Raw genomic sequence first — 112,212 nt, 5'->3', positions numbered from 1 at the left:
ACCCAAAGCAACTGTGTGACATTGGGAATACATCACTTTTGGGTTATCTTCCCCCGGTGATTGACCAAATCCGCTATCATTTCAAAACTAGCGTCATGATTTATTTGGTCTTTTAGGGGAGCCAACCCATGTACACACGGCGTATTTTCCTGGCCGGAACAGCTGCCAGTCTGTTACCGGGTATCGCCAGTGCCAAGAAGGCGGTCGAATACGATCCGACACCTCAATTCGTGCGGATCAAGAAGCAGTTCCAACCGGGTCAGCTGCTGGTCGTTCCGCGTTCATTCTACCTGTACTATGTCACCGAGCCGCGCAAAGCGGTCCGATATGGCTGCGGCGTCGGGCGTGCCGGGTTGGAGTTCACCGGAACCGCGACCATTGACGTCAAGAAAGAATGGCCCACGTGGCGGCCTACTGATGAGATGATCGAACGGGAACCCGTCACCTATGCCCGTTTCAAGGACAATGACTATGTGCAGCCCGGAGGCGGAGACAATCCACTGGGCGCACGGGCGCTTTATCTGTTCCAAAACGGGGTTGATACCTATTTCCGTATTCATGGCACCACGCAACCCCAGACCATCGGGCGTGCCGCATCGAACGGGTGTATCCGGATGCTGAACGAGCATGTGATCGACCTTTATAACCGGGTACCTATCGGAACCGTTGTGACTGTGGTCTAGGGCGCGGCCCAATCCACATCATCCGCCTTGTCAATCGTCAGGCGACCGTCGGGCCATGGGCGGGCCACGTCTTTTGCCTGGGTTTCGGTTCCCGTCAGCCAAGTCTGAACGGCGTTCCGTTCCAGCAACACGCCCATGCGGTGATGGATTTGCTGGACGTCGGAATTTGGCTCGCAAGTCACCGCCGCGATCTGATCGACCCGGTGCCCACCCGGAGCAGCCCACGTGTCGGTGATCGCCGCAAACAGCAAAGGCGAACCATCCGACGCGCGGATACGCCAGGCCGTTTTGCGGCGCTTTTCGCCTGTCCATTCGTACCAGCCATCGACGGGTATGACTGCGCGCCGAACACCTTCGAACGCGCTTTTGTCAAACAGCGTTTCCGAGCGGGCGTTGATGATCGTCTCCATCACAGGCCGCCCGCGCGCGTTGACGCGCCCAACCGGGATCATGCCCCAGCGCATCGGTGTTAGCCCGTCCGGGTTCAGAACCATCACCTCTTGTCCCGGCTGGATGTTTCTGCGGGGTGGCTGCGGCGCAACATCACCGGAAACACCCAGAATTTTTGCGATGTCCTTTATGGGTCTTGTCAGAAATAACCGTCCGGGCATCGCGTCCTCTTAATTGTTGACCTGCGTGACAAGCGACAACACCAGAGGGCCCAGCGCCTCGACGATCAGCGCCACCCCTTGTGCATTGGGATGAATGCCATCCGGCTGCATGTATGTCTGCGCGGCTTGCGGATCACCATCTGCAGTCAGGCCGGAAAAGAAACTCTGGGCATAGAGCGTACCGAAACTCTGCGCCAGATCGGGATACATGGCGTCGAATCGTTGTTTGTAATCGGCCCCGTAATTGCCCGGTGCCTGCATGCCAACCAACAGAACATCGACGTTTTTCGCATCGGCCACCGTCAGAATCGTTTCCAGATTGGCCCGTGACACCGCCGGATCGATCCCCCGCAACAGGTCATTGCCGCCCAGAGCCACGATCATCCCGTCCACATCCGGCGTCAGGGTCCAGTCCACCCGTGCGGCACCACCCGCGGTGGTGTCGCCGGACACGCCTGCGTTGATCAGCCTGACATCCGCACCTTCGGCCTCAAGCCAGCGCTGCAGCTGGGGCACAAACCCATCCTGTTCGGGCAGGCCAAAGCCTTGCGTCAGCGAATCCCCCAGCGCGGCAACCACGACCGGCTCGGCTGTGGCGGCAAAACCGCAACAGATCAACACGCCAGAGAGCAAAGCCTTGCGCACGTTTCTTTCTGCGCCATATCCCAAGGGACCGTACTCCTTTCGGACCAAAACATGACAGCTTCTGTTCTGACCTTAGAGAATGCCGCTTTGTCGCTGGATGGCAATGCCGGACGGGTGGATATTCTGCACGACATTTCGCTGACGGTAAAAGAAGGCGAGAGTTTGGGGCTCGTCGGGCCGTCCGGGTCCGGCAAGTCATCACTGCTGATGTTGATGGGCGGGCTGGAACAGGCCACAGGCGGCAGCGTCAGCGCATTGGGTCAGGATCTGACCCGGATGGACGAGGACGCGCTGGCCCGGTTTCGGCGCGACGCGATGGGTGTCGTATTCCAGAACTTCCACCTGATCCCCACCATGACCGCATTGGAAAACGTCGCCACACCGCTTGAGCTGGCCGGTCACAAAGATGCGTTTGATCGGGCAACTGACGAACTGGCCAATGTCGGCCTGTCTCATCGCAGCGACCATTATCCTGCGCAGCTTTCGGGCGGGGAACAACAGCGTGTCGCCCTGGCACGCGCCTCGGCCCCGCGACCCAGAATTCTGCTGGCCGATGAACCAACGGGCAATTTGGATGAGGCAAACGGCGCAGCGATTGTCGATCTGTTGTTTGGCCTGCGCGACAAGCACGGGGCGACACTTGTGCTTGTCACTCACAGCCATTCACTGGCGCAGAAATGTGACCGCGTCGTGCGTCTGCGCGACGGACGTATTGCCGAAGACATCCGGGCCGAGGCCGCAGAATGAGCCTGCGCTTGGCAGGGCGGCTGGCCCGACGCGAACTGCGCGGCGGCTTGCGCGGATTTTGGGTGTTTCTGGCCTGTCTCGCCTTGGGTGTCGCCGCCATCGCCGCCGTCGGGTCGGTACGCTTTGCGATCCAAACCGGGCTTGCACAGGAAGGCGCGTCTTTGCTGGGCGGAGACGCGCAGCTGGAATTCACCTACCGGTTCGCTGACGACCAGGAACGCGCGTGGATGGCGCGGATCGCGCAACAGGTGTCCGAGGTGGTCGATTTCCGCTCGATGGCCGTCGTGGGCGAAGGTCCGGATGCCCAACGCGCGCTGACGCAGGTGAAATCGGTAGATGACGCCTATCCGTTACTTGGCACCGCAGAACTGACACCCGATATCGGGTTGGACGCAACGTTTGCCGGAGCAGAAGGCTTGCCCGGCGCTGCGATGGATCAGGCCCTGATCGACCGTCTGAGCCTGTCGGTCGGAGATCGTTTTACCCTTGGCGATCAGACCTTTGTACTGATGGCTGCCTTGGAGCATGAGCCCGACGGGGCCGCCGATGGCTTCGGCCTTGGCCCCCGCACGCTGGTGCGCACGCAGGACCTTGGGACCTCGGGCCTGTTGGAACCCGGCACTCTGTTTTCGACCAAATACCGGCTTGATCTGCCGTCCGGCACCGATCTGGCGGCGCTGTCAGCCCGGGCAGCGCAGGCGTTTGACGGGACCGGCATGCGCTGGACGGATGCCCGCAATGGTGCGCCAGGCATCACCGAATTCGTAACCCGCCTCAGCGCCTTTCTGGTACTGGTGGGGCTGTCAGGTCTCGCCGTTGGCGGGATCGGTGTATCCGCAGCCGTGCGCGCCTACCTGTCGCAAAAGACCGAGACCATCGCCACTTTGCGTACAATAGGCGCAGACCGGATCACCATCTTCCAGACCTATGTGATCCAGATCGGTGTCTTGTCCGTCATCGGGGTTGTCATCGGATTGGCGCTAGGTGGAGTATTGCCGCTTCTGCTGGCCCCCGTCATCGAAAGCCGCCTGCCGGTTCCGGCGGTGTTTTCCCTGTATCTTCAACCTCTGGCCGAGGCCGCCCTTTATGGTTTGTTGACCGCTTTTCTATTCACCCTCTGGCCGCTGGCCAGAACTGAAGAAGTCCGCGCCGCAACGCTGTTTCGCGATGCGCTGTCCACGGCCCGCCCACTGCCCCGTTTCGTTTATCTGCTGGCAACTGCCGCCGGTCTTTCGATCCTGATCGCGGCAGCGGCCTGGTTCAGCGGTTCGGTCAAATTGACCCTGTGGACCAGCGGCGGGTTGGTGGGGGCCCTGATCCTGCTGGCATTTTCGGCTTACGGTATTCGCCGCCTGTCGCGCGCCTGCGCCCCGTGGGCCCGGGGCCGCCCGGCCCTGCGCTGGGCGCTTGTGGCGATCTCGGACACGCGCGAGGGCGCGGCATCTGTCGTTTTGTCGCTTGGTCTGGGCCTGTCTGTGCTGGCGGCGGTCGGCCAGATCGACGGCACCTTGCGCAACGCGATTTCGGGAAACCTGCCCGATGTGGCCCCCTCGTATTTCTTTATCGACATCCAGAAGGATCAGATGCCCGGCTTCATGGAACGGCTGAGCACGGACCCCCAGGTCAGTCGTATCGAAAGCGCACCCATGTTGCGGGGCATCATCACCCGGATCAACGACCTGCCGGCCCGGGACGTGGCGGGGGATCACTGGGTTCTGGATGGCGACCGGGGCGTCACCTACTCCGCGCAGCCGTCCGATACGACACGCATTATCGATGGCACATGGTGGCCACAGGACTACGCAGGCGCTCCGCAAGTCAGCTTTGCCGCAGAAGAGGCCGAGGAGATGGGTCTAAACATCGGGGACCAGCTAACCGTGAATATTCTGGGCCGCGACATCACCGCCACGCTGACATCGACCCGCGAGGTCGATTTTTCCACGGCAGGCATGGGCTTTGTCATGTCGATGAACCCATCAGCCTTGGACGGAGCCCCCCATAGCTTCATCGCAACAGTCTATGCCGAAGAACAGGCCGAAGCCGCCATTCTAAGCGATTTGGCGGGGCAATACCCCAACATTACAGCAATCCGGGTGCGGGACGCGATTGACCGGGTATCAGGCCTGTTGGCCGGAGTGGCGGCTGCCACCTCCTACGGTGCGGGCGTGTCGCTACTGACCGGATTTCTGGTACTGATCGGCGCCGCCGCTGCAGGCGAACCTGCCCGCCGTTACGAGGCAGCCATCCTGAAAACACTGGGCGCAAACCGTCCCCGTATCCTGCTGAGCTTTGCGCTGCGTGCTGTCTTGCTGGGCGCCGCAGCGGGTTGTGTCGCACTTTTGACGGGCATATTGGGCGGCTGGGCCGTGGCGACCTATATTTTCGAGACTGACTTCACCATCATATGGCGATCGGCCGTGACAATTGTGTTGGCTGGCATTCTGGTCACGCTGGGCGCAGGGCTTGCTTTCGCCTTGCGCCCGCTGGCCGTTCGTCCGGCGCGGATTCTGCGGGCCAGCGACTGAGTTCAGCGCACGCAGGCCACCGGTTGCAGAATCCGCAGCAACTGGTCGTTGTCGCACACCAACGCGTCCAGCGTAATCTCGTCCAGCGAGGCATAGAATACCTCAGCCGCATCCTGCAGAGCCAGCCGCAACCGGCAGGCATCTGTCAGTGGACATGTGTTGTCGGCGTCCGCAAAACACTCGGCAATGGGCAGCGCGCCCTCCACGTGCCGGAACACAGACCCGATGCGAATCTGATCCGCATCGCGCGCCAGAGTCATACCGCCATTGCGGCCCCGCTGCGTGGTCAGATACTCCAGTTGACTCAGTTGGTTGATCACCTGCGCCAGATGGTTTTCCGAGATGTTGCACACTTCCGCAATTTCGGATTTGGTGACAAGCCGGTCCTGATGCGCCGCACAATACATTAGCAGGCGCACCGCTATATTCGTCCTTTTGGTGATCCGCATGATGACCTCCCAAATTTCAAGATGCGATCTTATTGCATGTTTGGCAAAAAAGCGGTTTGACATACATCAATCGTGATCAAAGGACGCAGAGGCTTATGGCAGACCCTTACTTTTTTGGCTACGGCAGCCTCGTGAACCTCGCGACCCACGACTTTCCCGACCCGCGACCGGCCAAACTGAAAGGCTGGCGGCGTGCCTGGCGACACACGGACCTGCGCCCGGTTGCCTTCCTGACCGCGATCCCCGACCAAGACACTGAAATCGAAGGCATGATTGCTCATGTCCCAAAGAACGACTGGGCTGCGCTTGATGAACGGGAATGGGCATATGACCGGGTCCCCGCGACCCAGTCGGTCACGCACCCGCTGACCCATGATGTCGAAATCGCAGTCTACGCCGTACCACCCGCGCGCCACACCTCGCCGACAGATCGGCACCCCCTGGTGCTCAGCTATCTCGACGTGGTGGTCCAGGGTTATCTGCACGCGTTCGGCGAGGATGGCGCAGACCGGTTTTTTGCCACCACCGAAGGTTGGGAGACACCGATCATCAATGACCGCAGCAACCCCCGCTATCCACGCCACCAACAGTTAACCGACGCCGAGCGTCGCTTTGTCGACGCCCGCTTGCAGACGTTGCCCACCCGCATCATTCAGCCAGAATAACGGATGGGCAGAGACACCGCTGCCCTTCTTCTGTTCAAAAATACCTCCGCCGGAGGCACGCGCCGCACGGCGCGTCTGTCATCCGCGCGCGCGGATGACCTGCAACAACGGCAATAAAACCGCCATCTCCGGCCCGCGCTCCATTCCGGTCAGCGCCTTGCGCAGCGGCATGAACAAGCCCTTGCCCTTTCGGCCCGTCGCCTCTTTCACCGCCTTGGTCCAATTGCCCCAGGTCTCGCCGTCGAAGGGACCCTCAGGCAGCAACGCAATAGCCTCCGCGATGAAGTCACGATCCTCGTCCGCGATCAGCGGTTCTGCGCCATCGCGGCACAGCTCCCACCAGCCTTTGAGATCCGCCAAAGTGGTGATGTTTTCGCGCGCCATAGTCCAGAACGGCTCGGCCAGATCGGCGGGAACACCTGCGTCAGCGACGGCTTCGGCCACTTCTGCCAGCGGCAGTGACTGCAGATGCCTGGCCGTGAGCGGGAACAGGTCCTGCACGTCGAACTTGGTCGGCGCCGCCCCAAAACGGTTGATGTCAAACCCATCGATCAGTTCGGCCATGTCCGAGCGCAATTCGACCGGATCAGACGACCCCAACCGCGCCATCAGGCTCAGCAGCGCCAGCGGCTGCACACCCTGTTCCCGCAGATCCCGCAGTGCCAGCGTGCCCAGACGTTTAGACAGAGCCTCGCCCTGCGGACCGGTCAGCAGCGAATGGTGTGCGAAGCGGGGGCAAGTGCCGCCCAGAGTCTCGATAATCTGTATTTGCGTTGCCGTATTGGTCACATGGTCCGACCCGCGCACCACATCGGTCACGCCCATCTCGGTATCGTCCACCACTGAGGCAATGGTATAGAGAACCTGACCGTCGCCCCGGATCAGTACCGGATCAGAGACCGAGGCCGCGTCGATCGAGATATCGCCCAGAATTCCATCGGCCCACTCGATCCGCTCATGGTTCAGCTTGAACCGCCACACCCCGTTGCCACGCTCGGCGCGCAGGGCATCTTTCTCGGCATCTGACAAAGCCAGCGCTGCGCGGTCGTAGACCGGCGGTTTGCCCATGTTCAGTTGCTTCTTGCGCTTGAGATCCAGCTCGGTCGGCGTCTCGAACGCCTCATAGAACCGGCCCATCTCGCGCAGCTTATCCGCAGCCTCGGCATAGCGGTCCAGCCGCTCGGACTGGCGTTCAACGCGGTCCCAGTGCAGACCCAGCCATTCCATATCCTGCTTGATCGCATCGACATATTCTTCCTTCGACCGCTCGGGGTCGGTGTCATCGATACGCAGGATGAATGTGCCGCCTGCCTTGCGTGCGATCAGGTAATTCATCAGAGCGGTGCGCAGGTTGCCCACATGGATGTATCCGGTGGGCGACGGGGCGAAACGGGTCGTTGTCATGGGTGTCTCCTGTTGGCGCGGCTCATGTCACAGGAACGCGGTTTTGTCCAGCCAAACAGGGAAAACGCGCCGGGCGGCGCGTGCCTTCGGCGAGAGTATTTTGGAAAAGATGAAGCGAGGAGTGCCCACTGCCCCGGCATCTGGATTTTTCTAATGGCAAAAGCGCGGGCCGCAGGGCCGGGCTCGCGACCTAAACAAATATTAACACGTAATGTTCAACCACGCAGAGTATATCATGGGCGTATACAGTGGCGACGGGTCCTGACTGATCTATTTCACACAATCATGCTCTGACAGGGAGAAGAAAGATGACCATCAAGATGACACGACGGGCGGCCCTTGGCGCGGCCGCAACTTTGCCATTTGCATCCGCGGCAACTCCGCTTTTGGCAGCTGGAGGCGAGGCAAAGGCCAGTTCGACCATCGCGAAGTCTTTTCATCTGGGCGACTTTACGGTGACAACTTTGCTGGATGGCAGTCTGCCGCGGGATGGCGCCAAGGAGATATTCGGCGGTGGTGCAACGGACGAGGAATTTGCGAAGGTTTCAGCCGAAAACTTCATTCCAGCCGACAAGGCTCATTTCTATTTCACTCCGACTCTGGTGAACACAGGATCGGAACTGGTGCTGTTTGACACAGGCCTGGGTCAGGGCGGCATTCAGGCTGCATTGGCGGATGCGGGCGTAACACCTGATCAGATCGATGTTGTGGTCATCACCCATATGCACCCCGACCATATTGGTGGCATGACCACCAATGACGCTCCGACCTTTACCAATGCGCGCTATGTCACCGCATCGCCCGAGTACGATTTCTGGGCAGCGCAGGAAGCCGGCAATCGCGTTGGCGATCTGGTTGCAGCCAAGGTTACGCCGCTGGCTGAGAAGATGACCTTTGTCGAAGACGGCGGCGAGGTTGCCTCGGGCATTACTGCTGTTGCCGCCTATGGGCACACGCCCGGCCACACGGTGTATCATCTGGAAAGCAACGGTCAGCGGCTGGTTCTGACTGCGGATCTGGCGAACCACTACATCTGGTCCTTCGCGCATCCGGAGTGGGAGGTGCGGTTTGACATGGACAAACCCGCCGCAACAGCCTCGCGCCGCAATGTGCTGGGCATGCTGGCCGCCGACAAGGTTCCGATGATCGGGTATCATATGCCGTTCCCGTCAGCGGGGTATGTGGAACCGCGCGGGGACGGGTTCCGCTTTGTGCCTGTCAGCTATCAGATGATGGGCTAAGCTCTAATAGCCAGGATCCGGCCGCACCACTGAGCCATCCGTGAAACGGGACAGGCGAAAGGCGGTCGGATCGACGCAGGGCGTCGCACCGGTGACCATGTCCGCAATCAATCGCCCCGCGCCCGGACCGATTCCGAAACCATGACCCGAAAAGCCGGTCGCGATATGCAGCCCCGGCACGTCATGCACTTGGGATATCACCGGGATGGCGTCCGGTGTTACGTCAATCATACCTGCCCAGCTTTGAACAATCTCCGCTTGTTCCAGCGCCGGGAATGTGGCCCGCGCGTTTGCCCATGAATGTCGCAGCGCCTTTGGTGACGGGTCCGGGTCAAGCACCCGGCATTTTTCGAAAGGGGTGACATCGGTGGGCAACCATGTTCGGTCCTCCTGCGCTTCGATGGACCAGCGACGGGACAGTCGAAATCGAAGCGCCTTCCACTCTTGCCGGAAGGCGGGCAGGAATTGCCGGGCCAGACGAAAACTGTCGGGCACAATGTCCACCGTGTTCTGATGGCCCGAGGCGATGGAGTACCCACCGTCGGCCCGTTTGCGGATTGCAAAATCGTCCGACCAAAATGCCGCTTCTGGTCCTTGCGGCGCGGGCGACGTGCGCAGTACCGTATTCAGGACTTTCAATTGCGGCAGCGCTATGCCTGCATTTCCGGCAAAGAGCCGGGACCACGCACCACCTGCCAACACGACTTGACTGCAGGAGACACGACCCCTTTCCGTTGCAACACCGGCAACCTGACCGGCTTGCATGTCGATGCTGCGAACGGCGCAATTGGTCATGATCACCGCGCCGCGGTCGCGCGCGGCCTCGGCCATGGCCGGGGCCGCCCATTGTGGTTCAGCCCGCCCATCTTGTGGCATACAGAGAGCGCCAACGGATTCACCGGCCTTGCCGGGCAGCAAATCGGACAGCTGCGCGCCGCGGATCATGGCGGCCCCGGTCCCGAGGGCCTCGACATGGTGCATCCATCGTTCCAGGTTGTTGGCCATTTGCCTGGTCGCGGCGTCAAACACGATGCCCGACTGAACATATCCCGTTTGGCGCCCGATCCGCGCATCCAGACCTCGCCAGATATCGATGGCCACCTGCATCAGAGGGATTTCGCGCGGATCCCGCATACCCAGGCGGACCCATCCCCAATTGCGTGAGCTTTGTTCTGCCCCGATCCGCCCCTTTTCACAAAGCAGTACGGAAATACCTCGCTCGGACAGTTCCAGCGCGGCGGACACGCCGATGATTCCGCCACCGATGACAACCACTTCAACGTGTTTGGGAAGACCTAGATCAGATTCGACAGGGGTCAGAGTTGGGCCGGGCATCAATCGCTCGTATCAGTTTCCTTGCGATGCAATGGAGCCGAAACACAAGAGTTCAGGCAACGGCTATTACCTTGCCTTTGCGCAATTGCGTAATGCTGTGGCCAAACGGCCAAAAGCCCGCCGGAAGGCGAGCTAAGAAAGGCCAGTTTCACGGAATGATCAGGCGGCGCCCGAGAACTCGATCCACTTCTGACGAAGCACCGCGCCCAGACCAGCGTGTTCCTCGCGCAGGTCAGCCGGATCCTGCGGCATCAGGTCAGGAAAGACCGAGTGCGCCTCGGCAGATTCTGAAACAACCGGATCTTCCGCTTTGAGCAGGTCCGCGATTGCGGCATCTGTCTTGGCTTCGTCCAGCGCTCGGCCTTGCGATTCCATCTGCTTCCATTGCAGCGGAGCATGAAGCGGCGTGTCATAATCATTTGCCATTCTTACCACCATAACCTTTACAAGCATCCAAACACACAGATGCGGTTTCCAGAACTTGACCCGACATGGCGACCCCTGATCTTGGGGCCGCCGTTCGGATTACGTCACGTTTGCCCAACTTAAGGCAAACCCCCGGCACAAATGTGGCAAAAGAAGGGCTGTGAGGCAAGTGCAACCAGCGCGCGCATGGGGATTTCACCCACAACCGTAGACAATAAAAACCTGAAGGATTGATTGTCGCCCAATCAGCGTAAAATTCGCCACAATTCGACAGAGCAGTCTGACATGAAAAGTCGAATTAAGGCCTGTTTCAACCGCGATCGCGCCAACGATTCACAATCGGATAGCGACGATCCAGCCAGAACGCACGGGGTGTCAGCCGTGTGCCCGGGGCGGATTGAAAGCGTTTGTATTCGCTGATGTAGATCAGATGTTCGACCCGCTTGACCTCGGTCTCGTCATACCCGGCCCCCACGCAATCGGCGATGGAACCATCCTGATCCACCAGAATGTCCAGAATGGCATCCAGAACCGGGTAATCCGGCAGGCTGTCGCTGTCTTTCTGGTCTGCGCGCAGCTCTGCGCTTGGGGGCTTGTCGATCACGGACGGGCGGATCACCTCGCCTTCCGGGCCCATCATCCAGTTGCGATGGTTGGCATTGCGCCAGCGACAGGTCTCGAACACGCGGGTTTTATAGAGGTCCTTGATCGGGTTGTAGCCGCCGTTCATGTCACCGTAAATCGTGGCATATCCGACGGCGATTTCGGATTTATTGCCAGTGGTCAGCAGCATCTCGCCAAATTTGTTCGACAGCGCCATCAGCAGCAGCCCGCGCAACCGGGATTGGATGTTTTCTTCGGTCAGGTCCTCATCCCGCCCCGCGAACAAGGGGGCCAGCGTGTCCGAGACAGCGGCGCGGCTGTCCGAAATCGGCACATAGTCGTAATGCACGCCCAATGCTCGGGCCACAGCTTCGGCATCGTCCAGCGACGCCCGGCTGGTGTATTCCGACGGCAGCATCACGCAGCGCACGTTCTGCGCCCCGATCGCGTCCACGGCGATCGTCGCCACCAGTGCGGAATCGACTCCGCCCGACAGTCCCAGAACAGCCTTTTTGAACCCGGTCTTGCCCATGTAGTCGCGCAAAGACTGCACCATCGCGCGATAGTCCTGCTCCCATGCGTCCGGCTGCGGCACAATCTCGGCGGGGTTGATCCGCCAGCCTTGATCACCGCGCAGCAAATCCACGTGGCACACGGCCTCGTCAAAGACGGGCATTCGAAAGGCCAGCTCTCCTCCGGGGTTCAGACCAAACGTGGCCCCGTCAAAGACCTGATCATCCTGCGCGCCCACCATGTTCAGATAGATGACGGGCAGCCCCGTTTCGACGACGCGCGCTACCATGTGGTTCAGCCGCACATCATACTTGTCGCGATAATAGGGCGAGCCGTTGGGAATCAGCAGAAACTCAGCCCCCGTCTCCTCAAGCGTTTCCGAGACATCCTCGTGCCAGCCATCCTCGCAAATCGGGCTGCCGATTCGGGTGTTGCCCACCGCATAGGGTCCGCCCATCGGGCCCACGTCATACAAGCGTACCTCGTCAAATACGGTCTCGTTCGGCAAGTGATGTTTGAGCACCTTGCTGGCGATGCGACCCCCTTTCAGGATCAAGTACGCATTGAACAGCTTGCCGTCTTCTACCCATGGGCCGCCGATGGCCAGGGCAGGCCCATCTGAACATTCGCGGGCCAGAGCCTCGACGGCAGCCATTGCGGCGCGGTGAAACACGGGCTTCATCACCAGATCCTGCGTGTTGTAACCGGTGATGAACATCTCGGGCAGGGCAACCAGATCGGCATTTGCGTCCCGGCCCTGCCGCCACGCATCCGCAGCCTTGGCGGCGTTTGCCTCAATATCCCCGACGGTGGGGTTCAGTTGCGCCAGCGTGATGCGGAAACGATCGGCCATTTTACCCTCTTGCCTTCGTCAGTCTTTCAGGGATTTAGCAGATCATGCCGCAAGTGAAAGGCAAATGCGGCAAAAGCCGTTGCCCTGCCCCCGACGGTATCCTAGTTTTGCCCAAAGAACCGACACCACCGATCAGGCAGGGCCAAATCATCATGAACGCGATCCGCATATCCATCGCCGCTGCAGCCTTCGCCTTTGCCACGCAGGCCAGCGCCCAGCAGGACGGCCAGATCATTGTTGCCGATGACGATGTGGGCGGGGTCTATGAGGGCACGTTCGAAAATGGTTTGCGACATGGCACCGGCACCTATCGCCTGCCAGACGGGTTCGAGTATTCCGGCGAATGGGTCGCGGGCGAGATTCAGGGACAAGGCATTGCACGCTATGCCAACGGCTCGATCTATGAAGGCAGCTTCGAGAAGGGCCAGCCGCATGGACAGGGCAAGATCCAGTTCTCGGATGGCGGCAGCTATGATGGGGAATGGTCCGAGGGTGCAATCAACGGCACCGGCGTTGCCGAATACGCCAATGGCATGCGCTACGAGGGTGGATTCAGAAATGCGCGGCATCATGGCAAGGGCGTGATCTCGGATACCGGCGGGTATTCCTATGATGGAGAGTGGGCCGATGGCGTCAAACAGGGCTCGGGTACGATTACCTATGCCGGGGGCGGCACCTATGCGGGTGAGATTCTGGCCGGGCAGCGTCATGGGCAGGGCGAACTGACCATGCCCGACGGGATGATCTATGCGGGTCAGTGGACCGAGGATCGGATCACCGGCACCGGACGGCTGACTCAGGCGAATGGCGATGTCTACGAAGGCAATCTGGTCGATGGCCGCAGGCAGGGCAAAGGCAAGGCCACTTACGCCAATGGCGACGTCTACGAAGGGGATTTCGTGGATGATCAGCGCCATGGTCAGGGAACATTTACAGGCACGGATGGCTTCGTCTACACCGGTGAATGGACCAAGGGCCAGATTGAAGGGTTGGGCGAGGCAAGCTATCCGGACGGCTCGGTCTATATCGGCGATTTCAAGGGCGATCTGGCCGAAGGCAAAGGCCGGATCACCTATCCCGATGGCTCGTCTTATGATGGCGACTGGATTGCCGGGGTGATCGATGGCGAAGGCACCGCCACTTATTCCAACGGCACTGTTTACAAAGGCCAGTTCAAAAACGCCCGCAACCACGGCACCGGAGTGCTGACTTATGCGGACGGGTACCGCTACGAAGGCGACTGGATCGACGGCATCCGTCAGGGCAAGGGCGCGGCGACCTATGCTGACGGTACGGTTTACACCGGCGATTTCGAACAGGGGCAACGCCATGGTCAAGGTGAGATCGTAATGGCGAACGGCTTCAAATACACCGGCCAATGGACCGAAGGGAAAATCACCGGCTCGGGCACGGCGACTTATTCCAACGGCGATGTCTACGAAGGCAACTTCGTTGATGCAAAACGTCAGGGCACCGGGACAATGACCTACGCCAATGGCGAGGTCGAAACCGGCGTCTGGGACAACGGTGCTTTATCCGAAGGTGGCGCGGAGGCGCCTTCTGACCCGGAAGCTGTCCCGGCAGGCGCAGATAGCTCAGACGGGTAAAACGCCGATCACCACGGGATGGGCTTACCCGCCCAGTCAAAGAAACCACCGGTGTCCTCTGGCGTCAGGCCCGCGATCACCGATAGCAGGTTGTGTGCAGCCTCGTCCGGCGCGACCGAGGGATGGCGACCCAGGTATTTTTGGGTGAATGCGGTATTGACCGTACCGGGATGTAATGACACGCAAACCGCCTGCGGATGCGTACGGGCAAGTTCAATCGCGGTCGTGTGGACGATTTGATTAACGGCCGCCTTGGCGGCACGATAACTGACCCAGCCTCCCAACCGGTTATCTCCGATAGACCCTATTCGGGCAGATAAGATGCCCATTACCGATCGCCGGTCATGTGGCAGCAATCGGAAAGCATGTTTCAGGATCAAGGCCGGGCCAACCGCATTCAGCGCAAACTGATCCATCATGGCCCGCGCCGAAACCGCCCGCATCGACTTTTCCGGCGCGGCCCCGTCGATCTCCAGGGCACCGCTCGCCACAAGGATCAGATCATACGGCCCTTCCAGCCGGGAAAGGGTTTGTTCGGCACCATCCGGGTCCATTAAGTCCAGTCCGTCTTGCGTACGTGACAGGCCAGTGACCGCGACCTGTTGCGCGCGCAGGCACAGGGAAAGCGCCTGTCCGATACCGCCGCTTGAACCGATGATCAGTGCCGATGCCATGGGCGGAAACCTAGCGGGTTCCCGTGCGTGTTCAACGCTCTGCCAGTATAAATACATAATGCAGACATTTTCTTTCTTTTCATTCCCAATCCGCATTGTATAACCTGACCTCATGATCAACCGCGCAGATATCCCCTTTGCCGACACCGCCCTTCGCGGTGCGTCGCTGCGTGGCCTACTGATCCTAATCCGCCTCTGAGCGTGCCATCCGGCGCGCCCGCTCAGAGGAGGACGCCCGCGCGCCATAGGCTTTAGGACAGAAGAAGAAAGAGTACCCCATGACAAACGTGACCGAACAAGACCGCGTCTTGATCTTCGACACCACTTTGCGCGACGGCGAGCAGAGCCCCGGAGCGACCATGACCCATAACGAGAAGCTGGAGATTGCCGAGCTGCTGGACGAAATGGGCGTCGACATCATCGAGGCCGGATTTCCCATCGCCTCTGAAGGTGATTTCAAGGCTGTCACCGAGATCGCCCAGCGTTCAAAAAACAGCCGAATCTGCGGTTTGGCGCGCGCCAATTTCGCCGATATCGACCGCTGCTGGGAGGCGGTGAAGCACGCCGGGAAGAATCGGATTCACACCTTTATCGGCACCTCTCCGCTGCACCGCGCCATCCCGAACCTGACCCAGGACGAGATGGCCGACAAGATACACGAAACGGTCAGCCATGCGCGCAACCTGTGCGAAAACGTGCAGTGGTCGCCGATGGACGCGACGCGGACCGAGTGGGACTATCTGTGCCGCGTGATCGAGATTGCGATCAAGGCGGGCGCGACGACGATCAACATCCCCGATACCGTGGGCTATACCGCCCCGGTGGAATCCGCAGACCTGATCAAGCGCCTGATCGAGACGGTGCCGGGCGCGGATGAGGTGATCTTCGCCACCCACTGTCACAACGACCTCGGCATGGCGACCGCGAACTCGCTGGCGGCTGTCGCGGGCGGCGCGCGTCAGATCGAATGCACCATTAACGGGCTGGGCGAACGCGCAGGCAATACCGCGCTGGAAGAGGTCGTGATGGCCCTGCGCACCCGCAACGATATCATGCCGTGGCACACCGGTATCGACACGACCAAGATCATGCATATCTCGCGCCGCGTGGCGACGGTGTCGGGCTTCAACGTGCAGTTCAACAAAGCCATCGTCGGCAAGAATGCTTTTGCCCATGAAAGCGGCATTCATCAGGACGGGATGCTGAAGAACCGCGAAAATTTCGAGATCATGCGCCCCGAGGATATCGGCCTGTCCGGAACCTCTCTGCCATTGGGCAAGCACTCGGGCCGCGCCGCGCTGCGCGACAAGCTCGAGACTTTGGGCTTTGATGTGGGCGACAACCAGCTCAAGGACATCTTCGTTCGGTTCAAGGATCTGGCCGACCGCAAGAAAGAGGTGTTCGACGACGACCTGATCGCCTTGATGACGCTGGATGAGGCGGATGATTACCTGCAACTGGTCTCGATGAAAGTTACCTGCGGCACCGGCGGTCAGGCGGAATCGACCGTTGAGCTTGAGATGGACGGCAAGGACATTATAGCCACCGAGCATGGCGATGGGCCGGTTGACGCAACCTTCAAGGCGATCCGGGCGATCTATCCAAACAAGGCCCATCTTCAGCTTTATCAGGTTCATGCGGTGACCGAAGGGACAGACGCGCAGGCCACGGTTTCTGTGCGGCTGGAAGAAGACGGGATGATTGCAACCGGCCAGTCCGCGAATACGGATACGGTGGTGGCCTCGGCCAAAGCGTACATCCATGCTTTGAACCGCCTGATCGTTCGGCGCGAGAAAACCGGCCCCGGCAGCGATGCGCGCGAGATCAGCTACAAAGATCTGACCTGATCACCGTGTAAGGCGGGCTCCCGCACCCGCGGCAGTCCGGCTGCGCCGAACCACCTTGCGGCTTTGGGCCCGGCTGCGCGCCTGCAGCGCGCAGCCGGGCCCAACTCGATTGGCGGCATCTTTGATGCTGGCAATCGGGGCGGGAGCCCTCCTAAAGCCCTTCAAACAAGGCTGACAAGCGCGCCATTTCTTCGCCAATGCCAAACGGCGCATTCACAAAGAACATCCCCGATCCCACCATTCCATGCCCGTCGCGCGCAGGCGGGAACCAGACTTCGTGCCCTTCGGCTTTGGGCAGGTTTTGTTTGCGCAAAGCCTCGATCATCGGTTTATGCCGGCCATCCGTCAGGATCGGGTACCACAAGGCAATCACCCCGACATTCCATTTCCGATGCGCCTTTGCGATGAACCCCGGCAGGCGGTCATATTCCGATTTGATTTCGTAGCTCGGGTCAATCAGCATCATTCCCCGGCGCGGCATCGGGGGTAGAAGCGATTGCGCCAGCGCATACCCGTCCTGTTTGTAAACCCTGGCACCATGGGGCGACAACGCCAGCGACAGAGCGGCGTATTCCTGCGGATGTAGTTCGGCGAAATGGAGATTATCCTGTTCTCTTAACAGATTGGCCGCGATCAGGGGCGAGCCTGCATAGGCCTGCGCCCCATATTGCGCCCGAACCTTTGCCAGCGCAGTTGACAAGGCATGACCTGCCCCGAACCACCCATCCCGTTGCGCGCGTTTGATCCCGGCTGAGGCCTCACCGGTACGTACCGCTTCGGCAGTGTCCAGGTGGTATAAGCCTCGTCCCGAATGCGTTTCCAGATAAGTGATCGGTTTATTCTTGCGGGTCAGATATTCGAGCGCACATGCCAACAAAGCGTGCTTTTGCACATCAGCCAGATTTCCAGCGTGGTAAATATGTTGATATGAGAGCATGTTGCCTTCTAAAGTCCCAATCAATAAGGCGGAAAGGTGCTGATTGTCGCGGAATCAGCCCTTTTACCGGGCGAGATGGCACCCTATAAGACATCCGTCCCGGAACCGTCGAGTCGCGGGCAGTGAAAATTCTGACGAACGGGATCAGTGAAAACATGGGAATCTTTGGCAATCTGGGCGGCCTGTTCACAGCGGACATGGCGATTGACCTTGGGACGGCGAACACGCTGGTTTATGTCAAGGGGCGCGGTGTCATCCTGTCTGAACCCTCGGTTGTCGCGTATCATGTCAAGGATGGCGTCAAGAAAGTGCTGGCGGTAGGCGAGGACGCCAAACTGATGCTGGGCCGCACGCCCGGGTCCATCGAAGCAATCCGTCCGATGCGCGAAGGCGTAATTGCCGATTTCGACACTGCCGAGGAAATGATCAAGCACTTCATCCGCAAGGTGCACAAACGTTCAACCTTTTCAAAGCCCAAGATCATCGTCTGCGTCCCTCATGGCGCGACGCCCGTTGAAAAACGCGCGATCCGCCAGTCGGTTCTGTCAGCAGGTGCCCGCCGGGCTGGTCTGATTGCCGAGCCTATCGCGGCCGCGATTGGGGCTGGCATGCCGATCACCGATCCGACCGGCAACATGGTTGTCGATATCGGCGGCGGCACCACCGAAGTGGCCGTTCTGTCGCTGGGCGACATCGTTTACGCCCGTTCGGTCCGCGTTGGCGGCGACCGCATGGATGAGGCCATCATCTCGTACCTGCGCCGTCAGCAGAACCTGCTGGTCGGGGAATCCACCGCCGAACGGATCAAGACCACCATCGGTACTGCCCGCATGCCCGACGATGGCCGCGGCCAGTCGATGCATATTCGTGGGCGCGACTTGCTGAATGGTGTGCCGAAGGAAATCGAGATTAGTCAGGCGCAGGTCGCCGAGGCGCTTTCGGAACCTGTCCAGCAGATTTGCGAGGCAGTGATGACCGCGCTGGAGACCACGCCGCCCGATCTGGCGGCTGACATTGTCGACCGGGGCGTGATGCTGACCGGCGGCGGTGCTCTGCTGGGCGATCTGGACCTTGCCTTGCGCGAACAGACCGGTCTGGCCGTGTCGATCGCTGACGAAAGCCTGAATTGTGTGGCTTTGGGCACCGGCAAAGCGCTGGAATACGAAAAACAACTGCGCCACGCGATTGACTACGAAAGCTAAGGCGCGCACCCTTACGGGGTGAAAACTCGGGCACGAGCAGCACGGGAAGGTAACCTGTGGCAAAGGACCGATCACAGCGCGACGAATATACAACCCCTCTGCGCCGCCTGCTGTTGGGGATAGTCGTTCTGTGCCTGCTGGCGATCTTTCTGGTCTGGCGCATTGACAGTCCGCGCGTGGAAAGATTCCGCGCGCAGGTGGTCGACAAGGTCGTCCCATCTATGGAATGGGCCATGGTTCCGGTGACCGCCGCCGTAAACCTTTTGCGCGATTTCCAAAGCTATCAGCGGCTCAGCGCCCAAAACCAGGAATTGCGCAGCGAATTACGTCTGATGCGCGCCTGGAAAGAGGCCGCGCTGCAGTTGGAACAGGAAAACGCCCGCCTGCTGGACCTCAACAATGTGCGGCTCGATCCGAGGCTGACCTATGTGACCGGCGTTGTGATGGCCGACAGCGGATCGCCCTTCCGGCAGTCAGTGCTGCTGAACGTGGGCGCCCGGGACGGCATCATGGACGGCTGGGCCACGATGGACGGGATCGGCGTGGTCGGGCGTATCTCGGGCGTAGGGCCGGACACGGCACGGGTTATCCTGATGACAGATGCCAGCAGCGCCATTCCGGCAACCATCCAACCCTCGGGTCAGACGGCGTTGGTTGCCGGGGACAATACAGCGGCACCGCTGGTGCAATTTCTGGAAAACCGCGAACTTGTCCGACCCGGCGACCGGGTTGTCACCTCGGGTGACGGAGGCGTGTTTCCCGGCGGCTTACTGATCGGTCAGGTCACGGCCGATCCCGGCGGTCGGTTGCGCGTGCGCCTGTCGGCCGACTTTGAGCGGCTCGAATTCCTGCGCGTCCTGCGCTACCAGTCGGCCCCGACGATCCGGGACCCCGGAGGCATCGTGGGCCCCAAACGGCCCGAGGCCGCGCTGGCCCCGGCGGAGGTCGGTGATGGATAATCAGGCCTCTCATATTTGGTCCAAACGGATCTTGTACCTCGTTCTGGCCACATTGGTGATGTTCCTCCACCTGCTGCCACTGGACACCAAACCGGATCGCTGGCCATTCCCGGACGTCCTGATCGCACTGACTTTTGCATGGACCCTCAGACGTCCGGAATATGTGCCCACGGTGCTGATCGCTTTTGTTTTGCTGATGGCCGATTTGCTGCTGCAGCGCCCGCCGGGATTGCTGGCCGCACTTGTGGTTCTGGGCGCATCATATCTGCGCTCTGCTGCACCCGGAATGCGGGACGGCGGTTTTGCAAGTGAATGGACCGCGGTAGCGATGGTGATCACGACGGTTTTTGTTCTGAACCGTGTGATTCTTGCTATTCTGTCGGTACAACAAGCGGCTTTGGGACCGGTGATGGTGCAAGTGATACTGACGATTGCGGTCTATCCTCTGATCGTTCTGCTGAGCCAGAGCGTCTTTGGCGTGCGGCGCATGTCGGTGGCGGACCCTGCGACACTGGGGGCCCGCACATGAAACCGCGCAAACCCAAATCCCAGGGCCTCGCCTATAAACGCCTGCCCCGCCGGGCGCTGGTGCTGGGTGGGCTGCAGGCAGCGTTTGTCGGCGGGCTGGCGGCCCGGATGCGGTTCATGCAGGTCGATCAGGCGGATGAATACCGCCTTCTGGCCGAAGAAAACCGCATCAATATCCGTCTGATCCCTCCGACACGTGGCCGGATTTATGATCGCAACGGGCAGATCATCGGGCAAAACTCGCCTTCCTACCGCATTGTGATCGTGCGCGAGGATGCGGGCGATATCGACAAGGTGATCGCGAAACTGTCCAACCTGATCCCGCTGACCGAGGATGAGATTGAGCGTGCCAAGACCGAGATGCGCCGTTCGGCCCCGTTCCTGCCGGTCACGCTGGCCGATCAGGTGACCTGGGAAGACATTTCAAAGGTCGCAATCAATGCCCCGGCCCTGCCCGGCGTTACGCCCGAAGTGGGTATGACGCGGCAATATCCCCGGTACGAGGATTTTGCCCATGTGGTCGGCTATGTCGGCCCGGTCAGCGATTATGATCTCAGTCAGATCGAAGACCCCGAACCGGTGCTGCGCATTCCGCGCTTTCAGATCGGCAAGGTCGGGCTGGAGGCGAAACAGGAAATCAGCCTGCGCGGCAAGGCTGGTGCCAAACGGGTCGAGGTCAACGCCACCGGTCGGGTTATGCGCGAGCTGGACCGGCAGGAAGGCACCGCCGGGGCGGACCTGCAATTGTCGGTCGATGCTGATCTGCAGCAATACGCTCAGGCCCGTCTGGCCGGGGAAAGCGCCGCCGCCGTGGTGATCGATTGCGAAACGGGGGATATCCGGGCAATCAGTTCCGCGCCCAGTTTCGACCCCAACCTGTTCGTGCGCGGCATCTCGGTGGCCGACTATCGCACGCTGACCAATGACAATTACCGCCCGCTGGCCAACAAGACCGTGCAGGGCACCTACCCGCCGGGTTCGACCTTCAAGATGATCACCGCGATGGCCGCGCTTGAGGCTGGCGTGATCGGACCCGGGAACACGGTTTATTGTCCCGGTCACCTGAAGGTCGGCAGCCGCCGCTTTCACTGTTGGAAACGCGGCGGACATGGGACAATTGACCTGAACCTGTCGCTCAAGCGCAGCTGTGACGTGTATTACTATGACGTGGCCGTGCGGACCGGGATCGACAAGATCTCGGATATGGCGCGCACCTTCGGTCTGGGCGTCAAGCACGATATCCCCATGTCTGCCGTCGCCGCTGGCCTTGCGCCCAATCAGGCGTGGAAGGAACGGGTACACGGCGAAGGCTGGCTGGTGGGTGACACTGCCAACGCTTCGATCGGTCAGGGCTTTATGCTGGCGTCTCCGCTGCAACTTGCCGTCATGACGGCGCGCATTGCCACAGGCCGGGCGGTGAAACCGCGGCTGGTCCGCTCGATCAACGGGGTTGAGCAGCCCTCAGGCGCAGGAGAGCCGCTGGCCGTCAATCCCAACAACCTTGAGCACGTGCGCAAGGCTATGTTCTCGGTCTCGAATGACCGGGGCGGAACAGCCTATCGCAGCCGTATCATCGCCGATGAATTTCGCATGGCGGGCAAGACGGGCACCAGTCAGGTACGCAACATCACAAAAGCCGAGCGCGCCGCTGGTGTGATCCGAAATGAAGATTTGCCATGGGAACGCCGCGACCACGCGTTGTTCGTCAGCTTTGCGCCCTATGACAATCCGAAATACGCCATTGCGGTGGTGGTGGAACACGGCGGCGGCGGCTCCAAAGCCGCGGCGCCGGTGGCCCGTGATATCCTGTTGCAGGCGCTCTATGACGGCACTCCTCCGCTTGAGGCCTATCCCGCCGGGGACCGCGACCGCATCAAGGAACAGCAAAAACGGCTGGAAGGCGACCGCCGTCCCAAAGCACGCCCGTCCGAGAAGGATCGCGCGTGAGTTATCTTGAAAATACCGTCAAATCCACGCCATCGGGATTCCGCAAGTTCCTGTATATGAATTGGCCGCTGACGCTGCTCTTGATCAGCGTCGCAAGTGCCGGGTTCCTGATGCTGTTTTCCGTGGCAGGCGGGTCATGGCGGCCCTGGGCCGAGCCACAGATGGAGCGGTTCGGGCTGGGCCTGACGGTGATGTTCATCATCGCTCTTGTCCCGATCTGGTTCTGGCGGAACATGTCAGTGGTGGCCTATCTGGGCTCGATCGGGCTGCTGGTCGTGGTCGAGCTGTTCGGCACGATCGGCATGGGCGCGCAGCGCTGGATAGACCTTGGCTTCATGCGGCTGCAGCCGTCCGAGGTCATGAAAGTCGCGCTGGTGATGGTGCTGGCCGCCTATTACGACTGGCTGCCCGCACATAAAACATCGCGCCCGATCTGGGTCATCATCCCGGTCCTTCTGATCCTGATCCCAACCTTTATGGTGCTGCGTCAGCCAGACCTCGGCACTTCGATCCTGTTGCTGGCGGCCGGGGGCGGGCTGATGTTTCTGGCCGGAGTACACTGGGCCTATTTCGCAGCGGTGATTGCAGCGGGCGTGGGGTTGGTCGCTGCGGTATTCAACAGCCGGGGAACAGAATGGCAACTGCTGAAAGACTATCAGTTTCGCCGCATCGATACTTTTCTCGATCCCTCCACCGATCCGCTGGGCGCAGGCTATCACATCACGCAATCCAAGATCGCGCTGGGGTCCGGCGGGTGGAACGGGCGCGGCTTCATGCAGGGCACTCAGTCACGGCTGAACTTCCTGCCCGAAAAACACACCGATTTCATCTTCACGACCCTGGCGGAAGAGTTCGGCTTTGTCGGCGGTATAACGCTGCTGATCCTTTATGCGATGATCCTGATCTTCTGCACGGTCACGGCACTGTCTACAAAGGACAGGTTTTCGTCTCTGGTGACATTGGGCATCGCTTTGAACTTTTTCCTGTTCTTTGCCGTCAACATGTCGATGGTCATGGGGCTGGCTCCCGTCGTGGGCGTGCCGCTGCCGATGGTCAGCTACGGCGGATCGGCGATGCTGGTTCTGATGGCCGCCTTTGGCATCGTTCAAAGCGCCCATATCCATCGTCCCCGATAAGCTGAAAGGCCGCAGATGCCCGTGAACGTCCTGTTTTCCGCGCGCCCCGAGCTTTGGCCCGTGTATCAACCTCTGCTGTCCCAAGGGCTGACCGACGCCGGGCTTGAGTTCAGTTTGGCCACTGAAATGGCCCCCGATCAGGTTGATTACGTTGTCTATGCCCCCAATGGAGGACTGCGCGATTTTACGCCCTATTCCCGCCTCAAGGCCGTTCTGAGCCTCTGGGCCGGGGTCGAGACGATCTCGGACAACGAAACCCTGACTGTCCCGCTGGCGCGAATGGTGGACGGTGGGCTGACGCAGGGCATGACGGAATGGGTGGTTGGCCATGTGCTGCGGTATCACCTTGGAATGGACAGGCACATTACAGTGCAGGACGGCGTCTGGAACCCAACCCCTCCGCCGCTGGCGTCGGAACGTCATGTCTGCATTCTGGGTCTCGGCGCACTGGGCGAAGCCGCCGCCCGAGCGCTAAGTGCGTTGAATTTTCAGGTTTCGGGTTGGAGCCGCACTGCCAAAGACATCCCCTCAGTGGCATGTCTGTACGGTACCGGCGGATTACGTACGGCCCTGTCCCGGGCCGAGATCGTTGTCTTGTTGCTGCCCGATACCCCTGCGACCGAAAATGCCCTGAACGCGGAAACACTTGCGATGCTGCCGAAGGGGGCGTGCATCATCAACCCCGGGCGCGGTCCCCTTATCGATGATGACGCTTTGCTGGATGCTTTGAATACTGGGCAAGTGGGTCACGCCACGCTGGATGTCTTCCGCACCGAGCCATTGCCTGCTGATCATCCATATTGGGAACATCCCAATGTGACGGTTACACCCCATATCGCTTCGGAAACCCGCCCGGCGACGGCCGCGCAGGTGATCCTAGAGAACATACGGCGCGGCGAGGCCGGTGAGCCTTTCCTGCACCTTGTTGACCGCGATCTGGGTTATTAAGCCGCGATAAGGCCGCGCCCTTTTAACAGCGCCTCAACCCCAGGCAAGCGGCCCCGGAACGCCAAGTACAGATCTTCTGCCTCACGTGATCCACCGGTTGAAAGGATGTGCTCCTCCAGCGCGCTGGCGCGTTCAGGGTCAAAGGCGCCTCCGGCTTCTTCAAAGGCGGCAAAGGCGTCCGCGTCCATGACCTCGGACCACATGTAGCTGTAATAGCCCGCGCTATAGCCGTCGCCGGCAAAGACATGGGCGAAATGCGGCGTGGCGTGGCGCATACCGATGGCGGGCGGCATACTCAGATCGGTCAGAACCTCGGCCTGTCTGGCCATCGGGTCAGCGGGGGCGGCCCCATCGTGAAAGGCCAGATCGACCAGCGCCGAGGCCACATATTCGACCGTCTGGAACCCCTGATCGAAATTGGCGGCTTGCAGCACTTTCTCCAACATCTCCTGTGGCATTGCGGCGCCGGTATCGGCATGAGTTGCAAATTCAGCCAGAACTTCGGGCACTTCCAGCCAATGTTCGTAAAGCTGACTGGGCAGTTCCACGAAATCACGCGCGACCGAGGTGCCCGAGACGCTTTCATAGGTCACATCTGACAGCATCTGATGCAGGGCATGGCCGAATTCGTGAAACAGGGTCCGCGCGTCGTCATAGGATAGCAGCGCCGGATCGCCCTTGGCAAAGTTGCACACGTTGATGACGATCGGGGTCTGAACCTTCGGATGTCTGGCCTGAGACCGCATGGCACTGCACCAGGCACCCGACCGCTTCGAACCCCTTGCGAAGTAATCTCCGATGAACACCGCCACATGCTGGCCGTTTCGCGTCACTTCCCACGCCCGGCAGTCAGGGTGATACAGCGGGATGTCCAGCGCTGCGAACTCCAGACCGAACAGGCGATTGGCGCAGGCAAATGCCGCCTCGATCATCCGATCCAGTTGCAGGTAGGGTTTCAGTGCCGCCTCATCCAGATCATGCTCGGCCTTGCGGCGCTTCTCGGCATAGTAGCGCCAGTCCCACGCGGCCAGCGGGCCGTTGACACCGTCCGCCTGCATCATCCGGGTCAGGGTGTCTGCGTCCGCCTCTGCGCGCGCCCTGGCCGGTTCCCAGACCTGCATCAGCAAGTCGCGCACACGGTCAGGTGTGCGGGCCATCTCGGTTTCCAGCTTGTAGGCGGCGAAACTGTCATAACCCAGCAGATTGGCCCGTTCCGCGCGCAGTGCCAGAATTTCCGCTGCGATTTCACGATTGTCTGTCTCGCCTCCATTTGCACCGCGCGCGGCCCATGCACGATAGGCTGTCTCGCGCAGGTCCCGACGCGGAGAGAATTGCAGAAAGGGTACGATCAGAGATCGCGACAAGGTCACAACAGGCCCATCCGCGCCCTTTTCCTGCCCGGCGGCCCGGGCCGAAGCCACCACGAAATCGGGCAATCCTTGCAGATCATCCTCGGACAGCTCCATGAACCAGTCCCGCTCATCCGCAAGCAGATTCTGTGTGAAGGACGTACCCAAAGAGGCCAGCCGCGCCTTGATCTCCTGCATGCGGGCATCGCTTTCGCCAGTCAGCGCTGCACCGGATCGGACAAACCCGCGATGGGTCAGCATCAGCACACGGGCCTGTTCTTCGGTCAGGTTCAGCGCATCCTTGCGCGCCCACAGGTCGGACAAACGTTGAAACAGAGCCTTGTTCGACGAAATAGCCGAGAAATGCGCCGCCAGTTTGGGTGAGAACTCCCGCTGCAAGGCTTCGCGCGCCGGATTGCTGTCGGCACCGGCAACGGTGAAAAAGACCGACAGGACCTTGTCCATCTGTTCCCCGGCCGCTTCCAGCGCCTCGATGGTGTTTGCAAAACTCGGCGCATCCGGGTTGTTTGCAATCGTTTCGATCTGTGCCGAATGGGCCTGCATGGCCGCGTCCAGAGCGGGGGCAAAATCCGTATCCGAAATCTTTTCGAACGGAGCGATTTCAAACGGGGTGGTCCAGTCGGACAGGATCGGGTTGGTCATGGAACTCTCCTTTGCATCCTACCTAGGAGCGGGGATGCGAATGATCCAGTACGGACGCCTATTGATCGCCGCAAACCGGACAATCCGTGCGGCGCGACAGGCTGATCTTGCGGCTTTCCCCATAAAGCGCGTCATAGATCAGCATCTCGCCGCGCAGAGCCTGTCCTGCGCCGGTGATCACCTTGATCGCCTCGACCGCCATCATTGACCCGACCACCCCGGGCAATGGCCCGATCACCCCCGCCTCGGCGCAGGAGGGGGCCAGACCTGGGGCCGGGGCCTCGGGGAAAATACATTGATAGCAGGGCGCATCGCTGGCCGGATCGAACACGCTGAGCTGCCCTTCCCACTGGGACAGCGCCCCCGAGATCAGGGGTTTGCCCAATGCCACCGCCGTACGGTTGGCCAGATAGCGTGTTTCGAAATTGTCTGTGCCGTCAAGGATCAGATCAAAGTCCGAGAACAGATCGGTTGCGATGTCATCCGTCAGGCGGCGGTGATACGGCAGGACAACGACGTTGGGGTTCTGTGCCTGCATCGCCTGTTGGGCCGAAAACACCTTGGGCATCCCGATATCCGTATCCCGGTGGATCACCTGCCGCTGCAGGTTGGCGTTCTCGACCACGTCATCGTCGATGACACCGATAGTGCCGACGCCAGCTGCAGCCAGATATTGCAGGGCTGGCGCGCCCAATCCTCCGGCGCCGATCACCAACACGCGCGCCCGTTTCATCTTCTTCTGCCCCGGCCCACCCAGCTCGCGCAGAACGATATGGCGGGCATAGCGTTCAAGCTCGGTCTCGGAGAATTGGTCGGATGGCATGGCAGGCTCCTTGGGCACGGCGGGCGCTGCCCGGTTGCGCAGCGCGTTCAGCACCCTTCCATAAACCAGAACCAGAATGGCGAAACCACCCAATATCAGCCACATCGCCGCAGAGCCGCCAGTCGCCTCGCGCAACGGATGACCATCGGGCAAAATCAGCTGCGCAACGATCACGCCCAGCAGCAGCACCCCGACCGAAACCATTCGGGCCATTCGGGACACGCCAGCCACATATCCAATGGCCCACAATGCCGCCGCTAGAAGAAGTACCAGCAGCATCTAGACGCGCCCGGTCGAGCCGAACCCGCCCTTGCCGCGATCTGTCTCGCTCAGCGCGTCTGCCGCCTCGAACGTCGCTTGAACCACCGGGGCCACCACCAGTTGGGCGATGCGTTCGCCGTGGGTGATCTCGAACATCTCATGTCCGGCGTTCAACACGATCACCCCCAGCGGGCCGCGATAATCACTGTCAATCGTGCCCGGCGTGTTTGGCAAGGTAATGCCATGTTTCAATGCCAGACCCGAGCGTGGGCGAACCTGTATTTCATAGCCGCTGGGGATTTCGACGCGCAATCCCGTGGGCACCAGCGCACGCTGACCGGGCGCAAGCGCAACAGGCGCTTTGTCCGGAAGATTCGCGCGTATATCGGCCCCAGCCGCGCCGGGTGTTTCGTAAGAGGGTAACGGGATCGAAGGATCGGACCCGGCCTCGCGAATGACGCGGATTGCAACCATGACTGCTCCTTTTTTGCCTAACCGGCCAGTGCGTCGGCGATCCGCGTGGCCAGACGCTCCGCTACCGCATCTTTACCCATGCGCGGCCATTCCTCGGCCCCGGTATCCGAGATCAGGATGACGGCATTTTCGGACCCGCCCATGATCCCGGTCGCGGGGCTGACATCGTTGGCGACGATCCAGTCACACCCTTTGCGCGCCCGTTTGGCAGTGGCGTGATCCACCACATTGTCGGTTTCAGCGGCAAAGCCCACAACCAAAGACGGTCGGCCTTCGGACATATGCGCGACCCGTTTCAGAATGTCGGGATTTTCTGCGAATTCCAGCGTAGGCATACCGTCCCGTGTTTTCTTCAGCTTCCGGTCCGAGGCGCTGGCCACACGCCAATCCGCAACAGCCGCAGCAAACACTCCGGCATCGACCGGCAAGGCCGCATCTACGGCGTCCGACATCTGTTGCGCGGTTTCCACCGTGATGACCTGCACGCCGTCGGGTGGGGCCACCTCGGCAGGGCCGGTCACAAATACAACTTCGGCCCCAAGCGCGGTCAGAGCTCGGGCAACAGCCGCGCCCTGCGCCCCTGATGATCGGTTAGCGATATAGCGCACCGGATCGATGGGTTCATGGGTTGGACCAGACGTGACGAGAATGCGTTTGCCTGCGAGCGGGCCTGCGGTCAGACCCGCCTCGATCGCGGCAACGATCTCCAATGGTTCGGACATTCGGCCCGGGCCAAATTCGCCGCAGGCCATGTCGCCTTCGTTCGGCCCCACGAACCGGACACCATCGGATTGAAGCTGTTTCAGGTTGCGCTGCGTCGCAGGGTGATCCCACATCCGTACATTCATCGCAGGCGCACACAGGACCGGAGTATCGGTGGCCATCAACAGGGTCGATGCCAGATCATTGGCCAGCCCTCCCGCCATCTTGCCCATCAGGTCGGCAGTTGCCGGGGCAACAACGACCAGGTCGGCAGAGCGGGACAATTGGATATGGCCCATCTCGGCCTCGTCCGTCAGATCAAAGAGATCGCGATAGGCTTTCTCACCAGACAGCGCAGATACCGACAAGGGGGTAACGAATTCTTCCGCAGCGCGGGTCAGAACCGGCGTCACCGCAGCGCCGCGTTCGCGCAGACGACGGATCAGGTCCAGCGACTTATAGGCCGCGATCCCTCCGCCGATGATCAGCAGGATACGTTTCGATGCCAGCATGTTATGCCCTTCCCGTCCCGGTCGGCCCTGACATTAGGCAAGGCTGCCAGACAGTTCCAGCCGTTAATTCTGCGTCTCGAATGCTTTGCAGGGGTCCTCGCGATCGACTGACGGGCTGTCGACCACAGCGTCAAATTCGCCGGATATTGCTCCATCTTCGGACTGACCAAGCACAAAAACCTTCAACCCCGGACGCATTCGGGACAGGAATGTGGGTATGCCACGGTCCTTGCGGGCATGACCATTACCCGTAATGACGGCCACGGGGCCTCCGGTTTCGTCCGTTGCGCGCAGGATGGCGCGGGTCAACACCGCATCCCTGAGACGCTGAATCGCGACCATTTGGGGCAAAGCTTCGGCAGGCAAGGCATCGCAATGCGCCGCCAGTTGATCCGCCTCGCGTGCGGCCTGATCCTCATCCGACAAGGGCACGGTCAGCCCATAGCGCGCAGCGTCCGCACCCAGCGCGGTGGCCGCGCCACGCTCCATCGCGGCACGTGCTGCGGCACGGGGGACCATGGCCCCGTAAACCGGCGCATTCGAGGCCTGAAACACCGGATAATACATACTGAGCGGCGGCCAGCCGGATTCGGCCCAGCGCAGGATTCTGGACAACTCCTCGGGGTTGGTCGACGCTTTCTGCGCCAGCCGTTGTGCCCCTTCTTCGGTCACCATTTCCCAGACAACCGCCGAGGGTCCGATAGCACCTATCGCCTCGGTCTGTACCTTGTGGTGATTTGGGTTGTCATGAATCTCACCCAGAAGAACAACATCTGCCGCGCGCATGTCGTCCAGAACGTCCTGTGGTATCAGATCGCCCGCCCGCACCGCTGACGCCGAGATCGCGACCGCCAAAAGGGCCGTAAGAATCGCAAATTGTCTCATGCGAAGAAGTGTTGCACCTCGCGCGATTGCGCTTCAAGGTTCTTGCGCATCTTCACGAAAGCTGCCGCTTCCAGTTGGCGGACACGCTCTTTCGACAGGCCCAATTCCTTGCCAAGGCTCTCCAACGTCCGCGCCGGTTCACGCAGCTTGCGTTCACGCACGATAAAGCGCTCGCGGTCATTGAGCGCCTGCATCGCAGTCACCAGCCAGTCGCGCAACTGCTCGGTGTCGTGCCGGTTCTCAACCGTTTCCGCAGCTTGTTCGCTGTCATCTTCCAGCGCATCAATCCACTCGCGCCCTTCCTCGTCGGCCGATTGCACCGCGTTCAGCGAGAAATCAGAACCCGACAGGCGTCCTTCCATCATCTCGACATCACGGAGGGGCACGCCGATCTCGGTCGCGATCATCTGATGCAACTGATGACGATCCAGCTCCATCCCGTCGGTGGCGGCTTCACGCTCCAGCCGGGCCTGAACACGACGCATGTTAAAGAACAGCGATTTCTGGGACGAGGTCGAGCCGGTGCGCACCATAGACCAGTTGCGCATCACGTAATCCTGGATACTGGCCTTGATCCACCAGACCGCATAGGTCGAAAATCGAACGCCACGATCAGGATCGAACTTGTCGGCGGCCTTCATCAGGCCCAGCCCGGCCTCTTGGATCAGATCGTTCATCGGCGCGCCATAGCGCTTGAATTTGGCCGCCATGGAAATCGCCAGCCGCATGTAAGCCGTAATCAGTCGGTGCAACGCCTGCTCATCCCGCTCATCGCGCCAGGCATAAGCAAGTTTCAATTCGGTCTCGGCGTCCAGCAACTCGGCCTTCATGGCCTTGCGGGACATTGAAAATTCGTTCGCATTGTCCAGTGCCATGAAAACCTCCCCTTTTCACAGGCGACAAGCCGGACTTGCTTTGCCGACCTATGGTCGATACGCAGGGCAAAACCGGATGGATCACTTGAAAGGTAATTAAAGTGCGCCCCATTTTAACCTTTGTCCTGGGCGGCGCAGCATCCGGTAAGTCGCTTTTCGCCGAACAGTTCGTTGTTTCTACGGAAAAAAACCGGGTGTATCTAGCGACATCACAAGTGTTTGATGACGAGATGCGCCAGAAGGTGACCAAGCATATTGCCCAACGAGGCAGCGGCTGGACCACGATCGAGGAACCTTTGAACTTGGGTCCCAAACTGGCAAAGTTGACCGACGACCAGATCTGCCTGATTGACTGCGCCACCATGTGGCTGACCAACCAGCTTTTGGGCGAGGCCGATCTTGAACGGGCACAGGCCGAACTGCTGGCAGCTCTCAGCAACTGCGCAGCCCAGATTGTGCTTGTATCAAATGAGGTTGGCCACGGCATTGTGCCCGACAACGCGCTGGCGCGGCAATTTCGCGAGGCTCAGGGACGCCTAAATATTGCTCTTGCAGCACAGGCGGATCTGGTGGTGCAGGTGACCGCCGGATTGCCCCGGGTTCTGAAGGGGCAGCTTCCGTGACGCGTCTGCATCTGGTGCGCCACGGTCCGACCCATGCCAGAACCATGGTCGGCTGGTCCGACCTTCCCGCCGACCTGAGCGACACCGCCGCGATTGCCCGATTGTTGAAACATTTACCGACTGACGCGGTCGTCGTGTCTTCGGACCTGTCCCGCGCGGCAGATACGGCCACGGCGATTCAGGGGCTGCGCTTGCGCCTGCCCCATCAGCCCGCTCTGCGCGAGATCAACTTTGGCAGCTGGGAACTGCGCGGCTTCCGCGAGATCGAGTCGGAAGACCCCGAGCTGGCTTTTTCCTATTGGGACAATCCCGGCGATGTGCGCCCTCCGGGAGGGGAAAGCTGGAACGACGTAAGAGGCCGCGTCGATGCGGCGATCGATGCGCTGATTGCTGCACATCCGGGTCGCGAGTTGATCGTCGTGGCACATTTCGGCGTAATCCTGACCCAGGTTCAGCGCGCGTTGAACGCCTCGGCACAAGAGGCATTTGGGCATCGGATCGACAACCTCTCGGTCACCGATATCGCATATCGTGATGGTTTCTGGTCCGTCGGGCGGATCAATCATCTTCCGTGATCGGATGGCGCACAAATCTCTGATTTACGGTCAGGCCAAGGTCCGACAGGGTATAGCCATGACTTATGATCTGTTTATCGGCGACCGCCTGTTTTCCAGCTGGTCCATGCGCGGCTGGCTGATGCTGGAAAAATTCGGCCTGCCCTTTCGCAGCCATATGATCGGCCTGTATTCCGGGACCATGGCCGCGGATATGAAACCCCTGGCCCCGGCCCGCCTGGTCCCTGCCCTGCGCTTGCCCGATGGTACGGTCGTAGGCGAAAGCCTCGCGATGGCGGAAACCCTGGCCGAGCGTCATCCCGATGCCGGTCTGTGGCCCGCAGACCCAGCCGCGCGCGCCACCGCACGTTGGCTGTGCGCCGAGATGGTGGCCGGTTTCGCTGCGCTGCGCGGGGAATGCCCGATGCAGCTGCTACAGTGCTGGAACGGGTTCCGTCCTTCCGCAGAAACGCAAGCGGATCTGGCGCGGATCGAAACCCTCTGGGCCCATGCGCGCGAGGTATCTGGTGCGGCCTCCGGCCCGCTGTTCGGTGCCTATTCACTGGCTGACGTGTTCTACACTCCGGTCGCTGCCCGGATCGTTGGATACGGCCTACCGGTGTCACGGGATAACATGGGCTATTGCATGGGCCTACTGACCGACACAGCCGTGCGTCAATGGCGCGCCATGGGTCTGACCGTGCGCTATGACCCGTTTCCATATCCCCAAGACCTGCCGTTTACGCCATGGCCCATTGGTGTGTCTCAAGCGATTGCGGTCGCCGACGGACCCTCGATCAACTCAAACTGTCCATATTCCGGCAAACCGGTCACCGACTTTTTGGAGCTGGACGGTCAGCGCTGGGGCTTCTGCAACCCGTTCTGCCGCGACAAAACGGTCGCAGACCCCGGCGCATGGCCCAAATTTGGCGAAATGGTGAACAGCGTTAACGTTTCCTAAACCGCCGCCATGGCAGCAACGTCCTGTTAACCAAAGACAGGTCTGCCATGGTCGCCCGTTCCCACACTGTTGCCTTTCAGGGGGTCGATGCCCGCCCGGTCGAGGTGCAGTGCGCCGTAACACCTGGTCTGCCTGCTTTTTCGATCGTCGGACTGCCGGACAAGGCGGTGTCCGAGGCGCGGGACCGGGTCCGCAGTGCTCTGAGTGCGATGGCCATCGCTTTGCCTTCGAAACGGATTACGATCAACCTGTCGCCCGCAGACCTGCCCAAGGAAGGCAGCCATTTCGACCTGCCCATCGCGGTCGCCCTGCTCGCTGCGCTGGATATCATTCCCCAGGACGTCGCCGAAGGGGCGTTGTCGTTGGGAGAGCTATCGCTGGACGGATCATTGGTGCCGGTTGTCGGTGCGCTGCCCGCCGCCATGACCGCCGCAGCCGAGGATCGCACGCTGCTTTGCCCGCGCGCCTCCAGCGCCGAGGCTGCATGGGTTGACGCAACCCAGGTGATCGGGGCTGCTTCACTGGGGGATGTGGTTCGCCATTTCTCGGGCCAATCGCCCTTGCCGACGGCGCAACCCGGCGAGGTTAGCCTGCCGGCCAGCGCGCGGGATCTGCGTGATGTAAAAGGGCAGGAACGGGCCAAACGGGCGCTGGAAATCGCAGCCGCCGGGCGACATCACCTGATCATGATCGGCACGCCCGGTTCCGGTAAATCCATGCTGGCCGCGCGATTGCCGGGTATTTTACCACCACTGACCCCTGCCGAAGCGCTGGAAACCTCGATGATACAGTCGCTATGCGGGTTGCTGGACGAGGGCGGGATCAGCCGCACCCGCCCTTTTCGCGAACCACACCACACCGCCTCAATGGCCGCAATTGTCGGCGGCGGGAAGGGGGCGAAACCGGGTGAAATTTCGCTGGCACATAACGGCGTTCTGTTCATGGACGAATTCCCGGAATTCCCGCGCACCGTTCTGGAGACGCTGCGCCAACCTGTCGAGACCGGCGAGGTCATGGTCGCCCGCGCCAATGCGCATGTGAAATATCCGTGCCGGTTCATGCTGGTCGGCGCCGCCAACCCCTGCAAATGCGGCTACCTGACCGACCCCGCGCGCGCCTGTTCGCGCGCGCCCGTTTGCGGCGAAGACTATTTGGGGCGCATATCCGGGCCCCTGATGGACCGCTTTGATCTGCGTATCGAAGTTCCGCCCGTAGCGTTCACCGATCTTGAATTGCCGCCGTCAGGCGACAGCTCCGAGATCGTCGCTGCCCGCGTGGCACAGGCGCGCAGCATTCAGGCGGAACGTTTCCGCGACAGCCCTGCGACGCACCAGAATGCTGACATCCAAGGCCAGCAGTTGGAGGAGGTGGCCAGCCCAGATCGCGAGGGCAAGGACCTGTTGCTCAAGGCCGCCGAACGATTTGGTCTGTCCGCGCGCGCCTTTCATCGCATCCTGCGTGTTGCGCGCACAATTGCCGATCTGGACGGCGCGCAGGATGTGAGCCGCCCGCACGTGGCAGAGGCGCTGAGCTTCAGGATCAGCGCAAGAACTGCATCTTAAACCTTGGCCTCGATCGCTTGCCAAATTTTTTGGGCAATGTTGATCCCGTCAAACCTTTCCAGTTCCTGAATGCCGGTTGGCGAGGTGACGTTGATTTCGGTCAGGTAATCGCCGATGACATCTATACCCACGAAAATCTGCCCCTTTTCTTTCAGCAAAGGCCCGATTGCCGCGCAAATCTCCAGATCCCGATCCGTCAGCCCAACCTTTTCAGGCCGTCCGCCGACATGCATGTTCGAGCGTGTCTCGCCCTGCGCCGGAACCCTGTTGATCGCCCCCACAACTTCGCCGTCGACCAGAATGACGCGCTTGTCGCCATTGCTGACGTCAGGCAGGAATTTTTGAACAATCAATGGCTCACGCGAGAAACCAGTGAACAGTTCGTGCAGCGAGGTCAGGTTACGATCATTGACGTCCAGCCGGAAAACTCCGGCACCGCCGTTGCCATAAAGCGGTTTGAGGATGATATCGCCGTGCTTTTCCTTGAAAGCTTTGATCGTGCGCAGATCACGCGCGATGGTGGTGGGCGGCGTCAGGTCGGGGAACTCCAGAACCAGCAGTTTCTCGGGGTAATTCCGGACCCAGAATGGATCGTTGACCACCAGTGTCTGGCCTTTCAGACGATCCAGCAAATGGGTCGACGTGATATAGTGCATATCGAATGGCGGGTCTTGCCGCAGCCAGACCACATCAAAATCGCTCAGGTCCGCCTCACGCTCCGGGCCCAGAATGGCCGGCTCGCCGGGAACCCGCTGCACCGTCATGTCCTGACCAATGGCCGTGATCCTCCCTTCCTGATAGGCCAGTTGATCAGGCCCATAGAAAAACAGATCATGCCCTCTGGCCTGTGCTTCCTCGGCCAGCCTGAATGAGCTGTCGGCATTGATGTCCACGGCCCCGATCGGGTCCATCTGAAAGGCGATTTTCATGGCGTGTCCCTCAGTTTCACGCCAGATACATGGCCCAGCGGGGCGAGGGGTTCAATGGGTGTCAGGCCTGACCAAAGGCGTTTTCAATGATTTGAACCACGCCCGAACCATCCACCAAAGCCGCATCAAAGCGCGTATTGGTCAGTTGCCCGCCCGGTTCGCTTTCCAGAAACTGCGAGGCCGATGCACAGATACGGTTCATCTGACGGCGATTGATCCGTGCGGCGGCCCTTTCGAATGTGCGGCTTTTCTTGACTTCGACAAACACCAGACCGTCTGCATCACGCGCGATCAGGTCGATTTCACCCGCAGCACCGCGCCAGCGGCGATGTGCGATGACAAATCCGCGCCGTTCATATTCTGCCGCGACACTTTGTTCTGCGGCTTGGCCGGCATGGTATGACGTGGAACTGCGGATAGATCGCGCGCTCATGTTATCCCTTTCCGAGTTTCAGCGCCTTTTGATAGATCGGACGGCGCGGCAGTTTGAACATCTCTGAGACCAGATCCGCCGCATCCCGAACCGAATGAGTTTCCAGAGCACGCCTCAGCGCTTCTTCTACGTCAGATTCGTTAACAGTCTCCGAAAGACCTCGATCCACCAGCAGAACAATTTCCCCTCTGACGGTTTCGCCCTCCAGATCGGTGGCCAGCTCTTTCAACGTGCCACGTCGCACTTCTTCGAATTTCTTCGTCAGTTCCCGACACATGGCTGCCTGGCGCTCCGGGCCCAGCATGTCGGCCAGATCAGAAAGGCACGCGGTAACGCGCTTGGGAGACTCGTAGAAGATCAATGTCCCCGGGACATCGCGCAGCGCTTCGATTCGGGCGCGCCGCACATTGGTTGCGTTGGGCAGGAATCCTGCAAAAAAGAACGCATCCGTCGGAAGCCCGGCCAGAGTCAGGGCCATGACCGCCGCCGACGGGCCAGGTGCGCAGGTCACCATGAATCCTGCCTCTGCCGCGTGTCGCCCCAGATCATAGCCGGGATCGGCAATCAGCGGCATTCCGGCTTCGGACGCGTAGGCGACCGACTTTCCCCCGGCCAGCGCATCCAAAAGCTTGCCACGCGCCGCCGGGCCGCTGTGGTCGTGATAGGCCAGAATGCGGCGACCTTGCAGGGGCACGCCGTGGATATCCATCAACCTGCGCAGGCTTCTTGTGTCCTCGGCGGCGATCACATCTGCCGAGGCCAATATATCCAATGCTCTGAGCGTAATGTCGCGCGCCGCGCCAATCGGAGTGGCGACAAAATACAGGCCAGCGCCCAATCTGGTTTTTTGGAAATTCAAAGCTGGACCCTCACAGCGTGACGTTTATTATCGCGACATAACAGATTGGCGGCATCTAAAGCCGCCGGGACAGGGAGTTTTCATTTAGATGTTTACCGTTTGCAAGTCCGTTCGCAAGTTCGCTAATTCCGCTGCTGTCCTTGCCACCGCAGTGTTTCTTGCTGCCTGCGAGCCCGGTGGCCTGGGCGGAGGCCCGTCGATCGACACATCCGACCCGGTTCCGGTGGCATTGCTGATCCCAAGCGGTTCGCCACAATCCGGCGATGCAACACTGGCCCGCAGTCTGGAAAATGCCGCCCGTCTTGCCATGGCCGACCTGCAGAATGTAAAGATCGACCTGCGGGTCTATGACACTGCGGGCAATGCGGGCACCGCGTCTACCGTGGCCCAACAGGCTGTTGCCGACGGTGCCAAGATCATTCTTGGCCCGGTTTATGCACAAGCCGCCAATTCGGTCGGACTGGCTGTGTTGAACAACAACGTCAATGTTCTGTCCTTCTCGAACAACACCAGCATCGCGGGCGGCAATGTGTTTGTTCTTGGCCCCACCTTTGACAATACGGCCAACCGCCTTGTCAAATTTGCGGGTACGCAGGGCAAAACCGGGATGGTCATCGTTCACAGCAACGATCCGGCGGGCCAGCTTGGGCAAACGGCAATCGCAACCGCGCTGAGCTCTGGCCGCGTCGCCAATTCGGGAACCGTGGGATATGAGCGTTCGCAGCAGGGCGTGATCAACTCGGTTCCCACGATCAAGGCAACCGTGGATTCCACGGCCGCTGACAGCATCTTTCTGACAGCAACGACAGCAGGCGCGTTACCGCTGTTCTCGCAGTTGTTGCCCGAGGCAGGTGTCTCGCCCGCAACAACACAGTATATCGGCCTGACCCGCTGGGACATTCCGGCACAAACACTGGACCTGCCCGGAGTTCAGGGCGGATGGTTCGCCCTGCCGGATCCGGCCAAGGCCCAAGCCTATCGTCAGCGGTATAACAACACATACGGCGAGGCTCCGCATCCGATCAGTGGGCTGGCCTATGACGGCATCGCTGCAATCGGTGCTCTGGTCAGCCAGGGCAAGTCAAACGCGCTGACCGCTGCAGCCCTGACGCAAAATGCCGGGTTCCAGGGTGTCGGCGGGATATTCCGTCTGCGCTCGGACGGCACCAATGAACGCGGTCTGGCCGTGGCCACGATCCAGAATAAACAGGTAGTAGTGATTGACCCTGCCCCACAAAGCTTCTCTGGCGCCGGTTTCTGATCGACCGGCGTTGACGCTCACCCCCAAGGGTGCGTTGATTTGCCCGGCCGAAGATATTTTCGACAGCGCCACCGTCATGGCGCAGCTGTCGGAGGCCTTCGAAAACACATCCGACAACACCGCACGGCGCAGTGAGACCGTGCGTATACTGCGCAATGCGCAAAAGGCGGGGCGTCAGTCAATCGCGGATGCCTTCGCCCAGCGCCCCTTCGACGCACGTCCGCTGACCCATTCCTATACTTACCTGACCGATGGGCTGGTCTGTACGGCGATGCATGTGGCGAGCAGGGTCCTGCATCCTCTGGCCACGCCCACGCAGGGTGAAAAGATCGCTGTTATCGCGGTCGGCGGCTATGGGCGTGGCGAGATGGCCCCTTCATCCGACGTCGATCTGCTGTTTCTGACCCCTTACAAAATTACAGCCTGGGCCGAGAGCGTGATCGAATCCATGCTCTATATCCTATGGGATTTGCGGCTGAAGGTTGGTCATTCCTCGCGCACCATCAAAGACTGCCTGCGCCTTGGAGCGGACGATTTCACCATTCGAACCGCGATGCTGGAACAGCGTTATCTTGCCGGTGAAGCCGCGTTAGGGGACGAGCTGAAAAAGCGTTTGCGGGACGAGCTGTTCAAGGGTAGCGAGCGCCAGTTCATCGAGGCCAAGCTGCAGGAACGCGATGACCGCCATATCAAGCAGGGCCAGCGCTATATGGTCGAGCCCAACGTCAAGGAGGGAAAGGGCGGGCTGCGTGATCTGCAATCACTATACTGGATCGCCAAGTATATCTATGACGTTCAGGATGTGGCGGATCTTGTGCCATTGGGACTGATCACGGCGGACGAATTCCAGACCTTTGCGCAGGCCGAAGAATTCCTGTGGGCCGTGCGCTCGCATTTGCATCTGGTCACAGGCCGGGCGACCGAGCAGTTGGCCTTTGATCTGCAGGTCGAGGTGGCCGAACGCATGGGTTATGAAGACCGCGCCGGACGCCGCGCCGTCGAAGTCTTTATGCAGCGGTATTTCCGCGAAGCGACCCGCGTGGGCGAGCTGACCCGCATCTTTCTGACCAAGCTGGAAGCCACGCATATGAAAGGCGCACCTTTGCTGGAGCGCATCTTTCGTCGCCGCCCCCGTGTCAAAGCCGGGTACAAGGTGGTTCATGGCCGTCTCGACATTGCCGACGCCGACAAATTCCTGTCTGACAAGCTAAACATGTTGCGGCTGTTCGAAGAGGGTCTGCGCACCGGAATGCTGATTCACCCGGACGCCATGCGGCTGGTCAGCGCGCATCTGGACCTGATCGACGAAGACATGCGCGAGAACAAGGAAGCGCAACGCATCTTTCTTGATCTGCTGCTGAAACATGGAAATCCCGAACGCGCCCTGCGGCGCATGAACGAGCTTGGCGTCCTGTCAGCCTTCCTGCCCGAGTTCGAGCACATCGTGGCCATGATGCAGTTCAACATGTATCACAGCTATACGGTGGACGAGCATACCATTCAGTGCATCGTCAATCTGGCCCAGATCGAACGCGGAGAATTGGTGGAATCGCTGCCTCTCGCCTCGTCGATCCTGAAAGGCGGCGTCAATCGCAAGGTTCTGTATGTGGCGTTGCTGATCCACGACATTGCCAAGGGACGACCCGAGGATCACTCGATCCTTGGTGCTCAGATCGCCCGCAAGATCGCGCCACGGCTGGGGTTGAACAAGAAGGATGCCGAAACGGTCGAGTGGCTGGTGCGCTATCACCTGCTGATGTCGGACATGGCGCAGAAACGCGATATCTCGGACCCGCGTACGGTGCGCGATTTTGCCAAGGCGGTAAAGACGGTCAAGCGGCTGGATCTGCTGACGGTACTGACCGTGTGTGACATTCGCGGCGTCGGGCCCGACACGTGGAATAACTGGAAGGCCACGTTGCTGCGCGCCCTGCACGCCGAAACCAAGCGGGCGCTGGAGACAGGGATGGAAGACCTCAACCGTGCCAACCGGGGGGCCGGAGCCAAAAAAGCCCTGCGAGCCGAACTGGCGGAATGGTCCAAAGCCGACCTGAAAACCGAAACAGGCCGTCACTACGATCCGTATTGGCAGGGCCTGAACCTGTCGACCCATGTCGAATTTGCCGAGATGCTGAAGGCGCTGGACGCCAGCGGTGACCATGGCGCGATGGAGATCCGTTTGCATCCCGATGAAGATCGCGACGCCACCCGCGCCTGCTTTGCCATGGCAGACCATCCGGGGATTTTCGCGCGGATTGCAGGGGCTTTGGCGTTGGTCGGGGCCAACGTTGTGGATGCGCGCAGTTACACAACCAAGGACGGGTACGTGACCGATGCGTTCTGGATTCAGGACGCCGAAGGACACCCGTTCGAATCCAGCCGCTTGCCACGGCTGACCCAGATGATCCACAAGACACTGAAAGGCGAAGTCGTCGCCCGCGACGCTTTGAAATCACGCGACAAGATAAAGAAACGCGAACGCGCCTTCAACGTGCCGACCCATATCATTTTCGATAATGACGGGTCCGAGATATACACGATCATCGAGGTCGATACCCGCGACCGACCCGGTCTGCTTTACGATTTGGCCCGCACGATGGCGGCGGCAAATGTCTATATCGCCAATGCGGTGATCGCCACCTACGGAGAACAGGTTGTCGACACCTTCTATGTCAAGGACATGTTCGGGCTGAAATACCACTCGGACAGCAAACAACGCACGCTTGAGGCCAAGTTGAGAAAAGCCATCACGGAAGGCGCCCAGCGTGCAGCCTCATGAAGCAGATCCGGCTGTTTTCGGGCCTTTTCACCGTCGGGTTCTGGACCCTGGCCAGTCGTATTCTGGGGTTCCTGCGCGAGATACTGCTGACTGCTTATATCGGACCGGGGCCTGTCATGGACGCGTTTGTCGCCGCCTTCCGTCTGCCCAACATGTTCCGCCGCTTCTTTGCCGAAGGTGCCTTCAACGCAGCCTTTGTGCCCATGTTCTCAAAACGGCTGGAGGGCGATGAGAACGCCCAGGGCTTTGCTCAGGATGCGTTCAACCTTTTGGCCGTGGCCGTGCTGGCTCTGGTCGGGTTGGCGATGGTGTTCATGCCCGCGCTGGTCTGGATCACGGCCGAGGGATTCTATGGCGACGCGCGCTTTGATCTGGCCGTCGATTATGGCTATGTCGTCTTTCCCTACATCCTGTTCATGTCGCTGGCCGCGCTGTTTTCCGGTGTACTGAACGCGACAGGGCGGTTCGCCGCTGCCGCCGCTGCACCGGTTTTGCTGAACATTTTTGCCTGCACCGCTTTGATTGCCGGGGCGCTTTCGGGTGGTGAGGTGATCCGCTGGCTGATCGCCGTTATCCCGGTGGCAGGGATTGCGCAATTGGCCCTTGTCTGGATCGCGACCGAGCGGGCAGGCATCCGTATTCGTCCGGGCCTGCCCAGGCTCAGCCCCGAGATGCGGCATATGGTGCGCGTCGCAGTGCCTGCAGGGCTGGCCATGGGGGTGACGCAGGTCAATCTGGTCGTTGGGCAACTGGTCGCCTCAAAAACCGAAAACGCGGTCAGCTGGCTGTTCGCGGCAGATCGGCTGTATCAACTGCCTCTGGGTGTGGTTGGCATCGCGGTTGGCATCGTCCTGCTGCCTGACTTGTCCCGCCGTTTGCGCGCCGACGACAAAGATGGTGCCCGCAATGCATTTTCCCGGGCAGGTGAATTTACGCTACTGCTGACCATCCCCTCGACCGTTGCTTTTGTAATCATCCCGACCCCACTGGTGTCGGTCCTGTTCGAGCGTGGCCAGTTCAGCGCAGAAGACACGGCGGCCACCGCGCTTGCCGTGGCGATCTATGGTATGGGTCTGCCCGCGTTCATGCTTCAGAAATTGCTGCAACCGCTGTTTTTCGCGCGTGAAGATACACGTTCGCCCTTTCACTACGCGGTTGTCGCAATGGTCGTGAACGCCGGGCTTGCATTTGGACTGTTCCCGATCGTCGGGTGGATTGCGCCCGCAATCGCGGCCTCGGTGGCAGGCTGGGCCATGGTCGGGTTGTTGATCCTGGGTGGGCGCCGCATGGGCGAAGAGGCCCGGTTCGACGACAGGTTCAAGCGCCGGGCCTGGCGCATCGTGGTGGCCTCAGCGGGAATGGGGATTGTTCTTTACGCGGCATTGCACTTGTTCGGCTGGACGTTCCAGGTGCCCGGCTGGCGCTATCTTGCGCTGCTGTTCCTGATTGTTGGTGCAGCGATTACCTATTTCGTGCTGGGGCACCTGCTGCGCGCCTTCGAGGTGTCAGAGTTCAAGAAGGCCCTGCGCAGGTCATAAATCAGTCGCGGCGTATGCGTCCGACGATCCGCGCCCACCCGCCCGGAGCCATCAAGAAGGACAACGCAAAGCCCGTGGCAAAGCCGCCCAGATCGGCAACCCAGTCCTTGGTGCCGCCAAATAGCAGGCCGAATACAAGCTGGATACCCATCAGAACAGCAATCAGGCTAAACGCGCGCGACTGGTTTTCGCCCACCAGTGACAACTTGCGCCACAATATCCAAGTAAACGCGCCGATCAGGCCATAGACCGGAGGGAACCCACCCACCAGCGGATAGCGCGGATCAAGCAACAGGGCATAAACCAGCGCGCCACCGATGCCGGACAAGACAAAAACCACCAACATCTGAAGGCTGCCGAACACTTCGGCCACCAACTTGCCCATGGCCAGAACAAAGACACAGACAAAAATGGCCTGCGTGAAGTTGGCCGACACGAACGGATAGGTCACAAAGCGGATCAGATGTTCAAACGGCCAGCGCCCGTTTTCTATCATCCAATCAAAGATGTCGGGTGAAAACGCGTAATGCTGTAACGCATCCAACCGCCATCCCACCGCCGCAGGCCCGCCCACCAAACCGCGTGCGCCGAAGGTAAAGGCCAGTTCGATGCCCATGATGAACAAAACCAACGCCACCACAACAGGCGGCAGAGGGTTCACGGCGGGGGTATAATGCTCGCTGCTCATTGGGCTGGCCTTTCGCGGCTGTTGACGTCCCTTGGCCTCATGGGTAAGCGACGGGGGCTGATTTTTCCAGACGGGAGTTCCCTTCGATGACCGAAACCCAGTTCACACCGCGCGTGTTCTCCGGCGCGCAGCCATCCGGCAATCTGCACCTTGGCAACTATCTGGGTGCTCTGCGGAACTGGGTGCGGATGCAGGGCTCGGATTACGAGACGATCTATTGCATGGTCGATCTGCACGCGATCACCGTCTGGCAGGACCCAAAAGAATTGCAACATGCCACGCGTGAACTGTGCGCAGGCTATATCGCGTCGGGGCTCGATCCCGAAAAGTCGATCCTGTTCAACCAAAGCCAGGTGCCGGAACATGCGCAACTGGCCTGGGTCTTCAATTGCGTCGCGCGTCTGGGCTGGATGCAACGGATGACACAGTTCAAGGACAAGGCCGGAAAGAATGCTCAGAATGCCTCGTTGGGTCTGTTCGCCTATCCGGCCCTGATGGCCGCCGATATCCTGGTTTATCACGCGACCCACGTCCCAGTGGGCGATGACCAGAAACAGCATCTGGAACTGACGCGCGACATTGCGACCAAGTTCAACCATGATTTCGGCGTTGATTTCTTTCCGTTGACCGAGCCGGTGATCAAGGGTGCCGCGACCCGTGTCATGAGCCTGCGCGACGGGGCCAAGAAGATGTCCAAATCGGACCCGTCGGACATGAGCCGCATCAACATGACCGATGATGCGGACACGATTGCCAAGAAGATTCGAAAGGCCAAAACGGATCCGGATGCGCTGCCATCCGAGGTTGATGGGCTTGAGGACCGCCCCGAGGCGCGCAACCTCGTTTCGATTTACGCGGCCCTCAGTGACCAGACCGTGGAAGACGTTCTTGCTGAGGTTGGTGGAAAGCAGTTTGGCGAGTTCAAGCCCATGCTTGCGGACCTTGCCGTGTCCAAGCTGGCCCCAATCTCGTCCGAGATGTCGCGTTTGATGGGCGATCAAAGCGAAATCGACCGTATCCTTGCTCGTGGTGCCGAAAGGGCACGGGCGATTGCGGCCCCGATCCTGCAACAGACCTACGATATTGTGGGCATGGTTGGCGCGAAACAGGTCTGATTGCTCTGGACGTTACCGCATCGCCTTCCTAGGTTTGCCGCAAAGCTTGGGAGGGCGCTATGGCAGTCGGCAAGAACATCCGAACTTATTTCGAAGGTCAATGGCATGACGGAGACGCCCCGATCATGCGGGCTGCGGATCATGGCTCATGGCTGGGCTCGTCGGTCTTCGATGGTGCACGGTATTTCAACGGTCTCGCCCCCGACCTCGACGCGCATTGCGCGCGCGTAAACCGCTCGGCCGAGGCGCTGATGCTGGATCCCACGGTCACAACCGGACAAATGGTCGAAATCATCCGCGAGGGATTGCAAGCTTACGCCCCGGATGCAGCCGTCTATATTCGTCCGATGTACTGGGGCATTGACGGCGATGCGACAGCCATTATCCCCAAAGAGAACAGCACCGGTTTCGCGATTTGCCTCGAAGAAATCCCAATGGCCCCCGAAACAGCCTCGGCCACGCTGGGACTAACGCGATTCCGTCGCCCGGTATTGGAATCGGCGGTGGTCAATGCCAAGGCTGGGTGCCTGTACCCCAACAATGCACGGATGTTGCGCGAGGTTCGTTCGAACGGGTTCTCGAACGCGCTGGTGGCTGACGCGCTGGGTCATGTGGCCGAAACAGCCACCGCCAACATTTTCATGGTCCGCGATGGAGAGGTTTTTACCCCAACCCCGAACGGAACATTTCTGGCGGGAATCACCCGCGCGCGCCACATCAAGAATCTGCGCGCCGATGGTGTGACCGTGCATGAAAGCATTCTCAGTTTTGAAGACTTTCACAAAGCCGACGAAGTGTTCATGACCGGCAACATGAGCAAGATCACACCAGTCACCGCGTTCGAGGATACTCAGTACCAGATCGGCCCGATTGCCCGCCGTGCACGGGCGCTCTATTGGGACTGGGCCGCCAGCAACCCTTGAATCTCAGACAGTTGCCAGCGCGCATCAGGTCAGGCATGATCGCCGGAAAGACACGAGGACTCCCATGCGCAAATTCCTGGTCGTTCTGGATGACAGCCGCGAATGCCTGAACGCGATGCGTTTTGCAGCGATGCGGGCGGCCCATACCGGGGGCGGCGTCACGATTCTTTCGGTCATTCCGCCGGATGAGTTCAACCACTGGATCGGTGTGGCCGAGGTCATGCGCGAAGAGGCCCGCGAGCGTATTCACGCCCATTACGAGGTTTTTGCGAAATGGATGCGCGATAAGCAAGGGGTCGAGCCCGAGCTGGCCATTCGTGAGGGCGACCCGGTCACCCAGATCATCGAACATGTGCAATCGGACGCGGAAATCGGTGTGCTGGTTCTGGGGGCGGGCACGGACAAGAAAGGCCCGGGCCCGCTGGTGACTCAACTGACGAAGAACTCAGGCAGCCTGCCGATTCCGATTACCATTGTTCCCGGCGATCTGAGCAAGGAAAAACTCGAAGCCATTACCTGAGGCCACACCATGGGTGCCAAGCTGCAATTCTGGTTCGATTTTGCCTCGACCTATTCCTACCTGAGCGCGATGCGCATCGAACAGAACGCCGAAGCGCAGAGCGTGTCGGTCGAATGGTGCCCCTTCCTGCTGGGACCGATCTTTGCCGAGCAGGGCTGGAACAACTCGCCCTTCAACCTCTACCCGGCCAAAGGGCAATATATGTGGCAGGACATGGAGCGTATCTGCGCGGCACGGAACCTGCCGTTTCAGCGCCCCACTCAGTTCCCGCAGAACAGTTTGAACGCCGCGCGTCTTGCGCTGGCCATCGAGGCTGAAGATCAACGCGCGACGTTCACCCGCGCCGTGTTTGCGGCCCAGTTCGCATCAGGCCAGGACATCTCTGAGAGCCAAGTGCTGATCGGGTGCCTTGGTGCCGCAGGCATACCCAAAGAGCAGATCCAGCGCACCACAGATCCGGACATCAAGGCGGGTTTGTTCGCGCAGGTAACCCGAGCCAAAGACCTGAACATTTTTGGCGCACCCAGCTTTGTCGCAGGTGACGAGTTGTTTTGGGGCGACGACCGGCTGGATGAGGCCATTTCTCACGCCGCATCAATTTAGAATGGTTCCAAATCTTGACTTCCCCGGCCCGGGCGCGCATATCAGATGCACCCCAAAACGGAGCCGCGCCATGTTTATCCAGACAGAATCCACCCCAAACCCGGCCACATTGAAATTCCTGCCCGGCCAGACGGTTCTGGATGCCGGTACGGCGGATTTCCCAACCGCAGATGCTGCGGAAAAGTCTCCTTTGGCCAAGCGTATCTTTGACGTGGCGGGCGTGACCGGCGTATTTTTCGGCAACGACTTTGTCACCGTGACCAAGGCGGAAGAGGTCCAGTGGGATCACATCAAACCCGCAATTCTGGGCGCGGTGATGGAGCACTATCAATCCGGCCAGCCGGTCATGGGCGCAGATGCGCAGGCGGCGTCGGGACATGCCGAGCATACCGGCGAGGATGCCGAAGTTGTCAACCAGATCAAAGACCTGCTGGATAGCCGCGTGCGCCCGGCGGTAGCTCAGGATGGTGGCGACATTACCTTCCACGGGTTTGACCGGGGCGTTGTCTACCTACACATGCAAGGGGCCTGCGCAGGATGCCCATCCTCGACGCTGACCCTGAAAATGGGCATTGAAAATCTGCTGCGCCACTACATCCCCGAAGTGACCGAGGTTCGCCCTGTTGCGGTCTGAACCCACCATTCTGGCATTTGACACATCGGCCGCGCATTGCGCGGCCGCTTTGCTGCGGGGTGGCGACATCCTCGTCGCACAGGCCGAGGCAATGACGCGCGGTCAGGCGGAGCGGCTGATGCCCTTTCTCACCGAACTTCTGGCCGACCACGGCACCCGTTGGAGCGATCTGGATGCAATTGGCGTCGGAACCGGGCCGGGGAATTTCACGGGTATCCGAATCTCGGTCTCGGCCGCACGGGGGCTGGCGCTGGGGCTGACGGCTCCGGCGATCGGCGTTTCCGGTTTTGATGCGCTTACCATGCTTGCACCGCCCAACCATATTCCGGCGGTCCCTGCGCCGCGCGATCAGGTTTACGTGCAGGTCGCCGACGCACCGCCGCAACTTCTTCCAAGGGACGCGGCCGAAAAGCTCGGCACATTGTTTTTCTGCACCCAACCCAAAGACCTGGCATGTGCGATTGCCACCGTGACCGCGCGGCGGTTGAGTGGCGTCAAAAGCCCTCCGGCCCCGCTTTATGTTCGTCCGGCAGATGCGGCGCCCTCGCGCGATGTACCGCCCCGGTTGCTGGACGGATGACACCAAGGGACATGGCAGCCACTCATGCCGCAGCCTTCACGCAGGCGCGGCCATGGTCAGCGGACGAGTTTGCCGTTCTGCTCAGCAACCGCTTCACCCACTTCATCGGAACCCCGCAGTGCTTTGCCCTGTTTCAGGTGATCGCCGACGAGGCGGAGCTGTTGACGCTGGCGACTCACCCCACCTTCCGGCGACAGGGGCTAGCGCGGTCTTGCATGGTTGCATGGCAGCAACAGGCGCTACAATTAGGCGCACATCGCGCGTTTCTGGACGTGGCATCCGATAACGATCCGGCTCGTCACCTGTATCTGAGCTGCGGGTATCAACCATGCGGTGAACGCAGGGGTTATTATCAGCGCAAAGGTGGCGAATCTGCGGATGCAATCGTCATGGAACGCGCGTTACCCTGACAGCAGATGCGCTTTGTCGACCAATTGGTCAAAAATCAGTTGACCATGAGTGTTGCAAACGTCCTTAATTCCCGCCATCACAACAGATATGCTCGCTCTGAGTGGGTGGCGGGGCGCTTTGACCCCGGACCAATAATAGTCAACGGGAGTAACACATGACCCTTATGAAATCCTTGATGGGTGCCGCAGCTGCGGTTGCGCTGACAGCTGGTGCCGCATTGGCCGAACCGGCCCTGATCTTCGATCTGGGCGGCAAGTTCGACAAGTCCTTCAACGAAGCCGCACACACCGGCGCCTCTCGCTGGGCCGAGGAAACCGGCGGCACCTACCGCGAGATCGAAATGCAGTCCGAAGCCCAGCGCGAGCAGGCCCTGCGCCGCTTTGCCGAAGCGGGATCGAATCCGATCATCACCATGGGCTTTGGCATGGCCGATCCGCTCAGCGCTGTGGCATCCGACTATCCCGACACGACTTTTGTTGTGGTAGATGTGACATGGCTGGATGCGCCGAACGTGCGTCAGGTGGGTTTTGCCGAGCATGAAGGCTCGTACCTGGTTGGTATGATGGCCGCGATGGCCTCCAAATCGGGCACCGTTGGGTTCATCGGCGGCATGGATGTTCCGCTGATCCGTCACTTTGGCTGCGGCTATGCGCAAGGTGCCAAGGCGGTGAACCCGGATATCGAAGTGGTTGCCAACATGACCGGCACCACCCCCGCCGCCTGGAATGACCCGGTGAAGGGCTCGGAACTGACCAAGGCGCAGGTCAGCCAGGGTGCTGACGTGGTCTATGCCGCGGCAGGCGGTACCGGTATCGGTGTTCTGCAAACTGCCGCTGACGAAGGCATCCTGTCCATCGGCGTCGACAAAAACCAGAACCACCTTCATCCGGGACAAGTACTCACCTCGATGCTGAAACGCGTGGATGTGGCCGTATATGAGGCGATGAAGGCTGGTGAAAACGTCGAAACCGGGGTGTTCACGATGGGTCTGGCTGAAGACGGGGTCGGATACTCGCTTGACGAACATAACGCGGCCTTGGTCTCAGACGAAATGAAGGCGTCGGTCGACAAGGCCCGTCAGGACATCATCGACGGGAATCTGAACGTCGTCAGCTACTATGAGAACGACAGCTGCCCGGCATTGCAGTTCTGATATCACGCGGGGCGGGGGCTGACCCTCCGCCTCGCCTCCACTCTGCCGCATGCGGCCCTTTCGGCAACCCAAGGACAAGACATGACCGTCCCCGCCATTGAGCTCAAAGGGATTTCCAAAGCCTTTGGGCCGGTTCAGGCCAACAAGGACATTTCGATCAGCGTCGCCCCCGGCACGATCCACGGGATCATCGGCGAAAACGGCGCGGGTAAATCCACGCTGATGAGCATCCTCTACGGCTTCTACAAGGCCGACAAAGGTGAGATCTGGATCAACGGATCAAAGACCGACATCCCGGACAGCCAGGCAGCCATCGCCTCGGGCATCGGGATGGTGTTTCAGCATTTCAAACTGGTCGAGAATTTCACCGTTCTCGAAAACATCGTTCTGGGTGCCGAAGATGGCGGGCTGCTGGCCCCCTCGCTCGCCAAGGCGCGCAAGGAACTGAAAGCGCTGGAAGAAGAATACGAGCTGTTCGTCGACCCCGACAAGCGCATCGACGAGATCGGCGTTGGCATGCAGCAGCGGGTCGAGATTCTCAAGGCGCTCTACCGCAAGGCTGAGATTCTGATCCTCGACGAACCCACCGGTGTTCTGACCCCCGCCGAGGCGGATCAGCTGTTCCGCATCCTCGACCGGCTGCGGTCCGAGGGGAAAACCATTATCGTGATCACTCACAAACTGCGCGAGATCATGGAGAACACCGATACGGTTTCGGTGATGCGGCGCGGAGAGATGACGGCAACTGTCAAAACAGCAGACACCAACCCGCAGGCGTTGGCCGAGCTGATGGTGGGTCGCAAGGTGCTGCTGCAGGTGGACAAGGTGCCCGCACAGCCGGGCGAGCCGGTGCTGGAGATCGAAAACCTCAGCGTCACCGATTCCGCCGGGGTCGAGCGCGTCAAGGGCATCAATCTGACCGTGTGCGCCGGTGAGATTGTCGGCATCGCCGGCGTGGCGGGCAACGGACAATCCGAACTGCTTGAGGTTTTGGGCGGAATGCGCCCCGGGCAGGGGGAGATCAGGCTGAACGGTGCACCTCTGGCGCTGAGCGGATCAGGCTCTGATGGGCAGGCCCGGCGCGCGCAGGGCATTGCGCATGTACCCGAGGACCGGCAGCGCGAAGGTCTGATCATGGACTTCCATGCGTGGGAAAATGTGGCTTTCGGCTATCATCGCGACCCGGCATATCAGCGGGGGATGTTCATGGATAACACCGCCCTGCGGGCCGATACCGAGGCCAAGATCGAGAAGTTCGATGTCCGCCCGCCCAACGGCTGGCTGTCCGCCAAGAGCTTTTCCGGCGGCAACCAACAAAAGATCGTCGTGGCGCGTGAGATTGAACGCAACCCCGATCTGCTGCTGGTGGGCCAACCCACGCGCGGCGTGGATATCGGGGCCATCGAGTTCATTCACAAACAGATCGTCGCCCTGCGCGATCAGGGCAAAGCCATTCTGCTGGTTTCGGTTGAACTGGAAGAGATCTTTTCGTTGTCAGACCGGATCGCGGTGATGTTTGACGGACATATCATGGGCGAACGCCTGCCACATGAAACCGATGAAAAAGAGCTGGGCCTGCTGATGGCCGGTGTTGCAGGAGAGGCCGCCTGAGCCATGGAAAAAATGCCCAAATGGGCTGATGTCGTTCTGATTCCGCTGATCAGCCTGATGTTGGCCACAATTCTATCGGTTCTGGTCATCCTCGCGATCGGGGAAAATCCGATTGAGGCCGTGAACCTGATGATCACCGGTGCGCTGGGGTCGACATATGGCTGGGGATACACCCTCTATTATGCGACCAACTTTATGTTCACCGGACTGGCGGTTGCGGTCGCCTTTCACGCGCGCATGTTCAATATCGGCGGCGAAGGCCAGGCGATGCTGGGCGGGTTGGGTGTTGCCATCGTCTGCCTGTACGTCCCATGGCCGCATTGGAGCATTGCCCTGCTGGCGGCCTGCGTGGCCTCGATGGTCTTCGGTGCGGCGTGGGCGGCCATTCCGGCTTATTTGCAGGCCAAGCGTGGCAGCCACATCGTGATCACCACGATCATGTTCAACTTTATCGCGGCCGCCTTCCTGAACTACATGCTGGTCAACGTCATGCGCCCGCAGGGTTCGCAGGATCCAGCAACTGCGCGGTTCCCCGACGCGGTGCATCTGCCGACATTCCAGTCGATGTTCTCGACCGCCGAGAACGTGATGTTCCGGGGTGCTCCGGCCAATATCTCGTTCTTTGTGGCCATCCTTGCCTGTTTCGCCGTTTGGGCGCTGATCTGGCGCACCCGTCTGGGTTATGAGATCCGCGCTTATGGGCACTCGGAAACAGCCGCTGTCTATGCCGGTATCTCGCCCGTGCGGATTACCATCATCGCGATGCTGATCTCGGGCGCGCTGGCCGGGCTGATGGCGATCAACAATGTCATGGGCGAGGCCGAGCGGCTGGTGCTGAATTCGACCGAAGGCGCGGGCTTTATCGGAATTGCCGTGGCGCTGATGGGACGATCTCATCCCTTTGGCGTATTCCTGGCCGCACTTCTATTCGGTTTTCTGTATCAGGGCGGCGCAGAATTGGCCTTGTGGACATCGATCCCGCGCGAACTGATCGTGGTGATTCAGGCGCTGGTCATCCTGTTTACCGGCGCGCTGGACAACATGGTGCGGATGCCGCTTGAAAAACTGTTCCTGAGCCTGCGGAAGGGAGCCCGGTGATGGAAGCCTTTGTCACACTCATTCAGGTGCTCGACTCCACCATTCGCCTGGCAACTCCGCTTTTGCTGGCCTGTCTTGCCGGTCTGTATTCCGAACGCGCGGGCATTTTCGACATCGGGCTGGAAGGCAAGATGTTGATGGCGGCCTTTTTCTCGGCTGCGGTGGCTGCGGTTTCGGGGTCCGTCTGGCTGGGCCTTCTTGCGGGCACCGCAGCATCGCTGGTCTTGTCCGGGCTACATGGGTTGGCTTCGATCACGTTCCGGGGCAATCAGCTGATCTCGGGCGTCGCAATCAATTTCCTTGCGGCAGGGATGACCGTTCTTGTGGCCCAAAGTTGGTTCCAACAGGGTGGCAGAACGCCCTCTCTGTTCGGCGGCGGACGCTTTGAACCGCTTGAGTTTCCGTTCGCGATTGGCCCCGATGATGCCGAGCAGACAGGGCAATCGGTCTCGGAGCTGATGTCAGAGGCAAACGTCTTCGAACTGATATATTCAGAGCTTTTGTCGGGGCATTCCATACTGGTCTACGTGGCGTTCCTGATGGTTCCGGCAACTTGGTGGATTTTGTATCGCACACGATTCGGCCTGCGCCTGCGGGCGGTGGGTGAAAACCCGGAAGCGGTTGACACGGCAGGTGTTTCGGTTGTCGGCCTCCGCTTTGCAGCTGTCGCTATCTGCGGCGTTTTGTGCGGCATCGCCGGGGCATATCTGGCAACCGCGTTGCAGGCGGGGTTCGTCAAAGAGATGACAGCCGGACGCGGTTTCATCGCGCTGGCCGCGTTGATCTTCGCCAAATGGCGGCCCTGGCACGCAATGGGTGCATGCCTGCTGTTCGGGCTGTTGCAGGCTGTGGCATTGCGGTTCCAGAATATCGATCTGGGCGGAGTGGTGATTCCGGTTCAAGTCATGGACGCCCTCCCCTACATCCTGACCGTTGTGATTCTGGCCGGGTTTGTGGGCAAGGCCGTACCACCGCGTGCAGGCGGCGAACCCTATGTAAAAGAGCGCTGATAAGGCCAGTTTGAAACAGGATTTCAGTCCTGTTCGCTGCAAAGCGGCATAGAGAGTTGATTTTGTCTGCCGCAACCGCTCTAAAGAGGTATGGAAGTGTCCCGCCTCAGGTCTGCAGGTCTGATTTCCCCCCCTGTCCGACTGCGCAGGATCGGGTCTGTACCGCGCGCTCCTTCTGTTGAGTTATCCGTTACCCGGGCCAGGGCCGCGTCGCGCGGCAGGCCCTGCCCCGTCTAGAAGAAGCCATGCAGATATACCTCCCGATTGCCGAAGTCTCTGTGAACGCCTTTCTGTTGTTTGGGCTGGGGGGCATGGTCGGTATTTTGTCCGGGATGTTCGGGGTCGGTGGCGGGTTTCTGATGACGCCACTACTGTTCTTCATTGGAATCCCGCCAGCTGTCGCCGTTGCAACCGAAGCCAACCAGATCGTGGCCTCATCCTTTTCCGGAGTGCTGGCGCATTTCCGGCGCCGAACGGTGGATCTGAAAATGGGGACGGTGTTACTGATCGGAGGTCTGGCCGGGGCGGCATTGGGTGTGGTTGTGTTCAACTACCTCAAAAGCCTTGGGCAGGTCGATCTGCTGGTAAAGCTTTGTTATGTCGTGTTTTTGGGCGTCATAGGCAGCCTGATGTTCGTCGAAAGCGTCAATGCGCTGCGCAAGTCCCGCAAGGGAACAACACCCGCCAAACGCCGTCAACGCACCTGGGTTCATTCGATGCCGTTCAAAATGCGGTTCCGAACCTCGGGCCTTTATATCTCGGTCATCCCTCCGCTGGTGGTCGGGCTGTTCGTCGGCGTTTTGTCCGCCATCATGGGCGTGGGCGGCGGCTTCATCATGGTGCCCGCGATGATCTATCTGCTGGGGATGCCAACCAAGGTGGTGGTTGGCACCTCACTGTTCCAGATCATTTTCGTGACCGCTTTCACAACGATGCTGCACGCCACCACGAACTATACGGTCGACGTGGTGCTCGCCGTTCTTCTGCTGGTGGGCGGCGTTGTCGGCGCACAGATCGGCACCGTAATCGGCGCACGCATGCCGGCCGAGCAGCTGCGCGTTCTGCTGGCTGCGCTGGTGCTGGTGGTATGCGGCAAGCTGGGTCTGGACCTTTTGCTGCAACCCAGCGAACTCTATTCGCTTGGCGACGCGGGGGGGCACTAGAATGCTGCGCCTGATCGCCGCTTTTTGCCTGTTGACCCTGCCCGCCTTTGCAGCGGACGAGCAGGTTGTGCTGGGTCTCAGCCAGGACCGAGTATCTATCACCGCAAACTTTGACGGGTCCGAGATTTTGATCTTCGGCGCGGTCAAACGCGAGGCTCCGATCCCCGAAGGCCCCCCGCTTGAGGTGATCGTCTCGGTTGTGGGCCCGTCCGAGCCGGTGACAGTCCGCCGCAAAGAGCGTCGATTTGGCATCTGGGTCAACACCGACAGCATTCTGGTTGATCTTGCCCCCAGCTTCTACGCGGTAGCGACAAGTGCGCCCTGGGACGACGTTCTGACCAACACCGAAGATCTGCGCCACAGCGTATCCATCGATCAGGCAGTTCGCCTGGTCGGTGCCGACATGAACGTGCGGGACGCTCAGGATTTCGCCAAGGCGGTGGTGCGCATTCGCGAGGCCGAAGGGCTGTATTCGGTGCGCGAAAACACCGTGGCCGTGGATGAACAAACCCTGTTCCGCACCTCGATCGACATGCCCGCGGATCTGACCGAAGGCGATTATTCGGCCCGGATTTTCCTGACCCGGGGCGGTCTGGTGGTCTCGCAGTTCGAAACCACCATAGATGTACGCAAAGTCGGGTTAGAGCGTTTCCTGTACAACATGTCGCGTCAGCAACCTGTCTGGTACGGCCTGATGTCGCTGGTCATCGCAGTTGCCGCCGGTTGGGGCGCATCGACAGCCTTCCGCCTGCTGCGCGAGAACTGAACGGACCCGCGTCGCGGTGAAGACCGCCTCGGTCTGGTTCAATCGGGTCTAATTCTGTTCGGCTTCCAGCGTCAAAGACGGCGCAGCCACCGCTTTCAGATCATCCACGCGCAACGGATGGCTTGGCTTGGACAACCGGTTGCGCACGACCCAGATCAAACGCTCCTGTGCGCGGGTGATGGCGACATAGGCCAGACGTTTCCACAGCGGCTGCCCGGCCTCGGTCCGGCCCATTCGGGCAGCGGCGTAAATGTCTGGCGCAAACACCTGTACCGTGTCCCATTGTGACCCCTGCGCCTTGTGTATCGTCACCGCCGCGCCATGCAGAAACGTGGCCCCCATACGGGCCGCATAGGGGATAAACGGTTCTTCTTCGTCGGGCTTTTCGATCTGAACGATAGAGGCCGCACTGACCTGGGGGTCCTCGGCCCCCATGACATGCAGTCTTGAGAACCCCGGCTTGCGACCCGGCCCAAGATAGACCACCTGCGCGCCTTTGATCAGCCCGCGCGCCTCAAGGTCCAGACGTTTTTTGCGGTGTTTGAGCGGCAGTTCGATCCCGTCGCAAATCAACGGCTCGCCTTCCAGCAACTCGGTATCGGGGGCGTTGTGGACATTCCGAAAGGCCTGAATCAGGCGAATGCGCGTGGCATTGCGCCAAACCAGAACGGGGCTACGGGCCATCAGGTCGACCTCGACCCGCTGACCCCAGACAACACGGTCATCGCGACGCGCTGTGTCTTCGACCAGCCGTTCAAAATCCTCAAAGCCCATGGCCGGGTCGGACAACGCATGGGCCAGATCCAGAATGGGATTGTCTGCTGTCTGACGATGGACGCGATGCAGGATCAGCTTGCGCGGTTCGGGCAGGCTGTCAAATACCATCGACCCGGACTGGTTGACCGGCGCCAACTGAGCCGGGTCGCCAAACAGCAGCAGAGTCGGGAAAATCTCTTTCAGGTCTTCATATTGGCGATCATCCAGCATCGAGGCTTCATCGACAAAGCCAATATCCAATGGCTCTTCCCGCCGCTTCCAGCCCGTGATGAAATCCGAGCCACGCAGGCCCGCAGCAGCCAAAGCACCCGGAATTGATTTGTTGTTGGCATAAAACGCGGCGGCGCGATCCAGCGCCTCATCCGTCAGCCCCTCAATCTCGGGGCGCTCATCATTACCCGCAAGCCACTCCGCGATCCGCTCATACTCCGGATCGTAGACCGGGGTATAAAGGATGCGGTGGATCGTCGTCGCCGGTACGCCGCGCAGACGCAGGACGCTTGCCGCCTTGTTCGTTGGTGCCAGGATGGCAAGACTGCGTTTGTCTCGCGACTTTCGGCTTTCGAAATCACCAGAAATCAGGTTCACGCCGGTCTCGGCCAAGGCCTTGTAAAGCTCGGCCAACAAAAGCGTTTTGCCCGACCCCGCCTTGCCGATCACGGCCATGACACCCGATTGCCCATTGCCGGGCAATTTCAGCAGGGCATCGTCTTCAAGGTCAACACCGGCGCTGCGCAGCATCTCGGCGATACTGTCGAAAGCGGCGGCCTGATCTTCCGAGAAAGTAATTTGGGGCAACGACATGGCGCGACCCTACAGGGACGCGCCAGCGGCCACCAGATGCCGAATTCGTTTTCCCGGCTCTCAGGCGGACAATGCGAACCGATGTTGTCGGGTTGCCCCGAAAGCGGTGGTAAACCACAAACGGGACAGGTGGCGCGGAATACCAGCGCGCTCTGCCACTCGGGTGCAATCGTCGGCAGAATAGGGCCACAACCCAACCGAGATCTGATCCCGCCCAGTGCCTTCCGAACCCAGGACAACCGGAGAAGACCCGATCAGACGGTAGATCCGGATCATACGCGCATCAAACACACCCGCGATGTGGGTCAGACCAAATCCCTCCATCATCTCACCGGCGCTCAACATGATTGCGCCAGCGGTGTGCGGGCTCGCGGTCCGAGAAAGGCAAAAGCGTGTCACTTCCCAAATCAACGGGCTGCAAATCGGCTGACCGCCAGTCAAATGACCAAAGATATCATTCACCATGACCGGCCCAGTCGTCGGCAGAACCCGCATCGAGCCACCATGGCTGCCATCCGCTTCTTCCCAGATCACATAAAGAGGGTTCAGTTCGTCATACTGATCTCTCTCTTCCCCCTTGGCGTTCACATGAACATCCCAACCAAGTCGGGTTTTAAACTGATCCGCCCGGTCGTGAAACATCCCCTCGGCCAGAGTTGGAAAATTGTGCAACTCATCAGCGTAAAGATAACGCAACATGTCTTCGTCCCCTTGTCGTCCATATCTGGAACAAAGGGGGTACAAAGACGTGGTTAATTATCGGTGAGACCACCGTGCGGTCGTTAAACTACTATTAAACCTCGGCTGAGTGCCGTAGCGATGGCATGAGTCGTATTAAGCGCACCAAGCTTGGACCGCGCGCTTTCGATATAGGCCCGCAGCGTGTGTTCCGAGATCGACAGGGAGTGCGCGACCTGTGCGCGGCTATAGCCCAGCGCCAACAGCGTCATCACGTCAATCTCGCGCGGGGACAGGGCACGTCCGGTTTCCGGCTGGCGGTCGCGGGCAAATTCCAGGGCCTTTCGGTTGGTGTAATGGGCAATCAGGATCAGATCGCGGTTGCAAGAGGAAATAAAATGACACCAGGCGTCATCATCACAGGTGTGGTTTATAGTAAAAAGTGCAAACTGACCGCTTGGGCCGCGCAACGGGATCGAATAGCCCTGATTGCCGACCCCGTGGTCCTGAGCATCCTGCAAGAACGCTTTGACGGCTTTCCCCGACCAGTTCAGCTGTTTCCAATCAACGGGATGATATCGCTGGAAGCAGCCCAGAATGACCGGATCAATCCTGTGGTAGTTACGCTCCTGATAGCGTTCGACCCAATGATCAGGATAAGTGGAAAAGCCGTAATGCTCGCCCGCGCTTTCCACCCAGTGATAGATGATGTGGTCAATGTCCAGAAGGTCACGCAGACGAAGCGCAACCCTGGTCAGTTCGTCAAGCGTGGTGGTGCTTTCCAAATCCCCGAGGATTTGTTCCAGGTTGTATTTTAGTCCCATTCGCAGGCGCGCGTGCCTCATTCTGCGTGGACGCGATCTCGGCCGCTGCGATCAGCCGGGTATCATCCAACTGTTCGGCAAGGGCACCCAACCCGTTCGCCGCAGCAAACGCCTTGAGGTCTGACAAAACGTCCAAAATCCACTCATTTTGCGCCATCAGGGTGTCCCCGAAATAGTTAACGAAGGGTTAACACAACCATAACATGTATATACTATTGTGGCATATTCGCTGCTTTCTACTCCCCAAAAATAGCGGGTCAAAAATATGTAAGATCTTGTAATCAAACAACTTGAATCGCGAATGCCAAAACACCCGCCGACAATGTCATCTCTGCGGGTGCCATTGTTGAAATCAACCTTACGTTACTGGCCTGCGTCCAGAACTTCTTCCAAAGTCCGCATACCGGTGCGCGGGGCCTGAACCAGAACCGACATGTTGCCGGGCTTATGCTCGTTCCGCATCATTTTCATATGCGCCTCAGGCAAGTCTTTCCAAGTGAAGACCTCGGACATGCAGGGATCAAGCCGACGCTCGACCATCAACTGGTTCGCGGCCGAAGCCTGTTTCAGATGGGCGAAATGCGACCCCTGCAAGCGTTTCTGATGCATCCACATATAGCGCACATCGAAGGTCAGGTTATAGCCGGTGGTCCCGGCGCAAATCACAACCATGCCGCCCTTTTTCACCACGAAGGTCGAAACCGGAAAGGTGCTCTCGCCGGGATGTTCAAACACCATATCGACGTTGACGCCCTTGCCGGTGATGTCCCAGATGGCCTTGCCGAATTTACGGGCCTCTTTGAACCATTCGGCGTATTCAGGGGTGTTCACTGTGGGCAATTGACCCCAGCAGTTGAAGTCCTTGCGGTTCAGAACGCCCTTTGCGCCCAGCCCCATGACAAAGTCGCGCTTGCTTTCGTCCGAGATCACGCCAATCGCGTTCGCGCCTGCGGTGTTGATCAGCTGGATCGCATAAGAGCCCAGACCCCCCGAAGCCCCCCAGACCAGAACATTCTGGCCGGGTTTCAAATCATGCGGTTCATGTCCGAACAGCATCCGGTATGCGGTGGCCAGCGTCAGCGTGTAACAAGCGCTTTCCTCCCAGGACAGATGCTTGGGGCGTGGCATCAGCTGCTGCGCCTGTACGTTGGTGAACTGCGCGAAGGACCCATCCGGCGTTTCATAGCCCCAGATCCGTTGGCTGTCGGAATACATCGGGTCGCCACCATTGCAGGCCTCGTCGTCGCCGTCGTCCTGGTTGCAGTGGATCACAACCTCGTCGCCAACCTTCCAGCGGCGCACCTTGTCGCCCACGGCCCAGACGATGCCCGACGCGTCCGACCCCGCAATGTGGAAAGGCTGACCATGGCCGTCAAACGGGCTGATCGGCTTGCCCAACGACGCCCAGACGCCGTTGTAATTTACGCCCGCGGCCATCACCAGAACGAGCACCTCGTGACTGTCCAGCTTGGGCACATCGACCACTTCCAGCTGCATGGCAGTGTTCGGCTCGCCATGGCGTTCTTTGCGGATCGCCCACGCGTACATTTTCTTGGGCACATACCCCATCGGAGGAATTTCACCCATCTCATAGAGGTCTTTTTCCGGCGCGTCGTAAGACGCGATACCGCTTTCGGTGTCCAGAGCCATATTGGCCTCCTTTGCTCCAATCGTTCGCCGCGATGCAGAATCGCTTGCCTTACAGGATGAGATATTGGGCCTGAAGAAATAATGCAATATATTTTGATGCTATTTTGTAATTTTATGACCCAGCAGTTGCAGAAATTTACTTCGCCACCGCAGCATCTGCCTGACCAGCGCTCAATGGCGCTGAAGCCGCGTAAAAGGCCAGCAGATCAACCCTCTGACCCGATTGAGATATTACTCCGTCGACCTGTTTGAGAATCCCCCGCTGCACCAGTTGATCCAGGGCGTCGGTGATAGCCTTGTCATCGGGTTCAGCCGCGAGCCCATCGCGCCGCATCATTTCAGCGACCATCCTGCGGACTTCATCTTCCAGCAATTCCCCATGGTTCTGGATCAACCAGCAAATCGCCGGAACGGGTACTAGCGGAATTGCGTCCCGGATGCGGGACATCAACGATCGCGCCAGATCGGTCATAACGTCCCGCTTATGCGTCGCACGAAATGACTTCAGCGAAATCGGCGCGCCATATCGGACCGAAGCGAGCCCAAAACGCTGGTAGCGCCCGATCAGGCGACGCCCGATCTGTTTCAGTATCCATATCGTGATCACGCCGATCCTGGCTCGGAATCTCCGATCATTGCCCAGTGCTGCCTTGGTCAGAATCGTATCTTCCAACACCCTGTCGTAATTGAGGGCGACAGGAACAAATACCACATCCTTCCCGTCAGATTCAGTGCCATCGATGATGTATTTCAGAAGCCCAAGCTTGGGCCGTCCCAGTGCGCCGCTCAGGCTTAGGCCGCCTTCCGGGAACATGGCCTGGGTGACCCCGGCCTCGGTCGCATGCCGCACATAGCAAGACAGCACCTGACGGTACAGTTCATTGCCCGATCTTCGCCGAATGAAATAGGCCCCCATGGCCCGGATCAAACGGCTGAGCGGCCAGACCCGCGCCCATTCCCCCACCGCATATGACAGCGCAGATTGCTGCGCGGCCAGATAGGTCACCAGCACGTAGTCCATATTGCTGCGGTGGTTCATCACGAAAACGACGGTCGCGTCAGGGTCTATGTTTTTTAAAGCCTCTTCATCACGATAGCTGAGGCGCACATCATAAAAGGCGTTGCTCAGCATTCGGGCCAGACGGATGGCAATGCTGAAATAGGCCACCGCAGAAAACGACGGAACGATCTCGCGCGCATATCGACGGGCGGATTCGAACGCGACCGCCTCAGGCACCCGCTCTTCTCGCGCCGTGTTCTGCACGGCCCGCCCCACCTGAGGGTCGTAGATCAACCGTTGGATCATATCGTGTCGTCGGGCCAGTTTGAACGGCTGGATCGGGCGCTGCAGCCGCGTGTTCAGCCGCTTGACCGCACGCTCAAGTCTGCGGCGAAAGAACCAACGCACCGATGGAAACAGGAAATGCGAGGCCAGAGTGACCGCGGCAAACACCAGGATCAGCAAAAACAGCCAAAGCGGAAGTTCCACGGTTTGAGTCATTCCGGCACCCTGCCAGCAAACGCGACCTCCTACAATCAGAAGAACATCAAATGCCGCGACGCAGCGAATTGACATATCCCGAAAATTGCGCTTTAGAACTTCTTGACGAAATATTCTTACTCAAGCTCGACATGAGGCCCACTATGACGCAGACGCAGAAAGATCGCCCCTGGCTTATCCGTACCTACGCTGGTCATTCGACGGCACATGCGTCGAACGCATTATATCGGGGCAATCTGGCCAAAGGGCAGACGGGTCTGTCCGTGGCATTCGATTTGCCAACACAGACCGGCTATGACAGCGACCATACGCTGGCGCGCGGAGAAGTTGGTAAAGTCGGCGTACCGATCAGCCATCTGGGCGATATGCGGGTGCTGTTCGATCAGATTCCGCTGGAGCAGATGAACACCTCGATGACGATCAATGCCACGGCACCGTGGTTGCTGGCCCTTTATATTGCCGTCGCGGAAGAGCAAGGCGCCGATGTGGCCGCGTTGCAGGGCACGGTTCAGAACGATCTGATCAAGGAATATCTGAGCCGCGGAACTTATGTCTGCCCGCCGAAACCGTCACTCAAGATGATCGCGGATGTGGCCGAGTATTGCTATACCAACGTACCAAAATGGAACCCGATGAACGTGTGTTCCTATCACCTGCAAGAGGCTGGTGCGACGCCCGAACAGGAACTGGCCTATGCGTTGGCCACAGCCATCGCAGTTCTGGATGAACTGCGCCCCCGCGTCCCGGCCGAGGATTTTCCGGCGCTGTGCGGGCGCATCTCGTTCTTCGTGAATGCGGGAATTCGCTTTGTCACTGAAATGTGCAAAATGCGCGCCTTTGTGGATCTTTGGGATGAAATCCTGCAACAACGCTATGATGTCGAGAACCCTAAGTTCCGCCGATTCCGTTATGGCGTTCAGGTGAATTCGCTGGGACTGACCGAACAGCAGCCCGAAAATAACGTCTACCGCATTCTGATCGAGATGCTGGCTGTGACCCTGTCCAAAAAAGCCCGCGCCCGTGCCGTTCAACTGCCCGCTTGGAACGAGGCGCTGGGGCTGCCGCGCCCATGGGATCAACAATGGTCCATGCGGATGCAGCAAATTCTGGCGTACGAGACTGACCTGCTGGAATATGAAGACTTGTTTGACGGCAATCCCGCCGTGGACAGAAAGGTCGAAGAGTTGAAGACGGGCGCCCGGGCCGAATTGGCCAACCTGGAGTCGATGGGCGGTGCGGTTGCCTCGATCGAATATATGAAATCCCGTCTGGTCGATTCCAATGCGGACAGACTGAACAGGATCGAACGGAACGAGACCGTTGTTGTCGGCGTGAACAAATGGACAGAAGGCGAGCCTTCACCTCTTCAGACCGAAGATGGCGGCATCATGGTCGTCGATCCGGCGGTCGAACAAGAGCAGATCGACCGTCTGAACAATTGGCGGGCTGAGCGGGACAATGCGGCGGTCGAAACCGCACTGGCCGCATTGCATGACGCCGCACAGAGTGGTGCGAATGTGATGGAACCTTCGATTGCAGCCGCCAAGGCCGGTGTCACCACCGGGGAATGGGCCGAGGTGATGCGCAAAGTATATGGCACATATCGCGGCCCGACCGGAGTTTCGGGCTCTGTCTCGAACAAAACCGAAGGGCTGGACGATTTGCGGGCCGCTGTGGATGCGGTCAGCGACAAGCTGGGCCGCCGCCTAAAGTTCCTGGTTGGCAAGCCGGGTCTCGATGGGCACTCCAACGGTGCCGAGCAGATCGCCTTCCGTGCCCGCGATTGCGGTATGGATATCAGCTATGAAGGTATCCGTCTGACACCGGAAGAAATCGTCAGCGCCGCAGTGGAAGACAAGGCCCATGTGATCGGGTTATCGATTCTGTCTGGCAGTCATATTCCTCTGGTGCAGGATGTCATGACGCGCCTGAACGAGGCGGGGTTGCATGACGTTCCGGTCATTGTGGGCGGCATCATTCCCGACGATGACGCATCAAGATTGAAGGCCATGGGTGTTGCGAAAGTTTATACACCCAAGAATTTCGAACTAAACACGATCATGGGCGATATCGTTACAATCGTTGATCCAAAAAACATGGCTGCCGAATAAACGGCGCATTGTTCCGGGTTTTCAGAACTATCTCTTTTGGAAAGGGGATAGATCATTTCACCTTTTAGAATTACGGTGCGAAATTACATCCACTCGTAACCGTTTTTGGAGGAGAATGATGGGGATCAATCTTGAGAACATGTCGCGCAAAGAATTGCTGGAATTGCGCGGGCAAATTGAAAAAGCCTTAAAGCGCGCTGAAAAACGCGAAAGACAGGAAGCCTTGAAAGCCGCCGAAAAGGCCGCGGCCGAGTTCGGCTTTTCCCTTTCGGATTTGGCCAGCGATGCGCCGCGCGTCGTTAAAGGCCCAAAATCGAATGCAAAATACCGCAACCCTGCGAATGAAGCCCAAACCTGGACAGGCCGTGGGCGCAAACCGCAGTGGGTTCACGACGCCTTGAAATCGGGTGCCGATATTTCTGAATTGGAAATCTGAATGGAAATAGTCTCAAAATGACAATCCATATTGGTGCCGAAAAAGGTGAAATAGCCGAAACCGTTCTTTTGCCCGGTGATCCGTATCGCGCGAAATGGGCTGCGGACACGTTTTTACAGGACGTCCGGCAAATCAATAACGTGCGCGGTATGCTTGGATTCACTGGAAACTGGCAGGGGAATCCGGTCACTATTCAGGGTAGCGGAATGGGAATGCCGTCCCTGTCCATTTACGTCAACGAACTGATCCGCGATTATGGGGCCAAGACCCTGATCCGCATCGGGTCTTGCGGCGGCATGCAGGACAGCGTGAGTCTGCGCGATGTCATTCTGGCGATGACATCGACCACACTCAGCACGCCATCACGTGGCATCATGAAAGAGCTCAATTTCGCGCCCTGTGCGGATTGGGGCCTTCTGCAAGCCGCCGCTAACGCGGCTCGGGCAAAGGGAACGGTGACACATGTCGGCGGCATCTATTCCTCTGACGTGTTTTACGACGAACGCCCTGATCTGAACGAACAGATGGTGCGCCACGGCATCCTCGGCGTCGAGATGGAAGCGGCCGAGCTTTACATCCTCGCCGCGCGGCACCAATGCCGGGCTCTGGCCGTTCTGACGGTATCTGACCACTTGCTGACCGGCGAGGCTCTGCCCTCGTCTGACCGCGAGCAGAGCTTTGGCGACATGGTTGAGATCGCACTGGAAGCCGCGTTTACAAAGACCGACTGATCAGCGCCCATGCGTTCGGTCATAACCATTGCGCGGAGGGCTCTCCCAGCCCTTCAATGCCGCCTCGGCCGGGGCAAAAACCTCGACCAACAGCGGATAGCAAGCTGCGGTATCGGAAGAATGTTCAGCAGAACAATCCCCACCCGGACAGGCACTCAGATTGCCGAGCAAGTCGATTTCGGCAAAGAATTCAAGGTAATCCCCCGGGCGCACGGGCGAGGCTTTCATGAAATACTGCCCGGTATCCCGGGTGAAGCCCGTGCACATGAAGACGTTCAGGACGTCATGCACGGCTGGCTCGGCCTCGGTCATTGAGATACCCAGATGATCCGAAAGCGCACGCGTCAGGTTGGAATGGCAGCAATGATGATACTGTGTCCCTGACAGCAGGTTACCGGTATAGGGATCGCACCGCGTCCCGATCACATCGTGGACCGAACCCCCGAAGTCATCAATCCCGTACCATCCCAGAGTGTCGGCAACAATGGTGGCCATTGGGCGCAAATGCGGAAAGCTGGACCACATATGCTCGCCCCTGGACAGGTGCGTGCCGTGCAGGGCGCGGGATTTGCCGGAATAGAACCGTTCAGACAAATCGTGAAGGTTCCAGAGGTTCAGATCCCCCACTTGCGGCCCCTCGACCGACGTGATCCGAAAGAAATGCCCTGCGGGCACTTCGAAACACCGCGCGTCGCGCGGCGGAACCAGCACTTCGTCAGTTTTGTTCCCGCCGTCGCGCACGGACCCGAGCCATTTTAAGTCGGGCTTGGGCAAAGCATTGTTTGGATAGCAGATGACCGGCGTGATAGCGCGGCGATCATCGGCATCTTTGGGCGGTATGGCGGCACGTTCAAAGTCTGTCATGCCTGTGAAACTGGCGCAGAAACTGGCGCGAGGAAACCCCTGATCGTCAGAGGTGTCAGCTTTGCCTCCTCTGACAGTGTTGTGGCTGCGCCTCAGATGTCACAACAGCACCGCAGAAATTACACTGCCACTGGCCTTCCTTGCGGTGCTGCCGCCACCGACAATCCCGCGTCAAAGAAGACGTGCGCGAGCGCCAGAACAGATAGGCGAAGACCCCGGCAGCAAGTAAAAGTAGAAGGACAGGCATCCCTCTGCTTTGCGCAACACTCAGCTCTTGGCAAGGGGTAGATCACGCCGCATTTGCATATTCAAACAGCTCAGGGGTGCGGTCACATACCAGTTCAATCGGTTCCGGCGCGTAGTAGGCCCAGGCTTGTTCCAGAAGTTCCAACGCCTTTCTTGCGTCGGTTTTCTTAGTGTCCGTGCTCATCGGAGTGATCCTTCACGATTTCATCACTCCTCCCTGCCTGAACCATATCTCCTGGGAGGCGTACAGGCATCCCCTGATTTTGCAGATGTGTCATGCACTTGCCGCAATTCGGCAAGTGCTACGTAATCCGTCTTATACGGCGCGCTCGACCATCATCTTCTTGATTTCGGCAATTGCCTTGGCCGGGTTCAGACCCTTTGGACAGGTCTTGGCGCAGTTCATGATGGTGTGGCAGCGATAGAGCTTGAACGGATCTTCAAGCTCATCCAACCGCTCACCCGTCGCCTCATCCCGGCTGTCGATGATCCAGCGATAGGCGTGCAACAACGCGGCGGGGCCAAGGTAGCGGTCGCCGTTCCACCAATAGCTGGGACACGAGGTCGAACAGCTGGCGCACATCACGCATTCATACAAACCATCCAGTTTGCGGCGGTCTTCGATGGACTGCTTCCACTCTTTTGCCGGTCGGTTTGTCTTGGTTTCCAGCCACGGCATGATGCTGGCGTGTTGCGCATAGAAATGGGTCAGGTCCGGAATCAGGTCCTTGACCACCGGCATATGCGGCAGCGGATAGATTTTCACGTCGCCCTTGATCTCATCCATGCCATAGATACAGGCCAGCGTGTTGATCCCGTCGATATTCATCGCACAAGACCCACAGATTCCTTCGCGGCAGGACCGGCGGAAGGTCAGCGTTGGATCGATCTCGTTCTTGATCTTGATCAGCGCATCCAGAACCATTGGCCCGCAGGTATCCATGTCTACAAAATAGGTATCCACACGCGGGTTCTGCCCGTCATCCGGATTCCAGCGGTAGATCTGGAATTTCCGCACATTGGTCGCGCCGTCCGGCTTGGGCCACGTTTTGCCCGTCGTGATGCGCGAATTCTTGGGGAGGGTCAGTTGTACCATAAGTTCCTCTCCTTAGAACGTCCGCGCCTTGGGCGCGATTTTTTTCAGGCTGATGCCGCCTTCGTCTTCGGTGGTCAGCGGATCAACGATAACCGGGCGATAGCTGAGGTCCACTTTGTTGCCCTCAACCCGGCTGACCGTATGCACGCGCCAGTTTTCATCGTCGCGTTCACTGAAATCCTCATGCGCATGCGCGCCGCGCGATTCCTTGCGCGCCTCGGCCCCGACAATGGTGGCCAGAGCGCTTGGCATCAGGTTGGTCAACTCCAGCGTTTCCATCAGGTCGCTGTTCCAGACCAGACTGCGGTCTGACACTTTCAGGTCATCCATCTTGGCTGCAATCGCGGTCATTTTCTCGACCCCTTCCGCCATCGTCTTGGCGGTGCGGAAGACGGCGGCGTCCTCCTGCATGGTGCGCTGCATTTCCAGCCGCAGATCGGCGGTCGGGACCGCGCCGCTGGCGTTGCGCACGTCGTCAAACCGATCAAACGCCTTGTCGACCGACGTCTGGTTCAGCACCGGGTTTGGTGACTCTGCATCGACTACCTTGCCGGCCCGGATCGCCGCCGCACGGCCAAAGACCACAAGGTCGATCAGCGAGTTCGAACCCAACCGGTTCGCCCCGTGGACCGAGGCGCAACCGGCTTCACCCACGGCCATCAGGCCGGGCACAACAGCGGTCGGGTTGTCGGCGGTCGGGTTCAGAACCTCACCCCAATAGTTGGTCGGAATGCCGCCCATGTTGTAGTGAACCGTCGGCAGAACCGGGATCGGTTCCTTGGTGACATCCACACCTGCAAACACGCGGGCCGATTCCGAAATCCCCGGCAGACGTTCTGCCAGCGCCTCGGCAGGCAGGTGGCTGAGGTTCAGGTGGATATGGTCGCCGTTTTCGCCGTGGCCGCGACCCTCGCGAATTTCCATGGTCATCGAGCGCGAGACATAGTCGCGCGGCGCGAGATCCTTGTACTGAGGCGCATACCGCTCCATGAAGCGCTCACCTTCCGAGTTGGTCAGGTACCCGCCCTCACCGCGTGCGCCTTCTGTGATCAGGCAGCCTGATCCGTAAATGCCGGTGGGGTGGAACTGAACAAACTCCATATCCTGCAGCGCCAGACCCGCGCGGGCCACCATGCCGCCGCCATCGCCGGTGCAGGTATGGGCCGATGTGGCGCTGAAATAGGCGCGGCCATAACCGCCGGTCGCCAGCACCACCATCTTGGCGTTGAACACATGCATGGTGCCGTCGTCCAGCTTCCAGCAGACGACACCCTGACATTGCCCATCGTCGGACATGATCAGGTCGATGGCGAAGTATTCGATATAGAATTCGGCGTTGTTCTTGAGGCTTTGGCCATAAAGCGTGTGCAGGATCGCGTGCCCGGTCCGGTCTGCGGCAGCGCAGGTCCGCTGTACCGCAGGGCCTTCTCCAAATTCGGTGGTGTGGCCCCCAAAGGGGCGCTGATAGATTTTACCTTCTTCGGTTCGGCTGAACGGAACGCCGTAATGCTCCAGCTCATACACGGCCTTGGGAGCCTCGCGCGCCAGATACTCCATCGCGTCCGTGTCGCCCAACCAGTCTGAGCCCTTGACGGTGTCATACATATGCCACTGCCAATGGTCGGGGCCCATATTCGACAGCGACGCGGCGATCCCGCCCTGCGCCGCCACGGTATGAGATCGGGTCGGGAACACCTTGGTCACACAGGCCGTGCGCAGGCCTTGTTCCGCCATACCCAGCGTGGCGCGCAGGCCGGCCCCACCGGCTCCGACAACGACCACGTCATATTCATGCGTTTCGTATTCGTATGCAGCCATTTCTTTTCAGCTCCGGGAATTAAAGGGCAATGCGCGCGATGGCGAACAGGCCAGCGGCAGCCGCACCGTAGGACAGGCAGGTGGTGAGGATAATCAGCACTTTTTCGGTCGTGCCATGGGCATAATCCTCAAGCATCACCTGCGCGCCTTCGGCGAAGTGTTTCATGCTGACGACCAATGTCAGCGCAGCCACGATGGCCGGGAAGGGACGCGCGTAATAGTCCAGAACCACGTCATAGGGTTGCCCCAGGACCGGGCCAAATGTGAAGATAAACAGAGGAACAAGGATCAGCAAAGCCACCGAGCTGACCTTCATCCGCCAGAAATGGGCCGTCCCCGCCTTGGCCGATCCAAGGCCAGTGGCCCGTTTGCGGTCTGTCAGATAACGCATATCAGGCCCCCTTACGCGACGATCAGCAAAGTAAGCAGGGTCAGCACGACCGAGCCGATGACAACCGCCCAACCCAGCTTCATCGCTGTGGGCAGGTCCAGTCCAACCGCGTTGTCCCAGATCAGGTGCCGGACGCCGGCCAGCGTGTGATACCAAAGCCCCCAAAGCGACAGTGCCATCACCAAATCGCCCAGAACCGAGGTCAGCCACCAGTTTGCGCGCTCGAACGCTTCGGGCGACGTCGCTGCCGCCAGGAACCACCAGACGATCAGCAGGGCCGCCACGATCATGGCATTCCCGGTGATGCGTGTCAGGATGGATGTGACCGACGTCAGCTGAGGTCGATAAATCGACAAATGCGGCGAAAGCGGGCGGTTGCCCCGATTTACATCGGCCATGGCGGCTCCTTTTCGGTTGGCTACCGAACGTTTTACTGGTTTTTGCGACACTGTCACGCGCTGCAGGTGCAAAAAGCGTTAAATCCGGTGGAAAAAGGCGGATAAAACCGCTTCGTGATCACACAAAATAATCTCGTGATCACAAAATGAATTCAGCCCAGTCAATGTTAGCGTTTTCAATGCCGAAGCTATGTGATCACGAATCTTTCAGCGGCCTTGATTCACCCCCGCCGTCTGCTGCGTCACTTCGCGCAGCAGTTTTTTGCGGATACGCTCGGGGTAATCCGCGAATCCGGCGGCAGAGACGACAAAGGCCCCTTCGCCCACGATGACATTTTCAAAGAAATAGGCGGTCAGATCGGGTTCGCTTTCCTCAATGGCGATTGCGTTCACTGTCACACCGCGGTCGCGCAGCTTGGGGTGCAGCTCAACCGGTTCGACCCCTTCGTTTGAAATCCCGTCGCCCGACAGATCAATCAGGTGCCGTTTGCAGCCGGCCACCGCGTCGAAATGGGCGATGGTCATCTCAAGCGCCTCGCCTATTGCCGTCGAAAAATTGCGCCAGACGCGCGGGTCGGCGGCCACCTGTTCGGCAAATCCGTTCAGGGCGGCGAAACTGTCGATCCGGGTCCAGGGGATGGTCACCCTCTGGCGGGAACTGCCGGTCCATTGCACCAGCATCAGACGCGCCTGCCCGCGCACAAGTGCTTCTGATACGATCGGATCGCGCAACCCGGCAGCAAGGCCATCCATCTGAATACGGTATTCTTCGGAATCCACCGAGCCGGACACATCCACTGCCAAAGCCAAGGCCAGATCACAGGCATAAGCCTGCGAGGCCAGACCGAGACCGGCAAGGAGCGCGCTCAATTTCATCATGAGGCGAAGGTAGCACGGATTTTCCGGCGTGCGATCACTTCAATGTCAGCGCCGTTACATCGGCATCAAAGCCCAGTAATCCAGATCCAGAAAAACACCCGGCAGATATTTACCGTCTTCGTTGCGCAGATCAAAAGGGGCTCCACCCTTTGTCGCCACCAGCCGCAATCGGATGGCGCCCACTCCCGGAACGGCTGTTTCGGCCTTGTCCAGAACCTCGGACCAGGCCTTGATCGTGTCGCCTGCGAAACAGGGATTGGCATGAGCGCCACCGTTCAGGCCAACGATCATCTGCGCATTCGCCAGACCATTGAACGACAAGGCCCGAGCCATTGAGATCACGTGGCCGCCATAGATCAGCCGCCCCTCGGGACGGAAGGTCAGGTCGAAATGCACTTTCGCGGTGTTCTGCCAGAGGCGCGTGGCCAGCATATGCTCGGCTTCTTCCACCGTTACGCCATCGACATGGTCGATGGTTTCACCAATCGCATAGTCGCCCCAGCGATGCGGTTCGCCAGCCTGTGTGAAATCATATTTGGAGAAATCCAGGCCCTGCGGCACTGCCAGATCGCCAGCATCCAGTGCCTGTTTAAGCGTGGGCACCACCGTCTCGGGCGCAGGTGCATCAAGGTTGGCTTTGCGCACCATCACCCAGCGCACATATTCGATAACCACCTCATCGCGCTGGTTCAGGCCGCGGGTGCGGACCCAGACCACGCCAGTCTTGCCGTTTGAATTCTGCTTGAGGCCGATCACCTGAGATTCCGACCGCAAGGTGTCGCCGGGATAGACCGGTTGCAGCCAGCGCCCCTCGGCATAGCCCAGATTGGCAACCGCGTTCAGTGAGATATCGGGGACCGTTTTGCCAAACACCACATGAAACGCCGCCAGATCATCCAGCGGGCTTTTCGGCAGGCCGCAGTTCCGGGCGAACTCGTCCGAGGAATACAGCGCATGGCGTGCGGGATAGAGCGCATGATACAGCGCGCGTTCCCCATCCGTCACCGTGCGGGGGACCGCGTGATGCAGGACCTGCCCGACGGAATAATCCTCAAAAAAGTTACCCGGATTGGTTTTGACCATTATTGCTGTCCCAATTTCATGTCGGGGGAATAGTCAGCCTCAACCTCTTTGGTTACGGCCTGCGCACAACGCATAACGTTGTTGGCTGCGTCAAAAGCGTAGGACGGATCGCCATACAGCTCCCACCCTTTGGCCAATGCGTCCGAGACCTTGTGGCAAAAGGCGGATGTGTCTTCCTCGGTCAGGATACGGTAGAGTTTTGCCATTTCGCGTTCCTCAAGATCCGAACGGAGACGGGCCGACCAACCCGTGAATATAGCCAATCACGCCCAGCAGCACGATTGACGCCACAAAGAACATCGCGTCCTTGCCATAGGTTCCGGGTTCCGCGGGTGTCCAGTCGGGTTCGGATTTGTTGATCACGATGACCTCGACAACCGCCCAGGCCAGCAGGCCGCCGAACAGGATGATCGAGGCCAGGTCGCCATTCACCAGCAGATGCGCAAACGCCCACAGCTTGAACCCGCCCAGCATCGGATGGCGCAGCTTGTTCAACAGCCGACCTTTTGTGCCAGCCGGGCTCATCAGGAAGATGGCGATCAGGACCAGAAGGTTGTTGACGTGAATCAGAAAGGTCGGCGGCGCCCAGACATAGATGAAATCGGTCATGCGATAGCCGAAGATCATCAATAGAATTGCCGCAACCAGCGCCAGCGCCACCGCGCCCTTGCCGCCGTCGCCCATCGCCGCGCGCTGCGCTGGCATCAGACGTTTGAACAGATGGGCGGCCGCCCACAGCGCCACCCCTAGGATCAGAAGAACAAAGCCCATGCTGGCCTACCCCGCTTGCAATGCTGAAATTGCTTCGGCTTTTGCCAGAGTTTCCCGGGCAGATGCAACGTGCAGGTTTTCCACAATCTTGCCATCGACCACGGCAACGCCCTGCCCCTGCGCTTCGGTTTCTTCAAAGGCGGCGATCTGACGGCGCGCCAGATCAATCTCGATCTCGGACGGAGCAAAGGCCGCATTGGCAATTTCGACTTGCGCCGGATGGATCAGCGTTTTGCCGTCAAAGCCCATATCCCGGCCCTGCGCACATTCGGCGGACAGACCATCCGTATCTTTGAAAGCGTTATAAACCCCATCCACGATGATCAGCCCTTCGGCCTTTGCGGCCAGCAGGCACAGACCCAGAGAGGTCATCATCGGCAGGCGATCCGGGCGAAAGCGGGTCTGAAGCTCTTTAGCCAGATCATTGGTGCCCATCACAAACCCTGCCATCTGCGGGTGGGCAGCAATTTCAGCCGCATTTAACATCCCGCGCGAGGTTTCCATCATGGCCCAGATCGGCAAATCTCCGGTAATCGCGGCCAACGCATCGACATCAGCGGCCGAGTTTACCTTGGGCAGAAGCACCGCATCAGCGCCCATCTCGCGCACCGCCTCGGCATCGGCGCGGCCCCATGCGGTGTCCAGACCGTTGATCCGGACAATTTTGAACCGCGAGCCGTACCCGCCCGCGGCCAAAGCCGCTTTCAGCGTTCCGCGCGCGTTGTCCTTTTCCTCCGCTGCAACCGCATCCTCAAGGTCAAAGATGATCGCATCCACCGGCAAGTTTCGCGCCTTGTCCAGCGCCCGGTCGCGCGAGCCGGGGATATACAGAACAGAACGAAAGGGGCGCTGACGGTGGTCCATTGGCTTCTCCGCAGGAAATAAAGTTGCGCAGAATGGGGCATTTTTTGCCGGAAAGTTCAAGAGCAAATTTGCCGCATTGCAGCATAGCGCGCGCAACGCCCTGCCCCTTAACCGAATCTCGGGCACCAGCAGGCAGGCTTTGCGTCAGAGGGAATGGAAAGGATCACCCATGAGGAAGACGATTTTAAAGATGACAATCGGGCTGGGCATCATGGTTCTGGCCGCGCAGCAGGTCAACGCCCGAACCTGCGCACCGCGTCAGGACATCATCGATCGATTGGCCGAGACCTATGGCGAAACGCGTCGTGGCCTTGGCATTGCCCGACAGGGTGCGGTGATGGAGATCTTTGCCTCGGATCAAAGCGGCAGCTGGACCATCACCGTAACGCTGCCCGACGGGATGACTTGTCTGGTGGCCACCGGTCAGGCCTTTGAGGCATTGGCCGAGGCGCTGCCCCCCAATACCTAAGTCAGCGCATCCCAGATCAGTTTGCTGCCAGTCAGAGTCAGCAAGACATAGGCGATGCCAAAAAACAGGCGCTCGGACAGCATGAAATGCGCCCGAACGCCCAGCCAGGCCCCCAGAACCGCGAAAGGGGCCAGCAACAGGTCCGCCAGCGCCGTGTGCCATGTAAACAGGCCCAGATAGGCATAGGGGACAAACTTGGCGAAGTTGATCACCCAGAACACCAAGACAGTTGTGGCCTGAAACTCGGTTTTCGGCAGGCGCTGCGACAACAGATAAACGGCGGCCGGCGGGCCGCCCGCGTGGCTAACGAAGCTGGTGAACCCCGCGACCAGCCCGGCAAACAACCCGGCGGACGGGGGCAGCCGATTGGCGAATCCGCGAATCCAGCCCTTTGACCGGGCGGAGTGCCAGATTACGAAGCCGACGGATATGCAGCCGATCAGCAGCCGCAACAGGTCGTCATTGGTCACTCGATAGAGCCACGCGCCCAATGCAACGCCGGGCACCGCGCCCAGCATCAGCAGGCGCGAATCCGGCCAGCTCCACCGTTTCCAATAGGGTTTCAGAGTGGCCACATCAATCACCATCAGGATCGGCAACATCAACGCCAAGGCCTGCCCCGGTGTCAGGATCAATGCCAGAATCGATGACGACGCAAAGGCCACGCCCGAGCCGAACCCGCCCTTGGAAATCCCCGCAAAGATCACCGCGGGGATCGCCACAGCAAAAAACATCAGGTTCAGTTCGAACATGCGGCATCCCTTAAATACGCGTGTCTCGCAGGCGGTTTAGCGCAATCGGCTGGGGCCGCGCAAACGGTATGCGGTTGTATGCCACGTCGCGTGAGACTTGCACAGCGACGCTTTTGCGACTAGCACATCCGCGATTTCAAAACCCATCGGAGATATTCCAAATGGCCAGACCCAAGATCGCGCTGATCGGCGCAGGTCAGATCGGCGGCACGCTCGCCCACCTCGCAGCAATGAAAGAACTGGGCGACGTTGTCCTGTTTGACATCGCCGAAGGCACCCCCGAAGGCAAGGCCCTGGACATCGCGGAATCCGGCCCCTCGGAAGGGTTTGACGCCAAGCTGAAGGGTACCCAGTCTTATGCGGATATCGCAGGCGCGGACGTCTGCATCGTCACCGCTGGTGTCCCCCGCAAACCGGGCATGAGCCGCGACGACCTGCTGGGCATCAACCTGAAGGTCATGAAGTCGGTCGGCGAAGGCATCGCCGCGAATGCTCCGGATGCATTCGTCATCTGCATCACCAACCCGCTGGACGCGATGGTCTGGGCCCTGCGTGAATTCTCGGGCCTGCCGCATAACAAGGTCTGCGGCATGGCGGGCGTTCTGGACTCGGGCCGGTTCGCACATTTCCTGTCGGAAGAATTCGACGTCTCGATGCGCGACGTCACCGCCTTTGTTCTGGGCGGCCACGGCGACACCATGGTGCCGTCGGTGCGTTATTCGACCGTTGCCGGTATCCCGCTGCCCGATCTGGTTGAGATGGGCTGGACCACGCAGGACAAACTGGACGCCATCGTGCAGCGCACCCGTGACGGCGGAGCTGAGATTGTCGGCTTGCTGAAAACCGGCTCGGCTTTCTATGCGCCTGCCACCTCGGCGATCGAAATGGCCGAAGCCTACCTGAAAGACCAGAAACGCGTCCTGCCCTGTGCGGCTTATTGCGATGGTGAGCTGGGTGTTGAAGGCATGTATGTCGGTGTGCCCACCGTGATCGGCGCTGGCGGCATCGAGCGCATCGTCAACATCAAGCTCAACGAAGAAGAGCAAGCTGGTTTCGACAACTCGGTCAACGCTGTGAAAGGCCTGATCGAAGCCTGCAAGGGCATCGACAGCTCGCTGGCATAAGGTCTGGAATTCCAGACCAAAGGGTTGAATGCGCGTCTTCGGGCGCGCATTTTTGTTCAATGTTTGAGTTCTTTAGATCTACGATATTTCTGCTTGCAATACCTGTTCTTTGTGTGGGTTTGATTGGCACAACCCAATCCATGAACACGCTCAAATGGGCACGTTCAGTCCTGAAAGGCTATCTCATACTTTGCGTTCCCGTCGGAATATTGGGAACTATCTTCATGATGTTCGCGATCGTGACGGCCTTGCAGGTCAGCTTAGGTTGGGTCGAGCTATTGCCTATGGCCTTGGAGACAACTGGTCCTATCTTTCTGGCCAGCGCAATAACGCTAGTAATTTGGATAGTGCAGAATCGAAACTGGCCTTGACCTGCTCAATGGACTCACTCTGCATGTTTTTGTGATCACACCCAAAAATACTGTGATCACAAACATTGAAAATCTTCACCAAATTCCCGTGATACGTCAAAAAACTCTTTAAACTTGACCCTTAGACACCCCTATAACGGTTAATCGTAGTCAGACGGGACATATTTCGATGAACATTCACGAATACCAGGCCAAGGCGCTTCTTCGCAGCTATGGCGCTCCGGTCTCCGACGGTCGCGCGGTTCTGCGCGCCGAGGAAGCCAAAACCGCAGCCGGTGAACTGGACGGGCCCCTTTGGGTCGTCAAGGCGCAGATCCACGCGGGGGGGCGCGGTAAGGGCTCGTTCAAAGAGGCCGATGCCGGTGAAAAAGGCGGCGTCCGTCTGACCAAATCGGTGGAAGAAGCCGCCGAAGAAGCCAAAAAGATGCTGGGCCGCACGCTGGTCACGCATCAGACCGGCCCGGCCGGCAAACAGGTCAACCGCATCTATATCGAAGCCGGGTCCGGCATCGAACGTGAACTGTACCTGGCCCTGCTGGTGGATCGCCAGACCAGCCGGATTTCCTTTGTCTGCTCGACCGAAGGCGGCATGGACATCGAAGAGGTGGCGGCAGCGACGCCCGAGAAAATCCTATCCTTCTCGGTCGACCCTGCCACCGGCTATCAGGCCTATCACGGCCGCCGCATCGCCTTTTCGCTGGGTCTGGAAGGCGCGCAGGTCAAGCAATGCGTTAAGCTGATGAACCAGCTCTACAACGCCTTCGTCGAGAAGGACATGGAGATGCTGGAGATCAACCCGCTGATCATCTCGGACAAGGGCGACCTGAAAGTGCTGGACGCCAAGGTCGGATTTGACGGCAACGCGGTCTACCGCCACCCCGACATCGCCGAACTGCGCGACACGACCGAGGAAGACCCCAAGGAACTCGAAGCCTCCAAATACGACCTGAACTATATCGCGCTGGATGGCGAAATCGGCTGCATGGTCAACGGTGCCGGTCTGGCGATGGCAACGATGGACATCATCAAACTCTATGGGGCCGAGCCTGCCAACTTCCTCGACGTGGGCGGCGGTGCCACCAAAGAGAAAGTGACCGAGGCGTTCAAGATCATCACCTCTGACCCGCAGGTCAAAGGCATTCTGGTCAACATCTTCGGCGGCATCATGCGCTGTGATGTCATCGCTGAGGGCGTGGTCGCGGCGGTAAAAGAGGTCGGCCTGCAGGTTCCGCTGGTCGTGCGTCTGGAAGGCACGAACGTCGAGAAAGGCAAAGAGATCATCAACACCTCTGGCCTGGACGTGATCGCGGCGGACAACCTGAAAGACGGTGCCGAGAAGATCGTGAAGGCCGTCAAAGGCTGAGTGTCATCCCGTAGGGTGGGCTTCAGCCCACCTTTCCCCAGATTTTGGCGGGCTGAAGCCCGCCCTGCAAAGGAGAACGCCAGATGGCAGTCCTCATCGACGAAAATACCAAAGTGATCTGTCAGGGCTTTACCGGCTCGCAGGGCACATTCCACAGCGAACAAGCCATCGCCTATGGCACCAAGATGGTCGGCGGCGTGACCCCCGGCAAAGGCGGTCAGACGCATCTTGATCTGCCCGTGTTCAACTCGGTCCACGAGGCCAAGCATGTGACCGAGGCCAATGCCAGCGTGATCTATGTGCCGCCGCCCTTCGCGGCTGACTCGATCCTCGAGGCGATTGATGCCGAGATGGAGGTGATCGTCTGCATCACCGAAGGCATTCCGGTTCTGGACATGATGAAGGTGAAGCGCGCGCTGGAAGGCTCAAGCTCGCGCCTGATCGGCCCGAACTGCCCCGGTGTGATTACGCCTGACGCCTGCAAGATCGGCATCATGCCCGGTCACATCCACAAGCGCGGCTCGGTCGGTGTTGTGTCGCGTTCCGGCACGCTGACCTATGAGGCGGTCAAGCAGACCACTGATGTGGGTCTGGGCCAGTCCACCTGTGTGGGCATCGGCGGCGACCCGATCAAGGGCACCGAGCATATCGACGTGCTGGAATGGTTCCTGGCGGATGACGAAACCGAGTCAATCATCATGATCGGTGAGATCGGTGGCTCGGCCGAGGAAGAAGCCGCGCAGTTCCTGGCCGATGAGGCCAAGAAGGGTCGCAAAAAGCCGACCGCCGGTTTCATCGCAGGCCGCACAGCCCCTCCGGGCCGCCGCATGGGCCACGCGGGCGCGATTGTCGCCGGTGGCAAGGGCGGTGCGGAGGACAAGATCGAAGCCATGCGCAGCGCCGGTATCGTCGTGGCCGAAAGCCCGGCGCAGCTGGGTGAGGCAGTGCTGGAAGCGATTGGATGATAGCTGACCGACTCTCCAAAGGCGCTGAGGGCAGCGCCCGACCTTGGGTGGGTGCTGCAAGCGCCCTCCCGGGGGGAGGGTCGGGCGCTGCCCGGCGTTGCCGCCGGGCGGGTGCATTATTCGCCGCCCTGAGCGTTCTGTGCAGCCCCGTATATGCATCCCCTGAAACGGAAACCGTCCGCGAGGTATTGAGTCTGTGTTCTGACCTCGGAAACGACGTAGCGGCGGTTGATGACGAGTTAAAAAATCTCGGCTGGCAGGCCGCCGACACGCCGCAAACGAGTTTGAACGTGCTGTTCTGGTCATTGTTTGCGCGGGACTTCGCGGTCTTTGGCGACGAAGCCCTCGAACTGATGGCAAATAGCGATGATTTTGGCACGCAGCTTGGGTATTTGATTGTCAATGCTGACTTCATGGCCGCCTCAATTCTGGGCAACTCTGCGCTACCTCCGAACCAGCCCGCATATAGCAAAGGCGATTACCGACTGGCGGTTCTCGGCGTAAGCCTGGGTAAAGGATATTGCGTCATTGCGGGACCTAGCACCATCCTTGACGCCGTAACACAGTTCGACAGTTTTGCGGAGAAGTGGCCCGAGGACATGCCAAAAAGCAACCGGGACGGCGTGACAGCCTTGTTTGGAACGGCGAACAACGCAAAGATCTTTGCCGCCAATCTGGACGAACCGACACTCAGAACGCTGTATTCGTCGACGACAATCGATCTCCCCGAATCCAGAAGAAAATTCGATCCGCAAATCTTCGATGCTCTGCCACCGGCAGTCATCAGCATCTCTCCCACTAAGCATCAGTGAAGTAACCCCATGACCTTCTCTGACGCCATCCGCACCTGTTTCGCCAAGTTCTTCACCTTCTCAGGGAGAGCCTCGCGGCCTGAATACTGGTTCTTTTTCCTCTTCATTGTGATCTGGAGCATGATCGCAGGCTTCATTGATCTGAAGTTTTTCACTCAGGTCGCGGTGTCCGAGACCGAGACCTCGAAATCCGTCTCCGCCACATCCTCGGGGCCGGTGCAGTCCATCGTGGCGCTGATCGTCTTCTTCCCGCATCTGGCTGTGGCGTTCCGGCGGATGCATGATACCGGGCGCAGCGGGCTTTATGCACTGCTGCCGATCCTGCTGATCCTCGGCGCGTTTGCGGTGCTGGTCTTTGGCATTGGTATCGCCTCAAGCTTTCAGCATGGCGGTACGATGGATATCCTGTTCACCCGCGCCACATTGCTCATCGTCATTCCGACACTTCTGATCCTGTTTGTGTCGCCCCTCCTGGTTCTGTGGTGGCTGACCCGCCCCAGCGAGCCCGGCAACAACCAATACGGTCCCAACCCAACAGAGGTAATCCCATGACCGAACACTCGCCCAACGACCAGTTTCATGCCTCTAGCTTCATGCAAGGGCACAATGCCGAATATCTGGAGCAGTTATACGCCCAGTACACCAAGAACCCAGGCGCGGTGGATGCGGCCTGGGCCGAGTTTTTCAAGGCCATGGGCGATGCCACGCCGGATGTGCAGCGCGAGGCCGAGGGGCCTTCGTGGGCGCGCACCGATTGGCCTCCGATGCCCAGCGATGATCTGACCGGCGCGCTGACGGGTGAGTGGGCCGAGATCGACGCCAAGGCGGCGGGCAAGAAGATCAAGGACAAGGCTGCAGACAAGGGCGTTGAGGTCAGCGAAGACCAGATCAAGCGCGCGGTGCTGGACAGCCTGCGGGCGCTGATGCTGATCCGGGCTTACCGCATCCGGGGTCATCTGGCCGCCGATCTGGACCCGCTGGGGATGCGCGCCGCCAGCACGCATCCTGAGCTGGACCCCAAGACTTATGGCTTCACCGATGCCGACATGGATCGCCCGATCTTTATCGACAACGTGCTGGGCTTGCAGATGGCCTCCATGCGCCAGATCGTCGAGATCGTGAAGCGGACCTATTGCGGCACGTTCGCGCTGCAATACATGCATATCTCGAACCCCGAAGAGGCCGCGTGGCTGAAGGAACGGATCGAGGGTTTTGGCAAGGAAATCCAGTTCACCAAGGAAGGCCGCAAGGCGATCCTGAACAAGATGGTCGAGGCCGAGGGCTTTGAGAAATTCCTGCACGTCAAATACATGGGCACCAAGCGGTTCGGTCTGGACGGTGGCGAAGCGCTGATCCCCGCTATGGAACAGATCATCAAGCGCGGCGGCGCCTTGGGCCTGAGCGACATCGTGATCGGGATGCCGCACCGTGGCCGTCTGAACATTCTGGCCAACGTGATGGGCAAGCCCTATCGCGCGATCTTCAACGAGTTTCAGGGGGGCAGCTTCAAACCTGAGGATGTGGATGGCTCAGGCGATGTAAAATATCACCTTGGTGCCTCCAGCGACCGCGAGTTTGACGGCAACAGCGTGCACCTGTCGCTGACCGCCAACCCCAGCCACCTTGAGGCGGTAAACCCCGTGGTGCTGGGTAAAGTGCGTGCCAAGCAGGACCAGCTGAAGGACACAGACCGGACCAAGGTCATGGCGATCCTGCTGCATGGTGATGCGGCCTTTGCCGGTCAGGGCGTGGTGGCCGAGGGCTTTGGCCTGTCCGGCCTGCGCGGACACAAGACCGGCGGGACGATGCATATCGTGGTGAACAACCAGATCGGTTTTACTACAGCGCCACATTTCAGCCGCTCCAGCCCGTATCCCACGGATATCGCCTTGATGGTCGAAGCGCCGATTTTCCACGTCAATGGCGACGACCCCGAGGCGGTAGTGCATGCCGCCAAGGTGGCGACCGAGTTCCGCCAGAAGTTCCACAAGGATGTGGTGCTGGATATCTTCTGCTATCGCCGGTTTGGGCACAACGAGGGCGACGAGCCCATGTTCACCAACCCGATCATGTACAAGAAGATCAAGACGCATAAGACCACTCTGAGCCTTTACACCGAGCGGCTGGTCAAAGATGGCCTGATCCCCGAGGGCGAGATCGAGGATATGAAAGCCGCCTTTCAGGCGCATCTGAACGACGAGTTCGAAACGGGTAAGGACTACAAACCCAACAAGGCCGACTGGCTGGATGGTCGCTGGTCACATCTGGACAAAAACAAAGAAGAATATGTACGCGGCGATACCGCGATCACGCCGGACACTCTGGCCGAGATCGGCACCGCGCTGACCCGGGCGCCGGATGACTTTGCGCTGCACAAGACGGTGGGTCGCCTGCTGGATCACAAGAAGCAGATGTTCGAGACCGGTAACGGCTTTGACTGGGCGACCGGTGAGGCGCTGGCATTCGGCTCGCTGCTGACCGAAGGATATCCGGTCCGGTTGGCCGGTCAGGACGCCACGCGCGGCACCTTCAGCCAGCGCCATTCGGGCTTTGTGCATCAGGAGACCGAGGAACGGTATTATCCGCTGAACAATATCCGCAAGGGGCAGTCGCAGTACGAGGTGATCGACTCGATGCTGTCCGAATATGCGGTTCTGGGGTTCGAATATGGCTATTCGCTGGCTGAACCAAATTCGCTGGTTCTGTGGGAAGCGCAATTCGGCGATTTCGCCAATGGCGCACAGATCATGTTCGACCAGTTCATCAGCTCGGGTGAATCGAAGTGGCTGCGGATGTCCGGTCTGGTCACGCTGCTGCCGCACGGGTTCGAGGGGCAAGGCCCCGAGCACTCGTCCGCGCGGCTGGAGCGGTTCCTACAGATGTGCGGTCAGGACAACTGGATCGTGGCGAACTGCACGACGCCTGCGAACTATTTCCACATCCTGCGCCGTCAGCTGCACCGCACCTTCCGCAAGCCGCTGATTCTGGTGACGCCGAAATCGCTGCTGCGGCACAAGCTGGCGGTCAGCACCGCCGACCAGTTCACCACCGGGTCCAGCTTTCACCGGGTTCTGTGGGATGACGCGCAGCATGGCAATTCGGACACCAAGCTGGTGGCGGATGACAAGATCAAGCGGGTCGTCATGTGTTCGGGCAAGGTCTATTTCGACCTGCTGGAAGAACGCGACGCGCGCGGCATCGACGATGTCTATCTGCTGCGGATCGAGCAATATTACCCCTTCCCCGCCCATTCGCTGATCAACGAGCTTGAGCGGTTCAAGGGGGCCGAGATGGTCTGGTGCCAGGAAGAACCCAAGAACCAGGGGGCCTGGAGCTTTATCGAGCCCAATATCGAATGGGTCCTGACCCGCATCGGCGCAAAGCACAAGCGTCCGGTTTATGCTGGTCGCGCCACCTCGGCCTCGCCCGCGACGGGTCTGGCCAGCCAACACAAATTCCAACAAGAAGCGCTGGTGAACGAAGCGCTGAGCCTCAAAGGAAAGTAAACGATGACGATTGAAGTTCGTGTTCCCACGCTTGGCGAATCTGTCACCGAAGCCACGGTTGCGACATGGTTCAAGAAACCCGGTGACGCCGTGGCCGTGGATGAAATGCTGTGTGAGCTTGAGACCGACAAGGTCACGGTCGAAGTGCCCTCGCCCGCCGCGGGTGTGATGGGTGAGATCGTTGCTGCCGAAGGTGAGACAGTGGGCGTTGATGCCCTGCTGGCCACGATTGCGGCGGGTGAAGGCGCAGCGCCTGCCCCGGCGGCGGCCCCGGCCCCCGCTGCAGCAGCCCCCGCAGCGTCGAGCGGCAGCGTCGACGTGATGGTGCCCACGCTGGGTGAATCCGTGACCGAGGCGACAGTTTCGACATGGTTCAAGCAGGTCGGCGACGCCGTGGCACAGGATGAGATGCTGTGTGAGCTGGAGACCGACAAGGTCTCGGTCGAGGTTCCGGCCCCAGCTGCAGGTGTTCTGGCCGAAATCGTAGCGCCCGAGGGCGCGACCGTGGATGCAAGCGCCAAGCTGGCGGTGATCTCGGGCGCGGTGGCGGGTGCTGCTGCGGCTCCGGCGGCGGCTGCCCCGGCGACCGGCGGAAGCGATGTTGGCGGCAAAGATGTGGCCAATGCTCCATCGGCCGAGAAAGCCATGGCCGAGGCCGGCCTGTCCGCCGATCAGGTCACCGGAACGGGTCGCGATGGCCGCATCATGAAAGAGGACGTGGCGAAAGCCGTTGCTGCGGCTACGGCCCCAGCGCCTGCGGCGGCTGTGCCCGCCCCCGCTGCCCAAGCCCCGCGCGCGCCTGTCGCTGCCGATGATGCCGCCCGCGAGGAACGTGTGCGCATGACCCGTCTGCGCCAGACCATCGCCAAGCGCCTGAAGGACGCGCAAAACACCGCCGCGATCCTGACCACCTATAACGAGGTGGACATGACCGAGGTGATGGCCCTGCGTAACCAGTACAAGGACCAGTTCGAGAAGAAGCATGGCGTGCGTCTGGGCTTTATGTCCTTCTTCACCAAGGCCTGCTGCCACGCGCTGAAAGAAGTGCCCGAGGTGAATGCCGAGATCGACGGTACCGACATCGTCTACAAGAACTTTGTGCATATGGGCGTGGCCGCCGGTACGCCTCAGGGTCTGGTGGTTCCGGTCATTCGCGACGCGGATTCGATGTCCTTCGCCGCGATCGAGAAAGCCATCGCCGAAAAGGGCAAGCGCGCCCGCGACGGCAAGCTGTCCATGGCCGAGATGCAGGGCGGTACCTTCACTATCTCGAACGGCGGTGTCTACGGCTCGCTGATGTCTTCGCCCATTCTGAACCCGCCGCAATCGGGCATTCTGGGCATGCACAAGATCCAAGACCGCCCGATGGTCATCAATGGCGAGATCAAGATCCGTCCGATGATGTATCTGGCGCTGTCCTATGATCACCGGATCGTTGATGGCAAAGGCGCGGTGACCTTCCTTGTGCGCGTGAAAGAGGCGCTGGAAGATCCGCGCCGCCTGTTGATGGATCTGTAACCATGGCAACGCATGTACTCTGGCAGGCCGATGTGGCCGATTTCAGCGCCTGGCTGAAAGTGTTCCGCGAAGACCGCAAGATGCGCGAGGCCTCGGGTATCCGTGACCTGCATGTCTGGAAGGACCCCGACCAGCGCGACCATGCGGTGGCGATGTTCGAGGTCGCAGACCTTGAACGGGCGCGCAGGTTCTTCGACTCGGAAGAGCTTGCCATGCACCACGAACGTGGCGGCGTGGCCCATATTCAGGTCAAACTGCTGGAACCGGTTTGATCCACTCAGGAACCTGTGTGCAGGGTCACCCCTGCACACGCCCCAGCACTTACGCGTGAACCCCGCCTGCCCATACGCCTTGCAGATGTTAGTCCCCAACCAGGACACTCATTGAAAAAGGAAATGTGATCATGTCTTCGGAACTTTCCATTCTGGCGCTTTATGGCTTGGTCGTTGTGGTGGTCATCCTGCTGAACATCCTGACCGCGATGTCTCAGGTCGGGCTGATGACGCTGGGCGGCGCACGGGATGACATGCCGCCGCTGACCGGCGTTGCCGCGCGGGTCGAACGCACGCTGACCAATTCGGTCGTAGCCATGGCACTGTTTGCGCCTGCGGTCCTGATCCTTGCTGCCAAGGATGCTTTTACGGGCGGCACCCTGTTTGCAGCCCAGCTTTTTCTCATTGCGCGGATCGCGTTTGTGCCGATCTACGCCTTCGCAATTCCCGTTCCGTTCCTGCGCACGACCGTTTGGCTGATTGGGTTTCTTGCGACGGTTTATCTTTATCTGTTAGCTCTATAAAGCACGAATGCCGCCCAACGATGCGGCCAAGACACATCAAGGAGTGCCCCAATGTCCAGCTATGACGTCATCGTAATCGGAGCCGGCCCCGGCGGCTATGTCTGCGCCATCCGCTGCGCCCAGCTGGGGCTGAAAACAGCCGTTGTCGAGGGGCGTGAGACGCTGGGCGGCACCTGCCTGAACGTCGGCTGCATCCCGTCCAAGGCGCTGTTGCATGCCAGCCACCAGTTGCATGAGGCCGAGCATAACTTTGCCAAGATGGGCCTGAAGGGTAAATCTCCGTCGGTCGATTGGAAGCAGATGCAGGCCTATAAGGACGAGGTGATCGAGGGCAACACCAAAGGCATCGAATTCCTGTTCAAGAAGAACAAGATCGACTGGCTGAAAGGCTGGGGATCGATCCCCGCCGCCGGGCAAGTCAAGGTAGGTGATGAGGTGCACGAGGCCAAGAACATTATCATCGCCTCGGGCTCTGAACCGTCGGCGCTGCCCGGTGTGACCGTGGACGAAAAGGTGGTTGTGACCTCGACCGGGGCACTGTCTCTGGGCAAGATCCCGAAGAAGATGGTGGTGATTGGTGCGGGTGTGATCGGGCTGGAGCTGGGCTCGGTCTACAGCCGTCTTGGAGCCGAGGTGACGGTGATCGAATTCCTCAAGGAAATCACGCCGGGCATGGACCCCGAAGTTCAGAAGACCTTCCAGCGTATCCTCAAGAAACAGGGTTTGAAATTCGTCATGGGCGCGGCGGTGCAAAAGACCGAAGCGACCAAGACCAAGGCCAAAGTGACCTACAAGCTGCTGAAAGATGACAGCGAGCACGTGATTGACGCCGACACTGTTCTGGTTGCCACAGGGCGCAAACCCTATTCGGAAGGTTTGGGGCTGGATGCCCTGGGCGTTGAGATGACGCCGCGCGGCCAGATCAGGGTGGGTGCGGATTGGCAGACCAACGTACCGGGCATCTACGCGATTGGAGACGTGACCGAAGGCCCGATGCTGGCCCATAAAGCCGAAGACGAGGGCATGGCCGCTGCGGAACAGGTTGCAGGCAAGCACGGCCACGTGAACTATGGCGTCATTCCGGGTGTCATCTACACCTGGCCCGAGGTCGCCAATGTGGGTGAAACCGAGGCGACGCTGAAAGAACAGGGCCGTGCCTACAAGGTCGGCAAGTTCATGTTCATGGGCAACGGCCGCGCCAAGGCGAATTTCGCCGCCGACGGGTTTGTCAAAATCCTTGCCGACAAGGACACCGACCGCATTCTGGGCGCACACATCATCGGCCCCGCAGCCGGAGATCTGATCCACGAGATCTGCGTGGCGATGGAATTCGGTGCCTCCGCCGAGGATCTGGCCCTGACCTGCCACGCGCATCCGACTTATTCGGAAGCCGTGCGCGAGGCGGCGCTGGCCTGTGGAGATGGTCCGATCCACTCCTGAAGGGTGCGCAACGTCAAACACTCCGATGCGAGGCTCTGCCTCGCGCTCCGGGATATTTAGAGCCAGATGAAGAATGAATCCCCAGTTCATCTGGCTTTAAATATCCCGGGGGAGTCGCGGCTTGCCGCGGCGGGGGCAGAGCCCCCTTTGCCTACCACATTGTCTTGGCCGCGCGCGCTCCCCATTCCTGGTCATAGCGAGCGCCGCCTTCATCTCCGGCGGTCATTTCGGCGAGAATCTCTCCTGCGGTTGGCAGTCTCTCAGTTTCATGACCGCCGTCAGCCCATATTTGCGCCCGCATCAGCGCGCGAGCACACTGGGTGTAAACCTCACCGATCTCGATGACAATCACCGTTGCGGGCCGTTTTCCGTGTTTCTTAAAACGGTCGCGTAGCACTTCATCTGCGGTCAGACGCGCCGAGCCGTTAACGCGAACCACAGTGTTCGAGTCGGGCACCATGAACATCAACGCCACGCGTCGGTCACGCACGATATTGCGCAGGCTGTCCAAACGGTTGTTGCCGCGCCAATCTGGTAGGGCCAGCGTGCCTGGATCCAGTTCCAGCACCACCGGACCATCATCGCCGCGTGGGCTGCCGTCGACGCCTTCGGGACCCACGGTGCTGAGGATGCAGAGACGCGAGGCCATGATCCATTTGCGGTAGAGTGGGGTCAGTTGTCGTGCCACCTTGCGCAGCGAGGGTGCGCCGGGCGTTCCATAAAGCCCCTCAAGTGTCGCTATGTCTTCAATGTACTGCATCCGGATCAAATCCCGCTTCTCTCATCAACGCATCTGAACCAGTCTCAATGACGTCCTCAAGCCGCTCCAGAAAGGCGTCTCGGCCAACGCCGGGTTCGATCGGGTCGAGGAAATCGACGATTGCTGTGCCGGGTTTGCGCAGGATACCGGTTCTGGGCCAGAATACGCCCGCGTTTGTGGCAACCGGCACGCAGGGGTACCCAAGGCCCTGGTACAAGACCGCAGTTCCCACCTTGTAAGGTTTCGGAACCCCGGGCGCGACGCGGGTCCCTTGGGGGTAAATCACCAGCTGACCGGGGTCGCTGAACTCTTTGGCGACATCCTTGACCATCTTGGCCACCGCCACCCCCTTCTTACCACGATCAACCGGAACGCAACCCAAGCGGCGGGCATACATGCCGATGACCGGGGTCCACAGAAGCTCTTTCTTCATGATGAATTTGCCGTGAGGTATGGCACTGAAGATCATGATGATATCAAGAAAAGACTGGTGCTTGGCAGCGATCACCACCTCGCCGGTCGGAGGGGTGCCACGGATTTCGCTCCGAATGCCGACCATCCAGCGCGCCAGCCAAATGGTCGTGCGGGCATAGGTCATACAAGCCCGTGCAGCGCCACGTTTGGCAAACAGCGCGTAAGGCGCAAAGACAATCCCCAGGATCAGCATCCAGGCATAAATCGTGATCATGAAGATCAGTGACCGGACCCATTGCAGCATGAACATCATGAAAGCTCCTTCAATTTGCGCCGTGCCGCTGACCATGTGGCCAGAAAAGCGACCGCCGCGCCTAGGCCGGGGATCAAAACAGGCAGGAGCCATCCGGTGCCCTGAAACCCAAGCCCGGTGAGAAACCCGCCCGCATCCGAGGCCTCGGGCAACAGAAGCACACCGGACATCCCCAGCAACGTGCCCACCGCAGCCCCCAACAGCGCGCGGAATGTAAACCGTCGCACAAAGGCCCCGGCAATGAAACGGTCGCGGGCACCGACCAATCGCAAGACTTCGATGATCTGAGCATTGGCCGCCAGCGAGGCGTTGGCCGCAAGGGTGATCATCGCCGCCGTGGCCCCGCCGATCAGCAGGATCGAGATCCAGCCGAGACGTCGCAGCGACATCGCTGCATCAACCAGAGGTTCGCGCCAGCGGGTATGGTCGTCCAGAACCGCACCGGGCACCTCGGCCCCCAGACGCAGGCGCAAACCGGCGGCGTCCAGACCGGGCGGGCCTTCGATGATCTCGATCAGTTGCGGCACGGGCAGGCTGTCCAGCAGCAGGTCGGGGCCAAACCATGGCGCCAGCAGTGCCGCCTGCTCCTCGTTGGTCAGCGCGCGCGCCGACGCAATGCCGGGCGTTTGTCGCAACACGGTCAGAGCAGCCTCGGTCTGGGCAGCGCGCTGGTCAGCAGGCGCGTTGATCCGCAATGTCGCGGCCCCGGCCAGTTCCGAGGCCCAGCGATCTGCCAGGCGGCCCGAGGCCAGTGACAGGGCCAGCGCAAACACTGCCAAAAAAGCCATCGCGCCCGACACGAACAACGTCAGTTGTGCGGTGAATCCGGTCGGCGGCACCACCCGGTCAGCGCGGGTGTCGCGGCGCAGCAGGTTGCGGATGTCGCCCTTGCTCATAGATCAGCCCCCGCAAGCTGCAACCGGCGCTGCGAAATCCGCAGCACCCGCGCCTGAACCTGACTTTTGGCCGCGCGGATCAGAGAAAGGTCGTGGGTGGCGATCAATACGGTCTTGCCCATCCGGTTCAGCTCGACCAGCAGTTTCAGCAAGCGCTGCGACATCTCCCAATCGACATTGCCTGTTGGTTCGTCAGCAAGAACCACATCGGGCGACAAGATAACGGCACGCGCCAGGGCAGCGCGCTGGCGTTCTCCGCCCGAGAGCTCGGGCGGCGTCGCGTCCAGCCGCGTTCCCAGACCGACCCAATTCAACAGCTCTTTCAGATCACCCGTTTCCCCGCCATTCGACCGACCCGACACCGTCATCGGCAAGGCGACATTCTCAGCCAGAGTCATATGATCCAGAAACCGGCAATCCTGATGGACAACACCGATACGACGCCGCAGCAAGGCCATCTGATCCCGATCAAGACGGGCAATATCTTCGCCGAAAACGGTCAACCTTCCCGAGGTCGGCAACAGCGCGCCATAGCACAGTTTCAGCAATGTGGTCTTGCCTGCGCCTGAAGGACCGGTCAGGAAATGAAAGGACCCGGGTTGCAGCTGCAGCGACACATCGCTCAGCAATTCGCCGCCACCATAGGTGTAGCTGATATTCTCCAGCTCGATCACGCCTGTCCCCAATTCTTCTGCAGCTTGTCTTGCCCGAGCGTGGCCGCGGTTTCAATGCCTCAAGCGGGTCCAATTGGCGACACTTGCCCCATGAAACCGAAAACCCGCTTTGATGTTGGGTCTTAAAGGAATATCATTCCTGAAAAAACGACGATCAGGCCAATTTTCAGGCCAGGAGGCAGTATGCGTTTAACGTGTCCGAATTGCGGTGCCCAATACGAAGTCCCGAACGATGTGATTCCCGCAGGCGGGCGTGACGTGCAATGTTCGAATTGCGAACAAACGTGGTTTCAGGCCAAGGATGCCGAAGCCGTGTTTGAACCGCCTCAACCCGCAGCTGTCGAGCCCCCGCCCCCTGAGCCAGCTGCCGAGACGCCCACACCTGCGCCTGCAGACGAGACGGCGGATAAAGGCAATGTCGATCCGGCCGTTGCCAGCATCCTCAAGGAAGAAGCCGCACGCGAAGCAGATCTGAGGGCAAAGGAAGGCGGCAGTCTGGAAAGCCAACCGGATCTGGCGCTTGACCCGCCAGTTGAACCCAAGGTCGCACCCAAAAGACCCAAAACGAGCGAAACAGCCGCTGATACAGAGCGGCAAGAAGAGCTGCCTGACGTAAATGCGATAAATTCGGGATTGCGCAGCAATGTTGTCGAAGCCGAAGCACCGGTTCAGGCTCCGCGCAAATCCGGCGGCTTTATGCGTGGTTTCGTCCTGATGGTGATTATCGGGGCGGTGTTGTTTCTGGTTTATAGCAACGCGACCCAGATCAGCGAGGCCGTGCCGCAAGCGGAACCTGCGCTGCAATCCTATATCTCACTGGTTGATCAGGCGCGGGTCTGGCTCGAAGCGCAGACCGGCGGCACATCAAACTAACGCCCGGGCTTACCGGATCAGAACCGCTCCAGCAGCCGCTTGAGGTATTCCAGCTCGATCTGAGGGCGATCGGATTCGCCCGTACGGCGGCGGATTTCATCAAGCAACTCGCGGGCCCGACGATACACGTCCTCGCCCTGCAGCAGGTCTTCATCGGTCGAGATCGACCCACCGGAACCGGGATTACGGCCAAGCGGGTCGCGACTATTGGCCTGCATATCGCCTTCCTGCGTGCCCTGGCCGGGTTGGTTCTGCTGATTCTGAGCCATTGCTTCGCCCAATGACCGCATGCCTTCGCGCAGCGCTTCCATGGCTTCGGACTGCCGGTCAATCGCTTCGGCAAGATCATCGCCACGCAAGGCCCCTTCGGCTTCTTCCATTGCACGCCCGGCCCGGTCCAGCGCCTCGCGCGCCGCATCACCCTCGGGTGATCCCGCGCCGGGCAGGTTCTGTTGCTGGCGGCCCAGCTCGTCCCGCAACGCCTGTTGGCGATCCGCCAGAGAGCCTTGGCCCTGCTGACCCTCACCCGCTTGATCCGAACCTTGACCACGACCGCCCTGACCTTCGTGGCTTTCACCACGGCCCTGCCCGCCATTGCGACCTTCGTTGCCCTGGTTTTCACCGGTTTGGGCACCGGGATTGAACTGTTCCTGCAGATCGCGGAAAGCCTGATCGCTGAGGCCTTGCTGTTCGCGCAACGTCTCGGCCAGACCTTCCATGGCCTGCTGGCCTTCGGACTGGCCACCCTGACCCTGCCCTTGCGTGACGCGCATGTTCTCCATCATCTGTTGGAACTCTTCCAGCGCCTGCTGCGCCTCGGCCATACGACCCTGTTCCATCAGTTCCTGAATGCGGTCCATCATGCGTTGCAGATCATCCTGCGTCATCTGCAAGGTTTCGCCATTCTGACCCTGCTGATTTTCACCGCCTTCACCATTCTCCTGCGCCAGACGCTGAAGCTGTCGCATATAATCTTGCGTAGCCTCGCGCAGTTCCTGCATCAGTTCGGCAATTTCCTCGTCACTCGCACCGTTCTGCATCGCCTCGGTCAAACGTTCCTGAGCGCGGCGCATCCGCTCCAACGCATCAGCCAGCGTGCCATCCTCGATCAGAACCGCCAGTTCCCATAGCGATTGCGCGATCTCTTCCTGTTGCTTGGCTTTAAGCCCGTATTCCGTGAAGGTCTCCAACCGCCGCAGAGTCACCCGCAAACGCAGATATGCTGTGTCCGAGCGGAAAAACCCTTCGGGCAGGTGTGATACCGCGCGCAACAATTGCGCCACGCGCTTTGCATTGTCGCGAGACCAGAGCAAATCACGACGTTGTTCGATGATCGCGGCCGCCAGCGGGTCAAAGAACCTGCGCGCCGGCAGGGCTGTCAGATAGGGCTCCGAAAACCCTTCCTGATCTGCGGCATCTGTCGCACTGAGGGTGATTTTGACCGGCAAATGCGCCCAGGGGTGCTGCGAGAAATCTTCGATGAAATCTTCGGTGAAATCCGCCCGATCCCCGGTGATCGGCATCGGCAATTCCACCGAGATGATCTCTCGCGGTTCGGGATCGACCGTCAGACCATAGCGACGTTCAACAGACGCCAGATCCAGCTCGATCACAGCAGTGCCGGATACCACGCCATAGTCATCGCTGGCCGCATAGGGCAGTTTCATCTGCCCACTCGCCTCGGCCTCGGCAACGTCGGCCACGCCAATCACCGGCGCAGTGTCCGCAATGGTGTTTAAGGCCCATTCCCGACCCGAGGGACCCTCGATCTTCAAAGTGCCAGAGCGCGTGACCACAAAATCCTGTTCGATCTCAGTAGAGGCCTCTGTGCCCAGCGGTGTGGTGGTTTCGGTCAGGCTGTGGGCGCCCACCTCGCCGTAGAACCGCAAAGTGATGCGGCTGCCTTGCGGGATGGACAAGGCCGGATCAGACTGATCTGCCAGGTAAAGCGTTGGCAATCCGGTGTATCTGGGCGGTTCGACCCATCCTTCCCAACTGGGTCCCTGCCCCGCCACAGCCGCGCCCGGCGCCATGTCGGCCACAGAGCCAATGCGCCAGAACGAGCCGAACAGCGCCGCAACCACCAGCGCCAGAAGCGCCGCGTAGCGCAAGGCATAGGGATCGCGGGACGCGAGCCTGAGGTCAGGTTTGACAGCCGGGGCCTGCGCCACACGCTGCGCCATCCGGCTTTGATGCGCCTGCCACAAGGCAACCGAATCCGAATCCATCGCCCCGATGGCCTGTTCGTCCATCACCGCCTGAATCGGACGTCCGGGCAGGGTCTCATCCAGCCGCACCAGCGCTTCGGTGCGGGTCGGCAGATGGAATCGCCTGATCCCCAAAACCAGTGTCGCGATCAGCGTCACAGCGGCAACAGCCGCTGCAATCCAGACAGTTTCGACCCGGACAAGATCCTGCAATCCCAGCATCAAGGCGGCCAAAACCGCCATAAAAACCGAAAAGAACGGCCAAAACGCGCGCATAACCTGCTCGGCCAGCATCCCGGCATGGGTCAGCCACAGGGACCGTTTTGGTATCGGCAGCGTCTGGTTGTCGCGCAAGGCGGGCCTCCTGATCCGGCCCGATGCGCCTATCGCGTCAGAGCCACCCCGGTATGGTATCGCGGTTTATGATTTCGTCAAAGCTTGGCCGTTCACGAATTACGGCAAATTGATCCCCGTTCACCAGAACTTCGGGGATCAGGGGACGGGTGTTATATTCGCTGGACATCACCGCACCGTAGGCTCCGGCGCTGCGAAACGCGATCAGATCGCCCGATTTCAACGGCGGCATGTTGCGCTGTTTGGCAAATGTGTCACCGGATTCGCAGACCGGACCGACAATGTCATAGGGCCGCTGTTCAACCCCTGCAGCGGGTTCTCGCACCGCGACGATATCATGGTGCGCCTCATACATCGCTGGACGGATCAGATCATTCATCGCGCCATCAAGGATCAGGAAATCGCGTCCTTCGCCGGATTTGACATAGATGACCTTGCTGATCATCAGCCCGGCATTCCCGGCGATCAAACGGCCGGGCTCGATTTCGATCTCACACCCCAGATGACCCAGTGTTTTCTTGATCATCGCACCGTATTCGACCGGCAAGGGCGGCGCATCATTCGACCGCGTATACGGAATGCCAAGACCGCCGCCCAGATCGAGACGGCGAATGTTGTGGCCCTCGGCGCGCAGGCGCTCTGTCAGGTCGGCGACCTTGTGATAGGCCAGTTCGAACGGTTCCAGCTCGGTCAGCTGCGAGCCGATATGCACGTCGATCCCGATCACTTCTAAACCCGGCAGGCTGGCGGCCAGCGCATAGACCTCGGAGGCGCGCGAGATCGGAATGCCGAATTTGTTCTCGGACTTGCCGGTGGCGATCTTGGCGTGGGTCTTGGCGTCCACATCCGGGTTCACCCGCACGGTGATCGGCGCAACCTTGCCCAATTCCAGCGCAACCGCGTTGATCACCTGCATCTCGGGCTCGGATTCGACGTTGAACTGGCGGATGCCGCCGATCAAAGCGGTGCGAATCTCGTCCGCCGTCTTGCCGACGCCCGAGAACACGATCTTGTCGCCGGGCACACCGACAGCCTTGGCGCGCAGGTATTCCCCGCCCGAGACCACATCCATCCCCGCGCCCGCCTGCGCCAGCGTCTTCAGGATCGCCTGATTGCTGGCCGCCTTCATCGCGTAACAGACAAGGTGATCGGTACCCTCAAGCGCGTCATCGAACAGCTTGAAATGCCGCAGGAGGGTCGCCGTCGAATAGACATAGAACGGGGTCCCGACCGCAGCAGCGATTTCGGAAATGGGGACATCCTCGGCGAAAAGCGCGCCGTCGCGGTAGAGAAAGTGATCCATGACAGCGCGCTTAGACCAAAAACGCCCCTTGGATCAATGGATTCGCAACGACCAGCAGTTATCTGGTTGTCGATACCCCCACACGCGCTGAACCCGACAGCGTGATGGCCGTCCCACCGGTTGACGTCGAAGGCTCGGAAGGCGGCTCATAGGACGGGTCGCAGGCGGCAAGGCAGGCAATGAACAGGATCGAGCCGAAGGTTCGCATGCAGGGGGTCGATTTCCACAAGGTGGCCAAAGGCAAACGGTGACAGGGAGCGGGGTCAGATGCCCAGATACACACCCAGACCGCCCCGACGCAGCCCCACACCGCCACCAACATAGGTGCCGCTGCTGCCGACGCCGACACTGGCGCTCATCGTGGGCTGAATGGGTTCGCCATCCGCGCCACATCCGGCCAAAACCGCCCCGGATAAGATCAATAACGCCACGCGCAGTAACTGCATCACACCAGCGCCTTCCATCGCTTGACTTGGGCCCGCACCTGATCCGGTGCCGTACCGCCGTAGGATTGGCGCGAGTTTACCGAGTTTTCGACCGTTAGGACAGAATAGACATCATTCGTGATGTCGGCATGGACGGATTGCATATCCTCCAGCGTCAGATCGGGCAGGTCACAGCCCTTGGATTCGGCCATCGCCACCAGCGATCCGGTGACATGGTGCGCATCACGGAATGGCAGGCCCAGCACCCGCACCAGCCAGTCAGCCAGATCGGTCGCGGTTGAGAAACCCGACCCGGCAGCAGCCGCAAGGCTTTCGCGGTTGGCGGTCATGTCCTTGACCATGCCCTCCATCGCCGCCAGCGCCAACATCCAGTTGTCGGCGGCGTCAAAGACCTGTTCCTTGTCTTCCTGCATGTCCTTGGAATAGGCCAGCGGCAGGCCCTTCATCACCATCATCAGCGCGGTATTCGCCCCGTAAATGCGGCCCACCTTGGCCCGGATCAGTTCCGCCGCGTCGGGGTTTTTCTTTTGCGGCATGATCGACGAGCCGGTCGAAAAGCGATCTGACAGCGTCACAAAGCGGAACTGGGCCGAGGACCAGATCACCAGTTCCTCGGCAAAGCGCGACAGGTGGACGGCGCAGATCGAGGCGGTCGACAGGAACTCCAGCGCGAAGTCGCGGTCGCTGACGGCGTCCAGCGAGTTGGCGGCGGGGCGGTCAAAGCCCAGTGCCTCAGCGGTCATTGCGCGGTCAATGGGGAAGGACGTGCCTGCCAGCGCAGCGGCCCCGAGGGGAGATTCGTTCATCCGGGCGCGCGCGTCGCGAACACGGGACAGATCGCGGCCAAACATCTCGACATAGGCCATCATGTGATGACCCCAAGTCACCGGCTGCGCGGTTTGCAAGTGAGTAAAGCCGGGCATGACCCAATCGGCCCCGGCCTCGGCCTGTGCCAGCAGCGCACGGATCAGGGCCAACAGGCCGGTTTCCGCTGCATCGAACTGATCGCGCACCCACAGTTTGAAGTCAGTCGCCACCTGATCGTTGCGCGAACGCCCTGTATGCAAACGGCCTGCGGGCTCTCCGATCACCTCTTTCAGGCGCGCCTCGACATTCATGTGAATGTCTTCCAGCGCAGTCGAGAACTGAAAATCTCCGCTCTGGATTTCTGACAAGACTGTGAGCAGCCCTTCCCGAATGGCCTCAGCATCACTATCAGTAATAACGCCTGTGGCCGCTAACATGGCGGCATGGGCCCGAGAGCCTGCGATGTCCTGGGCTGCCATCCGCTGATCGAACCCGATCGAGGCGTTGATCGCCTCCATGATCGCGTCTGGACCAGCGGCAAAGCGGCCGCCCCACATCTGGTTCGAGGATTGATCGGTCATGTTGCAAAACCCGGAGTTACTATGCGCCTATTTCGTCTGATCCCCCTTTATATGGCCCTTGCGCTGGGTGCAAACGCGGCTTTGGCCGCGGATGTTGAAACTCTGAAGCCCCTGCGCGAGGGCACCCTGAAACGCCTGATCCTGCACAAGGAACCCAAGGCCGCCAAGACGATCGAGTTCCAGCTCGAAGACGAAGGCGGTGTTGGTACGCTTGAAGATTATCGTGGCAAATATGTTCTGGTAAACTTCTGGGCCACGTGGTGTGCGCCTTGCCGCAAGGAAATGCCGCAGATTGCCGAGCTGCAGGAAGAGTTCGGTGGCGACAAGTTTCAGGTTCTGACCTTGGCCACGGGTCGCAACTCCCCGGCCGGGATCAAGAAATTTTTTGAAGAAAACGGGATCGAGAACCTGCCGCGTCATCAGGATGCCAGTTCGGCCGCAGCGCGGGAATTTGGCGTCATTGCGCTGCCGATTACGGTAATTCTGGACACAGAAGGTCAGGAAATCGCCCGCCTGATCGGCGATGCCGAGTGGAACTCGGACAGCGCGAAATCGATTGTAAGCGCTTTGGTGGGCGGCGAAAGTTAACAAGTCATCAAGAATCCAGAGAATCATGTTACCCTCCGGCCGTTGTTTAACTGGAGGGTAACTATGAAAACGTTTTTCACCGTAATTGCAGCGACTTGTTTGGTTTTGTGTTCTGCTGAAATTGCTCAGGCAAAGGATATAAAGAAAGAGAACCAATTCATCGAAGCTGTTGGGGACAAAAAGTTGGTCTCGGGGGACACTTGGGTGATTGTTTCGTCCGACGGTAAGATTTCCGGCGTGGGTCGGGACGACGCTAAAATTGTAGGTGCGTGGGCTTGGAATAAAAGGTTCTGGTGCCGAAACGTCGTCGTCAACGGCAACCAACTCCCACAAGATTGCCAAAAGGTGTCAGTCGACGGCAATCAAGTAACGTTCGCCCGCAACAAAGGCAAAGGCGACGCTATCGTCTATACGATTTCCGAATAAACTTCCTGAAATCATAAAATTACAGTCGAAAGTGCGCGGCAGAATTGTTGTGGAACTTACGCCACGCCACCTTTGACAGCCCTCTCCACTCTTTGCACTGTGCGGTGGGGAGGGCAACATGCCGCTGGAAATACTCTTGGTGCTGGTGATCGGTGGTATTGCCGGGATCACACTGTTGCTGCATCTGACGGGCAAGTCCCAGCTGCATGTTCTGACGCGTGACACGGCGCCGATGCAGTGGCTGCGCCATTTCCCCGATGACACCGTGATCGACGTGACCGTTGCCCATGACGGCCACGCGGCCATTGTGCAAACCGAAAATGGAGCCGGTCTGCTTTGGTCCTTTGGCGCCGACACCGTGGCCCGACATCTGTTGGATTTTGACTGGCTTGAAACCGCCAAAGGCTTTGAGGTCCAATTCCACGATTTCAGCACCCCGCGGGCTCTCATTCACCTCGACGAGACCGAGCGCCAGCATTGGCAACACCTGATGGACCCGCAATGACTGACCAGATTACCTTTCCCGACGCGGTGCAATGGGCCGTGCCCTTTTTCATCGCCGCCATTCTGGCCGAGTTCCTGTGGATTGCCGTAAAGGGCAGGGGCGGGCGATATGAAACGCGCGATGCGGTGACCTCGTTAATCATGGGCGCGGGCAATATCGCATCCGGGTTTCTGCTGGGGTTCATTGCTTATGCGTTCTTTATGTGGCTGTGGCAGATCACGCCGCTGAATCTGGGTACCTCGATCCCGATCATTATCCTGTGCTTCGTGCTGGACGACCTGCGCTATTACTGGGTGCATCGGTTCGGGCACCGTATCCGCTGGGTCTGGGCCAGCCATGTGAACCACCACAGCTCGCAACACTACAACCTGACCACAGCGCTGCGGCAGACCTGGACCTATACGTTCACCTTCATGATGGTCGTGCGCGCGCCGCTGATCCTGCTGGGGTTCCATCCGGCGATGGTGCTGTTTGTCGGCGGGTTGAACCTGATCTATCAGTTCTGGATTCACACCGAGGCCATCCACAAAATGCCCCGCTGGTTCGAGGCGGTGATGAACACCCCCAGCCACCATCGCGCCCATCACGGGCGCAATGCGCGGTATCTGGATTGCAACTATGCGGGCGTGTTCATCATCTGGGACAAGATGTTCGGCACCTTTGTACCTGAACAAGAGGATGACCGCGTCGATTATGGGCTGGTACATAATATAGGCACCTTCAACCCGCTGCGTGTGGCTTTCCACGAATGGGTCGGCATCTGGCGCGACGCAACACAACCGGGGCTGTCGCTGCGACAGCGGCTGGCCTATTGCTTCGCGCCGCCGGGTTATAGCCACGATGGCAGCCGAGACAATTCAGAGCAGATCAAGGCAAAACACCTGGCCCGCCACCCCGAGGATCGAGGAACGCCCGGTTTCGAGCATTTCGACACCAAATCGTTCAAATCGCAGGCAAAGCAGGCGTGAGACGGACCTTCCCTATGGCCAATGGTTGAAACTTGGTCGGCGCTGCCCATATCCGATGGCATTGAAAGCCCGTCGCCGGAGGCAAAATTGTCACGAGTTATTTCTTTTTCCACTGTTTTGGGCCTTTTGGGCCTGTGCCTGTCGACCCTCGCCGCGCTGAGCGGCGCAGCCCCAGGTATGCTGGTTTTTGGTTTTGCCACGATGGTCTTTGGATTCCTGGGGGCTGTGATCGGTGCGGTCGCACGATTGGGACATGTGTTGGAAACGGCCCGGTCATAATCTACCTGTATCCCTGTCGATCTTAACTTCAGATTCATACCTCCCCGCCGATACTCAGCCGGATACGGCGACGAACAAGGGTTTGGCGAAGCCATGGGGAACAAGAAACTGGCTGAATTGCCGGACGGCACAGAAAGTCCGTTGAATGCGGCCGTCACCGCGCGTGACAGCGAGACAGTTCTGATGGCGACCGAGGCGGTGAAACACAAGCAATGTAAATTGGCCTTTCAACCCATTGTTCAGGCCAGGGCTCCGCGTTCCGTGGCGTTTTACGAAGGGTTTATTCGGGTCCTGGACGAAACCGGGCGCGTGATTCCTGCCCGCGATTTCATGCCTCAGGTCGAGAACACGCCGATTGGCCGGGAACTGGATTGCGTTGCCCTTGAAATGGGTCTGCGCACGCTGGCCCACAACCGCGATATCCGACTGTCCATCAATATGTCCGCCCGTTCGATCGGGTACGCACGGTGGTCACGGGTGTTGGAGCGGTTTTTGAAAAAGGATCCCGATGTCGGAGAGCGTTTGATTCTCGAGATATCGGAAAGCTCGGCGATGACGATCCCCGAACTGGTAGTCGATTTCATGGATCGCTTACAACCGCGCGGCATCGCTTTTGCCCTGGATGACTTCGGGGCCAGCAACTTCAGCTTTCGCCATTTCCGCGAGTTTTTGTTCGATGCCGCTAAAATTGACGGACAGTTCGTCCGAGGTATCAGCGCAAATCCCGACAATCAGGCCCTTGTGCGTGCGCTCATCGCCGTCGCGCGTGAGTTTGAAATTCTGGTCACAGCCGAATCGGTCGAAACACAGGCGGACGCGGAATTCCTTGCCGCCAACGGTGTGGATTGCCTGCAAGGTTACCTCTTCGGCGCACCGTCTGTCTCAGCTCCGTGGCGGGCGGAAAAATCCAAGCAAACAGGTAGTTAACAGCGCAGCCACAATCGCAGTTTTGCCTGAGACAAGGTGACCGTTGCTGCACGTGCAGCATTACGTTATGTCATTATCAGCTTTAGCGAGGGATCATGTGGCGTTTATTTCGACAGGGGGCAGCCTCTGAAATATCGTTGCATTGTTTTTCCTTTGGCCCATGACGGTATAGGATTATCTAAATGACCAACGTAGTAATTGCATCCGCAGCACGCACAGGTGTCGGCAGCTTTGGCGGATCATTCGCAAATACACCCGCACACGACCTTGGCACCACCGTACTGGAGGCCGTTGTTGAACGCGCCGGGATCGATAAAGGCGAAGTCAGCGAAACCATTATGGGTCAGGTCCTGACTGCCGCCCAAGGACAAAACCCGGCGCGTCAGGCGCATATCAACGCCGGTCTGCCACAGGAAAGTGCAGCCTGGGGTATCAACCAGGTCTGCGGCTCGGGATTGCGGGCCGTCGCACTGGGCGCGCAGCACATCCAGTTGGGCGATGCTGAAATCGTTGCGGCCGGTGGTCAGGAAAACATGACCCTCTCGCCCCACGCCGCCGCCCTGCGCGCCGGTCAAAAGATGGGCGACATGAAGTATATCGACACGATGATCCGCGACGGTCTGTGGGATGCGTTCAACGGCTATCACATGGGTCAGACCGCTGAAAACGTCGCCGAGAAATGGCAGATCAGCCGCGACATGCAGGATGAATTTGCCGTCGCGTCGCAGAACAAGGCCGAAGCAGCCCAGAACGCGGGCAAATTCGCCGACGAAATCGTGCCTTTCACCATCAAGACCCGCAAGGGCGACATCGTGATGGACAAGGACGAGTACATCCGCCACGGCGCGACCATGGAGGCGATGGCCAAACTGCGCCCCGCCTTCACCAAGGATGGCTCGGTCACCGCTGCCAACGCCTCGGGCCTGAATGACGGCGCGGCAGCAACTCTGCTGATGTCGGCAGAGAATGCTGAAAAGCGCGGCATCGAGCCGCTGGCCCGCATCGCCTCTTATGCAACTGCCGGTCTGGATCCGTCGATCATGGGCGTCGGTCCGATCTATGCCTCGCGCAAGGCGCTGGAGAAAGCGGGCTGGTCGGTTGACGATCTGGATCTGGTTGAGGCCAACGAAGCCTTTGCCGCACAGGCCTGCGCGGTGAACAAAGACATGGGCTGGGATCCGTCGATCGTGAACGTCAATGGCGGCGCGATTGCCATCGGCCACCCGATTGGCGCATCCGGCTGCCGGGTTCTGAACACGCTGCTGTTCGAAATGAAACGCCGCGACGCCAAGAAGGGTCTGGCGACCCTGTGCATCGGCGGCGGCATGGGCGTTGCACTGTGCGTGGAGCGTGACTAAGGCCCCCGAAAACACCATAGCGAAGGGCGCCGCACCGGCGCCCTTTTTTGTTACGAATCTAATATATCTCGCAGATGCGACAATACCTTCAGAAACACAGGTTGAATTGCTCGCGAAATAATATTGCGCAGCACTCTTTCTCAGAGTAACAGCGTTATCAAGACGACGAAAACCAGAGGACATATATTATGGCACGCACAGCACTCGTAACCGGCGGTTCCCGCGGCATCGGCGCAGCAATTTCCAAGGCGCTGAAAGCCGAAGGATACAATGTTGCCGCCACCTATGCAGGCAACGATGAAGCCGCGGCGAAATTCAGCGAAGAGACCGGCATCAAGACCTACAAGTGGAACGTTGCCGATTACGGTGAATCCAAAGCAGGTATCGAAAAGGTCGAAGCCGAGGTTGGCCCCATCGACGTGGTTGTCGCCAATGCGGGCATCACCCGCGACGCGCCGTTCCACAAGATGACCCCGGAACAATGGCAGCAGGTGATCGACACCAACCTGACCGGCGTGTTCAACACCGTCCACCCGATCTGGCCCGGTATGCGCGAGCGAAAGTTCGGCCGTGTGATCGTCATCAGCTCGGTGAACGGTCAGAAAGGTCAGTTCGCGCAGGTCAATTATGCCGCGACCAAGGCGGGCGATCTGGGCATCGTGAAATCGCTGGCGCAGGAAGGCGCACGCGCCGGCATCACCGCCAACGCAGTCTGCCCCGGCTACATCGGAACCGAGATGGTGATGGCCGTTCCGGAAAAAGTACGCGAATCCATCATCGCTCAGATCCCTGCGGGCCGTCTGGGTGAGGCAGAAGAGATCGCGCGCTGCGTGACCTTCCTGGCCTCGGATGATTCTCAGTTCATCAACGGGTCGACCATTTCGGCCAACGGCGCGCAGTTCTTCTCGTAACCTGACGCCCTTTTTTGAACGAAAACGGGCCGGTCCGCGCAGGACCGGCCCTTCTTGTATCCCGTAAGACCGCGCGCGCTGCGGTCAGCGGGAACCGAACAACCACGACCAGATGCGGGCGACGGCCTTGCCGCGTTCCTGATGGGCGCGGTGGATGGCGCTTTGGATGGCGGGGTTGGTCGTCACTTCGATCATGGCGGGACCTCTTTCTATCAAGTTAATCTTGCCTTGGCTTCAACATGACCGTTATCTTCAAAGCGTACAAACGAGAGTTTTCACCGCTTCAGTTCAGAATAACTTAATCGAAATGCCGGACCGTCTGCCCCCTTTGACCGCTTTGCGCGCCTTCGACGCCGCTGCGCGACATATGTCGTTTGCCCGTGCCGCGGATGAGCTGAACGTGACCCCTGCCGCCCTGTCCTTTCAGATCAAATCGCTGGAGGAGCATCTGGGCCACCCCCTGTTCCGCCGCCTCAACCGCGCCGTGGAACTGACCGAGGCCGGGCGCACGCTGGCCCCCGGCACCGCCGACGGGTTTGCCGCGCTGCAGGCCGCGTGGCAGGCGACGCGGCGGCTGCAGGACGAAACCAGCTTGACCGTCACCGCAGGCCCTGCGCTAACCGCGAAATGGCTGGCGCCGCGTCTGTATGAGTTCGCGCGGGCCAATCCAGGGATCGACCTGAAATTCTCGGCCACGTTGCGCAACATGGACCTTGAACGCGATGATGTGGATGTGGCGATCCGGTTCGGCTATGGCCCCGATGAAGGGCTCTATTCCGTGCCCGTCCGCAAGGAGTGGTTGACGCCTGTGATGACGCCGGAACTGGCTGCGCAATTCCCGACGCCTGACTCGCTGCGCGAGGCCCCGCTGATTCATGACGATTCCATCAGTTTTCTGAAACCCCGCTGCGACTGGCCCGCGTGGTTCCGCGCAGTGGGGCTGGAGTTCACCCCGACTCACGGGGCGCATTTTTCCAATGCCGATCACGCGATTGATGCCGCTGTGGCCGGGGTGGGCGTCGTGCTGGGACGCCGCGCGATGATCTTGAAAGACCTGACCGAGGGGCGGCTGGTCGCCCCCTACAAGGTAGCGCTGGAAACCGCTGGGCGGTTCCGGTTCCTATGCTTGCAGGGGGCCGAAAAACGGCCCCAGATCGCAGCGTTCCGCGACTGGTTCATTACCGAGATTGAAAAGACCGCCCATATATCGGATGAGTTCGAGATTATCCCCGTCGAGGAAGTGACCACCGAATGAGCAAAATGAGCGCAACCGCGATCGGCTTTGTCGCCGTGTTGCTCTGGTCGTTGCTGGCCTTGTTCACGGTGGGCTCGGCCCCCACGCCGCCGCTGCTGTTGAATGCGATCTGCTTCACCATCGGGGGTACGTTGGGTCTGATCTGGGCGACTGCTTCGGGAAATCTGGGGCAGTTGCGCCAAATCGCCTGGACGACCTATCTGTTCGGGACAATTGGCCTTTTTGGATATCATGCGCTGTATTTTTCAGCCCTCCGCATGGCCCCTGCAGCCGAGGCCGGGCTGATCGCCTATCTCTGGCCCTTGCTGATCGTCCTGTTTTCCGGGCTGCTGCCCGGAGAACGCCTGAAACTGGGCCATCTGATCGGCGCGTGTCTTGGCTTTACCGGGGCGGCTGTGATCATCACCGGTGGCGGCAGTGCAGGGTTTCAAACGCAGCATCTGCCCGGATACGGGCTGGCGTTGCTGTGTGCACTGACATGGTCAGGCTACTCGGTTCTGTCGCGGCGACTAGGTGATGTACCGACAAGTTCGGTTGCTGTGTTTTGTGTAGCGACGGCCATTGCCTCGTGGACGCTGCATTTCGCCGTGGAAGAAACTGTCTGGCCACAAGGCGCCTTCAGTTGGGCCTCAACCCTTGCTTTGGGGCTGGGGCCAGTCGGGTTGGCCTTTTATGTTTGGGATATCGGGGTCAAACGTGGAGATATCCAAATTTTGGGCACCGCCTCATACGCGGCCCCCTTGCTGTCGACGCTTGTGCTTGTGCTGGCCGGGATCGCCGCCCCGTCCTGGGGTCTGGCGATCGCGGCCCTGTTTGTCACCGGCGGTGCGGTCATCGCGGCCCGCGCCAGCCTGAAGAGTTAGGTCGACAGACGTTCGATCTCTTCTTTCAGCTTCAATTTCTGCTTTTTCAGCTGAGCAATATGGAGATCGTCGATACCGGGCGCGCGCTGAGCTTCTTCGACCTCGATCCCGAGGTTTTCATGCTTTTTCTTCAGCTCTGTCAGATGTGCGCTCACGCTCATGGCGATCCTCCTTCTTGGGTTGAGTATTTTACCTGAGAATTTGAGCACATCGTTTCAACCCTGTCACGCCGCAGACGCACAAAAACTGTCATAAATCCGACAATTTCGGCTGGTCATTGCCTACAGGCTGGAAAAACCGAGTAAGGCTGCACCATCACGCAAAGCTGCTGACACTTCTGGTGTGTAGCTTTCGCCGTCTTTTTTGTGACACTCGCCTTTGTGCAGGATCAGGGGCGCGTGCAGACGGAAACCTGCCCGCCCACCTTTGCGGGCGCGCAGAATCACCAATTCCGCCGCGCGACCCGGGCGCGCTGACAGCGGCAATATTTCCAACGAACCAAGCTTGTTTGCACATGCATTGATCATATCGGGCAAACGATCCGCTTTTTGGATCATATGAAGGTATCCGCGATGTGACAGCCGTTTTGCGGCGACGGCAATCCATTTATCCAGGGGCGTATCCTCTGCCAGGGCAATACGGCGGCCATCATCGCTGGCCGCGCTGTGTGCCCCCGGCTTGTAGTAGGGCGGGTTCGCGATAACGTGATCGAACTGTCGCTGACGCACGCCCTGCGGCAAATCGCTCAGATCGGCCACAATCACCTCAAGCATCAGGTCGTTCGCGGCCGCATTTCGGCGCGCCAGTTCGGCATAGGCAGGTTGCAGCTCGACACCGGAAAGCTGCAGTTCCGCAACCCGGCGCCCCAGACACAACACCGCTGCCCCTGCGCCGCAGCCAAGCTCCAGAACCGTTTCTCCGGGCCGGGCGGGAACGGATGCGGCCAATAAAACAGGGTCTACACCAGCGCGGTAGCCCGAAACGGGCTGCCACAGGGTCAGACGCCCACCCAGAAACGCATTGCACGTCAGGTCCTCGTCATCAAACGGCTTCATCGCCCCAGCGGGATCTCATTGTCGCGCATCACGCGTTCCGCGCGTGTCAGATCATCGGCCCTTACCATCAGACGGCGCGGGAAGATTCCGATGCCGCCTTCGAGGATGCTCATATTTACGTCCATCTGAAAGCAGTCTATATCCTCGCCTTCAAGAAGAGCGGATGCGAAAGCCAGAATTGTCGGATCGGTGCTGCGCAATAGTTCTTTCATGGGGATGGATGTAAGGGCAAGGTGAGGCAGAAGTCGAGCCTTGTATCAGGAAGTGTGATGAACATCGACACGATCTCGAAACCACATGAGCGACTGGCCGAAATGCTGGCCGCAGAGATGGATGCGGTCAATGCGCTGATTCGAACCCGCATGGCCTCGGACCATGCGCCACGTATTCCCGAGGTTACAGCGCATCTGGTTGAAGCAGGCGGCAAACGCCTGCGTCCGATGCTGACATTGGCAGCGGCACGACTGTTTGGCTATACGGGCGATCATCACGTCAGGCTGGCCGCAACCGTTGAATTCATCCACACAGCGACCTTACTCCATGATGACGTGGTCGATGAAAGCGGTCAGCGACGCGGGCGGCCCACGGCCAATCTGCTTTGGGACAACAAATCCAGTGTTCTGGTCGGTGACTATCTGTTCTCGCGCAGCTTTCAATTGATGGTTGAAACGGGGTCGCTTCGTGTGCTGGACATCCTTGCAAACGCCTCGGCCACGATTGCCGAAGGTGAGGTGCTGCAGATGACGGCTGCCACAGATCTCGGCACCAACGAGGCGATCTATCTGCAGGTTGTGCGCGGCAAGACAGCGGCGCTGTTTTCAGCAGCAACCGAAGTGGGTGGTGTGATCGCCGGCACCTCTGATGCTCAGGTTCGCGCCCTGTTCGACTATGGTGATGCGCTGGGCGTTGCATTTCAGATTGCTGACGATCTGCTGGACTATCAAGGCGACAGCGCCGCCACCGGTAAGAACGTCGGTGATGATTTCCGCGAGCGCAAGCTGACCTTGCCGGTGATCAAGGCCGTCGCACAAGCCACCCCCGAAGAACACGCGTTTTGGGAGCGCACGATTGGTCGGGGCCGTCAGGAAGACGGTGATCTGGATCATGCGTTGAACCTGATGGGCAAGTACGGAACGTTGGACGCCACCCGCGCGGATGCGTTCGGCTGGGCCGACAAGGCCAAAGCATCCCTGGATATCCTTCCCGACCACGAAGTGCGCACCTTGCTGCGCGATCTGGCCGACTACGTCGTCTCGCGGCTCAATTAAGCTGCGTCGCGCGACACCACCAATCGGGATATGCCGCGCCGATCTCATACGCGGCAAAATGTGCGGCCTTGAGGGTCGGATACAACGCAAAACAGGTTGAGCCTGACCCGGACATGCGCGTCAACAGCACGTCCCTGGTCTCTGCCAGTTCATCCAGCACACGCGCCACAGTCGGCGCCAGCGCGGTCGTTGGCGGCTCAAGGTCATTGCGCTGGTTCAGCAACCACGCAGCGCAATCCTGCGCATCCTCAAAGACGGGGACGGTATCGGGCATGGGCGGGTTTTCACGGTTCTGCAGGGCGGAAAACACCGCCCCGGTCGGCACTTCGACACCCGGATTGACCAGCAGAGCGGGCAAGCGCGGCAACGCGACCGGGTCCAACCGATCTCCGATACCGCACATTCGTGTGGCCCGAGCGGTCACGCAAACGGGCACGTCTGCCCCAAGCGACAGGGCGTCATCAGCCGAAACCTTCGCCCCCTGATCAGAGATCATGCGCAATGTGGCGGCGGCGTCGGACGACCCCCCGCCAATTCCGCCACCATGCGGCAGCAGTTTGTCGAGGCCAATATGCCCGGTCCAACCAGCCAGTTCGGCGGCTTTCCAAACCAGGTTTCGGTGATCTGACGGAACACCTTCGGCATGCTCGCCCGAAATCGAGATAGACAGGCAAGACCCTGTTTGGAAGGTCAGAGTGTCACCAATATCCGCGAACACCACCAGAGAATCCAACAGATGATAACCGTCATCCCGGCGGCCTGTGACATGAAGAGTCAGGTTGATCTTGGCGGGCGCAAAACCCTTAACCTTCATTGGCTACCTTCAAAGGTTCCGACCCTTCTTCCGCCAGAACCGCATCCAGCCCGACCTCGATCTTGCGGCGGATGCGATCGGGATCAGCCTCTCCATCGGTATCTTCGGGGTCTATGAAAGACAGGGCGCGCTTCCACTGAAACTCGGCCTCGCGCCAACGCCCAACGGCCCAGTACACATCACCCAGATGGTCGTTGACGACCGGATCAACCGGCATCAGCTCGACCGCACGCTCCATATGCTCGACCGCCTCGTCATAGCGGCCCAGACGGAACAGAACCCAGCCCAGACTGTCGACGATATAACCACTGTCCGGGCGGGCCGCGACGGCGCGTTCGATCATATCAAGCGCCTCGTCCAGCTTTTCTTTCCGTTCGACCAGCGAGTAGCCAAGATAGTTCAGTACCTGAGGCTGATCCGGGTTCAGTTCCAGCGCGCGCCGGAAATCGGCCTCGGCCTGATCCCAGTTTTTCAAGCGTTCATGAGAAATGCCGCGCGCATAATGCAGGAACCAATTTCCGCCGACCCCGTCCTCGGACAAGTTTATCGCCGCGTCATAAGACGCGACAGCAGCGGCGTAATCCTCTTGCTGGCGACGCAGATCGGCCAGCGCCACATGAACGCCCGGCAGATCAGGGCTTTGCGCGGCCAGCGTTTGCAGAACCTCGACTGCGGCATCTTTCTTGCCTGACCGGTTCAGAACTTCGGCCCGACCCAGCTCGGCTGCGTGGTGATCGGTGCTGTCCGCCGGAACCTGCCGGTAAACCTCGACAGCCAGATCGAACTGTTCCAGCGCGTCCAGCAGTTCGGCACTCATGAGGATCGCGTCCACATGATCCGGGCGCAGGAATGTTGTGGCACGGGCATACAGCAAGACATAGTCCTGCGCAGCTTCGGACTGCAGTGCTTCGCCGACCGAAAAGAACACCTCGGCCATACCATCCTGCGCGGATCCGACATGTGTGAACGGCAAGGTCGCGCCTTCGGACAGGCGTGCGACATAGCTTTCGATCGTCGGGTCTCGACCGGCGACAAAGACATCATCCAGGAATTGCTGCGCGTCCGCGTTGCGATCCAGCTGTGACAGGATTTCCACCCGCGCCAGAGCCGCGCGGCGTGAAAACCGGCCTACCGCGTTGTTGTTGGCCGACAGAATGGCCTCGGCCCCTTCGAAATCACCAATCGATGCCAGCGCCATCGCCTTGTGATACAGCGCAAAATCCCTAAGCCCGTCTTGCGTGGAAACCGTGTCAAACTGCTCCATCGCCTTCGAGACCGCGCCCTGCCCCATATGGGCCCACGCAGTCATCAAGCCATCGACCAAAGGACCGACGCCCTGGGATTCCAGATCACGGGCCAGAAGTGCATCCAGATCACCATCCGAAACCAGCGAGGCCGCAATGACCATGCGCGCAGCCTGGCTTGGCAAACCGCGGTCTTCGATCTCTTCGGCGACCGGCAGCGCCCGCGCGACATCGCCAAGCGCCAGGCGGGCCACGACGACGCTTTCAAGCAATTTGGCGTTTTCGGGATTCGCCCTTAGCGCCTGAGTGTAATACCGCTCGGCCGCCGGGTAATCGCTTGAATAAATCGCCTGACGCCCGGCCAGATAGGACCCCGCGCCGGTATCCGCCGCCAGCGGAAGCGCAAATGAAGAGCTGATGAGCACGGCCAGCGCCGCGCGACGAACCAGGGAAATCACCGATATCCTGCCTTGCTGTCGTTATCTTTGTGACAAGCTAGGGCTTTGGTGGGTCAGAGGCAATGCCAGAGCCTTCACGACGCTGCCATTGCCCGGGTTTTTGCTTACATGTTGGGATAGTTCGGCCCGTCACCGCCCTGCGGTGTCGTCCAGGTGATGTTCTGGCTGGGATCCTTGATATCGCAGGTTTTGCAGTGGACGCAGTTCTGGAAGTTGATGACGAATCGCGGCCCGTTCTCATCCTCGACCATCTCGTAGACGCCCGCCGGGCAGTACCGCTGCGCCGGTTCGTCAAACTTGGGCAGGTTCACTTTGACCGGTATATCCGGGTCGCCCAATTTCAGGTGGCAAGGCTGACTTTCTTCGTGATTGGTCGCTGCGAAGGACACGTTGGTCAGGCGGTCGAAGGACAACACGCCGTCTGGTTTTGGATAATCGATAGGCTGGTGCTTGCTGGCATCCTCAGTCGACTCGGCGTCGTTTTTGCCGTGACCAACCGTGCCAAAGAAAGAAAAGCCCAGCGTGTTGGTCCACATGTCCAGACCACCCAGCATCAGCGAGGCTGTCAGGCCCCACTTCGACCAGATCGGTTTCACGTTGCGCACCTTTTTCAGGTCAGCACCAATCGCGCCGTTGCGCACATCGGTTTCATAATCGGTCAGTTCGTCACCCGAACGGTCGGCCTTGATCGCGTCAAAGGCGGCTTCGGCCGCGGCTTTGCCCGACAGCATGGCGTTGTGGTTGCCCTTGATGCGCGGAACGTTGACCATGCCCGCCGAGCAGCCCAGCAGAGCCACGCCCGGCGCGACCAGCTTGGGCATCGACTGATAGCCGCCCTCGGTAATCGCGCGCGCGCCATACGCCACGCGCTTGCCGCCTTTCAGCAGATCGGCCACCATAGGATGGTGCTTGAAGCGCTGGAATTCCATGTAGGGATACAGGTGCGGGTTCTTGTAGTTCAGGTGAACCACGAAGCCGACATAGACCTGATTGTTTTCAAGGTGGTAGATAAACGACCCGCCACCTGCGTTGCTGCCCAAAGGCCAGCCCATGGTGTGCGTGACCGAGCCCTCTTTGTGCTTGGCCGGGTCGATCTCCCAGATCTCTTTCATGCCGATGCCGTATTTCTGCGGCTCTTTGCCAGCAGACAGGTCGTATTTGGCGATGACTTCCTTGGACAGCGAGCCACGCACGCCTTCCGACAGGAAGACGTATTTGCCGTGCAACTCCATGCCCGGTTCTGTGTTGGGGCCGTAGGAGCCGTCCGCTTCCAGACCGAACACGCCCGCAACAACCCCTTTGACCTCGCCGTTCTCGCCATACACCATCTCGGAACAGGCCATGCCGGGGAAGATTTCCACGCCCAGCTCCTCGGCCTGTTCGGCCATCCAGCGGCAGACATTGCCCATCGAGACGATGTAGTTGCCATGGTTGTTCATCAGCGGCGGCATCGGCGCATTGGGAATGCGGATCTGACCGGCCTCGCCCAGCATATAGAAGTTGTCTTCGTTCACCGGCGTATTCAGCGGAGCGCCTTTTTTCTTCCAGTCCGGGATCAGCGCATCCAGCCCACAGGGGTCCAGCACCGCGCCCGACAGGATATGCGCGCCCACTTCCGAGCCCTTTTCCAGAACCACGACGTTCAGGTCGGCATCCAGCTGTTTCAGACGGATGGCCGCAGACAGGCCCGCGGGGCCAGCGCCCACGATCACCACGTCATATTCCATCGCTTCGCGTTCAATCTCGGCCATCGCGGGCTCCTTAGCTAACTTTCCGAATTGGCGCTTTCACTGCGTGGTCGGCGCAATATTGTTTCACGGCTGATTACATGGTCTGAAAGAGCTTGGTCAATCGAAACACGGCGTAACAATGCCGCTATTCGACACATCAAGCCTCTGGCGCATCACCCATGAGGTATCTGGGACCGCTGCCATGGGATTTGGCCCGGTCATCGGGGTTGTAAAGCCTGCATTTGGGCAGGCTGAGGCACCCGCAGCCGATGCAGCCATCCAGATTGTCGCGCAGACGCATCAGAGTATCGATTCGCTGATCCAGATGCGCGCGCAGATTGACGCTGATCGCCTTCCAGTCCTGCGGCGTGGGGGTGCGGTTGCCCGGCAGACCGGACAGAACCTCTCGGATTTCCGGCAGGGTCAGGCCAAACTGCTGGGCGATCATGACAAAGCTCAGCCGCCTGATATCCGCCCGCTGATAGCGCCGTTGCCCGCCCGCATTGCGCCATGGCGCGATCAGACCCTGCGCCTCGTAATACCGGATCGCCGACACCGCCAGCCCGGTGCGCCGCGCCAATGCGCCAATTGCAAGCCCTTCGGAAACTGCCATGAGACCCTCGCAAATATTCCTTGACCTAAAGTTAGGTTTAGAAATTACGGTGAGTCGGGACAAGCCTCAATTCACAAAGGAGTTCCCATGATGGCGACGCTTGAACACACCAATTTCACCGTCCGCGACCCCAAAGCCTCGGCCGCGTGGATGGAAAAGGTCTTTGACTGGAAAACCCGCTGGGAAGGCCCGGCCATCGCGGGCGGCTATACCGTGCATGTCGGCGGGCCGCACACCTACCTTGCGCTGTATAATCCCGGCGACCCCAAGCCGCTGACCAACAGCAGTTATGACGTTGTCGGCGGGTTGAACCATGTGGGCGTTCTGGTCGAGGATCTGGATGCCACCGAGGCGAAGGTCAAAGAGGCCGGGTTCGAGCCGCATAATCACGCCGATTACGAGCCGGGCCGCCGGTTCTACTTCCGCGATGACAATGGCATCGAGTTCGAGGTGGTTCAGTATGATTGAACTGCTCTGGCTGGGGTCCGAAGCCCATCGCTGGCGGCGCGGCGACCTGCTGGGATCGCGCCACAGGCGAGAGCTGCCGCCGCCGAAGCGGCGCTAAGTTGCAGGTTGCGCCATTACGCGCGCCTGCCCCCTTGCAATTCACGCCTCATTTAGGTCAGGTAATTGCCGACCCATCATTCGCCCCGACGCTGATTTCTGGCGGCGGGGCGTCACAGTTTATGCGTGGACGACAAGACTATGGAAAAAATCCCCATGACGCCTGCGGGCAATGCCGCGCTTGAGGCGGAGCTGAAAAACCTGAAATCCGTCGAGCGCCCGGCGATTATCGAGGCAATTGCCTCGGCCCGTGAACTTGGCGACCTGAAGGAAAACGCCGAATATCACTCGGCCCGTGAAAAGCAGGGCTTTATCGAAGGTCGCATCAAAGAGCTTGAGGGCGTGCTGTCGCTCGTTGATGTGATCGATCCGACCAAGCTGTCGGGTGCGGTGAAATTCGGGGCCAAGGTCACGCTGGTCGATGAAGACACCGACGAGGAAAAGACCTGGCAGATTGTCGGTGAATATGAGGCCAATATCGAAGCGGGCCTTCTGAACATCAAATCACCCATCGCCCGCGCCCTCATCGGCAAGGAAGAAGGCGACAGTGTCGAGGTGCGCACGCCCGGCGGCGTGCGGTCCTATGAAATTCTAAGTATCGAATACGCCTGATCGGAGCGTTTGGCATGTCGGATTCCACTCCGGAACCAGACTCGGAAAAACCGACCTCGCTGGGCATCTATGATCGCCCGGACAAGCAAGCTGTGACCGAGATTGAGATCGTGGCCGTTGTGCTCAGCGTGATCTGGCTGCTTGTCTCGGTGGTTTTTCTGGTCATTCCCGGCCAGACGCAGGGCGGCGGGCTGATTGTTACATTTCTGGCCGTGTTCATGCCCGTGGCCATGATCTGGGTTGCAGCCATCGCGATGCGAACCAGCAGGGTCATGCGCGAGGAAAGCGCCCGCTTGCAGACCGCC

The 112,212-nt window shown here is 59.7% G+C and carries 113 protein-coding genes (1 of these 113 cut by a window edge); 62 read left to right on the top strand and 51 right to left on the bottom strand.

Annotated features, from left to right (window positions below; genetic code table 11):
* Positions 1-128 precede the first annotated feature (128 nt).
* Entirely contained in the window at positions 129-683 is a 555-nt protein-coding gene (locus tag ACRZ9X_RS10245; RefSeq protein ID WP_480518425.1) for a L,D-transpeptidase, read from the top strand.
* Here ACRZ9X_RS10245 and ACRZ9X_RS10240 read toward each other — a convergent pair.
* Together ACRZ9X_RS10240 and ACRZ9X_RS10235 are read right to left on the bottom strand one after the other, a co-directional pair.
* Positions 680-1,294 (bottom strand): SOS response-associated peptidase, encoded by a 615-nt coding sequence (locus ACRZ9X_RS10240; protein WP_480518423.1) that lies wholly within the window; start codon positions 1,292-1,294, stop codon positions 680-682. The genes ACRZ9X_RS10245 and ACRZ9X_RS10240 overlap by 4 nt on opposite strands.
* Before the next feature lie 9 nt (positions 1,295-1,303).
* The gene (locus ACRZ9X_RS10235; RefSeq protein ID WP_480518421.1) at positions 1,304-1,963 is read right to left on the bottom strand and encodes an arylesterase; all 660 of its coding nucleotides are present in this window, start codon (positions 1,961-1,963) and stop codon (positions 1,304-1,306) included.
* 27 nt (positions 1,964-1,990) lie between these two features.
* On the opposite strand from ACRZ9X_RS10235, the gene ACRZ9X_RS10230 reads away from it, so the two are divergent.
* Both ACRZ9X_RS10230 and ACRZ9X_RS10225 read left to right on the top strand, forming a co-directional pair.
* Positions 1,991-2,686 (top strand): ABC transporter ATP-binding protein, encoded by a 696-nt coding sequence (locus ACRZ9X_RS10230; protein ID WP_480518419.1) that lies wholly within the window; start codon positions 1,991-1,993, stop codon positions 2,684-2,686.
* On the top strand, positions 2,683-5,211 hold the full coding sequence (locus ACRZ9X_RS10225) for an ABC transporter permease (protein ID WP_480518418.1): 2,529 nt from the start codon (positions 2,683-2,685) through the stop codon (positions 5,209-5,211). Before ACRZ9X_RS10230 ends, ACRZ9X_RS10225 begins: the two co-directional genes overlap by 4 nt.
* A 2-nt stretch (positions 5,212-5,213) precedes the next feature.
* On the opposite strand, the gene ACRZ9X_RS10220 is transcribed toward ACRZ9X_RS10225, so the two are convergent.
* The gene (locus ACRZ9X_RS10220; protein WP_480518416.1) at positions 5,214-5,660 is read right to left on the bottom strand and encodes an RrF2 family transcriptional regulator; all 447 of its coding nucleotides are present in this window, start codon (positions 5,658-5,660) and stop codon (positions 5,214-5,216) included.
* Positions 5,661-5,755: 95 nt separating this feature from the next.
* Between ACRZ9X_RS10220 and ACRZ9X_RS10215 the strand changes: the two genes are divergently transcribed.
* On the top strand, positions 5,756-6,325 hold the full coding sequence (locus ACRZ9X_RS10215) for a gamma-glutamylcyclotransferase family protein (protein ID WP_480518414.1): 570 nt from the start codon (positions 5,756-5,758) through the stop codon (positions 6,323-6,325).
* Between the two features lie 78 nt (positions 6,326-6,403).
* Here ACRZ9X_RS10215 and gltX read toward each other — a convergent pair whose 3' ends face one another.
* Complete coding sequence (gene gltX, locus ACRZ9X_RS10210) at positions 6,404-7,729, bottom strand: glutamate--tRNA ligase (protein ID WP_480518412.1); 1,326 nt, start codon at positions 7,727-7,729, stop codon at positions 6,404-6,406.
* Between the two features lie 308 nt (positions 7,730-8,037).
* Between gltX and ACRZ9X_RS10205 the strand changes: the two genes are divergently transcribed.
* Complete coding sequence (locus ACRZ9X_RS10205) at positions 8,038-8,970, top strand: MBL fold metallo-hydrolase (protein WP_480518410.1); 933 nt, start codon at positions 8,038-8,040, stop codon at positions 8,968-8,970.
* 3 nt (positions 8,971-8,973) lie between these two features.
* Here ACRZ9X_RS10205 and ACRZ9X_RS10200 read toward each other — a convergent pair whose 3' ends face one another.
* The 3 genes from ACRZ9X_RS10200 to ACRZ9X_RS10190 form a co-directional block, all read right to left on the bottom strand.
* Positions 8,974-10,305, bottom strand: coding sequence for an NAD(P)/FAD-dependent oxidoreductase (locus ACRZ9X_RS10200; RefSeq protein ID WP_480518408.1), 1,332 nt, complete (start codon positions 10,303-10,305; stop codon positions 8,974-8,976).
* A 159-nt stretch (positions 10,306-10,464) separates the two neighbouring features.
* Positions 10,465-10,731 carry a hypothetical protein gene (locus ACRZ9X_RS10195; protein ID WP_480518406.1) on the bottom strand — a complete coding sequence of 89 codons (267 nt, stop codon included), beginning with the start codon at positions 10,729-10,731 and terminating at the stop codon, positions 10,465-10,467.
* Positions 10,732-11,041: 310 nt separating this feature from the next.
* Positions 11,042-12,700 carry an NAD+ synthase gene (locus ACRZ9X_RS10190; protein ID WP_480518404.1) on the bottom strand — a complete coding sequence of 553 codons (1,659 nt, stop codon included), beginning with the start codon at positions 12,698-12,700 and terminating at the stop codon, positions 11,042-11,044.
* 152 nt (positions 12,701-12,852) lie between these two features.
* On the opposite strand from ACRZ9X_RS10190, the gene ACRZ9X_RS10185 reads away from it, so the two are divergent.
* The gene (locus ACRZ9X_RS10185; protein WP_480518402.1) at positions 12,853-14,307 is read left to right on the top strand and encodes an MORN repeat-containing protein; all 1,455 of its coding nucleotides are present in this window, start codon (positions 12,853-12,855) and stop codon (positions 14,305-14,307) included.
* 8 nt (positions 14,308-14,315) lie between these two features.
* Here the strand turns inward: ACRZ9X_RS10185 and ACRZ9X_RS10180 are convergent, their stop codons facing one another.
* Positions 14,316-14,981: an SDR family NAD(P)-dependent oxidoreductase gene (locus ACRZ9X_RS10180; protein WP_480518400.1), complete on the bottom strand. Its 666-nt coding sequence runs from the start codon at positions 14,979-14,981 to the stop codon at positions 14,316-14,318.
* A 278-nt stretch (positions 14,982-15,259) separates the two neighbouring features.
* Between ACRZ9X_RS10180 and ACRZ9X_RS10175 the strand changes: the two genes are divergently transcribed.
* Positions 15,260-16,828, top strand: a complete 1,569-nt coding sequence (locus tag ACRZ9X_RS10175) for a 2-isopropylmalate synthase (RefSeq protein ID WP_480518398.1) — start codon at positions 15,260-15,262, stop codon at positions 16,826-16,828.
* A 151-nt stretch (positions 16,829-16,979) separates the two neighbouring features.
* Here the strand turns inward: ACRZ9X_RS10175 and rlmJ are convergent, their stop codons facing one another.
* Positions 16,980-17,765 (bottom strand): 23S rRNA (adenine(2030)-N(6))-methyltransferase RlmJ, encoded by a 786-nt coding sequence (gene rlmJ / locus ACRZ9X_RS10170; protein WP_480518396.1) that lies wholly within the window; start codon positions 17,763-17,765, stop codon positions 16,980-16,982.
* A gap of 155 nt (positions 17,766-17,920) precedes the next feature.
* Between rlmJ and ACRZ9X_RS10165 the strand changes: the two genes are divergently transcribed.
* The 6 genes from ACRZ9X_RS10165 to ACRZ9X_RS10140 are packed head-to-tail and all read left to right on the top strand — an operon-like array spanning position 17,921 to position 24,485.
* The gene (locus tag ACRZ9X_RS10165) at positions 17,921-18,967 is read left to right on the top strand and encodes a rod shape-determining protein (RefSeq protein WP_039523195.1); all 1,047 of its coding nucleotides are present in this window, start codon (positions 17,921-17,923) and stop codon (positions 18,965-18,967) included.
* A 56-nt stretch (positions 18,968-19,023) separates the two neighbouring features.
* Positions 19,024-19,926 (top strand): rod shape-determining protein MreC, encoded by a 903-nt coding sequence (mreC, locus tag ACRZ9X_RS10160; RefSeq protein WP_480518394.1) that lies wholly within the window; start codon positions 19,024-19,026, stop codon positions 19,924-19,926.
* On the top strand, positions 19,919-20,455 hold the full coding sequence (locus tag ACRZ9X_RS10155) for a rod shape-determining protein MreD (RefSeq protein WP_480518392.1): 537 nt from the start codon (positions 19,919-19,921) through the stop codon (positions 20,453-20,455). Before mreC ends, ACRZ9X_RS10155 begins: the two co-directional genes overlap by 8 nt.
* Positions 20,452-22,401, top strand: coding sequence for a penicillin-binding protein 2 (mrdA, locus tag ACRZ9X_RS10150; RefSeq protein WP_480518390.1), 1,950 nt, complete (start codon positions 20,452-20,454; stop codon positions 22,399-22,401). Before ACRZ9X_RS10155 ends, mrdA begins: the two co-directional genes overlap by 4 nt.
* The gene (rodA, locus tag ACRZ9X_RS10145; RefSeq protein ID WP_480518388.1) at positions 22,398-23,537 is read left to right on the top strand and encodes a rod shape-determining protein RodA; all 1,140 of its coding nucleotides are present in this window, start codon (positions 22,398-22,400) and stop codon (positions 23,535-23,537) included. The genes mrdA and rodA overlap by 4 nt, the downstream gene beginning before the upstream one ends.
* Before the next feature lie 15 nt (positions 23,538-23,552).
* Positions 23,553-24,485 carry a 2-hydroxyacid dehydrogenase gene (locus ACRZ9X_RS10140; protein WP_480518386.1) on the top strand — a complete coding sequence of 311 codons (933 nt, stop codon included), beginning with the start codon at positions 23,553-23,555 and terminating at the stop codon, positions 24,483-24,485.
* Here the strand turns inward: ACRZ9X_RS10140 and ACRZ9X_RS10135 are convergent.
* The 6 genes from ACRZ9X_RS10135 to ACRZ9X_RS10110 form a co-directional block, all read right to left on the bottom strand.
* Entirely contained in the window at positions 24,482-26,497 is a 2,016-nt protein-coding gene (locus ACRZ9X_RS10135; RefSeq protein WP_480518384.1) for a M3 family metallopeptidase, read from the bottom strand. The two genes, ACRZ9X_RS10140 and ACRZ9X_RS10135, sit on opposite strands and share 4 nt — an antisense overlap.
* Positions 26,498-26,555: 58 nt before the next feature.
* Positions 26,556-27,599, bottom strand: coding sequence for a HesA/MoeB/ThiF family protein (locus ACRZ9X_RS10130; protein WP_480518382.1), 1,044 nt, complete (start codon positions 27,597-27,599; stop codon positions 26,556-26,558).
* Positions 27,600-28,055, bottom strand: a complete 456-nt coding sequence (dut, locus tag ACRZ9X_RS10125; RefSeq protein ID WP_480518380.1) for a dUTP diphosphatase — start codon at positions 28,053-28,055, stop codon at positions 27,600-27,602.
* 17 nt (positions 28,056-28,072) lie between these two features.
* On the bottom strand, positions 28,073-29,269 hold the full coding sequence (gene coaBC / locus ACRZ9X_RS10120) for a bifunctional phosphopantothenoylcysteine decarboxylase/phosphopantothenate--cysteine ligase CoaBC (RefSeq protein ID WP_480518378.1): 1,197 nt from the start codon (positions 29,267-29,269) through the stop codon (positions 28,073-28,075).
* Positions 29,270-29,332: 63 nt separating this feature from the next.
* Positions 29,333-30,154: a ChaN family lipoprotein gene (locus ACRZ9X_RS10115; protein WP_480518376.1), complete on the bottom strand. Its 822-nt coding sequence runs from the start codon at positions 30,152-30,154 to the stop codon at positions 29,333-29,335.
* On the bottom strand, positions 30,151-31,029 hold the full coding sequence (locus ACRZ9X_RS10110) for an RNA polymerase factor sigma-32 (RefSeq protein ID WP_480518374.1): 879 nt from the start codon (positions 31,027-31,029) through the stop codon (positions 30,151-30,153). The genes ACRZ9X_RS10115 and ACRZ9X_RS10110 overlap by 4 nt, the downstream gene beginning before the upstream one ends.
* A 101-nt stretch (positions 31,030-31,130) precedes the next feature.
* On the opposite strand from ACRZ9X_RS10110, the gene cobU reads away from it, so the two are divergent.
* From cobU to ACRZ9X_RS10090, 4 genes are read left to right on the top strand one after another with little or no spacing between them, the layout of a single operon-like run.
* Complete coding sequence (gene cobU / locus ACRZ9X_RS10105) at positions 31,131-31,652, top strand: bifunctional adenosylcobinamide kinase/adenosylcobinamide-phosphate guanylyltransferase (RefSeq protein WP_480518372.1); 522 nt, start codon at positions 31,131-31,133, stop codon at positions 31,650-31,652.
* Positions 31,649-32,227, top strand: a complete 579-nt coding sequence (locus tag ACRZ9X_RS10100) for a histidine phosphatase family protein (RefSeq protein ID WP_480518369.1) — start codon at positions 31,649-31,651, stop codon at positions 32,225-32,227. Before cobU ends, ACRZ9X_RS10100 begins: the two co-directional genes overlap by 4 nt.
* A 58-nt stretch (positions 32,228-32,285) precedes the next feature.
* A complete protein-coding gene (locus tag ACRZ9X_RS10095; protein WP_480518367.1) occupies positions 32,286-33,167 on the top strand; it encodes a glutathione S-transferase in 882 nt (293 codons plus the stop codon).
* Between the two features lie 47 nt (positions 33,168-33,214).
* Positions 33,215-34,729 (top strand): YifB family Mg chelatase-like AAA ATPase, encoded by a 1,515-nt coding sequence (locus ACRZ9X_RS10090; protein ID WP_480518365.1) that lies wholly within the window; start codon positions 33,215-33,217, stop codon positions 34,727-34,729.
* On the opposite strand, the gene gshB is transcribed toward ACRZ9X_RS10090, so the two are convergent.
* The 3 genes from gshB to rsmI form a co-directional block, all read right to left on the bottom strand.
* Entirely contained in the window at positions 34,726-35,658 is a 933-nt protein-coding gene (gshB, locus tag ACRZ9X_RS10085; protein WP_480518363.1) for a glutathione synthase, read from the bottom strand. The two genes, ACRZ9X_RS10090 and gshB, sit on opposite strands and share 4 nt — an antisense overlap.
* A gap of 61 nt (positions 35,659-35,719) precedes the next feature.
* Positions 35,720-36,091, bottom strand: a complete 372-nt coding sequence (locus tag ACRZ9X_RS10080; RefSeq protein ID WP_480518361.1) for a YraN family protein — start codon at positions 36,089-36,091, stop codon at positions 35,720-35,722.
* Between the two features lies 1 nt (position 36,092).
* Positions 36,093-36,950, bottom strand: coding sequence for a 16S rRNA (cytidine(1402)-2'-O)-methyltransferase (gene rsmI / locus ACRZ9X_RS10075; protein ID WP_480518359.1), 858 nt, complete (start codon positions 36,948-36,950; stop codon positions 36,093-36,095).
* Between the two features lie 88 nt (positions 36,951-37,038).
* Here rsmI and ACRZ9X_RS10070 point away from each other — a divergent pair, with 88 nt between their 5' ends.
* Genes ACRZ9X_RS10070 through murJ form a run of 3 tightly spaced genes read left to right on the top strand, consistent with a single transcriptional unit; the run spans position 37,039 to position 42,528 of the window.
* Complete coding sequence (locus tag ACRZ9X_RS10070; protein ID WP_480518357.1) at positions 37,039-38,211, top strand: penicillin-binding protein activator; 1,173 nt, start codon at positions 37,039-37,041, stop codon at positions 38,209-38,211.
* Positions 38,171-40,990: a [protein-PII] uridylyltransferase gene (locus ACRZ9X_RS10065; protein WP_480518355.1), complete on the top strand. Its 2,820-nt coding sequence runs from the start codon at positions 38,171-38,173 to the stop codon at positions 40,988-40,990. Before ACRZ9X_RS10070 ends, ACRZ9X_RS10065 begins: the two co-directional genes overlap by 41 nt.
* Positions 40,987-42,528, top strand: coding sequence for a murein biosynthesis integral membrane protein MurJ (gene murJ / locus ACRZ9X_RS10060; RefSeq protein ID WP_480518353.1), 1,542 nt, complete (start codon positions 40,987-40,989; stop codon positions 42,526-42,528). The genes ACRZ9X_RS10065 and murJ overlap by 4 nt, the downstream gene beginning before the upstream one ends.
* A gap of 1 nt (position 42,529) precedes the next feature.
* Here the strand turns inward: murJ and ACRZ9X_RS10055 are convergent, their stop codons facing one another.
* Positions 42,530-43,216 (bottom strand): rhomboid family intramembrane serine protease, encoded by a 687-nt coding sequence (locus ACRZ9X_RS10055; RefSeq protein WP_480518351.1) that lies wholly within the window; start codon positions 43,214-43,216, stop codon positions 42,530-42,532.
* An 86-nt stretch (positions 43,217-43,302) separates the two neighbouring features.
* On the opposite strand from ACRZ9X_RS10055, the gene trpS reads away from it, so the two are divergent.
* The 13 genes from trpS (at position 43,303) to ACRZ9X_RS09990 (ending at position 54,803) form a co-directional block, all read left to right on the top strand.
* Positions 43,303-44,331, top strand: a complete 1,029-nt coding sequence (gene trpS, locus ACRZ9X_RS10050) for a tryptophan--tRNA ligase (protein ID WP_480518349.1) — start codon at positions 43,303-43,305, stop codon at positions 44,329-44,331.
* A 59-nt stretch (positions 44,332-44,390) separates the two neighbouring features.
* Positions 44,391-45,254, top strand: coding sequence for a branched-chain amino acid aminotransferase (locus tag ACRZ9X_RS10045; RefSeq protein ID WP_480518347.1), 864 nt, complete (start codon positions 44,391-44,393; stop codon positions 45,252-45,254).
* Positions 45,255-45,318: 64 nt separating this feature from the next.
* Positions 45,319-45,774: a universal stress protein gene (locus ACRZ9X_RS10040; RefSeq protein ID WP_480518345.1), complete on the top strand. Its 456-nt coding sequence runs from the start codon at positions 45,319-45,321 to the stop codon at positions 45,772-45,774.
* Between the two features lie 9 nt (positions 45,775-45,783).
* Positions 45,784-46,377 carry a DsbA family protein gene (locus tag ACRZ9X_RS10035; RefSeq protein WP_480518343.1) on the top strand — a complete coding sequence of 198 codons (594 nt, stop codon included), beginning with the start codon at positions 45,784-45,786 and terminating at the stop codon, positions 46,375-46,377.
* A 70-nt stretch (positions 46,378-46,447) separates the two neighbouring features.
* Positions 46,448-47,011 (top strand): NifU family protein, encoded by a 564-nt coding sequence (locus ACRZ9X_RS10030; RefSeq protein ID WP_480518341.1) that lies wholly within the window; start codon positions 46,448-46,450, stop codon positions 47,009-47,011.
* Positions 47,001-47,591 carry a tRNA (adenosine(37)-N6)-threonylcarbamoyltransferase complex dimerization subunit type 1 TsaB gene (tsaB, locus tag ACRZ9X_RS10025; RefSeq protein ID WP_480518339.1) on the top strand — a complete coding sequence of 197 codons (591 nt, stop codon included), beginning with the start codon at positions 47,001-47,003 and terminating at the stop codon, positions 47,589-47,591. Before ACRZ9X_RS10030 ends, tsaB begins: the two co-directional genes overlap by 11 nt.
* An 11-nt stretch (positions 47,592-47,602) precedes the next feature.
* Positions 47,603-48,001 carry a GNAT family N-acetyltransferase gene (locus tag ACRZ9X_RS10020; protein WP_480518337.1) on the top strand — a complete coding sequence of 133 codons (399 nt, stop codon included), beginning with the start codon at positions 47,603-47,605 and terminating at the stop codon, positions 47,999-48,001.
* A gap of 155 nt (positions 48,002-48,156) precedes the next feature.
* Entirely contained in the window at positions 48,157-49,155 is a 999-nt protein-coding gene (locus ACRZ9X_RS10015) for a BMP family lipoprotein (RefSeq protein ID WP_480518335.1), read from the top strand.
* An 81-nt stretch (positions 49,156-49,236) separates the two neighbouring features.
* Positions 49,237-50,766, top strand: coding sequence for an ABC transporter ATP-binding protein (locus ACRZ9X_RS10010; protein ID WP_480518333.1), 1,530 nt, complete (start codon positions 49,237-49,239; stop codon positions 50,764-50,766).
* A gap of 3 nt (positions 50,767-50,769) precedes the next feature.
* A complete protein-coding gene (locus tag ACRZ9X_RS10005; RefSeq protein WP_480518331.1) occupies positions 50,770-51,864 on the top strand; it encodes an ABC transporter permease in 1,095 nt (364 codons plus the stop codon).
* Positions 51,864-52,874, top strand: a complete 1,011-nt coding sequence (locus ACRZ9X_RS10000) for an ABC transporter permease (RefSeq protein WP_480518329.1) — start codon at positions 51,864-51,866, stop codon at positions 52,872-52,874. Before ACRZ9X_RS10005 ends, ACRZ9X_RS10000 begins: the two co-directional genes overlap by 1 nt.
* A gap of 245 nt (positions 52,875-53,119) precedes the next feature.
* Positions 53,120-54,037: a sulfite exporter TauE/SafE family protein gene (locus ACRZ9X_RS09995; RefSeq protein WP_480518327.1), complete on the top strand. Its 918-nt coding sequence runs from the start codon at positions 53,120-53,122 to the stop codon at positions 54,035-54,037.
* A 1-nt stretch (position 54,038) separates the two neighbouring features.
* Positions 54,039-54,803, top strand: coding sequence for a TIGR02186 family protein (locus tag ACRZ9X_RS09990; RefSeq protein ID WP_480518325.1), 765 nt, complete (start codon positions 54,039-54,041; stop codon positions 54,801-54,803).
* 48 nt (positions 54,804-54,851) lie between these two features.
* Here the strand turns inward: ACRZ9X_RS09990 and ACRZ9X_RS09985 are convergent, their stop codons facing one another.
* The 5 genes from ACRZ9X_RS09985 to ACRZ9X_RS09965 all read right to left on the bottom strand — a co-directional run bounded on the left by ACRZ9X_RS09985 (position 54,852) and on the right by ACRZ9X_RS09965 (position 61,037).
* A complete protein-coding gene (locus tag ACRZ9X_RS09985; RefSeq protein ID WP_480518323.1) occupies positions 54,852-56,384 on the bottom strand; it encodes an ATP-dependent DNA helicase in 1,533 nt (510 codons plus the stop codon).
* 60 nt (positions 56,385-56,444) lie between these two features.
* Positions 56,445-57,083, bottom strand: coding sequence for an acyl-homoserine-lactone synthase (locus ACRZ9X_RS09980; protein WP_480518321.1), 639 nt, complete (start codon positions 57,081-57,083; stop codon positions 56,445-56,447).
* Positions 57,084-57,166: 83 nt separating this feature from the next.
* Positions 57,167-57,886, bottom strand: coding sequence for a helix-turn-helix transcriptional regulator (locus ACRZ9X_RS09975; protein ID WP_480518319.1), 720 nt, complete (start codon positions 57,884-57,886; stop codon positions 57,167-57,169).
* Positions 57,887-58,249: 363 nt separating this feature from the next.
* On the bottom strand, positions 58,250-59,536 hold the full coding sequence (gene ccrA / locus ACRZ9X_RS09970; protein ID WP_480518317.1) for a crotonyl-CoA carboxylase/reductase: 1,287 nt from the start codon (positions 59,534-59,536) through the stop codon (positions 58,250-58,252).
* Positions 59,537-59,672: 136 nt separating this feature from the next.
* The gene (locus ACRZ9X_RS09965; protein ID WP_480518315.1) at positions 59,673-61,037 is read right to left on the bottom strand and encodes a 1-acyl-sn-glycerol-3-phosphate acyltransferase; all 1,365 of its coding nucleotides are present in this window, start codon (positions 61,035-61,037) and stop codon (positions 59,673-59,675) included.
* A gap of 143 nt (positions 61,038-61,180) precedes the next feature.
* Here ACRZ9X_RS09965 and ACRZ9X_RS09960 point away from each other — a divergent pair, with 143 nt between their 5' ends.
* From ACRZ9X_RS09960 to deoD, 3 genes are all read left to right on the top strand, one after another.
* Positions 61,181-63,148, top strand: coding sequence for a methylmalonyl-CoA mutase family protein (locus tag ACRZ9X_RS09960; RefSeq protein WP_480518313.1), 1,968 nt, complete (start codon positions 61,181-61,183; stop codon positions 63,146-63,148).
* Positions 63,149-63,266: 118 nt separating this feature from the next.
* Positions 63,267-63,584, top strand: a complete 318-nt coding sequence (locus ACRZ9X_RS09955; RefSeq protein ID WP_480518639.1) for an H-NS histone family protein — start codon at positions 63,267-63,269, stop codon at positions 63,582-63,584.
* Between the two features lie 17 nt (positions 63,585-63,601).
* Positions 63,602-64,315 (top strand): purine-nucleoside phosphorylase, encoded by a 714-nt coding sequence (gene deoD / locus ACRZ9X_RS09950; protein ID WP_480518311.1) that lies wholly within the window; start codon positions 63,602-63,604, stop codon positions 64,313-64,315.
* Here deoD and ACRZ9X_RS09945 read toward each other — a convergent pair whose 3' ends face one another.
* The 11 genes from ACRZ9X_RS09945 to ACRZ9X_RS09895 all read right to left on the bottom strand — a co-directional run bounded on the left by ACRZ9X_RS09945 (position 64,316) and on the right by ACRZ9X_RS09895 (position 72,725).
* On the bottom strand, positions 64,316-65,179 hold the full coding sequence (locus ACRZ9X_RS09945; protein ID WP_480518309.1) for an urea carboxylase-associated family protein: 864 nt from the start codon (positions 65,177-65,179) through the stop codon (positions 64,316-64,318). It abuts the gene before it with no gap.
* Positions 65,180-65,468: 289 nt separating this feature from the next.
* Complete coding sequence (locus tag ACRZ9X_RS09940) at positions 65,469-65,609, bottom strand: hypothetical protein (protein WP_480518307.1); 141 nt, start codon at positions 65,607-65,609, stop codon at positions 65,469-65,471.
* Positions 65,610-65,741: 132 nt separating this feature from the next.
* A complete protein-coding gene (locus tag ACRZ9X_RS09935; protein WP_480518305.1) occupies positions 65,742-66,521 on the bottom strand; it encodes a succinate dehydrogenase iron-sulfur subunit in 780 nt (259 codons plus the stop codon).
* A gap of 12 nt (positions 66,522-66,533) precedes the next feature.
* Positions 66,534-68,339, bottom strand: a complete 1,806-nt coding sequence (gene sdhA / locus ACRZ9X_RS09930) for a succinate dehydrogenase flavoprotein subunit (RefSeq protein WP_480518303.1) — start codon at positions 68,337-68,339, stop codon at positions 66,534-66,536.
* A gap of 19 nt (positions 68,340-68,358) precedes the next feature.
* A complete protein-coding gene (sdhD, locus tag ACRZ9X_RS09925; RefSeq protein ID WP_480518301.1) occupies positions 68,359-68,730 on the bottom strand; it encodes a succinate dehydrogenase, hydrophobic membrane anchor protein in 372 nt (123 codons plus the stop codon).
* A gap of 11 nt (positions 68,731-68,741) precedes the next feature.
* Positions 68,742-69,128, bottom strand: a complete 387-nt coding sequence (sdhC, locus tag ACRZ9X_RS09920; protein WP_480518299.1) for a succinate dehydrogenase, cytochrome b556 subunit — start codon at positions 69,126-69,128, stop codon at positions 68,742-68,744.
* Between the two features lie 207 nt (positions 69,129-69,335).
* Complete coding sequence (locus tag ACRZ9X_RS09915) at positions 69,336-70,004, bottom strand: DUF1194 domain-containing protein (RefSeq protein WP_480518637.1); 669 nt, start codon at positions 70,002-70,004, stop codon at positions 69,336-69,338.
* Positions 70,005-70,061: 57 nt separating this feature from the next.
* Positions 70,062-71,090 carry a MaoC family dehydratase gene (locus tag ACRZ9X_RS09910; RefSeq protein WP_480518297.1) on the bottom strand — a complete coding sequence of 343 codons (1,029 nt, stop codon included), beginning with the start codon at positions 71,088-71,090 and terminating at the stop codon, positions 70,062-70,064.
* Positions 71,090-71,296, bottom strand: a complete 207-nt coding sequence (locus ACRZ9X_RS09905) for a DUF1737 domain-containing protein (RefSeq protein WP_480518295.1) — start codon at positions 71,294-71,296, stop codon at positions 71,090-71,092. Before ACRZ9X_RS09905 ends, ACRZ9X_RS09910 begins: the two co-directional genes overlap by 1 nt.
* 10 nt (positions 71,297-71,306) lie before the next feature.
* Complete coding sequence (locus tag ACRZ9X_RS09900; RefSeq protein WP_480518293.1) at positions 71,307-71,861, bottom strand: NnrU family protein; 555 nt, start codon at positions 71,859-71,861, stop codon at positions 71,307-71,309.
* A 6-nt stretch (positions 71,862-71,867) separates the two neighbouring features.
* Positions 71,868-72,725, bottom strand: coding sequence for an HpcH/HpaI aldolase/citrate lyase family protein (locus ACRZ9X_RS09895; RefSeq protein WP_480518291.1), 858 nt, complete (start codon positions 72,723-72,725; stop codon positions 71,868-71,870).
* A gap of 169 nt (positions 72,726-72,894) precedes the next feature.
* Between ACRZ9X_RS09895 and ACRZ9X_RS09890 the strand changes: the two genes are divergently transcribed.
* A complete protein-coding gene (locus tag ACRZ9X_RS09890) occupies positions 72,895-73,194 on the top strand; it encodes a hypothetical protein (protein ID WP_480518289.1) in 300 nt (99 codons plus the stop codon).
* On the opposite strand, the gene ACRZ9X_RS09885 is transcribed toward ACRZ9X_RS09890, so the two are convergent.
* On the bottom strand, positions 73,191-73,946 hold the full coding sequence (locus ACRZ9X_RS09885) for a sulfite exporter TauE/SafE family protein (protein ID WP_480518287.1): 756 nt from the start codon (positions 73,944-73,946) through the stop codon (positions 73,191-73,193). The genes ACRZ9X_RS09890 and ACRZ9X_RS09885 overlap by 4 nt on opposite strands.
* A gap of 161 nt (positions 73,947-74,107) precedes the next feature.
* Between ACRZ9X_RS09885 and mdh the strand changes: the two genes are divergently transcribed.
* The 10 genes from mdh to lpdA all read left to right on the top strand — a co-directional run bounded on the left by mdh (position 74,108) and on the right by lpdA (position 85,841).
* Positions 74,108-75,070, top strand: a complete 963-nt coding sequence (gene mdh / locus ACRZ9X_RS09880; protein ID WP_480518285.1) for a malate dehydrogenase — start codon at positions 74,108-74,110, stop codon at positions 75,068-75,070.
* 540 nt (positions 75,071-75,610) lie between these two features.
* Positions 75,611-76,804: an ADP-forming succinate--CoA ligase subunit beta gene (gene sucC, locus ACRZ9X_RS09875; protein WP_170624023.1), complete on the top strand. Its 1,194-nt coding sequence runs from the start codon at positions 75,611-75,613 to the stop codon at positions 76,802-76,804.
* 83 nt (positions 76,805-76,887) lie between these two features.
* The gene (gene sucD / locus ACRZ9X_RS09870; protein ID WP_480518283.1) at positions 76,888-77,769 is read left to right on the top strand and encodes a succinate--CoA ligase subunit alpha; all 882 of its coding nucleotides are present in this window, start codon (positions 76,888-76,890) and stop codon (positions 77,767-77,769) included.
* A complete protein-coding gene (locus tag ACRZ9X_RS09865; RefSeq protein ID WP_480518281.1) occupies positions 77,766-78,581 on the top strand; it encodes a hypothetical protein in 816 nt (271 codons plus the stop codon). Before sucD ends, ACRZ9X_RS09865 begins: the two co-directional genes overlap by 4 nt.
* Positions 78,582-78,590: 9 nt before the next feature.
* Positions 78,591-79,133 carry a DUF805 domain-containing protein gene (locus tag ACRZ9X_RS09860; RefSeq protein ID WP_480518279.1) on the top strand — a complete coding sequence of 181 codons (543 nt, stop codon included), beginning with the start codon at positions 78,591-78,593 and terminating at the stop codon, positions 79,131-79,133.
* Positions 79,130-82,087 carry a 2-oxoglutarate dehydrogenase E1 component gene (locus tag ACRZ9X_RS09855; RefSeq protein WP_480518277.1) on the top strand — a complete coding sequence of 986 codons (2,958 nt, stop codon included), beginning with the start codon at positions 79,130-79,132 and terminating at the stop codon, positions 82,085-82,087. The genes ACRZ9X_RS09860 and ACRZ9X_RS09855 overlap by 4 nt, the downstream gene beginning before the upstream one ends.
* Before the next feature lie 3 nt (positions 82,088-82,090).
* Complete coding sequence (gene odhB / locus ACRZ9X_RS09850) at positions 82,091-83,605, top strand: 2-oxoglutarate dehydrogenase complex dihydrolipoyllysine-residue succinyltransferase (RefSeq protein ID WP_480518275.1); 1,515 nt, start codon at positions 82,091-82,093, stop codon at positions 83,603-83,605.
* A gap of 2 nt (positions 83,606-83,607) precedes the next feature.
* Entirely contained in the window at positions 83,608-83,877 is a 270-nt protein-coding gene (locus ACRZ9X_RS09845; RefSeq protein WP_480518274.1) for a hypothetical protein, read from the top strand.
* Between the two features lie 131 nt (positions 83,878-84,008).
* Positions 84,009-84,401 carry an MAPEG family protein gene (locus ACRZ9X_RS09840; RefSeq protein ID WP_480518272.1) on the top strand — a complete coding sequence of 131 codons (393 nt, stop codon included), beginning with the start codon at positions 84,009-84,011 and terminating at the stop codon, positions 84,399-84,401.
* Positions 84,402-84,452: 51 nt separating this feature from the next.
* Positions 84,453-85,841 (top strand): dihydrolipoyl dehydrogenase, encoded by a 1,389-nt coding sequence (gene lpdA, locus ACRZ9X_RS09835; RefSeq protein WP_480518271.1) that lies wholly within the window; start codon positions 84,453-84,455, stop codon positions 85,839-85,841.
* A 151-nt stretch (positions 85,842-85,992) separates the two neighbouring features.
* Here lpdA and ACRZ9X_RS09830 read toward each other — a convergent pair whose 3' ends face one another.
* From ACRZ9X_RS09830 to ACRZ9X_RS09815, 4 genes are read right to left on the bottom strand one after another with little or no spacing between them, the layout of a single operon-like run.
* Entirely contained in the window at positions 85,993-86,601 is a 609-nt protein-coding gene (locus tag ACRZ9X_RS09830) for a pyridoxamine 5'-phosphate oxidase family protein (protein ID WP_480518270.1), read from the bottom strand.
* A complete protein-coding gene (locus tag ACRZ9X_RS09825; RefSeq protein ID WP_480518269.1) occupies positions 86,588-87,328 on the bottom strand; it encodes a lysophospholipid acyltransferase family protein in 741 nt (246 codons plus the stop codon). Before ACRZ9X_RS09825 ends, ACRZ9X_RS09830 begins: the two co-directional genes overlap by 14 nt.
* Positions 87,325-88,224, bottom strand: coding sequence for a cell division protein FtsX (locus ACRZ9X_RS09820; RefSeq protein ID WP_480518268.1), 900 nt, complete (start codon positions 88,222-88,224; stop codon positions 87,325-87,327). Before ACRZ9X_RS09820 ends, ACRZ9X_RS09825 begins: the two co-directional genes overlap by 4 nt.
* Complete coding sequence (locus ACRZ9X_RS09815) at positions 88,221-88,898, bottom strand: cell division ATP-binding protein FtsE (protein WP_480518266.1); 678 nt, start codon at positions 88,896-88,898, stop codon at positions 88,221-88,223. Before ACRZ9X_RS09815 ends, ACRZ9X_RS09820 begins: the two co-directional genes overlap by 4 nt.
* A gap of 183 nt (positions 88,899-89,081) precedes the next feature.
* On the opposite strand from ACRZ9X_RS09815, the gene ACRZ9X_RS09810 reads away from it, so the two are divergent.
* Positions 89,082-89,771: a zinc-ribbon domain-containing protein gene (locus tag ACRZ9X_RS09810; protein ID WP_480518264.1), complete on the top strand. Its 690-nt coding sequence runs from the start codon at positions 89,082-89,084 to the stop codon at positions 89,769-89,771.
* A 17-nt stretch (positions 89,772-89,788) separates the two neighbouring features.
* On the opposite strand, the gene ACRZ9X_RS09805 is transcribed toward ACRZ9X_RS09810, so the two are convergent.
* The 4 genes from ACRZ9X_RS09805 to argH all read right to left on the bottom strand — a co-directional run bounded on the left by ACRZ9X_RS09805 (position 89,789) and on the right by argH (position 95,469).
* Positions 89,789-92,332, bottom strand: a complete 2,544-nt coding sequence (locus ACRZ9X_RS09805; RefSeq protein WP_480518262.1) for a TIGR02302 family protein — start codon at positions 92,330-92,332, stop codon at positions 89,789-89,791.
* 37 nt (positions 92,333-92,369) lie between these two features.
* The gene (gene lysA / locus ACRZ9X_RS09800; protein WP_480518260.1) at positions 92,370-93,635 is read right to left on the bottom strand and encodes a diaminopimelate decarboxylase; all 1,266 of its coding nucleotides are present in this window, start codon (positions 93,633-93,635) and stop codon (positions 92,370-92,372) included.
* A 263-nt stretch (positions 93,636-93,898) separates the two neighbouring features.
* Positions 93,899-94,081 (bottom strand): argininosuccinate lyase, encoded by a 183-nt coding sequence (locus tag ACRZ9X_RS09795; protein ID WP_480518258.1) that lies wholly within the window; start codon positions 94,079-94,081, stop codon positions 93,899-93,901.
* A complete protein-coding gene (gene argH, locus ACRZ9X_RS09790; RefSeq protein ID WP_480518256.1) occupies positions 94,081-95,469 on the bottom strand; it encodes an argininosuccinate lyase in 1,389 nt (462 codons plus the stop codon). The genes ACRZ9X_RS09795 and argH overlap by 1 nt, the downstream gene beginning before the upstream one ends.
* 21 nt (positions 95,470-95,490) lie before the next feature.
* On the opposite strand from argH, the gene ACRZ9X_RS09785 reads away from it, so the two are divergent.
* From ACRZ9X_RS09785 to yddG, 10 genes are all read left to right on the top strand, one after another.
* Positions 95,491-96,057: a TlpA disulfide reductase family protein gene (locus ACRZ9X_RS09785; protein WP_480518254.1), complete on the top strand. Its 567-nt coding sequence runs from the start codon at positions 95,491-95,493 to the stop codon at positions 96,055-96,057.
* Positions 96,058-96,120: 63 nt separating this feature from the next.
* Complete coding sequence (locus ACRZ9X_RS09780; protein ID WP_480518252.1) at positions 96,121-96,483, top strand: hypothetical protein; 363 nt, start codon at positions 96,121-96,123, stop codon at positions 96,481-96,483.
* 118 nt (positions 96,484-96,601) lie between these two features.
* On the top strand, positions 96,602-96,988 hold the full coding sequence (locus ACRZ9X_RS09775; RefSeq protein WP_480518250.1) for a hypothetical protein: 387 nt from the start codon (positions 96,602-96,604) through the stop codon (positions 96,986-96,988).
* Positions 96,985-97,956: a sterol desaturase family protein gene (locus ACRZ9X_RS09770; protein ID WP_480518248.1), complete on the top strand. Its 972-nt coding sequence runs from the start codon at positions 96,985-96,987 to the stop codon at positions 97,954-97,956. Before ACRZ9X_RS09775 ends, ACRZ9X_RS09770 begins: the two co-directional genes overlap by 4 nt.
* Positions 97,957-98,043: 87 nt before the next feature.
* The gene (locus ACRZ9X_RS09765) at positions 98,044-98,235 is read left to right on the top strand and encodes a hypothetical protein (RefSeq protein WP_480518246.1); all 192 of its coding nucleotides are present in this window, start codon (positions 98,044-98,046) and stop codon (positions 98,233-98,235) included.
* Positions 98,236-98,328: 93 nt separating this feature from the next.
* On the top strand, positions 98,329-99,162 hold the full coding sequence (locus ACRZ9X_RS09760) for an EAL domain-containing protein (RefSeq protein WP_480518244.1): 834 nt from the start codon (positions 98,329-98,331) through the stop codon (positions 99,160-99,162).
* Positions 99,163-99,344: 182 nt separating this feature from the next.
* The gene (locus ACRZ9X_RS09755) at positions 99,345-100,520 is read left to right on the top strand and encodes an acetyl-CoA C-acetyltransferase (protein ID WP_480518242.1); all 1,176 of its coding nucleotides are present in this window, start codon (positions 99,345-99,347) and stop codon (positions 100,518-100,520) included.
* Between the two features lie 188 nt (positions 100,521-100,708).
* Positions 100,709-101,431 carry an acetoacetyl-CoA reductase gene (gene phbB, locus ACRZ9X_RS09750; RefSeq protein WP_480518240.1) on the top strand — a complete coding sequence of 241 codons (723 nt, stop codon included), beginning with the start codon at positions 100,709-100,711 and terminating at the stop codon, positions 101,429-101,431.
* A gap of 307 nt (positions 101,432-101,738) precedes the next feature.
* Positions 101,739-102,686 (top strand): transcriptional regulator GcvA, encoded by a 948-nt coding sequence (locus ACRZ9X_RS09745; RefSeq protein WP_480518238.1) that lies wholly within the window; start codon positions 101,739-101,741, stop codon positions 102,684-102,686.
* Positions 102,683-103,549 carry an aromatic amino acid exporter YddG gene (gene yddG, locus ACRZ9X_RS09740; protein WP_480518236.1) on the top strand — a complete coding sequence of 289 codons (867 nt, stop codon included), beginning with the start codon at positions 102,683-102,685 and terminating at the stop codon, positions 103,547-103,549. The genes ACRZ9X_RS09745 and yddG overlap by 4 nt, the downstream gene beginning before the upstream one ends.
* On the opposite strand, the gene ACRZ9X_RS09735 is transcribed toward yddG, so the two are convergent.
* The 3 genes from ACRZ9X_RS09735 to ACRZ9X_RS09725 form a co-directional block, all read right to left on the bottom strand.
* Positions 103,546-103,710 carry a YdcH family protein gene (locus ACRZ9X_RS09735; RefSeq protein WP_480518234.1) on the bottom strand — a complete coding sequence of 55 codons (165 nt, stop codon included), beginning with the start codon at positions 103,708-103,710 and terminating at the stop codon, positions 103,546-103,548. The two genes, yddG and ACRZ9X_RS09735, sit on opposite strands and share 4 nt — an antisense overlap.
* Before the next feature lie 120 nt (positions 103,711-103,830).
* Complete coding sequence (locus tag ACRZ9X_RS09730; RefSeq protein ID WP_480518232.1) at positions 103,831-104,604, bottom strand: tRNA1(Val) (adenine(37)-N6)-methyltransferase; 774 nt, start codon at positions 104,602-104,604, stop codon at positions 103,831-103,833.
* Positions 104,601-104,816, bottom strand: a complete 216-nt coding sequence (locus ACRZ9X_RS09725) for a putative signal transducing protein (protein ID WP_037316655.1) — start codon at positions 104,814-104,816, stop codon at positions 104,601-104,603. Before ACRZ9X_RS09725 ends, ACRZ9X_RS09730 begins: the two co-directional genes overlap by 4 nt.
* Positions 104,817-104,873: 57 nt before the next feature.
* Between ACRZ9X_RS09725 and ACRZ9X_RS09720 the strand changes: the two genes are divergently transcribed.
* Positions 104,874-105,872 carry a polyprenyl synthetase family protein gene (locus ACRZ9X_RS09720; protein WP_480518230.1) on the top strand — a complete coding sequence of 333 codons (999 nt, stop codon included), beginning with the start codon at positions 104,874-104,876 and terminating at the stop codon, positions 105,870-105,872.
* On the opposite strand, the gene ACRZ9X_RS09715 is transcribed toward ACRZ9X_RS09720, so the two are convergent.
* The 4 genes from ACRZ9X_RS09715 to soxR all read right to left on the bottom strand — a co-directional run bounded on the left by ACRZ9X_RS09715 (position 105,865) and on the right by soxR (position 110,731).
* On the bottom strand, positions 105,865-106,686 hold the full coding sequence (locus tag ACRZ9X_RS09715) for a 4-(cytidine 5'-diphospho)-2-C-methyl-D-erythritol kinase (protein ID WP_480518228.1): 822 nt from the start codon (positions 106,684-106,686) through the stop codon (positions 105,865-105,867). The genes ACRZ9X_RS09720 and ACRZ9X_RS09715 overlap by 8 nt on opposite strands.
* Complete coding sequence (locus ACRZ9X_RS09710; RefSeq protein ID WP_480518226.1) at positions 106,676-108,388, bottom strand: tetratricopeptide repeat protein; 1,713 nt, start codon at positions 108,386-108,388, stop codon at positions 106,676-106,678. The genes ACRZ9X_RS09715 and ACRZ9X_RS09710 overlap by 11 nt, the downstream gene beginning before the upstream one ends.
* A gap of 104 nt (positions 108,389-108,492) precedes the next feature.
* Positions 108,493-110,139, bottom strand: a complete 1,647-nt coding sequence (locus ACRZ9X_RS09705) for an electron transfer flavoprotein-ubiquinone oxidoreductase (protein ID WP_480518224.1) — start codon at positions 110,137-110,139, stop codon at positions 108,493-108,495.
* Positions 110,140-110,275: 136 nt separating this feature from the next.
* Complete coding sequence (gene soxR, locus ACRZ9X_RS09700) at positions 110,276-110,731, bottom strand: redox-sensitive transcriptional activator SoxR (protein ID WP_480518222.1); 456 nt, start codon at positions 110,729-110,731, stop codon at positions 110,276-110,278.
* Positions 110,732-110,818: 87 nt separating this feature from the next.
* Here soxR and ACRZ9X_RS09695 point away from each other — a divergent pair, with 87 nt between their 5' ends.
* The 3 genes from ACRZ9X_RS09695 to ACRZ9X_RS09685 all read left to right on the top strand — a co-directional run.
* Complete coding sequence (locus tag ACRZ9X_RS09695) at positions 110,819-111,199, top strand: VOC family protein (RefSeq protein WP_480518220.1); 381 nt, start codon at positions 110,819-110,821, stop codon at positions 111,197-111,199.
* 237 nt (positions 111,200-111,436) lie between these two features.
* A complete protein-coding gene (gene greA, locus ACRZ9X_RS09690) occupies positions 111,437-111,907 on the top strand; it encodes a transcription elongation factor GreA (RefSeq protein ID WP_480518218.1) in 471 nt (156 codons plus the stop codon).
* A gap of 14 nt (positions 111,908-111,921) precedes the next feature.
* Positions 111,922-112,212, top strand: partial view of a hypothetical protein gene (locus ACRZ9X_RS09685; RefSeq protein WP_480518216.1) — the 5' portion only. Its footprint extends 702 nt past the window's final position; 291 of the gene's 993 nt are visible here — the first part of the coding sequence; it begins with the start codon at positions 111,922-111,924; its stop codon lies beyond the right edge, outside the window.

Source organism: Ruegeria sp. AL1 (assembly GCF_056540905.1).
This window is presented reverse-complemented; position numbering and strand designations above follow the sequence as displayed.

Bases quoted from the DNA above. Each gene is read 5' to 3' on its own strand.
- ACRZ9X_RS10245 (WP_480518425.1), top strand. From the start codon at position 129: ATGTACACACGGCGTATTTTCCTGGCCGGAACAGCTGCCAGTCTGTTA.
- ACRZ9X_RS10240 (WP_480518423.1), bottom strand. From the start codon at position 1,294: ATGCCCGGACGGTTATTTCTGACAAGACCCATAAAGGACATCGCAAAA.
- ACRZ9X_RS10230 (WP_480518419.1), top strand. From the start codon at position 1,991: ATGACAGCTTCTGTTCTGACCTTAGAGAATGCCGCTTTGTCGCTGGAT.
- ACRZ9X_RS10225 (WP_480518418.1), top strand. From the start codon at position 2,683: ATGAGCCTGCGCTTGGCAGGGCGGCTGGCCCGACGCGAACTGCGCGGC.
- ACRZ9X_RS10220 (WP_480518416.1), bottom strand. From the start codon at position 5,660: ATGCGGATCACCAAAAGGACGAATATAGCGGTGCGCCTGCTAATGTAT.
- ACRZ9X_RS10215 (WP_480518414.1), top strand. From the start codon at position 5,756: ATGGCAGACCCTTACTTTTTTGGCTACGGCAGCCTCGTGAACCTCGCG.
- gltX (WP_480518412.1), bottom strand. From the start codon at position 7,729: ATGACAACGACCCGTTTCGCCCCGTCGCCCACCGGATACATCCATGTG.
- ACRZ9X_RS10205 (WP_480518410.1), top strand. From the start codon at position 8,038: ATGACCATCAAGATGACACGACGGGCGGCCCTTGGCGCGGCCGCAACT.
- ACRZ9X_RS10200 (WP_480518408.1), bottom strand. From the start codon at position 10,305: ATGCCCGGCCCAACTCTGACCCCTGTCGAATCTGATCTAGGTCTTCCC.
- ACRZ9X_RS10195 (WP_480518406.1), bottom strand. From the start codon at position 10,731: ATGGCAAATGATTATGACACGCCGCTTCATGCTCCGCTGCAATGGAAG.
- ACRZ9X_RS10190 (WP_480518404.1), bottom strand. From the start codon at position 12,700: ATGGCCGATCGTTTCCGCATCACGCTGGCGCAACTGAACCCCACCGTC.
- ACRZ9X_RS10185 (WP_480518402.1), top strand. From the start codon at position 12,853: ATGAACGCGATCCGCATATCCATCGCCGCTGCAGCCTTCGCCTTTGCC.
- ACRZ9X_RS10180 (WP_480518400.1), bottom strand. From the start codon at position 14,981: ATGGCATCGGCACTGATCATCGGTTCAAGCGGCGGTATCGGACAGGCG.
- ACRZ9X_RS10175 (WP_480518398.1), top strand. From the start codon at position 15,260: ATGACAAACGTGACCGAACAAGACCGCGTCTTGATCTTCGACACCACT.
- rlmJ (WP_480518396.1), bottom strand. From the start codon at position 17,765: ATGCTCTCATATCAACATATTTACCACGCTGGAAATCTGGCTGATGTG.
- ACRZ9X_RS10165 (WP_039523195.1), top strand. From the start codon at position 17,921: ATGGGAATCTTTGGCAATCTGGGCGGCCTGTTCACAGCGGACATGGCG.
- ACRZ9X_RS10155 (WP_480518392.1), top strand. From the start codon at position 19,919: ATGGATAATCAGGCCTCTCATATTTGGTCCAAACGGATCTTGTACCTC.
- mrdA (WP_480518390.1), top strand. From the start codon at position 20,452: ATGAAACCGCGCAAACCCAAATCCCAGGGCCTCGCCTATAAACGCCTG.
- ACRZ9X_RS10140 (WP_480518386.1), top strand. From the start codon at position 23,553: ATGCCCGTGAACGTCCTGTTTTCCGCGCGCCCCGAGCTTTGGCCCGTG.
- ACRZ9X_RS10135 (WP_480518384.1), bottom strand. From the start codon at position 26,497: ATGACCAACCCGATCCTGTCCGACTGGACCACCCCGTTTGAAATCGCT.
- ACRZ9X_RS10130 (WP_480518382.1), bottom strand. From the start codon at position 27,599: ATGCTGCTGGTACTTCTTCTAGCGGCGGCATTGTGGGCCATTGGATAT.
- dut (WP_480518380.1), bottom strand. From the start codon at position 28,055: ATGGTTGCAATCCGCGTCATTCGCGAGGCCGGGTCCGATCCTTCGATC.
- coaBC (WP_480518378.1), bottom strand. From the start codon at position 29,269: ATGCTGGCATCGAAACGTATCCTGCTGATCATCGGCGGAGGGATCGCG.
- ACRZ9X_RS10115 (WP_480518376.1), bottom strand. From the start codon at position 30,154: ATGAGACAATTTGCGATTCTTACGGCCCTTTTGGCGGTCGCGATCTCG.
- ACRZ9X_RS10110 (WP_480518374.1), bottom strand. From the start codon at position 31,029: ATGGCACTGGACAATGCGAACGAATTTTCAATGTCCCGCAAGGCCATG.
- ACRZ9X_RS10095 (WP_480518367.1), top strand. From the start codon at position 32,286: ATGACTTATGATCTGTTTATCGGCGACCGCCTGTTTTCCAGCTGGTCC.
- ACRZ9X_RS10090 (WP_480518365.1), top strand. From the start codon at position 33,215: ATGGTCGCCCGTTCCCACACTGTTGCCTTTCAGGGGGTCGATGCCCGC.
- gshB (WP_480518363.1), bottom strand. From the start codon at position 35,658: ATGAAAATCGCCTTTCAGATGGACCCGATCGGGGCCGTGGACATCAAT.
- ACRZ9X_RS10080 (WP_480518361.1), bottom strand. From the start codon at position 36,091: ATGAGCGCGCGATCTATCCGCAGTTCCACGTCATACCATGCCGGCCAA.
- ACRZ9X_RS10070 (WP_480518357.1), top strand. From the start codon at position 37,039: ATGTTTACCGTTTGCAAGTCCGTTCGCAAGTTCGCTAATTCCGCTGCT.
- murJ (WP_480518353.1), top strand. From the start codon at position 40,987: ATGAAGCAGATCCGGCTGTTTTCGGGCCTTTTCACCGTCGGGTTCTGG.
- ACRZ9X_RS10055 (WP_480518351.1), bottom strand. From the start codon at position 43,216: ATGAGCAGCGAGCATTATACCCCCGCCGTGAACCCTCTGCCGCCTGTT.
- trpS (WP_480518349.1), top strand. From the start codon at position 43,303: ATGACCGAAACCCAGTTCACACCGCGCGTGTTCTCCGGCGCGCAGCCA.
- ACRZ9X_RS10045 (WP_480518347.1), top strand. From the start codon at position 44,391: ATGGCAGTCGGCAAGAACATCCGAACTTATTTCGAAGGTCAATGGCAT.
- ACRZ9X_RS10040 (WP_480518345.1), top strand. From the start codon at position 45,319: ATGCGCAAATTCCTGGTCGTTCTGGATGACAGCCGCGAATGCCTGAAC.
- ACRZ9X_RS10035 (WP_480518343.1), top strand. From the start codon at position 45,784: ATGGGTGCCAAGCTGCAATTCTGGTTCGATTTTGCCTCGACCTATTCC.
- ACRZ9X_RS10030 (WP_480518341.1), top strand. From the start codon at position 46,448: ATGTTTATCCAGACAGAATCCACCCCAAACCCGGCCACATTGAAATTC.
- ACRZ9X_RS10020 (WP_480518337.1), top strand. From the start codon at position 47,603: ATGGCAGCCACTCATGCCGCAGCCTTCACGCAGGCGCGGCCATGGTCA.
- ACRZ9X_RS10015 (WP_480518335.1), top strand. From the start codon at position 48,157: ATGACCCTTATGAAATCCTTGATGGGTGCCGCAGCTGCGGTTGCGCTG.
- ACRZ9X_RS10010 (WP_480518333.1), top strand. From the start codon at position 49,237: ATGACCGTCCCCGCCATTGAGCTCAAAGGGATTTCCAAAGCCTTTGGG.
- ACRZ9X_RS10005 (WP_480518331.1), top strand. From the start codon at position 50,770: ATGGAAAAAATGCCCAAATGGGCTGATGTCGTTCTGATTCCGCTGATC.
- ACRZ9X_RS10000 (WP_480518329.1), top strand. From the start codon at position 51,864: ATGGAAGCCTTTGTCACACTCATTCAGGTGCTCGACTCCACCATTCGC.
- ACRZ9X_RS09995 (WP_480518327.1), top strand. From the start codon at position 53,120: ATGCAGATATACCTCCCGATTGCCGAAGTCTCTGTGAACGCCTTTCTG.
- ACRZ9X_RS09990 (WP_480518325.1), top strand. From the start codon at position 54,039: ATGCTGCGCCTGATCGCCGCTTTTTGCCTGTTGACCCTGCCCGCCTTT.
- ACRZ9X_RS09985 (WP_480518323.1), bottom strand. From the start codon at position 56,384: ATGTCGTTGCCCCAAATTACTTTCTCGGAAGATCAGGCCGCCGCTTTC.
- ACRZ9X_RS09980 (WP_480518321.1), bottom strand. From the start codon at position 57,083: ATGTTGCGTTATCTTTACGCTGATGAGTTGCACAATTTTCCAACTCTG.
- ACRZ9X_RS09975 (WP_480518319.1), bottom strand. From the start codon at position 57,886: ATGGGACTAAAATACAACCTGGAACAAATCCTCGGGGATTTGGAAAGC.
- ccrA (WP_480518317.1), bottom strand. From the start codon at position 59,536: ATGGCTCTGGACACCGAAAGCGGTATCGCGTCTTACGACGCGCCGGAA.
- ACRZ9X_RS09965 (WP_480518315.1), bottom strand. From the start codon at position 61,037: ATGACTCAAACCGTGGAACTTCCGCTTTGGCTGTTTTTGCTGATCCTG.
- ACRZ9X_RS09960 (WP_480518313.1), top strand. From the start codon at position 61,181: ATGACGCAGACGCAGAAAGATCGCCCCTGGCTTATCCGTACCTACGCT.
- ACRZ9X_RS09955 (WP_480518639.1), top strand. From the start codon at position 63,267: ATGGGGATCAATCTTGAGAACATGTCGCGCAAAGAATTGCTGGAATTG.
- deoD (WP_480518311.1), top strand. From the start codon at position 63,602: ATGACAATCCATATTGGTGCCGAAAAAGGTGAAATAGCCGAAACCGTT.
- ACRZ9X_RS09945 (WP_480518309.1), bottom strand. From the start codon at position 65,179: ATGACAGACTTTGAACGTGCCGCCATACCGCCCAAAGATGCCGATGAT.
- ACRZ9X_RS09940 (WP_480518307.1), bottom strand. From the start codon at position 65,609: ATGAGCACGGACACTAAGAAAACCGACGCAAGAAAGGCGTTGGAACTT.
- ACRZ9X_RS09935 (WP_480518305.1), bottom strand. From the start codon at position 66,521: ATGGTACAACTGACCCTCCCCAAGAATTCGCGCATCACGACGGGCAAA.
- sdhA (WP_480518303.1), bottom strand. From the start codon at position 68,339: ATGGCTGCATACGAATACGAAACGCATGAATATGACGTGGTCGTTGTC.
- sdhD (WP_480518301.1), bottom strand. From the start codon at position 68,730: ATGCGTTATCTGACAGACCGCAAACGGGCCACTGGCCTTGGATCGGCC.
- sdhC (WP_480518299.1), bottom strand. From the start codon at position 69,128: ATGGCCGATGTAAATCGGGGCAACCGCCCGCTTTCGCCGCATTTGTCG.
- ACRZ9X_RS09915 (WP_480518637.1), bottom strand. From the start codon at position 70,004: ATGAAATTGAGCGCGCTCCTTGCCGGTCTCGGTCTGGCCTCGCAGGCT.
- ACRZ9X_RS09910 (WP_480518297.1), bottom strand. From the start codon at position 71,090: ATGGTCAAAACCAATCCGGGTAACTTTTTTGAGGATTATTCCGTCGGG.
- ACRZ9X_RS09905 (WP_480518295.1), bottom strand. From the start codon at position 71,296: ATGGCAAAACTCTACCGTATCCTGACCGAGGAAGACACATCCGCCTTT.
- ACRZ9X_RS09900 (WP_480518293.1), bottom strand. From the start codon at position 71,861: ATGGGCTTTGTTCTTCTGATCCTAGGGGTGGCGCTGTGGGCGGCCGCC.
- ACRZ9X_RS09895 (WP_480518291.1), bottom strand. From the start codon at position 72,725: ATGGACCACCGTCAGCGCCCCTTTCGTTCTGTTCTGTATATCCCCGGC.
- ACRZ9X_RS09890 (WP_480518289.1), top strand. From the start codon at position 72,895: ATGAGGAAGACGATTTTAAAGATGACAATCGGGCTGGGCATCATGGTT.
- ACRZ9X_RS09885 (WP_480518287.1), bottom strand. From the start codon at position 73,946: ATGTTCGAACTGAACCTGATGTTTTTTGCTGTGGCGATCCCCGCGGTG.
- mdh (WP_480518285.1), top strand. From the start codon at position 74,108: ATGGCCAGACCCAAGATCGCGCTGATCGGCGCAGGTCAGATCGGCGGC.
- sucC (WP_170624023.1), top strand. From the start codon at position 75,611: ATGAACATTCACGAATACCAGGCCAAGGCGCTTCTTCGCAGCTATGGC.
- sucD (WP_480518283.1), top strand. From the start codon at position 76,888: ATGGCAGTCCTCATCGACGAAAATACCAAAGTGATCTGTCAGGGCTTT.
- ACRZ9X_RS09865 (WP_480518281.1), top strand. From the start codon at position 77,766: ATGATAGCTGACCGACTCTCCAAAGGCGCTGAGGGCAGCGCCCGACCT.
- ACRZ9X_RS09860 (WP_480518279.1), top strand. From the start codon at position 78,591: ATGACCTTCTCTGACGCCATCCGCACCTGTTTCGCCAAGTTCTTCACC.
- ACRZ9X_RS09855 (WP_480518277.1), top strand. From the start codon at position 79,130: ATGACCGAACACTCGCCCAACGACCAGTTTCATGCCTCTAGCTTCATG.
- odhB (WP_480518275.1), top strand. From the start codon at position 82,091: ATGACGATTGAAGTTCGTGTTCCCACGCTTGGCGAATCTGTCACCGAA.
- ACRZ9X_RS09845 (WP_480518274.1), top strand. From the start codon at position 83,608: ATGGCAACGCATGTACTCTGGCAGGCCGATGTGGCCGATTTCAGCGCC.
- ACRZ9X_RS09840 (WP_480518272.1), top strand. From the start codon at position 84,009: ATGTCTTCGGAACTTTCCATTCTGGCGCTTTATGGCTTGGTCGTTGTG.
- lpdA (WP_480518271.1), top strand. From the start codon at position 84,453: ATGTCCAGCTATGACGTCATCGTAATCGGAGCCGGCCCCGGCGGCTAT.
- ACRZ9X_RS09830 (WP_480518270.1), bottom strand. From the start codon at position 86,601: ATGCAGTACATTGAAGACATAGCGACACTTGAGGGGCTTTATGGAACG.
- ACRZ9X_RS09825 (WP_480518269.1), bottom strand. From the start codon at position 87,328: ATGATGTTCATGCTGCAATGGGTCCGGTCACTGATCTTCATGATCACG.
- ACRZ9X_RS09820 (WP_480518268.1), bottom strand. From the start codon at position 88,224: ATGAGCAAGGGCGACATCCGCAACCTGCTGCGCCGCGACACCCGCGCT.
- ACRZ9X_RS09810 (WP_480518264.1), top strand. From the start codon at position 89,082: ATGCGTTTAACGTGTCCGAATTGCGGTGCCCAATACGAAGTCCCGAAC.
- lysA (WP_480518260.1), bottom strand. From the start codon at position 93,635: ATGGATCACTTTCTCTACCGCGACGGCGCGCTTTTCGCCGAGGATGTC.
- ACRZ9X_RS09795 (WP_480518258.1), bottom strand. From the start codon at position 94,081: ATGCAGTTACTGCGCGTGGCGTTATTGATCTTATCCGGGGCGGTTTTG.
- argH (WP_480518256.1), bottom strand. From the start codon at position 95,469: ATGACCGATCAATCCTCGAACCAGATGTGGGGCGGCCGCTTTGCCGCT.
- ACRZ9X_RS09785 (WP_480518254.1), top strand. From the start codon at position 95,491: ATGCGCCTATTTCGTCTGATCCCCCTTTATATGGCCCTTGCGCTGGGT.
- ACRZ9X_RS09780 (WP_480518252.1), top strand. From the start codon at position 96,121: ATGAAAACGTTTTTCACCGTAATTGCAGCGACTTGTTTGGTTTTGTGT.
- ACRZ9X_RS09775 (WP_480518250.1), top strand. From the start codon at position 96,602: ATGCCGCTGGAAATACTCTTGGTGCTGGTGATCGGTGGTATTGCCGGG.
- ACRZ9X_RS09770 (WP_480518248.1), top strand. From the start codon at position 96,985: ATGACTGACCAGATTACCTTTCCCGACGCGGTGCAATGGGCCGTGCCC.
- ACRZ9X_RS09760 (WP_480518244.1), top strand. From the start codon at position 98,329: ATGGGGAACAAGAAACTGGCTGAATTGCCGGACGGCACAGAAAGTCCG.
- ACRZ9X_RS09755 (WP_480518242.1), top strand. From the start codon at position 99,345: ATGACCAACGTAGTAATTGCATCCGCAGCACGCACAGGTGTCGGCAGC.
- phbB (WP_480518240.1), top strand. From the start codon at position 100,709: ATGGCACGCACAGCACTCGTAACCGGCGGTTCCCGCGGCATCGGCGCA.
- ACRZ9X_RS09745 (WP_480518238.1), top strand. From the start codon at position 101,739: ATGCCGGACCGTCTGCCCCCTTTGACCGCTTTGCGCGCCTTCGACGCC.
- yddG (WP_480518236.1), top strand. From the start codon at position 102,683: ATGAGCAAAATGAGCGCAACCGCGATCGGCTTTGTCGCCGTGTTGCTC.
- ACRZ9X_RS09735 (WP_480518234.1), bottom strand. From the start codon at position 103,710: ATGAGCGTGAGCGCACATCTGACAGAGCTGAAGAAAAAGCATGAAAAC.
- ACRZ9X_RS09730 (WP_480518232.1), bottom strand. From the start codon at position 104,604: ATGAAGCCGTTTGATGACGAGGACCTGACGTGCAATGCGTTTCTGGGT.
- ACRZ9X_RS09725 (WP_037316655.1), bottom strand. From the start codon at position 104,816: ATGAAAGAACTATTGCGCAGCACCGATCCGACAATTCTGGCTTTCGCA.
- ACRZ9X_RS09720 (WP_480518230.1), top strand. From the start codon at position 104,874: ATGAACATCGACACGATCTCGAAACCACATGAGCGACTGGCCGAAATG.
- ACRZ9X_RS09715 (WP_480518228.1), bottom strand. From the start codon at position 106,686: ATGAAGGTTAAGGGTTTTGCGCCCGCCAAGATCAACCTGACTCTTCAT.
- ACRZ9X_RS09705 (WP_480518224.1), bottom strand. From the start codon at position 110,139: ATGGCCGAGATTGAACGCGAAGCGATGGAATATGACGTGGTGATCGTG.
- soxR (WP_480518222.1), bottom strand. From the start codon at position 110,731: ATGGCAGTTTCCGAAGGGCTTGCAATTGGCGCATTGGCGCGGCGCACC.
- ACRZ9X_RS09695 (WP_480518220.1), top strand. From the start codon at position 110,819: ATGATGGCGACGCTTGAACACACCAATTTCACCGTCCGCGACCCCAAA.
- greA (WP_480518218.1), top strand. From the start codon at position 111,437: ATGGAAAAAATCCCCATGACGCCTGCGGGCAATGCCGCGCTTGAGGCG.